Below are 108,473 nucleotides of genomic sequence, written 5' to 3'. Positions count from 1 at the left end.
GGGGGCCGGGGGGGGTTCCCCCTTCGGGACCGGGGGCCGGGGGGCCGCCTGGGGGGGGGGGCGGGGGCGGGGGCCGCGGCGGCGGGCGTCCGTCCTGCGGCTGGTCGTTTCCGGGCGGGGGGCGGCACGGTTCCCCGGGCCGGGCGCGAGGTGGGCGAGGGGCCGGCGCGATCGGGGGGGGGGCCCCGCCTCGTCCGCCCCGGTGGCGGGTGCCGGCCCCGAGCCGGTGCCGGTACGGGACTGAACGCGGTCGGCCAGGCGCAGGAGGGGCGCGGTCATGGCGGTGGTGGCCAGGGCGACCACCGTCAGGGCGATCAGCAGCTCCCGGTCGATGAGCCCGGCCTCGTGGCCGATGGACAGGACGACCAGCTCGGTCAGGCCCCGCGCGTTCATCAGCGCCCCGACGCGCAGCCATTCGCGGCGCGGCAGCCCGCCGAGCGCCCCGGCCGCCGCGCACCCCACCGCCTTGGTGAGGACGGCGGTCGCGAGGAGCACCGCGGTGAGCGTGAGGTTCCAGGGGGCCGCGCCGAGGTCCAGGCGCTGACCGAACCCGAGGAAGAAGCAGGGCAGCAGGACCGCGGCCGTGACGGTGTCGAGCCCTCGCAGCGCCGGGCCCACGGCCGTCTCCGGGTGGCGGCGGGCCCACAGGAGGCCGAACAGCAGGGCGCCCAGCAACTGGTGCAGCCCGGCGGCCGAGGTGGCCGCGGCGGCGAGCGCACAGCCCGCGACGGTCACGGCGAGGGCCGGGCCACGGCCGGCGGGCGCCGGCCGGATACGCATCAGGACGGTCACCGCGAGCAGCCCCGAGGCCGCCCAGGCCAGGCGCGTGGCGTCCAGCGAGCCGGAGGCGACGAGCGCGGCGGTCAGCACGCACCAGGCCGCCGCGTCGCCCACGGCCGCCGAGGCCAGGCTGACGCGGCCCGCCGGGGTGTCCGTCAGCCCCTCGTCCTGAAGCAGCCGCGCCAGGACGGGCAGGGCCGTGACGGACAGGGCGCAGCCCACGAAGAGGGCGGAGGACACGGGGGTGGCCCGGGGTCCGCCGTGGGCGCCGTCGAGGGCGAGGGCGAGGACCGCCCCGGCCGCCATCGGGACCGCGAAGGACGCGGTGCTCACGGCGGCGACCGCGGGGGCGCCGGAACCGGCCGGCGCGGAGAGCCGCCGGCCGATGCCGAAGGCGTACAGCACCAGGCCCAGTTCGGCGAGGGCGCCCAGGGCGGGCAGCACACCGGGGCCGAACAGGAAGCGGTGCGCCCCGGGGGCGACCGCGCCGAGCAGGGACGGGCCGAGCAGCACGCCGGCCGCCAGTTCGGCGACCGTCGCCGGCTGCCCGGCCCGGCGGGCGAGCCGCCCTGCGGCGTGGGTGAGCAGCAGCAGGCACGCCAGGGCCAGCAGGAACCGGCCGTCCGTCATCCGGGGCGCTCCTTCGGTGGGTCGGTGGCGGGCGAGTGAGCCGAAGCGCCCTGGTGGGGGTCCCCCCTCCGGGGGAGGACCGAGCCGGTGAACCGAGCCGGTGAACCGAGCCGGCTGTCCGGGTACGGCGAAGGGCGCCCGGCCGGGCCGGGCGCCCCTGGGGTGCGGGCCGTCAGTGGGTGACCAGGGCGTAACGGCCGGACTGGACGGTGGTCTTGTCGACGGCGGCCAGGAAGTCCTGTGTCTCGGCGGCGGAGAAGAAGCCCTTCATGGTGGCGTCGGCGTCCTCCGGGGTGGCCCAGTGGACGACGACCAGGTATTCGCCGTCCTCGCTGCGCGAGACCTCGCGGGCCAGGAAGCCGGGGCGCTTGGCCATGTACTCGGTCTCGACCCTGCGGTCGAGGGTTTCGAAGTCGGCGGTGTCCACGCCGGGTATCAGCTTGAACCTCACGGTTTCGACGGTGCTCACGAGTGGTCCTCCTGGAAGGCGTCGGCGTGGGCGCGGGCCCACTGGGTGAAGGTGCGCGGCGGGCGGCCGAGGAGTTCGGCGACGGTGGGCCGGACCACGGAGTCGTCGAGGGTGCCGTCCGCGTAGTAGCGGAAGAAGGCGTCGACGTACTCGGGGGGTGTGCCGCTGTCCGCCATCTCCTTGCGGGCCTCCTCGTCGCTCAGGCCCACGAGGCGCAGGGGGCGCCCGAGGACCTCGCCGAGGACGCGCACCCGGTCGGCGGGCAGCAGCGGCTCGGGCCCGCTGAGGGCGTGGGCGCGGCCGTGGTGGTCCGGGTCGAGCAGGACGTGCGCGGCGACGGCCGCGATGTCGTACGGGTCGATCATGGCGACCGGCACGGCGGGGAACGGGGCGCGCACCACGTCCCCGGCCGCGAGTTGCGCGGTCCACTGGAAGGTGTTGGACATGAAGCCGCTGGGCCGCAGGATCGTCCAGGGCAGCCCGGAGTCCCGTACCGCCTCCTCCGAGAGGATCATGAACCGGGAGATGGCGTTGTCCATGTCGCCGTCCGGGGCGGCGATGCTGGAGAGCAGCACCACGTGTTCCACCCCGGCGCGGGCGCACTCGGCGAGCAGGCCGGGCATGTCGGCGTACCCGGGCAGCAGGAACACCCCGCGCACGCCCTCCAGGGCGGGGCGCAGCGACTCCGGCCGGTCGAGGTCCCCGGCGACGGCCCGCGCCCCGGCGGGCAGCGCGGCGGCCCCCGGTCCGCCGGCCTTCCGGACCAGGGCGCGCACGGGCCGGCCCGCCCCGGCCAGCCCGGCGGTCAGTTCGCCGCCGACGTGGCCGGTGGCTCCGGTCACCAGGATCATGCGTCCCCCTTCATGTCGAGGACGAGGCGGCCCCGGACGTGGCCCTCCTCGCCGAGCGCGTGCGCCTCGCCCACCTCGTCCAGTGGGAACACCCGCTGGATCTCGGGGCGGACGGCGCCGGCGGAGAGCAGGCCCGCGATCCGGTCGAGCACCGGTCCGTCGGGGTGCACGTAGGTGAAGCCGGCGCGCACGCCGTGGGCCTGCGCGGTCTGCCGGTGGTCGGGGCCCTCTCCCTTGAGGGTGACGACGATCCCGCCGGGGCGTACGACGTCGAGCAGCCGGAAGAACTCGGCCCCGCCCATGGGGTCGACCGCCAGGTCCACGTCGCCGACCTCCTTCTGGAGGGGGACGGTCCGGTAGTCGACGGCCCGGCGGGCGCCGAGGGAGCGGACGAAGTCGTGGTTGGCGGGTGACGCGGTGCCGATGACCTCGGCGCCCGCGTCGACGGCCAACTGCACCGCGATGTGCCCGACTCCCCCGGCCGCGCCGGACACCAGCACCCGCTGGCCGGGCCGCAGCCCGCCGTGCTCGAACAGCGTCTGCCAGGCGGTGAGCCCCACCATGGGCAGCGACGCGGCCACGACGTGGTCGACGCCGTCGGGCTTGGCGGCCAGTTCGCCCTCGGGCGCCACGGCGTACTCGGCGTAGCCGCCCGCCAGGGACGGGAAGCGCGGCATGCCGAACACGGCGTCGCCCTCGGCGAACCGCCGGACGCCCGGGCCGGTGGCGGCCACCGTGCCCGAGACGTCCCAGCCCAGCACGGCGGGGAACCCCTCCACGCCCACGCCCCGCCCGGCCCGGGTCGCCCAGTCGATGGCGTTGACGCCGGCCGCGTGGACGCGGACCAGCACCTCGCCCTCCTTGGGCTCGGGCACGGGCAGGTTCCGTACGCGCAGGGTGTCCGGTCCGCCGAAGGCGTCGACGACGGCCGCCCGCATCACGGCCGGCGTCACGGGGCCAGGTGCAGGTCGTGGCGGGGCGCGAACTCCACGATCTGCTGCTTCTGGAGCGGGGTGAGCGGGATGGGCGCCTCGCCGGCCCGCGCCTCCTGGCCGATCTCCATGAAGAAGTTCTCCAGGTACGCGGGGGTGAACATGAACAGCATGCGGCTGACGTGCAGCCCGACGTTGCGGAACCGGTGGCGGGTGCCGCGCGGCACGAAGACGAAGTCCCCGTCGTGGGCCGTGAAGGTCTTCTCGCCGTTGAGGAACTCGATGTCGCCGTTGAGGATGTAGAACGCCTCGTCGGCGTGCGGGTGGACGTGCGGCGGCGGGCCGCCGCCGGGCGGCACGGACGCCTCGGCGAAGGTGAGGGAGCCGTTCGTGTTCTCGCGGGTGGCCTTGAAGGTGTAGATGGCGTCGCCGAACCAGTACGTCGGGCCGGTGCCCGCCGGGTGGTGGACGACCTTGCCCTCGGGGTGGGCGGTGACGCCGGGTGCGGTGGTCATGGGGTCTCCCGGGGGGGTCAGAGGCGGAACAGGCCGGGGTCGGCGACCACGACGTCGAGCAGGACGGGACCGTCGGCGGTGAGCGACTCGCGCAGCGCCTCCCGCAGGCCCTCCGGTGTCTCGACGCGTTCGCCGCGTACACCGAAACCGCGGGCGAGCTGTGCCATGTCGACGCCGCTCAGGTCGTACCCCTTCTGCCAGGACTTCTGGTCCTGGAGGTAGTACTTCAGCGACAGGTAGCCGGCGTTGTCGGGGATGACGAAGGTGACCGGCAGGTTGTGCTGGGCGGCGGTCCACAGCGAGTGCAGGGTGTACTGGGCCGAGCCCTCGCCGACGACCACGACCGCGCGGCGGTCGGGCCGGGCGAGCGCGTAGCCCACGGCGCCGGCGAAGGGGAAGCCGAGGGCGCCGCTGGCGGTGGCGAAGTAGCCGTTGCCGGCGCCGAGCGGGATCTGCTCGTGGAAGTCGGCCCGCGCGATGGGCAGCTCCTCGAACAGCACGGCCGTCTCGGGCAGTTCCTTGGACAGCAGGTGGAACAGGTACGCCTGGCTGAGCGGCGTGGACGGCTCCGGTACGGGGACGGGCTCGCGTACGGGGGTGAGGGCGGTCCGCTCACGCTGCTCGACCAGCGGGACCAGGGCCTCGACGACGGCGCCGGGCGGGGCGACGAACGCCGTGTTCGCCAGGGTGGCGGCGGCGGCCAGCGGGTCGTCGGTGACGTGCAGGAACTCGACGTCCTCGGTGAGCGTGGGGCGGGGGCTCCTGTCGAGGTCGGCGGGCGCGGTGGAGAACAGGTCCCAGGCGGTGAACAGCGTGAAGGCGGGGCCGCCGAAGACCACGACCACGTCGTGCTGGGCGGACAGCCGCTCGTTGATCAGCTCGGGGATGGGCGGCAGGACGCCGGCGAACAGCGGGTGGTCCTCGGGGAACGCGCCGCGGTTCCACACGGGGGCGCCCCAGACGCGGGCGTTGAGCTTCTCGGCCAGTTCGATCAGCGCGCCGCGGGCGCCCTGGGCGTCGACCGGCCCGCCCGCGACGATGCCGGGGCGCCGTGCGCCGTTGAGGGCGGCGGCGATGCGGTCGAGGGCGGCGGGCGACGGGACGGTGGCGTTCTCGACGGTGGGGATGCGGACCGGGTTCGGGTCGGCGGGGCGTACGAAGTCGTCCTCGGGGACGGCCACGAACACCGGTCCCTGCGGGGCCTGCTTGGCGATCCGGTACGCCTGGGCGATCATCGCCGGGACGTCCTGGGGGCGGGCGGGCTCCCCGGCCCACTTGATGTACGGCTTGGGGAGCTGGGTGGAGTCCTTGGCGATGAGGAACGGCTCGCCCAGCAGCATCTTGCGGGCCTGCTGGCCGCCGAGGATGACCATGGGGGTCTTGGCGGACGCGGCGGTGTAGACGCTGCCCATGGCGTTGGCGAGGCCGGGGCCGCCGTTGATGATGACGAGCGAGGGCTCGCCGGTGGCCTGGGCGTAGCCGTCGGCCATGCCGACGACGGACGCCTCCTGGAGGCCCATGACGAACCGGAACTCGTCCTCGGGCCAGGCCTCGAAGAGCTTCATCTCGGTGTGGCTGGGGTTGCTGAAGATGGTCGTCATCCCCAGTTGGCGCAGGACGTCGAGCGTCTCGTCGCGTACGGTCCGGTGGCCGGTTTCCTCGGTCACGGTCATTCTCCTGACGGGGGTGGGTTAGTTGGCGGGGCTGGGCACCGCGGTGGGGAGGGTGAGCTTGCGCCCGGCCCAGGTGGCGGGGAGGGCGAGGGCGCAGACGATCAGCGCGACGAGGGGGGCGCGGCCGACGTCGTAGGTGGCGACCGCCCAGCCGCCGATGGCGGCTCCGGCGGCGATGCCCGCGTTGACGGCGGAGGCGCCGAGGGTGGCGGCGAGGTCGCCGCCGGGACCGGCGAGGGAGATGACCCGGAGCTGGAGCGAGGGCACGATGCCGAACCCGACGAGGCCCCAGGCGGCCAGGGCGAGCCCGGCGAGCACCGGGTTCGCGCCGGTGAGGTGGAGCGCGCCGAGGGCGAGGACGAGGACGGTGTTGCCGACGAGGAGGGTGAGGTCGGCGTTGCGGTCGGCGAACCTGCCGCCGGCGAAGGTGCCGGCGGCGCTGGCGAGGCCGAAGATCAGCAGGAAGGCGCTGACGCCGCCGCCGGAGATGCCGGTGACCTCCTCCAGGTAGGGCGCGAGGTAGGTGAACGCGGTGAACTGCCCGCCCAGCAGCACCAGTCCGATGCCCAGCATGGCCAGTACGCGGGGCGCGAAGGCGTGCCGCGCCTGGGCGCGCAGCCCGCCGGAGCCGCTGCCGTCGACGGGGGGTACGAGGGCGAGGACGGCGACGAGCGCGAGGGCGCCGAGGATCACGATGCCGGTGAAGGAGGCGCGCCAGCCGATGGCCTGGCCGACGAGCGTGCCGAGGGGCACGCCGACGACGGTGGAGACGGCGATGCCGCCGAACACCATGGACACGGCCTGGCCCCGCCGCTCGGCGGGCACGAGTCCGGCGGCGACGGCGGAGGCGACGCCGATGAACAGCCCGTGGATGGCGCCGGTGACGACCCGCGCGGCGAGCAGCAGCCCGAACGCGGAGGCGAGCACGGCGACGAGGTTGCCCGCGATGAAGACGGCGAGGGCCAGCCACAGCAGCGTGCGGCGGGGCAGCTTGATGGTGGCGGCGGTCATCACCGGCCCGCCCAGCGAGATGCCCAGCGCGTAGGCGGTGACCAGCAGGCCCGCCGTCCCGACGGACACGTCCAGGTCGCCGGCGATCAGGCCGAGGACCCCGACGATCACCAGTTCGGCGGTGCCGATCACGAACGCGCCGAGGCCGAGCGCGGCGAGCGCGTGGGTACTGTTCCGGGTCCCGCTCATCCGCGAGCCCCTCCTTCGTTTTTCCGTGGGGACGTTGTGTGCCGGGCGCCGGACGCCCGCGCCCCGGTGTGGGGGGGGGACCGGGACGCGGGGGCCCGGGGCGGAGGCCCGGGTCAGACCTTGTAGCGCTGCTTGACGTCCTCGGCGAAGCCGAGGTAGTCGCGGAGCGGCCAGACCTGCTCGAACTCCAGGTACTCGCGCATGGGAAGGCGGCCCAGGGCCGTGCGGTCGAGTTCCTCGGCGTCCGGGGAGTCGATGATGGCGATGACCCGCTTCTGGGCGGCCACCTTCCAGATCCCGACGCAGAAGCCGGAGTCGACCGTCTCCTGGGCGTGGACGGCCTCTTCCTGTTCCAGCTCCCACAGCTCGTCGAGCGTGATGCGGCCCTCGTGCTTCCACTTCATCTGGACGTAGAACAGCATGGGTCACTTCCCGTCGGTGTCGCGGATCAGTGCGGTGAGCGCGTGGTCGGTGCCGAACACCTCGACGGCCAGGTCGAGCGGCGTCTTGCCGTCGTGGCCGACCAGGTCGAGGCGGGCGCCGGCGCCGACGAGGATGCGGACGCACTCCTCGTAGCCGTGCCACAGCGCGTCGTGGAGCGGGGTGTATCCGTTGGTCGCGCCCTGGAAGTCCAGGTCTATGCCGGGGCGGCCGACGAGCTGGGCGGTGATGTCGGCGTGGCCGTTGTAGACCGCCTTGTGCAGCGGGACCGCGCCGAAGGTGGGCTCGACCGCGTTGACGTCCGCCCCGGCCTCCAGCAGCAGCGCGACGATCTCGCCGTGGCCGTCGCGGGCGGCGACGAGCAGCGGGGTGTGCCAGTCGTTGAACCCGCCCAGCACGGGGAACCGCTCGTCGACCTGGGCTCCGGCGTCCAGGAGCTTGCGGACGCGCTCGGTGTCGCCGTCGGCGGTGGCGGCCATCAGCTCCTGGCGGGCCACCGCTGCCTCGTCGTCGGCGCGCCGCGCGTTCAGGTGCCGCTCGGCCTCGAGCAGCTTGTCCTTGCCGAAGGTGTTGACGTTCAGCTCGTAAGCGAAGTGCTGCTCCAGCGAGAAGCCGTAGTGCGTGTAGACCTTGAGGGAGGCGCCCTTGGCGAGCAGGTACGCGGCGATGTCCGGGTACTTGTACCAGAGGGCGTCCATCAGGGCGGTGTGCCCGGTGGTGGGTGCGACGGCGTCGACGAACGCGCCCGCCTCGACCAGCGCGCGCACCACGTCGAGGCTGCCGCCCTGGCACGCCTTGTGCAGGGCGGTCGCCCCGGCGCGGGTGTCGGCGGTGTGGACGTCGGCGCCGGCCGCGATCAGCGCCCGCGTGGTGGGGGCGTCGGCCTGCCCGGCGGCGATCATCAGCACGGTCAGGCCGGTGGCGGCCTCGCGCACGGACGGGTCGGCGCCGGCGGCCAGCAGTCCGGCCACGTTGGCGGTGTCGCGGTCGCGGACGGCCGCGATGAGGTCGGCGCTCATCAGGCGGCCTCCTGCCCGGACGTGTCACCGCGCAGGGCGCGGATGATCGGGGACGGGTCGGTGTACGACTTCCAGCGGACGATCTTGCCGTCGCGGACGGTCAGCCACTGGACGAACTCGATCTCGAATTCCAGCCCGGTGCTCCGGACCACCGACAGCTCGTGGATGACACCGGCGGCGTTCTCGCCGTCGACCGCCAGACTGACGAGCTTTTCGAACTTGACCTCGCACTCGCCGGTGAAGATCTGGAGGCTGGCCAGGACCGCGTCGCGACCGCGGATCGTACCGATCCACTTCATGTCGTCGTTGTAGCCGGGGACCGGCGTGTAGTTGATCCATTCGACGTCGTCGGCGAGCAGTCCGAGGCAGGTCTCGAAATTCCCGGCGGCGAGCGCGTCGAACCAGCGCTGGGCGACCTTGCGAGTCTCTGCTGTGAGGTCACTCATGTGTACTCCTCGATAAGCACGGGAGAATTCCCAGAAGATAGTGGTTCCGTTTTCGGCCGCCCGCCAACAATGTGCCGCCGACTTCCTGAGATTCAGGAATTCCTGGCGGCGATCGTGAGGAGCTGCTGGTTCCCGTCCGCCCAGGTCGCCGTCATCACGACGTCGTGGATGCGCCAGCCGCCGTCCGTCCGCCGCAGCGCGAACCGGTAGTGGCCGCCCAGGGTCCACAGCGGCCCGCCGTGCTCGTTGGGCAGCTTGTGCGTGGCCTGGAACATGGCCGTGCACACGGCGTCGTCCCCGTCCAGGTCGACGAGGAAGTTGCTGAACACGTGCTGGGTGGCGGTGAAGCTGCCGAGCAGCCCGGACCAGGCGGCGACCAGGCCCTTGGCCGGCAGGAGCGCCGGTTCGCCGCCGTTGAGACTGGTGTAGTCCAGCCGTACCTCGTCGGTGAACACCCGTTCCAGGGCGTCCCAGTCGCGCTGGTCGGTGTACCAGCCCATGCGGGTGCAGGTGTCGATGACGTCAAGCCGGTCCGCCGTGGTGCTCATCGGCCGACCACCTCCAGATTCCGAGTGGGTGCGTAACAGGTGTGGCCCGACTGCTTGGTCCACCGGTGTTCGATGAACAGGGCGCAGACGATCAGGGCCCCGAGGGACATCACCTCGCCGACGGCGGCACCGAGGTGGCCGGCCGGCACGGTGAGGAAGGCCAGTGCGGCGGCCGCGAAGTGGAACCGCTGCGGGCCGATCTTGAGGATTCCGTGGAACCAGGCGATGCCCGCCAGGTAGAGCGCCACACCGCCGGCCAGCGCCAGGGAGGGGGCGAGCGGCAGCGGGGCGAAGGGGTGCGCGATGGTCTTCTTCACGGCCGCGGCGATGAGGATCAGTCCGAGCAGCATGGGCACGTGCGCGTAGAAGAAGGCGGACAGCGCCATCCGCGAGCGGGTGGTGGCGTCCTGCCGCTCCAGGGCGACCTCGGCGCGCCGGGCCTTCTCGGACTCGTTGAAGTACACCCACCACAGGCAGGCCGGGATGATGAAGATGAGCACGGCGGTGGTGACGACCGACAGTCCGGCCGGGGCGCCGTCGGTGCCGATGCCCAGGGCCAGGAACGAGTCGCCCAGAGCGATGATCATCAGCAGGCCGTGGCGCTCCACGAAGTGGCCGGGTTTCAGGTCGAATCCGGAGACGCCGGTGATGACGGGCGCGAGGACCTCCAGCAGGACGGCGCCGCTCCAGCACAGGTACATCGGCACGCCGTCGAGGAACCCGGCGCAGATGATCAGCAGCGCTCCGGTGACGTGGAAGGGCGCGATGCGCAGCATGTTCCGGGCGGCGCGGGGGCCGCTGAAGGCGAACAGGGCGGCGTGGACGCTGACGATCAGCAGGTAGCCGACGCCGAAGGCGACCCCGTCGCCGTCGAAGGCGTTGGGCGTGGTCAGCCCGATGACCAGGAACGACGCCATGCCGAGGAGCAGCAGCAGCCGCTGGTGCTTGCCGTGCGGGGGCACGTGGTTGGTGAGCCAGGCGTACCCGCCGTACATCCACCACAGCAGCCAGAAGATCAGCAGGATCTGGAGGACCCCTTCGGGGTTCATGCGGTCGCTGAAGACCCGGGCGAGCTGGGTGAAGTTGAAGACGAAGGCGAGGTCGAAGAAGAGCTCCAGCGTCGTGACCCGCGCGTTGTCATTCAGCGGCGCGTCCTCGCCGGCTTCCCGTGTGCCTTCCGGAATGGCTTCCGTGGACATGGTCGCGACCGTAACGGCCACCCCGGTACACGGGTCAAAGAGTTGGCGCGGACATCATGAAGTCGCGCGCATACCGGGTCCCCGGTCCGGCTTTCGAACATGTCGGCCAGGCTTACGGAACGGCAAAATCCGCACTTGACATGAGAAAGTCTGGATGTCCTGGGACATCTGAATCGGGGCATATTTTCCGCGCCGACTCCCGGCCCCACCTGAGCTTTCCGGCCACTTGGCCGCCCCACCGGGACGTATTCCGGCACGGCCGGGGCGGGCCGTGCGAAACATAAGGTCTCTCGCACTTGGGCGGGTTGGCCCGAAGCCGCCCATCGAGAGAAGAGAGACACACGTGCATCGCATTCGTCCTTTCCGCTCCCTGATGGCCGCGGGACTTTCCCTGGCCGGACTGCTCACCCTCTCCGGCATGGCCGGCACGGCCGTCGCCGTCGACGACGGCGCCGAGGCCAAGTACACGGCCGGTACCGCCTTCACCCTGCCGGGCGCCCGGGCGTTCCCCGAGGGCATCGCCGTGGACGCCCGGACGGGCGACTTCTTCGTCGGCTCGTACGCCACCGGCGCGATCTACCGGACGCCGGCCGGCCAGAAGGCCGCCGAGGTGTTCCTGCCGGACGGCGCCGACGGCCGGACGACGGCGGCCGGGCTCAAGGTGGACGCCTCCGGCCGGCTCTGGGTCACCGACCCCAAGGGCGTGATGGTCTACGACCTGGCCACCCGCAAGCGCGTCGCGTACTTCGCGGTGTCGTCCCCGGAGTCGTCCCTGCTCAACGACCTGGACATCGCCCCGGACGGGACGGCGTACATCACCGACTCGTACCTGGCGGTGGTGTACCGCGTCACCCCGGCGCAGCTCAAGGCCGCGATCGCGGCGGGGGGCAACGGCGGGACGCTGACCACGGCGTACAACCTCACCGGCGTCATACCGCCGCAGCCGGCGAAGACCGTGACGCTCAACGGCATCGAGGCCGACGCGACGGGCAGCTACCTGATCACCGTCGACTCGGCCGGCGGCGGGCTCTACCGGATCGACCTCAGATCCGGGGCGATGCAGAAGGTGACGGGCACGGTGAGCCTCAAGTACGGCGACGGGCTGCACCTGGAGTCCGGCCGGGTGTGGCTCGCGCACTACGGCAACGACACCCTGAGCCGGCTGCGGCTGAACGCCGACGCCACCGCGTTCACCGTGGAGCGCCAGGTCGTCGACGCGACGCTGGAGATGCCGACCACGCTGGTGCGCCGCAACAACCACCTGTACGTGGTGCGTTCGCAGTTCGACAAGATGGCCGGCGGCACGGCGGAGCTCCCGTTCACCATCGCCGACGTGACCGGGTTCTGACGTGAAAAAGGCGGGGAGGCCGGGACCTGTCCCGACCTCCCCGCCGCTCGTACGGCGAGCCGTGTCACCCGGCGGTGGTCACCGGTACGTTGCTCACGCTGTCCGCCTCGCCCCCCGCCGCGGCGGCAACCGGTGCCTGCGGCGCCTTCAGGAACCGCGTCGCCCACACCACGGGCAGCGCGAGGACGGCGGCGACCAGCGCGACCACCGGCACGTCGCCCGTGCCGAAGGCGGCCAGGGCCCAGCCGCCGACCGCGGCACCGGCGGCCACGCCGACGTTGGCGGCCGAGGCACCGAGCGTGGCGGCCAGGTCGGCGCCCTCACCCGCCAGCGAGATGACGCGGAGCTGGAAGGAGGGGGTGACACCGAACCCGACGATGCCCCAGCCGGCGAGCGCGATCCCCACCAGCCAGGCGTTGGAGCCGAACGCCCACAGCGCGGCCATGGCGACGATCACCACGACGTTGCCGGCCAGCAGGGTGGCGGAGGCGTTGATGTCGGCGAAGCGGCCGCCCGCGAACGTACCGATGGCGCTGAAGACACCGAAGATCAGCAGGAAGGCGCCCACCGCGCCGCCGGAGATGCCGGTGACGTCCTCCAGGAACGGGGTGAGGTAGGTGAACGCGATGAACTGGGAGCCCATCAGCAGGACCGTGGCCGCCAGCATCGCCAGCACCCGGGGATGGAAGGCGTGCCGGGCCTGGGCACCGAGCCCGTCGGCGCTGGTGTGCTCGACCCGCGGCACCAGCGCCAGGGTGGCGACGAGCGCGAGCACGCCGAGCACGACGACGCTGCCGAAGGTGGCCTGCCAGCCCAGGCCCTGGCCGATCAGGGTGCCCAGCGGCACGCCGATCACGGTCGAGACGGAGATGCCGCCGAAGACCAGCCCGACGGCCTGGCCGCGGTGCTCGGCGGCCACCAGGCCGGTGGCCACGGTGGACGCGGCGCCCAGGTACAGGCCGTGGATGGCCCCGCACAGGACCCGGGCGGCCAGCAGCAGGCCGAAGGCGGCGGAGAAGACGGCGACGAGGTTGCCCGCGATGAACACGGCGAGGGCCACCCACAGCAGCGTGCGCCGGGGCAGCCGGATCGTCGCCGCGGTGACGACCGGCCCGCCGAGGGAGACGCCGAGCGCGTACGCCGTGACGAGCAGGCCGGCCGTGCTGACGGAGATGTCCAGGTCACCGGCGATCAGGCTGAGTACGCCGACGATGACGAGTTCGGCGGTCCCGATGACGAACGCCCCGAGACCCAGTGCGGCCAGCGCGAGCTTGTGGCGGGTCGGGCCGGGCCCGGTTCCGGTTGCGGTGCTCATACGGGAGCCCTTCTGCTTCGACGGTGGGTCGGGCGTGGTGTCAGGCGTACTGGAGGTTCAGCTTCTCGATGCGCCCGTCGCGGACGTCGAACTCGTAGTTGGCCTCGAAGCCGCCGGTGCCGCCGGGGGCGAAGCGGACGAGGAGGGTGGTGCCGTTGCTCTTGGGGGTGTTCTTCAGGACGGTCAGCCTGCCGCCGATGACCTCGTTGCGGGCCCAGTCGCGGATCTCGTCGTGGCCGGTGAACTCGCGGCCGACGTCGGTGAGTTCGGCGTCCGGGTGGAAGGCGGCGACCAGCGCCTCGAGGTCCTTGGCGGCAACGGCGTCGACGTACGCCTGGGCGGCGGGGTCGACGGCATCGTTGTCGGCCTTCGCGGACGGCCCGGCGGAGGGCGACTCCTGGACCTGCGAGACGGTGCCGCCGGGCGTGGGGCTCGAGGCGGCGGCGCGGTCCTGGCCGCCGCCACCGCCCGCGTCGTCGCCGCTGCCGTCGCCGGAGCAGGCGGTCGCGCCCAGGAACAGGGCGGCGGTGAGCAGGACCGGAGGTATCAGGCGCTTTCTCATGACATTTCTCCCTGGGAGGGTCGGGGATCAGGCGTAGCTCATGGACACGCTGTGGATGAGCCCGTCCTTGAGCGTGAAGGCGTAGCGGGCCCGGAAGCCGGCGAGCAGGCCGTCGGGGTCGAACCGGAGGAGCACGGTGGAGCCGTTGCCGCCCGGTGTGTTGCCGAGCACCGTGACCTTGCCGCCGATCACCTCGTCCGCCGCCCAGGCGCGGATGGCCTCGCGCCCGTGGAATCGCCGCCCGGTGTCGGTGACCGTGCCGTCCTCGTGGAACGCGGCGGCCAGGGCGTCCGCGTCGGCGCCGTCCACCGCGTCCACGTAGGCGCGCACGGCCGGGTCCAGCGAGGCCAGCGCCTTGGGTTCGTGCGCCTCGGGCGTGGCGCGCAGCGCCTCGCTCGCGGCGGCCTGCACGTAGTCGCTGCTGAACGCGGCGCCCACGCCGAAGATCAGGACGGCGGCTACCACGATCCCCGCCGTGCGGCGCCCCCGGCGGCCGGAGGAGAGCTTCATCGTTCTTCCCTTCGTGTCTGCGTGGCTGCGGGGCCGCTCACCACGGAATGCGCCGGCGCTCGCGGAAGAACCCGCCGCTCGGCCCGTCGTCGGGGAGCAGCGCCAGCCAGGTGACCGTGTCCGCGCCCTGCTCGACGCTCGTCGGCGCCCACGAGCCGCCCATGTCGGTGCGGACCCAGCCGGGGCACACGGCGTTGACCTTCACCGGGGCGGGGACGGCGGCGGACACCACCAGGGTGAGCGCGTTGAGCGCGGCCTTGGCGATGCCGTACGCCGCCGGGGAGGGAACGTTGTCCGTCATGGCGCCGAGCCCGGAGGAGACGTTCACGACCCGGCCGCGGCCGCGCCGGACCATGTCCGGGACGAAGGCCCGGCAGGTGCGGAAGGCCCCCATCAGGTTGACGTCGAGGGACCGGCGCATCGTCTCCTCGTCGAGGGAGAAGAAGCCCTCGGTGGGGTAGACGCCCGCGTTGTTGACGAGCACGTCGACCTCGGTCCCGGCCTCGGCCAGCCGTGCGGCGCACGCCTTCACGCTGTCGCCGTCCGTGACGTCGAGCTGCTCGGACCGGACGGTCAGGCCCTGACGGGTGAGCCGGTCGGCCGCCGCACGGCCGCGCGCGGGGTCGCGTGCGGCCAGCACGACGTCGAGGCCCGCCCGGCCGAGCTGGCGGCAGACCTCCAGGCCGATACCGCGGTTACCGCCGGTGACCAGAGCGGTGCGGATGGTGTGCGGCGCGTGGGACATGGTGACGAAGCTAGCGGCGGCCGGTACGGCGGGGTCAACGATTCCGCTACGACAACATGAGGTCGTCGTACGGGGGTTCAGCCGCCGGTCAGAGCCCGGTAGACGGTGTGGACCCGGCGCGCCGCCTCCTGCCACCCGAACCGCTCGCGGGCCCGGGCGCGCCCGGCCTCGCCCAGGGCGGCCGCCCGCGCCGGGTCGGCGAGGAGCTCGTTGACGGCCGCCGCCAGATCGGAGGCGAATCGTTTCTCGTCCCGGGGTGTGCCGGTCCCGTCCTGCTCCTGCTCGATCGGTACGAGCAGGCCGGTCTCCCCGTCCGCGACGACCTCGGGGATGCCTCCGGTGGCGGTGGCGACGACGGCCGTGCCGCACGCCATGGCCTCCAGGTTGACGATGCCCATCGGCTCGTACAGCGAGGGGCAGACGAACACCGAGGCGTGGGTGAGGAACTGGCGCAGCGACTCCTGGTCGAGCATCCCGTCGATGCGGACGACGCCGCCGCGCACCCGGCTCAGCTCGTCGACCAGGGCGGCCGTCTCGGCGGCGATCTCCGGGGTGTCGGGCTGGCCGCAGCAGAGCACGAGCTGGGCGGCCGGGTCGAGTTCGAAGGCGGCGCGCAGCAACTGCGGCAGCCCCTTCTGGCGGGTCACCCGGCCGACGAACAGCACGATGGGCCGGGTGGGGTCGACGCCGTGCCGCTCCAGGGCGGCCACCCGGTGGTCGGGGCGCTGGACGGCGGTGTCGATGCCGTTGTGCACGACGTGGACGCGGTCGGGGTCGACGCCCGGATAGACGCGCAGGATGTCGTCGCGCATCCCGTGCGAGACGGCCACGACGGCGTCGGCGGCCTCGACGGCGGTGCGCTCCACCAGCGACGACAGGGCGTAGCCGCCGCCCAGTTGCTCGGCCTTCCAGGGGCGCAGCGGCTCCAGGCTGTGCAGGGTCACCACGTGCGGCACGCCGTACAGCACCTTGGCCAGGTGCCCGGCGGCGTTGGCGTACCAGGTGTGGCTGTGCACCACGTCGGTGCCCTCGCAGCGGGCGGCCATCTCCACGTTCACCCCGAGGGTGCGCAGCGCCGGGTTGGCGCCGTCGGTGAGCGCGGGCTCCCGGTACGCGGTCACCCCGGGCGCGGTGCGGGGCTCCCCGAAGCAGTGCACCCGCAAATCGACCAGGGCGCGCAGGTGCTTGGCGAGCTCGCCGACGTGGACCCCGGCGCCGCCGTAGACCTCGGGCGGGTACTCCTTGGTGAGCAGATCGACGCGCATGGCGGGCGTTGGCGAATTCATGCGTACTTCCTGACGTCGAGGGCCTGAAAGACGGTGCGGCCGCGCCCCTCGGCGGAGCGCGGCGGCGGGGAAAGGGCCGACGGCGGCGGTACGGCGGGGCGGTCGTCGCCCCCGCCTCGGTCCCCCCGCTGGGGACGGTAGCCAATCCGGCCGGCCTCCCGGTGCCGCCCGGGCGGCCGGCGTGCGCCCCGGAGGGGGCGGCGGGCGGTGGGGCGGTGGGGCGTGCGGCGCGGAGGGGTGCCGAGGGCAGGGGGCCGGCCTTCCGGTGCCGCCCGGATGCCCGGCGTGCGGCCCGGGGGCCGCGAGCGGGAGGCGGCCGGCGCGGGGAGCCCGGCGGGGGTCAGGAGGCGCGCTTGCGGGGGGTGCTCTTCTTGGCGGCGGTGGACTTCTTCGCCGTCGTCTTCTTCTCGGCCGCCTTGCCGCTCGCGGCCGTCTTCGCGGTGGACTTGCGGGCCGGGGCGGCCTTCTTCGCGGCCGCCGTCTTGGCGGTGGACTTCTTCCCGCCCCGTTCCTTGGGCGCGGCGGCCGCCTTCTTGCGGCCGGGCAGCTCGTGGACCGACGCCTCCTCCGGCTCGCCCTCGCCGCGCGCCTCGCGGGCCGCGCGCACGCTGCTCTCCAGCGCCGCCATCAGGTCGATGACCTGGCCGCCGGGGCGTTCCTCCTTGGGCGCGGCCACCTCGGCGCCCTCCGCCTTGGCCGCGATCAGTTCCTCCACCGCCGCCCGGTAGTCGTCGTGCAGGGTCTCGATGTCGACCTCGCCGAGGGTGTCCATCAGGGCGTCCGCCAGGTCCAGTTCGGCGTCGCGGACGGTCACCGAGGTGTCCGGCGCGACGCCCTCGGGGCGGCGGATCTCGTCCGGCCACAGCAGCCCGTGCATGGCGATGACGTCGTCCACGACCCGCAGCATCCCCAGCCGCTCGCGCCCGCGCAGCGCGAACTTGGCGATGGCCACCCGCTCGCTGCGCTTGAGCGCCTCGCGCAGCAGCGTGTACGGCTTGGCGGCGGGCACCCCGTTGGCCGACAGGTAGTACGCAGCGTCGATCTGGAGCGGGTCGATCTGCGACGCCGGCACGAAGGCGACGATCTCGATCGTCTTGGCGGTCGGCAGCGGCAGCGACGCGAGGTCCTCGTCGGTGATCGGGATCATGGTCCCGTCGGCCTCTTCGTACGCCTTGCCGATCTCCTCCGTCGACACCTCCTCGCCGTCCAGCTCGCACACCTTGCGGTAGCGGATGCGGCCGCCGTCCTCGGTGTGGATCTGCCGGAAGGAGATGGACCGGTTCTCGGTCGCGTTCACCAGCTTGATAGGGATGCTGACCAGCCCGAACGAGATGGCGCCATTCCAGATGGATCGCACGGTTCATCCCTTTCGTACCGATTCGTGGGATTCTCATCGTATGACGCCGATCACGGAGGTGGAGGGGCGGCGCCTGGCGCTCAGCAACCTGGAGAAGGTCATCCACCCCGCCACCGGGACCACCAAGGGCGAGATCCTGCACTACTACGCGACCACCGCCCCCTGCCTGCTCCCCCACCTCCTGGGCCGCCCGCTGTCCTTCCTCCGCTACCCGGACGGCCCCGACGGCCAGCTCTTCTTCACCAAGAACCCGCCTCCCGGCACACCCTCCTGGGTGAAAACCGTCGCCGTCCCCCGATCGGACGACAAGAACGCCCGCCAGGTGATGGTCCAGGACCTGCCCTCCCTGATGTGGGCGGCGAACCTGGTGGTGGAGTTCCACACCCCGCAGTGGCTGGCCGGTGCCCCCGCGCTCGCCGACCGGCTGGTCCTCGATCTCGACCCCGGCGCCCCCGCCACCGTCGTGGAGTGCTGCCGGGTCGCGCTCTGGCTGCGGGAGCGGCTCGCGGCCGACGGCCTGGACGCGTACGCCAAGACGTCCGGCGCCAAGGGCCTGCACCTGTACGTCCCGCTGGAGCCGGCCCCCTCCGAGCGGGTCCAGGCGTACGCCAAGCAGCTCGCCGTCGAGGCGGAGGAGGAGCTGCCGGGCCTGGTGGTGCACCGGATGACCAAGGCGCTGCGCCCCGGCAAGGTCTTCGTCGACCACAGCCAGAACAACGCCGCCAAGACCACGGCCGCGCCCTACACCCTGCGCGCCCGCCCCCGGCCGGCCGTCTCGGCACCGGTGACCTGGGAGGAGGTCGAGTCCTGCGGCGCCCCCGCGCAGCTCACCTTCCTGCTGACGGACATGGCCCCCCGTCTCCAGGACTTCGGGGACCTGCTGGCACCCCTGCTGGACCCGAAGCGGGCGGGGCCGCTGCCGTGACGCTCGAGCCGCCCCTGAAAGTGACCCTCGCGCGCAACGTCGGCACCCTGCCGCGCGAGCCGGGACTGGCGTACGAACCCAAGTTCGACGGCCACCGGATGCTGATCTTCCGGGCGGGCGACGGGGTCGTCCTCCAGGCCCGCTCGGGGCGGCTGGTGACCGTCGCCTTCCCCGATCTCGTGGCCGCCGCCCGGGAGTTGCCCGACGGCACCGTGCTGGACGGGGAGGTGGTCGTCTGGCGGGAGGGCCGGATCGACTTCGCCGCCGTCCAGGGCCGGGCCGCCGCCACCCCCGGCCGGGCGCCGGGGCTCGCGCGGCGGCTGCCCGCCTCGTACGCCGCCTTCGACGTGCTGGCGGCGGGCGGCGCCGACCTGCGCCCCCGCCCGTACGCGGAGCGCCGCGAGCGGCTGGTGGAGCTGCTCGCCGACCTGGGCCCGCCGATCCAGCCCGTCCCCATGACGACCGACCCGCATCTGGCCGCGACCTGGTACGAGACGCTGCCCGGCATCGGGGTGGAGGGCCTGGTCGTCAAGCGCCTGGACCAGCCGTACAAGCCGGGCACGCGCGCGTGGCGCAAGATCCGGCACACCGACACCTGGGACGCCGTGGTGGTCGGCTTCACCGGCACCCAGCGCCGGCCCGCCTCCCTGGTGCTGGTCCTCCCCGACGACGACACCCCGGTCGTCTCCAGTCCCCTGCCCCCCGCGCTGCGCGCCCGCGCGGGCGCCGCCCTCGCCGCCCTGGCCCCCGGCGAGGAAGGCACCGCCATGGCCGTCGGCCTCGGCGAGGTGCCCTTCCGCTCCGTACCGCCGGAACTGACGGCCGAGGTGGCGACCGGCACCACCCGCCACACGGTCACCACGGTGCTGCGGCTGAAGGACGACACCCCCTAGACGGCCAGCCAGGTGCGGCGGTCGCGGGCCGTCGCGTAGAGGGCCTCCACGTCCACCGGTTTCAGGACAGCGCCGAGCCGCGCCAGGGACGGGATCTCGCCGTCCCGCAGCACCCGTACGCCGTCCGGCGCGGGCGGCACCTCCAGGCGGCCCGGATCGGCCACCGCCAGGACCGGGCGCACGGCCGTGGCCAGGGCGTGTGCCGCCCGGTCGGCGGCCCGGCGGGCCCAGCGCAGGTGCGGTTCCGGCTCCCCGCGGCCGGTGGCGGCGTACGGGCCGGCGATCCGGACCCGGCGGCCGCGCGCCGCGAGGGTGCGCACCGCGAACACGCCCGCCGGGCCGATCGCCAGGTGGTCGATGCGGGCACCGCCCGGCAGGGGCACGCAGTGCAGGACCCGCCAGCCCGCCGCGTCCAGCCCGTCCAGGGCGTCCCCGACGCGCTGGTGGGCGGCCAGCTCCGCCGGGCGCGGGTCCTTGCGCAGGCGGCGCGCCGGGGCGCCGTCGAGCGCGGCGTGCAGGGCCTCGCCGGGGCGGTTGGGGGCGAGGTCGTCGTCCGGGTGGAGGCTGAGACGTGCCAGGTCGGAGGCGGTGGGGACGGACGGCGGGCCGATGCTGACCTCGCCGGTGACATAGGGCGCGAGCGCCGCGACGACCTCGTCCTCGTACGCCTCGGACAGCAGGCTGATCCGGCCGCTGTCCCGGTCGTACCAGGCGATGTCCCGGCCGTCCGGGAGGCTGACCCGGAGCCGGTGGCGGCCGCCGGGCCCGGCCGGTGTGACACGCAGTGCGGTCATGCCCCATCACCCCCACGCCCATGGGAACAGCCGCGCCGGGCGACGGCAAGGGCGGCGCCGGGCGTGTCCGATTGGCGGGGCATGGGCACCGGCGGTGTGGTGCACTATTGCCCCCAAGTGCAGTGGTCGCGGGGAGGGACGGCATGTTCACGGGGATCGACGAGGTCGACTGGGCCTCGCTGGGGCATGCCTACGGTCCGGCCGACGACGTGCCCGATCTGCTGCGCGGGCTCGCCTCCCCCGATCCGGTGGAGCGGGAGGTGGCGCTGGACGGCATGTACGGCGCGGTGCACCACCAGGGCGATGTGTACGACTCGACGCTCGCCTGCATCCCCTTCCTGCTGGAGCTGGTGGCCGAGCCCGAGGTCCAGGACCGCGGCTGCGTCATCGAGCTGCTCACCAGCATCGGCGGCATCGACCTGGACGGCGACGACGAGCTGGAGGAACTGGACCCGGACGACGAGGAGTTCGAGGACGCGGCGAACTACGCCATGGCCGCGGCCGCCGTCGCCGCCGGCGCGGACGTGTTCCTCGGGCTCGTCGGCGACGACGACCGGGAGGTGCGGATGGCGGCGCCGGGCGCGCTCGCCTCGCTGCACGGGGACCCGGCGCGGGTGCTGGCCCTGCTGCGGGAGCGGCTGACCGTCGAGACCGACACGGAGGTGCGGCTCGCGCTGGTGGAGGCCGTGGGGCGGATCGCCCTGCGGTACGAGTCGCTGCGCGACGAGATCACCGACTGGCTCGGCTGGCTCATGGGCGCCGCCCAGGACCCGGCCCTGCGGCTCGCCGCCCTCGCCCAGTTGGCGCGGTGCGCCCCCGCGCGGCTGCCCCGGGACGTCGTGGTGACGGTGACGGGGCTGCTCGACCAGTTGCGCGACGCGCCCCCGGCGGCGGGCACCGTGCCGGACACGCCGGGTGACGCGCCGGGCCTGTCCGGCCGCCCGGATCTCGCGGGGCTCCGTGAGACGGCCGGGCGCGCGGAGCCGCTGGGCCTGCCCGAGCCGGTCGAGCTGCCCGAGCCGGCCGAGCCCCGGCCCGGGGCGCCCACCTTGGTGGGGCAGTTGCGCGAGCTGCGCGAGGAGCAGCGGGCCGGGCGCGGCACGGCGTGGGCCGACGACCTGCTGCGGACCCTGCACAGCGCCCTGGACGACCGGGTCGAGGACCGCATCGCGCTGGTCACCGCCCAGTTGCGCAGCCCGGACCGGGGCCGGCGGGCGGACGCGGTGTGGATGTGCGGCGGGCTGGTGCGCACCTGGCGCGGGGCCTACGACGAGGTGGTGCGGCTCGTCGGGGCACAGCTCACGGACCCCGAACCGCGCCTGCGCGAGGCGGCCGTGAGCTGGCTGGAGGGCCTGTTCGAGGTGGCCCGCCCGGCGGCGGACGCGCTGGCGGCCAAGGTGGCGGCCGACCCGGCCCCGTGGGCGCCGGAGCGGGTGGGCGGCCGGTCCGGGATGGGCAGCGCGCTGCTGGCGCTCACCCGTACCGGTGACGCGCGGGCGGTGCCGGCGCTGGCGCGGGCCCTGGAACAGCCCGGTGTGGACGGCCGGCTCGGCTACGCCATCACGCACCTGGGCCGCGACGGCGCCCCGCTGGTGCCCGTGCTGCGGCACAAGCTGGGCGGGCTGCCGCTGGACGAGGAGCTCAGCGAGGAGGCCGGCCCGCTGCTGCTGGCGCTGGCGCACCTGGGCGCCGTGGAGGCGCTGCCGGAGGTGCTGCGGGTGCTGCGCGGGGCGCCGGCGTTCCGCCGGGAGTGGGTGGTCGAGTCGTCGCTGCGGGCGCTGAGCGCGTTCGGGCCGGCGGCGGGCGAGGCGGCGGACGACCTGCGGGGCCTGCTGGACGACTGCTCGGTGGCGGTGGCGACCTCGGCGGCCCGGGCGCTGTGGGCGGTGGCGGGTGACACCGGTGCCGTTCTGCCGAGGCTGCGCGCCCTGCTGACGGCACCGGACGCGGCACACCGCAGGGAGGCGGCCTGGGCGGTCGGCGCGATGGGGCCGGCGGGCGCGGCGGCGGCCCCGGAGCTGCGGGCGTGCCTGGCGGCGCCGGGGGTGTGGCTGCGGGTGGACGCGGCCGTGGCGCTGAGCCGGGTCACCGGGGACGTCCGTGAGGCGCTGCCGGTGCTGGTGGGAGCCTGGAGGGAGAACCGGCACACGCGCGTGGAGATCGCCGGGTGCCTCGCCGGGCCGGGGCCGGTGCCGGCGGAGGCCGCCTCGCTGCTCCGCGCCGAGCTGGCCCGGCCGCGCCGGCACAACGTGTCGGAGGGCACCTCGGGCGACCATGACGTGCACCACGACGAGAAGCTCCTGGCGCTGTGCCGGCGGGCACTGGGCCGGTCCGGAGAGGAGACCGCGGGATGATCATCTTCGGGACGAAGGCGTACCTCCGGCAGCTCGCGGTGCTGACGCTGGTGTGCGGGCGGTGCGGCAACCCGGCGGCGCACGCGCTGCGCCGGAGGACGACCAAGTTCACGCTGTTCTTCGTGCCGCTGTTCCCGGTGGCCACGTCGTACGCGACGCAGTGCGCGTTCTGCGGCACGGAGGAGCGGATCACGCGGGAGCAGGCCGACCGGATGCTGTCGGGCGGCACGCGGGTACGGTGACGGCGGGCACGGCGTACGGGCCGGGCCGGGTCGACAAAAGGGACTTCCGTACGAATATGGTTTGCGGAAGACCGCCATGCCGTCGCACCGACCCGTCAGGAGGACCGTGAGCCCGCACCGCCCGGCCGCCGTGTACGCGGCTCTGCTGCTGCCCGGTGCGGCGGTGGCGGCGCTGCTGCTGTCGGGGTGCGGCGACGCTGGTGAGCTGACCAGCGCGGGCCCCACGCCGACGGCGGTCGGCCCGGTGCGCCTGTGGCCGGACCTCCCGCCCGTGACCGCGCCGCCCTACGACTACGGCGAGAGCGACACCGCGCGGGTGCCGGGGGTGGCCGTGCCCGGCGGTGACGTGCACCGGGTCGACCCGGTGCACGTGGTCCGGGCCGAGGTGGCGGCGCACCCGGGCGAGTACAGCGGCCCGGACGGGATGTACGAGGAGACGGCCCGGCAGATCCGGGAGTGCGGGACGAAACCGCGGCAGTGCCCGGTGATGACGCCGTACTACCGGGATCTCACCGGGGACGGCCGGGACGAGCTGGTCGTCGGCATCCGCATGCCCGAGCAGCAGACGGGGCTGCGCGTGTACATGCCCGAGGACGGGGGGCTGACCCGCATCATGTCCACCGTCGACCAGGTCGTGGGCGTCCAGCTCGCGGGCAGGGACCTGGTGGTGCGCGTGGTCTCGGCGGGCATCCCGGGGTACGAGTACCGCACGGCGTGGTCGTGGGACGGCCAGCAGCGGGCGATGCTCCCGACGCGGGACGAGATCGTCCGGGTGAAGCCGGTGCCGCCGAAGCCCGCCTCGCCTTCGCCGTCCCCCTCGCCGTCCCCGTCACCCTCCCCCGGCCCGGGCGGCACGTGATGCGGCGCCCGAGGCCTCCTGCCTGGATGGCGACCCTGACCTGGAAGGCCGGGGTGTTCATCACGGTGATGTGCTGTGCGCTGGCCGCGCTGCTGGGCGCCCTGGTGCACGTGTCGGTGACCCGGCAGACGGTGGACACGGCGCGGGAGAAGGCCCTGGACCGGCTGGAGGAGGTGACGCGCGCGTACGAGGCGGGCGAGCCGCTGCCGCCGTACGCGGGCGTCGACCCGGACGGCATGCCCGCCGCGCTCCGGGCGCTCGCGGTGCGCGGCGAGCGCGGCACGCTGGTGGCCGACTCCGGGGGGCGGCCCACGATGTGGGCGGCCGGGCCCGCCGACGGCCGGGCGCTCGCGGTGCGCGTGGACTACTCGCTGAGCGCGAGCACCATCAGCGGGCTGGACCAGGCCATCGTCGGCTCCTCGGTGCTGGCGATCGGGGCGACGCTGCTGGTCGGGTCGTTCGCGGTGACCCGGGTGACGCGGCGGCTGCACCTGACGGCGCAGGTGGCGCGGCGGATCAGCGCGGGCGACCTGGACGCCCGGGTCAACGACCCCCGGACGAAGGACCCCGCGCACCCGGAGGACGAGGTCGCCACCGTGTCGGGTGCGCTGGACACGATGGCGTCCAGCCTCCAGGGCAAGCTGCTGAGCGAGCAGCGCTTCACGGCGGACGTGGCGCACGAGTTGCGCACACCGCTGACCGGGCTGTCGGCGGCGGCCGAGCTGCTGCCGCCCGGGCGGCCCGCGGAGATGGTGCGGGACCGGGTGAGGGCGATGCGGGCGCTGACGGAGGATCTGCTGGAGATCTCCCGGCTGGACGCGCGCACCGAGACGGTCGACCTCGACGTGCACGAGCTGGGGCCGCTGGCCGAGCGCGTGGTGCGGGTGTCGGGCACGGACACGGAGGTGCGGATCGTCCGGGACGCGCGCGTGGAGACGGACAAGCGGCGCCTGGAGCGGGTGCTGGGCAACCTGGTGGCCAACGCCCACAAGCACGGCCGGCCGCCGGTCGTCCTCACGGTGGACGGCCCGGTGGTGACGGTCCGGGACCACGGGCCGGGGTACCCCGGCTACCTCCTGGAGCACGGGCCGCAGCGGTTCCGCACGGAGAGCGGCAGCAAGGGCCACGGGCTGGGCCTGACCATCGCGGCGGGCCAGGCGTCGGTCATCGGCGCGGAGCTGCGCTTCACCCACGCGCCAGGGGGCGGCGCCGAGGCCCGCCTGCTCCTCCCGGCGTACGCGCCGCCCACCCCGGAGCCCTGACCCCCCTCGTGGGGCGCCTTCGCCGGGCCCCCTCTCCCGTTACGGCGCCGCCGGCCTCCGCGGGGGCGACCCCGCACGGCCCCGCCCCGGGCGGATGCCGGGAGCAGGCCGTGTCAGGTGCGACATAACGGACATACCACTTGCTACGTTGCCTGGCATGACCGCAACGGGGACGCACAGGCGCCGGGGGGTGGAGCTGTCCCTCCTCATCGGGGGCGTCCTCATCGCCGTGTACGGGTACGTCGGCGTCGGGCTCGCCAGGAACGGCGCCGTGCCGCCGGACGCCGCCGCGTACGGCGCCGGGCTCGGGCTGCTGGCGCTGCTCGCGCACGTCGCCGTGCGGTGCCGCGCCCCGTACGCCGACCCGCTCCTCCTCCCCATCGCCGTCCTGCTCAACGGCCTCGGCCTCGTCCTGATCTACCGCCTCGACCTGGAGACCCCCGCCGACCACGCCGCGCCCACCCAACTGGTGTGGTCCACCCTCGGTGTGGGGCTGTTCATCGCGGTGGTCGTACTGCTGCGCGACCACCGGACGCTCCAGGGCTACGCGTACGTGTCCGTCGCCGCCGCCCTGCTGCTGCTGCTCGCCCCGATCTTCTTCCCCGCCGTCAACGGCGCGAAGATCTGGATCAGGATCGGGGGCCTGTCGTTCCAGCCGGGCGAGTTCGCGAAGATCCTGCTCGCCGTCTTCTTCGCCGCGTACCTGGCCGCCAACCGCACCGCACTGGCGTACACCGGCCGCCGGGTGTGGGGCGTGCAGTTGCCCACCGGGCGGGTGCTCGGGCCGATCGTGGCGATCTGGCTGGTCAGCGTGGGCGTCCTGGTGCTGGAGCGGGACCTCGGCACCTCGCTGCTGTTCTTCGGCCTGTTCGTGATCCTGCTGTACGTGGCCACCGGCCGCACCGGCTGGGTCGCCGTGGGCCTGCTGCTGGCGGCGGCCGGTGCGTTCGTGGTCGGCGGTCTCGAACCACACGTCAACAGCCGGGTGGAGGACTGGCTGCACCCCTTCGCCTCCGTCGAGGCCGGCCAGGGCCCCGGCCAGCTCGCCCAGTCGCTGTTCGCGTTCGCGGCGGGCGGGATGCTGGGGACGGGCCTGGGGCTCGGCGAGTCCGTGCTGATCGGCTTCGCGGCCAAGTCCGACTTCATCCTGGCCACCGCCGGCGAGGAGCTGGGGCTGGCCGGGCTGACGGCCGTCTTCCTGCTGTACGCCCTGCTGGTGGCACGGGGCTTCAGGACCGGGCTCGCGCTGCGGGACCCCTTCGGCAGGCTCCTGGCCACCGGCCTCTCCTCCATCCCGGCCCTCCAGGTGTTCGTGATCGCGGGCGGCGTGATGGGCCTGATCCCCCTGACCGGCATGGCCATGCCCTTCCTGGCGCAGGGCGGTTCGTCGGTCGTCACCAACTGGATCATCGTCGCCCTGCTGATCCGCGTCAGCGACTCCGCCCGGGCGCCCGAGCCACGGGGCGCCGAGCCCGGCGCCGTCCTGCCCGTGGTGGAGGAGGTCCGGTGATCCCCTGCATCCGCCACGCGGCCGTGCTGTGCCTGCTGCTGCTCGGTGCCCTGCTGGTGAACGCCGGCCGGGTCCAGGTCCTCGAGGCGCCGTCGCTGGACAAGAACCCCGCCAACCGCCGACCCGTGATGGCCCGTTACGCCCAGCCGCGCGGCGACATCCTCGTGGACGGCACACCGGTCACCGGCTCCAGGGACACCGGCCAGCCGCTGCGCCACGAGCGCACGTACGCCGACGGCCCGCTGTACGCGCCGGTGACGGGATACGCCTCGCAGACGTACGGCACCACGCTGCTGGAGCACGCCGAGGACCCCCTGCTGTCCGGCACCAGCCCGATGCTCACGCCCTTCCCCTTCTGGTACGACCTCAGCCGCACCCGGCCCCCGGGCGGCGACGTCGTCACCACCATCCGGGAGCCGCTGCAGCGCCTCGCCTACGACGGGCTCGCCGGCCGGCGCGGCGCGGTCGCCGCCATCGAGCCGTACAGCGGGCGCATCCTGGCTCTGGTGAGCAGCCCCTCGTACGACCCCGGGCTGCTGTCCGGCACCGGCCGCGAGGTGGCCGCCGCATGGGCCCGGCTCAACGGGGCACCGGACCAGCCGATGCTGAACCGGGCGCTGCGCCAGACCTATCCGCCCGGCTCCACCTTCAAGATCGTGACCGCGGCGGCCGCGATGGACGCCGGGATCGTCACCGACGTCGACGCCCCGACCGGCGCGCCCGACCCCTACCTGCTGCCGGGCACGCGGACCGTGCTGCCCAACGAGGCGAAGGGGTGCGGCAACGCCTCACTGGCGTACGCGATCCGCTGGTCGTGCAACACGGTGATGGCGCACCTCGGGGTGAAGGTGGGGAGCGCCGGGATGCTCGACGCGGTGGGGCGGTTCGGCTTCAACGACACCTCGCTGCGCGTCCCGTCGGCGGTGGCACGGTCCAACTTCGACGCGGAGCTGACCACGGACCGGCTCGCGCTCTCGGCCATCGGCCAGTACGACACGACGGCCACCCCGCTCCAGATGGCGATGGTCGCCGCCGCCGTCGCCAACGGCGGTGAGCTCGCGCACCCGCACCTGGTGGACCGGACGACGACCTCCGACGGCGGCCTCGTGTCGCAGCACGTCCGCCGCACCTACCGGCAGGCGATGCTGCCGCCGACGGCGCTGCGGCTCCAGCGGCTGATGGTGGACGTCGTCGACGGCGGGTCGGGCAGCAAGGCGGCCATCCCCGGTGCGACGGTCGGCGGCAAGACCGGCACGGCCCAGCACGGGGTGGGCAACACCGGCACGCCGTACGCCTGGTTCATCGGCTGGGCGCAGGCGGCCGGCACGGGCCGGCCGGCCGTCGCGGTCGCGGTGGTCGTGGAGGACGCGTCGGCGAACCGGGAGGACATCAGCGGCGGCGGCAGCGCGGCGCCCGTCGCGCGGGCGGTGATGGAGGAGGCGCTGCGCGAGGAGGAGCGGCGCTCCGCCGGACGTCCCGGTTCCTGAGCGGGCCCGCCGGAAGGTCAGCCGATCGGCTTGCGCATCTCGGCGCGGACCTTCAGGGTCAGCTCGGCGGCCCGGGCGAGGTCGATGTCCCCGGGCTTTTGGCCCATGGAGGCCGCGTCGACGACGCCGACCCCGAGAACGGTGTTGCCGTCGCCCCAGGCGCACATCGGGAAGGTCACCTTGTTGCCCGCCTCGGTGTTGCTGAGCACCTCGCACTCGACCGTGACGTCGGACCCGGCGGGCGTGACGTCCTTCGCGGGCGTCTCGATCGTGGCGTTCTGCGCGGTGCCGGCGCCGCGCAGAACGCTGCGGCGCTCACTGTCGGGGTTCTTGACCTGCCCGTAGTAGCCGGAGACGACCAGCGCCTTGATGGCGCCGTCCTTCTCGGCGGTGTACTGCGCGACGGCCGCCCCGTCCGTGCGGACGTCGGGGCTGTAGGTGTCGTCCAGGACCTTCTTGCCCTCGGTGCCGGACATGTCCTGGGCGAGCGTGTACTCGCCGTCCACGAGCGTCGGGGGGACGGTGAGCTTGTGCGTGGCGGCCGGGAAGGGGGTGTCGTCCCCGGCGCCGCCGACGACCATGGCCACACCGACGCCGAGGCAGCCGAGCAGGACGAGCCCTCCGGTCACCAGGCCGACGACCAGGCCGGTGCGCCTCTTCGGCGGCTGCGGAGGCACCGGCGCCCCGTACGGTCCGGGGTACTGCTGCGGGAAGCCGGGCTGCGGCTGCGGCTGCTGCTGGTACGGACCGGGGTAGGGGCCCGTGTACGGGCCGGGCTGCTGGGACGGAGGCGGCATGGTCATGCGCGTCAGGCTACGTCACGGGTGTGCGGGCGCTCACGCACCGCCCTCGGCGATCGCGTCGGTGACCTCGGCGACCCGTCCGGCCTCCTCGGCGGCGAAGCGTTCGCGGTCGAGCCGCTCGGCGATCTCCTCGTCCTGGGTCATCAGCAGGTCCAGGTTGGAGTCGCCCATCTCGAAGACGCCCATGTCCACGTACGCCTTCTGGAGCCGCTCGCCCCACAGGCCGATGTCCTTGACGCAGGGGACGATCCGGCTGAAGAGGAGCTTGCGGAACAGGTGGAGGAACTCGGACTGTTCGGAGTACTCCTCGGCCTCCTTCGTCGAGACGCCGAAGTTCTCCAGCACCTCCACGCCGCGCAGCCGGTCGCGCATGAGGTGGCAGCCCTCGATGACGAACTCCTCGCGCTCGCGCAGTTCGGCGTCGGTGAGCTGCTTGTAGTGGTCGCGCAGGGCCATCCGGCCGAAGGCCACGTGCCGGGCCTCGTCCTGCATGACGTACGCCAGTATCTGCTTCGGCAGCGGTTTGTCGGTGGAGTCCCGGATCATCCCGAACGCGGCCAGGGCGAGGCCCTCGATGAGGACCTGCATGCCGAGGTAGGGCATGTCCCAGCGGGAGTCGCGCAGGGTGTCGCCGAGCAGGCCCTGGAGGCTGTCGTTGATCGGGTACAGCATCCCGACCTTCTCGTGCAGGAAGCGCCCGTAGATCTCGGCGTGCCGGGCCTCGTCCATGGTCTGGGTGGCGGAGTAGAACTTGGCGTCCATGTCGGGGACGGACTCCACGATCCGGGCGGCGCAGATCATCGCGCCCTGCTCGCCGTGGAGGAACTGGCTGAACTGCCAGGAGGCGTAGTGCCTGCGCAGCTCGCCCTTGTCCTTCTCGGTCAGCTTGCCCCAGTGGCGGGTGCCGTACAGGGTCAGCGCCTCGTCGGGTGTGCCGAGCGGGTCGTACGGGTCGACCTCCAGGTCCCAGTCGATGCGCCGGGCACCGTCCCACTGCTTGTCCTTGCCCTTCTGGTACAGGGCGAGCAGCCGGTCGCGGCCGTCGTCGTACTCCCAGGTGAAGCGGGCCGAGCCGGTGGCCGGCACCTGCCAGGTCGGGTCTCCCGGGTCCTTGCTGTACAGGGTGTGCGTCGACACGGACGGCTCCTTCGCCTGTGCGCTGACGGGTAGTTGGCAGGCTCACACGTTGGTAGACGCCGGGTCAACAAGTCGCGCACAAGGGATTGACGGTCTTGCTGACAAGCAGTCTCATAAGGGATGTCCCCCGGCAACGCCTACCGCGCGAGGTGCTCCGCTCATGACGTCCGTGACCGAACGCGACATACGGCTGCTCCGCGACGCGCTCGGCCCGCTCCGCGACCGCGAACAGGTCGCCGAGCGCCTGCTCGAATCGTCGGCCAAGCACTCGTTCGACCCCGACAAGGAGCTCGACTGGGACGCCCCGGTCGAGGACGGCAAGTGGTTCTGGCCGCCGGAGCTGGTCTCCCTCTACGACACCCCCCTGTGGCGGAGGATGTCCGAGGAACAGCGGATGGACCTCGCCCGGCACGAGGCCGCGTCGCTCGCCTCGCTCGGCATCTGGTTCGAGATCATCCTGATGCAGCTCCTGGTCCGGCACATCTACGACAAGTCGGTCACCAGCAACCACGTCCGGTACGCGCTCACCGAGATCGCGGACGAGTGCCGCCACTCGATGATGTTCGCGCGGATGATCCAGAAGGGCGGGGCCCCGGCGTACCGGGTGCCGCGCGTCTACCACAACATGGCGCGCGTCCTGAAGACCGTCTCCACGACCCCCGGTTCGTTCGCGGCCACGCTGCTCGGCGAGGAGATCCTCGACTGGATGCAGCGCCTGACCTTCCCCGACGAGCGCGTCCAGAGCCTGGTGCGCGGGGTGACCCGCATCCACGTGGTGGAGGAGGCCCGGCACGTCCGGTACGCACGCGAGGAGTTGCGCCGCCAGATGGTGACGGCGCCGCGCTGGGAGCAGGAGTTCACCCGCCTGAGCTGCGGCGAGGCGGCCCGCGTCTTCTCCGTCTGCTTCGTCAACCCCGAGGTGTACGAGAACGTCGGCCTCGACCGGCGCCAGGCGGTCGCCCAGGTGAGGGCCAGCGGCCACCGCCGCGAGGTGATGCAGTCGGGCGCCCGGCGGCTGACGGAGTTCCTCGACGACATCGGCGTGCTGCGCGGCCCCGGGCGCAGGCTCTGGAAGAGTTCCGGCCTCCTCGCCTGAAGCCCCCCACCACGGCGGGTGGGGCGGAGTTACCCTGCGGGCATGACCAGTGCCGCGACGCCCGCACCCGCGTACCGACGGCTGAGCGTCGAGGAGCGCCGTACGCAGCTCCTCGGCGTCGCCCTCTCGCTCTTCGCGCACCGGGCGCCCAAGGACGTCTCGCTCGACGACGTCGCCGAGGCGGCCGGTGTCTCGCGCCCGCTGGTGTACCGCTACTTCGCGGGCGGCAAGCAGGAGTTGTACGAGGCCGCGCTGCGGTCGGCCGCCGACGAGCTGGAGCTGTGCTTCACCGAGCCGCCCGTGGGCCCGCCCACCGAGCGGCTCGCCCGCGTCCTCGACCGGTACCTGGCCTTCGTCGACCAGCACGACGCCGGGTTCAGCGCCCTGCTCCAGGGCGGCAGCGTCGCCGAGACGTCCCGGACGACCGCGATCGTCGACGAGGTGCGGCGCGCGGCGGCCGAGCAGATCCTGCTGCACCTGGGCGCCGGGGACCCGGGGCCGAGGCTGCGGATGATGGTGCGCACCTGGATCGCGGCGGTCGAGGCGGCGTCCCTGATCTGGCTGGACGAGGACAAGCGGCCGCCCGCCGACGAGCTGCGCGGGTGGCTGGTCGACCACCTGGTCGCCCTGCTCACGGCGACCGCCGCGACGGACGAGCAGACGGCCCGGGCGGTGGCGGGGCTGCTGGCGCAGGAGCGGGCCGAGGGCCCGGTGGGCACCCTGGCGCGCCGCGTGGTCCCCGTGGTGAGCGGGGCCGCGCACCTCCTGTGACACTGGCTGTCGTGCGAAGCGAGAACACCCCCTTCTACGGCGGCCCCCTGGACGGGCGGGTCCTGCCGGTCCTCACCGGCATCACCGGCCACCCGCCCAAGTGGTACACGGTCCCCGTCCCGGCCGAGGACGGCGGCCCGCCGGTCGTCCACGCCTACCGGCGCGTCCCCTCCGGCTACACCCGGCGGCTCGGGCTCCAGCGCGGCTGGAAGTACGAGTACGCCCCCGCCGGGCGTGAGCGGCGCGAGCTGAACTGGCCCTGGTCCCGCAGGTCGTAGGATCACGGGCATGCGCGCCGCCGCGCCGCCGCGCCGCCAAGAGGGGGAGCCTCCGCATGGAACCGTCGTCGCCGCTTCAGCCGATCGGACCGCTGAAGGACGGCGACCCCCGCCGGTGCGGCCCCTACACCCTGCTGGCCCGCTTCGGCGGCTCCGCGGGCGCGGTGCGGTACCTGGCGCGCGGTGACGACGCCACGACCGTCCTGGTGGCGGTGGCACCGGCCGCGCTGGCTGAACTTCCCGCGTTCCGGCGGCGGTTCGCGGCGGAGGCCCGGACGGCGCGGCGGCTGGCCGGGGAGTGGGTGCCTCGGCCCCTGGAGGTGGCGGTCGGGGCGCCGCCGCTGTGGACGGCCACGCCCTACGAGCCCGCGCTCACCCTCGGCGAGGCGGTCGCGCTCGCCGGGCCGCTGCCCGAGCGGGCGGTGCGGGTGCTGGGCGCGGGGCTGGCCGAGACCCTGGCGCGGGTCCACGCGACCGGGGCGGTACTGCACGGGCTGGCCCCCGGCACGGTGCTGCTGGCGGCCGACGGGCCCCGGCTGACCGCGTTCGGCGCGCTGGGCGCTGCGGAGTCGGCCGAGGCCCGCGAGGGCGGGCACCTGTCGGTACGGCTCGGCTACCTCACGCCCGAGCAGGCCGCCGGGCACGAGCCGGGGCCGCCGTCGGACGTCTTCGTGCTCGGGCTGCTGCTGGCGTACGCCGCGACCGGCACCCCTCCGCTGCCGGACGCGGCGTCCATCGCGGACGCCGATCCGGACCTCGGTGCCGTCTCGGGGGAGCTGCGGCCGCTGATCGGCCGGTGCCTGGCCAAGTCCCCCGGCGACCGCCCGGCGGCGGGCCGGGTCGCCGCCGTGCTGGCCCCGCAGGGCGCGGCGGCCCTGGCGGGCGGCGGCTGGCTGCCGGACCGGCTGGCCGGGGCGCTCGACGAGCAGGCCGCCCGGGTGGCGGCCCTGGACGCGCCGCTCACGGGGACGGCACCGGAGGACCTCGACGGGCGCACCGTGCGCGTCGGGCGGCAGACGCGGCGGGAGCCCGCCCCCGGCGGCCCCGGCACGGCCCGCCCGCCGGAGGTGCTCCTCCCGCCCGCCCCGCCGGCCACGGCGCCCGCCCCGCCGGTCCCGGCACCCCTGTCCGCCCCGGCGCCCGCGCCGGCACCGGGGCTCACCCGCCGGGGGCTGTTCACCGGCCTGGCCGCGGGGGTGACGGGAGCCGTCCTCGGGGGCGGCGGCGTGCTCGCGTTCGCGTCCGGCGACGCCGACCAGCCGCGTACCGACGCCAGGCCCGTGGCCCGGCCCCGCCCGGCCGTCCCCGGGGTGCCGCCCCGGCCGCACTGGGCGTACGTCCACCCCGCCGCCGGCGGCGGCGCGCTGAACGCCGCCGTCTGGCGGGAGCGGACCCTGGTGCTCACCTCCGGCGCCCACACCGCGGCCGTCGACCTCGCCACCGGCCGGCGCCTGTGGCAGCGTGCCGACGCCCCGTCCGGCCGGCCCGCCCTGACCGCCGGCGGCCGGCTGCTCGTCGTGGGGGCCGGCGGCCTGCGGTCGCTGTCGCCCGAGGACGGCACGGCCGGGGCCCCGATGCCGCTGGCGGGGGGCCTCCGCCCGGCGGCGGTGGCCGGGCAGGCGGGCGACGTGGTGTGGTTCACCGGCACGGCGGCCGCCCGCACGTACCTGGTGGCGTACGACGCCGCCCGGGGCGAGGAGCTGTGGCGCGTCCAGGTCCCCAACGGCCGCCCGCCGCACATCCCCGCCTACGAGGTGCTCGCCCTGCGGCCGGACACCCTCGTCGTGCGCCAGGACCCGCGGTCGCTGACGGCCGCTCAGGTCAAGGCCGCGAAGGGGCTGGCGATCTTCTACGCACACGACCGGGCGACCGGGGCGCGCCGCTGGTTTAGGCCGTTCGGCGGCGCCCTGCCGGGCGGCGCGGTGTCCGGGGACGCGTCGGGGCGGCTGTACGCGGCGGTGGCGGGTGCGCTGCACGCCTTCGACACCGGTACGCGACGGCCGCTGTGGCGGCTGGCCGGCGGCGGTCCCTTCGGGCGCGCGGAGGTGCGCGGCGGCACGCTGTACGCCGCGGACCGCTCGCAGACCGTGTACGCGGTCGACCCGGCGACCGGCAGGGCGCGCTGGCGGCGCGGCACGGAGGCGGCGGCGGGCGGGGACGTCCCCGGCGTGACCGTGAGCACGAGCGGCCGGACCCTGCTGGCGGCGGACGGCTCGCAGGTCACCGCGTTCGGGGCGGGGGACGGGCGGCGGCTGTGGAAGTTCCAGGACGCCGGGGTCCGGGCCCCGGGCGGCGCGGACATCTCGGCGCCGTACATCGCGCTGGCGGCGGGCACGGGCACCGTCGTGGTCCGGCGCGACCGGACGTTCTACGCGCTGCCGGTGGAGTGACCGGGACGGGTGACCGTACTGGGCCGATCCGCCCACTCCGGCATTTCATACGCAAGTCGTATTATCCACCGCCCCAGGATGGGGGCGGAGGTGATGACATGTCAGGAAAGCTGCTGCGGACGGTGTGCGCGGCCGCGCTGCTGGCCGCGCTCCCCGCCACGCCCGCGGCCGCCGCGCCCGCCCCGCCCGGGTCCACGGTCCCCGAGCTGCTCGCCCAGCTCCGCACGCTGTACCAGCAGGCGGAGGAGGCGAGCGAGACGTACAACGCCACCGAGGAGGAACTGAAGGCGCTCACCGCCGAGACGAAGAAGCTGACCGGCGACCTGACCCGCACCCGTGACTCGCTCGCCCGCGCCCGGGCCGACGCCGGACGGCTGGCCCGCGCCCAGTACCAGGGCCGCACCGACTTCTCCTCCTCCCTGCGCCTGCTGCTCGCCCGCGACCCCGACCACGCCCTGGACCAGCACCACCTGCTCCGGCGCGCCGCACGCGAACGGGCCGCGACCGTGGCCCGGCTCCAGCGCGGCGAGAAGCGGGCGGACGCGCTGGCGACGGCCTCCCGCACGGCCCTGGACCGCGAGCAGACACTGGCCGAGAAGCAGCGGAAGGCCCGCGACGAGGTGACCGCCCGGCTCAAGGACGTCGAGGAGACGCTCGCCGCGCTGTCGGACGACGAGGTCGAGGAGCTGGCCGCCCTGGAGGAGGCCGAGACGGCCGACGCCCAGCGCGAGCTGCTCGCCACCGGTGACCTCACCGGCTCCCGCACCCCCTCCGAACTCGGCGGCGAGGCCCTGGAGTACGCCGCCGGACAGATCGGCAAACCGTACGTCTGGGGCGCCGAGGGCCCGGAGTCCTTCGACTGCTCGGGCCTCACCTCCCGGGCCTGGGCCACGGCGGGCCGCCCCATCCCCCGCACCAGCCAGGAGCAGTGGCGCACCCTCCCCAAGGTCCCCCTGCGCGCCCTGCGCCCGGGCGACCTGGTCGTCTACTTCCCCAAGGCCACCCACGTCGCCATCTACCTGGGCGACGGACTGGTCATCCAGGCCCCGCGCCCCGGCGCCCGCGTCAAGGTCTCCCCCATCGCCGCCAACCCGCTCCTCGGCGCGGTCCGCCCCGACCCCGCGGCCCGCTCCCTGCGCACCTACACCCCGCCCGCACTGCCCCCCGGGGCCGCGGGCGGCTCCGACCAGGGCAACGACCGGGGCTGAACCGCCCCCGGCGGACGGCCGGATGTGACAGAGGTCCGTCATTGCCGTCACGGTGGGACCGCCGTGACCATGGACGCATGCCCGCTCCCCACCGCGTCGTCATCGCGGTCTTCCCCGACGTCGACCTGCTCGACGTCACCGGCCCCGCCGAGGTGTTCGCCCTGGCCAACCGGGAGACCGGTGGCCGGGACCGGTACGAGGTGCGCCTGGCGGGCCCCGGAGCCGGGCCGGTGGTCACGTCGGCCGGGGTGCGCCTGATGGCGGACCTGGCCTTCGGCGAGGTGGGCGCCGCCGTGGACACCCTGGTGGTGCCCGGCGCGGTGGACCGGGGCCCGCACGGGCCGGTGGCCCGGGTGGACGACACGGTGGTGGAGTGGGTGCGGGCCACGGCGCCCCACGCGCGGCGGATCGCCTCGGTGTGCGTGGGCGCGCACGTGCTCGCCGCCGCGGGGCTCCTGGACGGTCGCCGGGCGACCACGCACTGGTCGACCGCGGCCCAGCTCGCGGCCGACCACCCGCGGGTGCGGGTCGACGCCGACCCGATCTTCGTCCGCTCCGGGCGGGTGTGGACCGGGGCGGGCATCAGTACCTGCATGGACCTGGCGCTCGCCCTGGTCGCCGAGGACCACGGCGAGGAAGCGGCCCTGGCCGTGGCCCGGCAGCTCGTGATGTACCTCCGGCGCCAGGGCGGCCAGAGCCAGTTCAGCGTGCCGCTGAGCCGGCCGGCGTCGGCCCGCAGGGACATCGACGACCTGCGGGTGTTCATCACCGAGCACCTCGACGGCGACCTGTCCGCGCCCGCGCTGGCCGCGCGCATGTGCCTGAGCGAGCGCCACTTCGCCCGGGTCTTCCGCCGGGAGACCGGCACCAGCCCGGCCGCCTACGTGGAGGCGGCCCGGGTCGAGGCGGCCCGCCGCCTGCTGGAGACCACCGACCAGCCGCTGGAGCGGATCGCGGCGGCCACCGGCCTCGGCTCGGTGGAGACGCTGCACCGCGCCTTCCGCAAGCAGATCAGCACCACCCCGGCCGCCTACCGCCGCCGGTTCCGCACCGCTTCCTGACCTTCGGCACGGCGTCCCGCCCGGCGCGGGCCCCGCCCTGCCTCCTCACCGACCGAAAGGCACCGTTCACCCGTGAATGTCTCCACGACCCTGCGTGACGTCAGCGGCCTCGACAGCGCACCGCCCCACCTCGCCGCGACGACCCTCTTGCTGATCGACTTCCAGAACACCTACCGCACGGGCGTCATGGCCCTCGACGGCGCCGAACCCGCCCTGGCCGCCGGGGCGCGCCTGCTCGCCGCCGCACGCGCGGCCGGCACCCCGGTCGTCCACGTCGTCCACGACGGGGGCGAGGGCACCCCGTACGACATCCGTGCCGAGATCGGTGCCATCTGCGCCGAAGTGGCGCCCGTGGACGGCGAACCGGTCGTGGTGAAGCGGTTCCCCGACTCCTTCCACCGGACGGACCTGGAGGCGACGCTGCGCGCCCTGGACGCCGGACCCGACCTGGTGCTGGCCGGGTTCATGACCCACATGTGCGTGGCCTCCACCGCCCAGGGCGCCTTCCAGCTCGGATACCGCCCCACCGTCGTCGCCGAGGCGACCGCCACCCGCTCCCTGACCGGGCCCGACGGCACCACCGTGCCCGCCGCCGCGCTCAAGGCGGCGAGCCTGACGACGATCTCCGACCTCTTCGGCACCGTGGCACCCACCGTCGGGCACCTCACGGCCGGACGGCGCACCGGCTGAGCGTCACGCCCCCGCGACGGACTCCAGGTACGCGCCCGCCTTGTCCGGGTCGTAGAAGAAGTGCTCGAAGTCGGACGGGTCGTTGAAGCCGTTCGCGATCCGGTGCGCCACGGGCGGGAGCTGACCGGCGCCGCCGATCAGGTTCAGCACGTGCTCCGGCGGGACGCCCAGCATGGCGTTGGTCCACTTGGTGACGTGCTGGGCCGTCTCCCAGTAGCGGTCGAACGTCTGCTGCATCCAGGCCTCGTCGAACGGCTGGTCGCCGTGCTCGGTGATCGAGGCGAGGTAGGCGGCCGCGCACTTGGAGGCCGAGTTGGAGCCCTGGCCGGTGATCGGGTCGTTGGCGACGACGACGTCCGCGACGCCCAGCACCAGACCGCCGCCGGGCAGCCGGCCGATCGGGTGGCGGACGGTGGGGGCGTACCGGCCGGCCAGGGTGCCGTTGGCGTCCGTCAGCTCCACCTTGGTGGCCCGCGCGTACTCCCAGGGCGTGAACCGCTCCATCAGTTCCAGCGTCAGCGCCAGGTGCTCGGAGGGGTCCTTGACGCCCTGGAAGACGTCCAGCGGGCCGCCCGGGACGCCTTCCCAGAACAGGATGTCCGCCCGGCCGCTCGTGGTCAGCGTCGGCATCACGAACAGCTCGCCGACCCCCGGCACCAGGTTGCAGCGGACCGCTTCGAGGTCCGGGTGCTCGGGGCGCGGGCCCAGCCCGTGCACGTACGCGACGGCCAGCGCGCGCTGCGGCTCGCTGTACGGGGAGCGCGAGGCGTCCCGGCCGAACATCGACACCAGCTCGCCCTTGCCCGCCGAGACGAGCACCAGGTCGTAGGTGCGCGAGAAGTAGTCCAGGTCGGAGACCGCCGCGCCGTGGATGACGAGCTGGCCGCCGCGCTGGGCGAAGGTCTCCATCCAGCCGGCCATCTTCACGCGCTGGTCGACGGACTGGGCGTACCCGTCGAGCCTGGCGACCCAGTCGACCGGGCGGCTCGCGTCGGGCGCGCCGACGGAGACGCCGAGGCCCTCGATGCGCGGGGCCTGGGACTCCCAGAAGTTGATCCCGAGGTCCCGCTCGTGCTGGAGCGCCGTGTGGAACATGCACTGCGTGGACATGACCCGGCCGGCCCGGATCTCGTCCGCCGTGCGGTTGGACATCAGGGTGACCTCGTAGCCCCGCGCCTGGAGGCCGAGGGCGAGCTGGAGGCCGGACTGCCCGGCTCCGACGATGAGTATCTTCCGCATCGAAGGTCTCTTTTCCTTACTCAGGGGTGGTTTCGAGGGCACGGGCCACGAGCGCGAGCAGGGAGTCGACCACCGTGATCCGCTTCCGGGCGTCCATGATCACGATCGGTACGTCCTTGGGCACGGTGAGCGCCTCGCGCACGTCCTCGGCCTCGAACAGCTCGGACCCCTCGAAGTGGTTGACCGCCACGACGTACGGCAGGCCGCAGCTCTCGAAGTAGTCGAGCGCCGGGAAGCAGTCCGTCAGCCGCCGGGTGTCGGCCATCACGATCGCGCCGATCGCCCCGCGCACCAGGTCGTCCCACATGAACCAGAACCGCTGCTGGCCCGGCGTACCGAAGAGGTACAGCACCAGGTCGTCGTCGAGCGTGATGCGCCCGAAGTCCATGGCGACGGTGGTGGTGAGCTTCCCGGGCGTCGCGGACAGGTCGTCCGTGTCCTCGCTGGCCCGCGTCATCAGCGCCTCGGTCTGCAGCGGCGTGATCTCCGAGACCGATCCGACGAAGGTCGTCTTGCCGACGCCGAAGCCGCCCGCGACGACGACCTTCGTCGCGATGGGGGCGCGGGTGTGGTCGAGCTGCCAGGCCTGGACCTCTTCCTGGGGCTCGCCCTCCTCCACGGGTATCTCAGAGACGGCGGAGACCACTCAGCACCCTTTCGAGCAGTGCGCGGTCGGGCTGGCCGGTGCCGTGACCGGTGCCGTACACGCGGATTCTCCCCTGGTCGGCCAGGTCGCTGAGCAGGACCCGGACGACGCCCAGCGGCATCTTCAGCAGCGCGGAGATCTCGGCCACCGTGCGCATGCGGCGGCAGACCTCCACGATGGCCCGCATCTCCGGCATGACGCGGGAGACGAGGCCGCCGTTCGGCAGCTCCTTGCGCTCCTCGGGCGCTTCGAGCGCGGCCACGAACGTCTCGACGAGCAGCACGTGACCGAAGCGGGTGCGGCCGCCGGTGAGCGAGTAGGGGCGGACGCGGGCGGGCCGCCGCCCGCCGCCCCGCACCGGCAGCCGGCCGGCGGCGGACGCGGAGGTCATTCGGCGCTCTCCATCGACTTGCGCAGCTCGCTGCGGAGTTCGGGCGTGAGGACGTGTCCCGCGCGGCCGACGAAGAGCGCCATGTGGTACGCGACGACGCTCATGTCACAGTCGGGGGTGGCGTGCACGCCGAGGAGCGAGCCGTCGCTGATGGACATCACGAAGACGCTGCCCTCCTCCATCGCGACCATCGTCTGCTTGACGCCGCCGCCGTCCATGAGCTTCGCGGCGCCGATGGTCAGGCTGCCGATGCCCGAGACGATGGTGGCGAGGTCGGCGCTGGACCCGCGGGGCCCGTCGGACCGGGGCGGGTCGGCCGGGGCCTTCGGCTTCCGCTCCGCCGGGTCGGAGGAGAGCAGCATCAGCCCGTCGGAGGAGACGACGGCCACGGAGCGGACCCCCGGCACCTCCTCGACGAGGTTGCCGAGCAGCCAGTGCAGGTTCTTGGCCTCGCTGCTCAGTCCGAAAGGTGCGGTGCCGGTGGTACTACTGCCGGTCGTCGCAGTCAACTGCGTGCCTCCTCGACTGTGTCCCCCGTCTCTTCGGTACGTACCGCTTCCAACTGCTGGGTGCTCTCGGCGATCTCCGCCTCCGCGTCGCGCCGGCCCGCCTGGGCGCCCTGGTGGAACCCGCCGAGCCGGCGCCGCAGCGCCTCGGCGTCGATCCCGCCCTTGCGCCCGGCGGCGGGCGCGGACGGCTGGACGACCCGGGGCGTCCGCTTGGGCAGGCCCTTGTCGGTGACGCGCTCCCACTTCGGCTCCCGGGCGCGCGGCTGGGCCTCGTCGCCCCCGGGCTCCTGCGCGCGCTCGTGCGCCTCGGGCTCGGCCCCGGCCCCGGGCTCCTGGTCGGTCGGGCCGGGCTCGGTCCGGGCCTCGGGCTCGGCCTCGGCCCCGGGCTCCTGGTCGGTCGGGCCGGGCTCGGGGTCCTGGTCGGTCTTCCGGTCGGTCGGGCCGGGTTCGGGTGCGGTCGCGGGCTCGGTCTTCCCGTCGGCCGCGGGCTCGGGGTCCGGTTCGGGCTCGGGGTCCGGCTCCGGGGCGCGCGGGGCGCGGACCTGGAGGGTGGCCTCGGGCCCTGCGGACACCTCGGGGGCGTCCTCGCCGGGCGCGTCGCCCTCGGGGGCGTCCTCGCCGGGCGCGTCGCCGGTGGCGGCGATCGTCGCTTCGGCGGCGGCGACCAGCGGGTCACGGGCGGTACGGGCGCCGGGCAGGGCGTTGGAGTTGGCCTCGGCGACCGAGCCCGGGAGGTTCAGCGTGGGGGCCGCGCCCGCGACGGTGACCGACGGGGGCAGGGCGGTCGGCGGGGCGTCCGGGAGCAGGGCCGGGGGCAGGACGACGACCGCCGTCACACCGCCCTGCTTCTGCTCGCGGAGCTGGACCCGTACGCCGTGCCGCGCCGCGAGCAGCGCGGCCACCCGGATGCCGAGGCCCTCGCCCTCCCGGTCGGCCTCGGACGCGGGCTGCGCCTCCGGGTCGGCCAGGCGGGCGTTCAGCTCGGTGAGCCGGCCCTCCGTCATCCCTATGCCCTCGTCCTCGACCGAGAGCATCACCTCGCCGCTCTCCAGCAGCCAGCCGGAGAGCCGGACCTTCGCGTCGGGCGGCGAGAAGGACGTGGCGTTCTCCAGCAGTTCCGCCAGCAGGTGCGAGAGGTCGTCGGCGGCGAACCCGGCCACGTGCGCGTGCGGCGGCAGCGACTGGATGGTGACCCGCTCGTACCGCTCGATCTCGCTGACGGCGGCGCGCGCCACGTCGACCAGCGGGACCGGGCCCTGGTGGGCGTGGTTGTGCTCGTGGCCGGCGAGGACCAGGAGGTTCTCGCTGTGCCGGCGCATGACCGTGGCCATGTGGTCGAGCTTGAAGAGGGTGGCCAGCCGCTCCGGGTCCTGCTCGCGCTCCTCCAGCTTCTCGATGACTCCGAGCTGCCGTTCGACGAGCCCGAGCGTGCGGAGGGAGAGGTTGACGAACGTGTGGTGGACGCTGCCCCGCAGCGCCTCCAGTTCGGCGCTGACCTCGGCGGTCCGGTCGCGTAGTTCGGCGCGCTGGGTCGCCAGTTCGGCCGTGAGGGCCTCGCGGGCGGCGACGGCGTCGGTGCGCTCGGCGTCGAGCCGCTGGGCGCGGGCGCCGAGGTCGGCGAGCCTGCCGTGCAGGGTGTTGAGCGAGCGTACGACCTGGGCGAACTCGTCGTTGCGGCCGGTGAAGCGGACCGGCTCCTCCGTCTCGGGCGCCTGTGCGAGACGGGCGGCGCCGATGCGCAGGACGGCCAGCGGCCGGGTGAGCGTGCGGGCGACGGCGGTGGAGACGCCGATCGCGACGAGCAGGCAGCCGCCGAGGAGCGCGATGCGCAGTTCGAGCGCGGTGACGTCGTCGTCGCGGAGCTGCTCCATGCGCCGCACCTCGCCGGTGGCGAGGGCGGACTCGACGCCGCGCATCTGCTCGATGCGGGCGGTGAGGGTGGCGCGGAGCTTCTCCCGGTCGGTCTTCCGCTCGGCGTCGGACAGCTCGGGCCGGTCGGTGAGGCCCGCCAGGTACGTTTCGGCGCTCTTGACCTCGGGTCCTGTGACCGTGGCGGCGAGGGAGTCGCGGGCGGCGGGCGGGGCCGCCCGGTCGAAGTCGGCGAGGGCGGCCTGTTCGCGGACGCGGGCCTGCTGGGCGGCGGCGCTGAGGTCGTCGCGCGTCCGGTCGGCCCGGTCGCCCGCCGGGTCCTCGGGCTCGACGTACTGCCCGGTGACCGGGTCGTAGACGGGGGCGGTGTTCTTCTTGCCGGGGACGGCGAGCGCGCCGAGGAGCAGGCCGCGGGTGGCGGACGCCTGGTCGACGGCCCGGCCCAGTTCGGCGAGGGCGCGGGTGCCGGCGCCCGCGTCGGCGGCGCGGGCGGGGGTCTTGTCGGCGAGCTGGGCGGACAGGGCGTGGAGCCGGGTGATGACGTCGGTGTACGCCCGGTGCGCCTCCATGGCGGTGCCCGTGCCGGTGAGGGCGGAGCGGCGGATGGCGGGGAGGCCCGCGAGTTCGCGGCGCAGGCCGGAGGGGGCGGCGGCGCGGATCTCGTCGATCTGCCGGTCGACGCGGGCGCGGTGCGCGGCGTCGACGGCGGGCGCACCGGCCTTGTCGCCCGCGGCCGGGTCCGTGTCGCCCTGGCCCTGTTCGCCGGCGCCGCCCCGGTCGTCCGCGCCCTTCGCGTCGCGTCCGGCGGCGATGTACGCGGTGACCTCGTCGCGCTCGTCGGCGAGGGAGTGCGCGAGGGTGACCGCCTGGCGGTTGAGCTCGGCGAGGGTGACCAGCCGCTGGGAGTCCGTGAGGTCGCCGGAGGCGGTGAGGACGGCGGGGGCCCCGGCCCCTATGACGGTGATCCCGACCAGCGCGACGCCGACGACGAGCCGGCTGCGTACGCGTACGCCGCGGCCGCCCGGTGCCTGGGGATCGCCGGGAGTCTCACTGCGCTTCTGCACCGGTTCTCACATTCTTGAACTCGTCCGCCCATGAAGCAGAGGTGACGACCGGTCACTCGTGCGATCAGCCCCCCAACCCCTGGTACGGCCTCGACCATTCCAGCGCTGTTGTTGTGGGAGGCACACGTCGGCCACTCCGCCACCCGAACGAGTGAACAACACTCCGGAGTTGGCGAACAACTCTCCCGGGCGCATGTGCGGGGGCCCCACGGGGTGACGGGTTGAAAGATCCACGCGGGCTTTGGCAGGATGCGCGCCCGCACCTCGCCGGAGGGTCCGCTTCCGGCTCCCACCCCCTTCCGGCCTGCTGGTACGGGCCGGTTCCGGCCCTTTGCCGGCCGTGTGAAGAACTCATGCAGACTGGGCCCATGCGCAGTGAGATCTCCTCCGTCCCGGGCACTGACGAACGCCCCAACGAGGACTGGGCTTCCGTGGCCGTTCCCGCATCCGGCCAGGGCGGCACGCTCGTGGTGCTGGACGGGGTGACGCCCCCGGTCGACGATGACGGTTGTGTGCACTCGGTGCCCTGGTACACCGCGCGGCTCGGGGGCGCCCTGACCGAACTGTCCGGTTCCCGTCCCGACCTGACGGTGGCCGGGATCCTGGCGGAGGCAATTCGGCGCACCGCGGACGCCCACCGCGACTCCTGTGACCTTTCTCACGTCCGTACGCCTCAGGCGACGGTCGTCCTGGCGCGTTGGGACGCGGTGAGCGTCGAGTACCTGGTGCTGGCCGACTCGGTGCTGCTGCTGCGTTCGCCGGAGGGCGCGGTACGGGCGGTGGTGGACGACCGGCTCGACCGGCTGCCGCCCGGCTCGCTGGCCTCGCACGCCGTCACGGACACGACCGTGCGGAACAAGGAGGGCGGGTTCTTCACCGCCGCGGCCGACCCGTCGGTGGCGGCCCGCGCGGTCACCGGCCGGGTGCCGCGGTCGGCCGTGCGCGAGCTGGTCGCCATGACGGACGGGGCGACCCGGTGGACCGAGGTGTTCAAGCGGGGCGACTGGGCGGACTGCTTCGCGGTGGTGGACGAGGAGGGGGCGCGCGGGCTGATCGCCCGGGTGCGGGAGCTGGAGGCGTCGTCCTCGTTCGCGTACCGCTGGAAGCGGCACGACGACGCGACGGTGGTGCACGTCGAGCTGTGAGGGCGCCGGTCAGCTCTCGGCGGAGCCGTTGAGCTGGTGCAGCAGCCGGGCCAGCTCGGCGACCTCGGCGCGGTCCCAGCCGGCGAGCTTGCGGACGTAGCGGGCGCGGCGGGCGTCGCGCACCCGGCGGAAGCGGCTGCGGCCCTCGTCGGTGAGGCGCACGAGGGAGGCGCGGCCGTCGGCGGGGTCGGGGGCGCGGGTGACGAGCCCGAGCTCCTCCAGGGCGCGGAGCTGGCGGCTCATGGTGGCCTTGCCGACGCCGAAGTACGCGGCGAGTCCGGTGGCGCGCTGGGTGCCGGCCTCCTCCAGCCGGACGAGCAGGCCGTAGGCGGCGGGTTCGAGGTCGGGGTGGACCTCGCGGGCCATTTCGCCGGACGAGGCACGGGCACGGCGCAGGAAGACCGCCAATTCACGCTCCAGCGCGAGGAATTCCTCGTTCGCCTCGGCGTCGTTCCCCGTACGGCTTTCCTGCACGTCAGCACCTCTCGCGCGCTTTCCCGGCTCTGAAATATGTTTTCGGCGGCGGCCATTGCCGCAGCTCGTCCAGTATTTCGCAGGCATAGACCAATGGCGGCATCGAACCCCTCTTCCGCGGGCCGGTTCTACGTGCGTAGCGTCATGCATGGCATGTTCACGCCACGCATGCCGCCATCCCCGCGCGAACCCCCCAGGCCCTTCGGAGGCACGCCATGCCCGTGCACAGACCCGGCACGCTCCTCGCGACCCTGGCCCTGCTCCCGTTCCTCCTCGCCCTCGCCGCCCCCGCACCGGCGAGCGCCGCCGACAAGCCGCCCGCCCGGGGCACCGCCCACATGGGCATGGGCGTCGCCGCCCACGACGGCACCGGCGGCCTGCCCCCCGACGGCCGCGCCGTCCAGACCGAGGGCGTCGACGTCTCCAGCCACCAGGGCAACGTCGACTGGACCGCGCTGTGGAACAGCGGCGTGAAGTGGGCCTACGTCAAGGCCACCGAGGGGACGTACTACAAGAACCCCTACTTCGCGCAGCAGTACAACGGCTCCTACGGCATCGGCATGATCCGCGGCGCCTACCACTTCGCCACCCCCGACACCACGACGGGCGCCGCCCAGGCGGACTACTTCGTCAACAACGGCGGCGGCTGGTCGCGCGACGGCAGGACGCTGCCGGGTGTGCTGGACATCGAGTGGAACCCGTACGGCTCCGCCTGCTACGGCAAGAGCCAGGCGGCCATGGTGAGCTGGATACGGGACTTCCTGGGCCGCTACAAGTACCGCACCGGCCATGACGCGGTGATCTACACCGCCACGAGCTGGTGGAAGCAGTGCACGGGCAACTACGGCGGCTTCGGGGCCTCCAGCCCGCTGTGGGTGGCCCGCTACAACACCACGGTGGGCGAACTGCCGGCCGGGTGGGCGTACTACACGATGTGGCAGTACACCTCCACCGGCCCGATCGTGGGCGACCACAACAGGTTCAACGGCGCGTACGACCGCCTCCAGGCCCTCGCCAACGGCTGACGCGCCGCCGCCCGCGACCGGTGGCCGCGGGAGGGAGCCCCCCGGCGCGGACGGGCGCCGGGGGGCTGTCGGGGAAGCGGCGGGCAGCGGCGGCGTCAGCCGCAGCGGCCGGCCGGGCGGGAGCGGGTGACGAGGTCGGTCCAGCCCGTGGTGCCGTCGATCCAGACGACCTGGGTGCCGGACACGGCCGCCGGGGAGAGCTGCTCGCCGCGGTTGCAGGAGACGCGCTCCTTGCGGGTGCCGTCGGTGGTGAGCTGCCAGTTCTTGGGCAGCGTCTCGTTGCGGTACGCCGTGTCCGGCAGCGAGGCGTTGACCGTGACCGCCGACTCGGAGACCGTCAGCTCGGAGGCGATCAGCGCGCCCGGCTTGGCCTCGCCGCTGATGTCGTAGGCGCCGGTGCCGTCCAGGTCGGCGCGCCGGATGCCCATCTGCCCGTCGTCGGCGGCGTTGGCGTCGGTGAGCCAGAAGACGTGGCTGCCGTTGAGGGCGGTCTGCCCCAGGGACTGCGGCTCGTCCAGCGCCTGGGTCATGGTCCTCTTCCCGGTGGCCAGGTCCAGGAGCTCCACGCCGAGCCGGTACTCGCCGCCCTCCGGGTAGAGCTTGGCGTACGCGAGCCTGCCCCGCGAGATCGACGGCAGCCCGGTCAGGACGTCGTCGCCGCCCCCGTCCACATAGGTCGGCTGCCGGTCACCCGCACGCAGGTGGACGACGTGACGGGAGAACAGGCCGAGCGTCTCGAAGACCGTCACGCCGTTCTCGGTGCGCAGCCCGGCGACGTCGGACGTCGTGGACGAGTACAGCGTTTTGATGGGCCCGCCCGCGATCGGCCGGGACAGGACGTCCACGCTCGTCGCGCCGTAGGCGGCCCAGACGACGGTCCTGCCGTCCGTGGCCGGGTGGACGTGGTAGCGGCCGTCGTTGGGACTCATCAGCTTCGGGGTGCCCGTGCCGTCGGCACGGCCGGCGTAGACGGAGTACGGCTCGGTGCCGTCGTCGTTGGACTTGGCGACCGTCCACCAGCCGCCGCCCGCCTGGGCGCCGGTGCCGGTGATGTTCAGCCCGCCGAACAGCTCGTCGGAGTCGACACCCAGCGCCTCCTCCCAGCCCGCGACGATGCCGTGGGCGTTGAAGGACCGCGTGGCGGTCCTCAGCCGCTGCCCGGTGACGCCCAGGTCCTCCGCGGCGGCCAGGACGGCGTTGCGCCCGTCGGTGAAGCCGTCCAGCGGGGTCATGTACTCGGTGAGCGCCTTGTACACGATCCGGTCGGCCAGCTCGGCGCCCAGGTCCTGGCGCATGTCCCACAGCGCGCCGGAGAAGATGGTCGAGTTGAGGTGCACACCGCCGTTGTCGGTGCCGAAGGTGGTGCCGAGGAAGTCCTTGGACGTGGTGGCGCCGTCGTTGAGGTCGCGCAGGGCGCAGGCGCGGGGCGTGGCCTTGCGGCACAGGTCCTCGCCGATGAGGCCCGCGTCCGGGTGGTCCATCGCGATGCCGGCCTGCGTGACGTCGATGGCGTTGCCGAAGTAGTCGGCGACGGCCTCGTTGAGCGCGCCGGACTGGCCCGCGTAGACCAGGTTGGCGGTGTTCTCCACGACGCCGTGGGTCATCTCGTGGCCGACCACGTCGAGGTCGGCGGAGAGGGGCTTGTACTCGCTGTCGCCGGAGCCGTACACCATCTTGGTGCCGTCCCAGAAGGCGTTGACGTACGGCATGCCGAACTGGGTGACGCCGACGAGCGAGTTGACGGCCGAGCCGCGCCCGTCGAGGCCGTCCCGGGCGTGGTGCTTCTTGTAGTAGTCGTAGACCTGCCCGGCCGCCCAGTGCGCGTCGACCGCGCCCGCGTCGGTGGCGTCCTTTCCGAACTCGGCGCCGGGCGAGGCGAACTCCTTGAGGTCGGCCGGCCAGCCGCCCAGCACCTCGTAGACGTCCTTGTCCCGCGCGTCCCAGGTGGTGAGCGCGGCCTTGCTGCCGTCCGCCATCCGGGCGCGGTCGGCCATCAGGTAGCGGCCGTCGGCGGCCTTGCTGACGTTGAGGGCGACCTTGGTGCCGTTCAGCAGGGTGCCGCTGCCGGCGTCCCCGGCGCCGGGGTCGGCCGGGGCGTCCGCCTTCGTCGCGGTGGCCCCGGTCGGGGTCCTCGGCGGTGCGAGCGTCCTGATGCCGCTGAACCGGAGCACGGGGAACCCGGCCCGCGCGTCCACGTACACGTGCTCGAGCACCGGTCCGCCGGTCACCGGGTCGGTGCCGCGCACGGTCACGTGGTACGCGAGCACGCCCTCACCGCGCGGGATGACGACCAGGCCGCCGGCGGCACCGCGCAGCGGTTCGGTCCTCTGCGCGTCGGCCTTGGAGAGCCGGTGGCCGCCGAGCCGTTCCAGGGTCGCGGCGACCGCGCGGCGTACCGCCACGTCCTTGTCCACGGCCGGCCGGACCCCGGTCGTCAGGCCCGTGAAGTACTTGCCGGAGGTGCCGGTGACGAGGCGCTCGCCGCCCTTCTTCTCCATCCGGACCACGTACTGGCCGCCCAGCACGGGCACGCCCCGGTGCTTCTGCTGGAGCCGTACGGTCTCCTCGGTGCCGCGCTTCAGCGTCTGTACGGGGGCGAGATCACGCCCCGGTTCGGCGATCTTGTAGCGGCTCTCCCTGGCGTCCAGGTGCTCCCGCGCCGCGTCCGCCGGGCTCGCCCCGGCGTCCGCCGCCTCCCGGATGCCGTCGACGAGCGCGGGGGTCGCGGTGCGCGCCCCCGGGATGACGTCGGCGGGCGGTTCGGTGGCCGGCGGGGTCGCCGCCGACGCCGGAACCGCGGTGATCAGGAGCCCCGCGGCGGCGAGCAGTGCCGCCGCGCGGGCCCCCGCCCGTATGCCGGATCTCACCGCATGCGTACCGGTCGTGCCGGGTGTGCTGGGTTCGCGCACAGTCCGTACCCCTCCCACGTGCTGGTCAGCCGTTCAGGTGGTCATGGCCATGCAAGCCGCGCCCCGGCAACGCGGCAACGGATGCGGGGGGTTGAGAAGTGGACACGCACACTTGTGTGGCCTGTGAAGGCGGAGTGAGAATCCGACGCATGATCCAGGGAGAACTGACCACTCTCGGCCTGGGCAGGACCGAGGAGCGCGCCTACGAGGCGCTGCTGAAGGAACAGGCGGACGGGGCGGACGAGTTGGCACGGCTCCTTGGCCTGCCGCGCGAGCGGCTGGACACGGCGCTGGACCGGCTCGTCGAGCACGGCTTCGCCCGGCCTCCCGATCCGTGCCACGAGGGCGCGCTGCCGCACCCGGCCGCGCCGGCCGCCGCCATCCGCGGGCTCATCCACCGGCGCCAGGCGGAACTGCACCAGAAGTCGGCGGAGCTGGCCCGGTTACGGATGGCGGCCGACCGGCTCGCGGGGGACGCGGGCGCGCCGGACGGTGAGCGCGTCGAGGTGGTGACGGGGCGCCGGGCCATCGCCGAGCGGGCCGGGCGGCTGCTGGAGGGCGCCGAGCGGGAGGTCCTCGTCCTGGACCGGCCGCCGTTCACCGCGCTGGACGTCGGGTCGCTGCTGGCCCGGGGCGTGGAGGTGCGCGCGGTGCTGGACCGGGCCGGGCTCGCGGACCGGGGGCGGATGCGGGCGCTGACCGGCCTGGTGGGGCGCGGGCTGCGGGTACGGGTCGCCGGGGGCGTCCCGGCGCGGCTGGTCGCGGTGGACCGGCGCGTCACGCTGCTGCCGCCGGTGGACGCCGCCGGTCCGCGGGCGTCCGCGCTCGTGATCGGCGACGGCCTGCTGTGCGGGGCGCTGCTGCCGCTGTTCGAGGCGGTGTGGGAGCGGGCCGAACCGCCCGGCCCGGCGGAGGAGCGCGGGGCGGGGGCGCCGCACGGCCCGGCGGAGGAGCGCGGGGCGGGGGCGCCGCACGGGCCGGTGGGGAGCGGGGCGGGGGCGCCGGCGGGGCCGCAGCGCGAGTTGCTGGCGCTGCTGGCGGCGGGGCTCAAGGACGAGGCCATCGCCCGGCGGCTGGGCGTGCACGTGCACACGGCACGGCGGCGGATCAGCCGGCTGCTGGAGTCGCTGGACGCCCGGACGCGGTTCCAGGCGGGGGCGCAGGCGTCGTCGCGGGGATGGCTGGATGACTGAGCCGTCCGCGTGATGGGCAAGGATGGGCCCCATGCGCTGCACGAAGCCGTTGCCGTGGGTCGTCGCCGTCCTGATCGCCGCCACCGCGTGCGGGGGGCCGTCGCACTCCGCGCCGCGCCCGGAAGCGGTGGCCGACGGCCCGGCCGCCGCGGCGTCCTCGGCGGCCCCCGCAGCGCCGCAGCGCTCGGCCGAGCCGTCCGCCGGGCTGCCCTGGGTGGGGGTGCTCCTCGACGGGGACGGCCACTGGTGCACGGCGAGCGTGGTGGACAGCCCGGGGGGCAACGTCGTCGCGACCGCCGCGCACTGCGTGTACGCGGACGGGGCCGCCGCCGCGGACTTCTCCTTCGCGCCCGGTTACCGCGGGGGCTCCGCCCCGCACGGGACGTGGAAGGTCCGCACCGTCCAGGTGGCCGACGCGTGGAAGGCCGCCGGGGACGACGCGGACGCCCACGACTATGCCTTCCTCACGATGGAACCGGACGGCCGGGGCCGGCAGGTGCAGCGGGTGGTGGGCGCGGCGCGGCCGGACTGGGCGTCCGGCCCCGGGCGGCGGGTGACGGTGACCGGCTACCCGAACAAGGACCACAATCCGGCCGACGGCCCCATCTCCTGCACCACGGACACCGCCCGGAACCCGGACCTGGCCGGCTCGATGGTGATGGAGTGCGGCGGCTTCCACGACGGCACGAGCGGCAGCCCGTGGCTGGCGGACGGTCGCCTCATCGGCGTCCTGAGCGGCGGGGAGACGGACACGGAGTCGACGGCGGTGCTCTTCGACGCGAGGACGCGGGCGCTGTACGACCGGGCGGTGAAGCTCTCCGGCGCGTGACGGCGCCCCCCTGACAGGCCGCCGGGCCGGGCCGCGGGGGCCCGGCCCGGCGGGCGGGTCACGCCGCCAGGGGTTCGGCGGAGGCGGTCGTGGTCGCCGGGGCCAGGGCGAGCTCCAGGACCTGGCGGACGTCGGTGACCGGGTGGACCTCCAGCTTGTCGAGGATCTCGGCCGGGACGTCGTCCAGGTCCGCCTCGTTCCGCTTGGGGATCACGACGGTGGTGATGCCCGCCCGGTGCGCGGCCAGCAGCTTCTGCTTGACGCCGCCGATCGGCAGCACCCGCCCGGTCAGCGACACCTCGCCGGTCATCGCCACGTCCGTACGGACCAGCCGCCCCGACAGCAGCGACGCCAGCGCGGTCGTCATGGTGATGCCCGCGCTCGGACCGTCCTTGGGCACCGCGCCCGCCGGGAAGTGGATGTGCACGCCCCGGTCCTTCAGGCCGGTGACGGGCAGCTCCAGTTCGGCGCCGTGGGAGCGCAGGAAGCTCAGGGCGATCTGCGCGGACTCCTTCATGACGTCACCGAGCTGACCGGTCAGCGTCAGCCCCGCCGCGCCGGTCTCCGGGTCGGCCAGCGACGCCTCCACGAACAGCACGTCGCCGCCCGCGCCGGTGACCGCGAGACCGGTGGCGACACCGGGCACGGCGGTGCGCCGCTCGGCCGGGTCCTGGGCGGACTCGGGCACGTGGTGCGGGCGCCCGATCAGCCCGCGCAGGTCGTCCTCGCCGATGGTGAAGGGCAGTTCCTGGTCGCCCAGTTCGTGCTTGGCGGCGACCTTCCGCAGCAGCCGGGCGATCGACCGCTCCAGGTTCCGGACGCCCGCCTCGCGGGTGTACTCGCCCGCCAGTTTGCGCAGCGCCGACTCGTCCAGCGTCACCTCGCCGCTCTCCAGGCCCGCCCTCTCGAGCTGGCGCGGCACGAGGTGGTCGCGGGCGATGACGACCTTCTCGTCCTCGGTGTAGCCGTCGAGGCGGACCAGCTCCATGCGGTCGAGCAGGGCCTCGGGGATGGCCTCCAGCACATTGGCGGTGGCGAGGAAGACCACGTCGGACAGGTCGAGTTCCACTTCCAGGTAGTGGTCGCGGAAGGTGTGGTTCTGCGCCGGGTCGAGGACCTCCAGCAGCGCGGCCGCCGGGTCGCCCCGGAAGTCGGAGCCGACCTTGTCGATCTCGTCGAGCAGGACCACCGGGTTCATGGACCCGGCCTCCTTGACGGCCCGCACGATCCGGCCGGGCATCGCACCGACGTAGGTGCGCCGGTGGCCCCGGATCTCGGCCTCGTCGCGTACGCCGCCGAGGGCGACCCGCACGAACTTCCGCCCCATCGCGTGCGCGACCGACTCGCCCAGTGACGTCTTGCCGACGCCGGGCGGGCCGACCAGCGCCAGAACCGCGCCGCCGCGCCGCCCGCCCACGACGCCCAGGCCCCGGTCGGAGCGCCGCTTGCGCACGGCCAGGTACTCGGTGATGCGCTCCTTCACGTCCTCCAGGCCGGCGTGCTCGGCGTCCAGGACCTCCTTGGCGCCCTTGATGTCGTAACTGTCCTCGGTGCGCTCGTTCCACGGCATGTCCAGCACCGTGTCGAGCCAGGTGCGGATCCAGGCCGTCTCCGGGTTCTGGTCGCTGGACCGCTCCAGCTTGTCGACCTCCTTGAGGGCGGCCTCGCGCACCTTCTCGGGCAGGTCGGCGGCCTCGACGCGGGCGCGGTAGTCGTCGGACTCCTCGCCCTCCTTCTCGCCGTTGAGCTCGCGCAGCTCCTTGCGGACGGCTTCGAGCTGACGGCGCAGCAGGAACTCCCGCTGCTGCTTGTCCACGCCCTCCTGGACGTCCTTGGCGATGGACTCGGCCACGTCCTGCTCGGCGAGGTGGTCGCGAAGCTGCTCGGTGGCGAGCCTGAGGCGGGCGACCGGGTCCTCGGTCTCCAGCAGCTCGACCTTCTGGGCGACCGTCAGGAAGGGCGAGTAGCCGGAGTTGTCGGCGAGGGCGGAGACGCCGTCGATCTGCTGGACGCGGTCCACGACCTGCCAGGCGCCGCGCTTCTTGAGCCAGCTCGTGGCCAGCGCCTTGTACTCCTTGACGAGTTCGGCGACCGCGCCGGGCAGCGGGTCGGGCACCGACTCCTCGACGACGACGCCCTCGACCCACAGGGCGGCGCCGGGACCGGTCGTACCGGCGCCGATCTTGACGCGGCCACGGCCGCGGATGAGCGCGCCGGGGTCGCCGTCGGAGAGCCGCCCGACCTGTTCGACGGTGCCGAGGACACCGATCCCCGCGTACGTCCCGTCAATGCGCGGCACCAGCAGGACCTTGGGCTTGCCCCCTTGCGTCCCGGAGGACCGGGCGGCTGCCTGGGCGGCCTCCACCGCGGCACGGACCTCGGTGTCGGACAGGTCCAGCGGCACCACCATTCCGGGCAGCACGACCTCGTCGTCGAGCGGCAGCACGGGCAGGGTGAGCGGTGTGGACGTCGAAGCCATGATCTCCCCTTCGGCAGTCAAGTTGAGCTGTACACACTCAATGCTTATGACAGCCCCGGTGTTCCCCGACCTTGTTCGCTCTGAGCGATCAACGGGTCGTGCGCGGCGCCCCGGACCCAGGAGCCCCCTCCGCCGGCCCGGTTGTCAGTGCCCGCGCTTAGCATCCGGCCATGAGCATGATCGGCGAGTACGCCCGCCTGACCCCCGCCGAACTCGATCGCGCGATCCGCGATCCCGACTGGGCCCGGCGGTTCGTCGACGAGCTGATCGAGGCGGAGGGGGACACGTCTCCCCCGGTACCGGAAGCGCGCTGCCACGACATCGAGAAGACGTGGCACGCGCTCGGCTTCCTGCTGGATCGCATCGGCTTCCCCGTCGACATCGTGCACGGTGAGGAGCAGCTCCCCGGGGCCGACGACTGGGGTTACGGGCCGCCCCGCTACCTCGGCCCGGAACGCGTGCGCGCCGCCGCGGAAGCCCTCGCCGCCACACCTCACGAGGCCCTTGTCGTGGGCGTCGGCCCGGCGGACCTCGCCGAGGCCGGGATCTATCCCGTCGTCGTGTGGGAGCGCGGGGAGTCGCTCGACTACGTGACCAGCCACTACCAGGCGCTGGCTGCGTTCCTCCGCGCGGCGGCGGACGCCGGTGACGCCGTGCTCGTCTGGCTGGAGTGACCAGTCCGGGGCGGCCGGAACATGCCCGAGGACCGGAGCGGGGAGAGTGGGGCGCATGCTGAACGAGGACGGGACCCTCGCCCGGGAGGGCGCGCTCGCGTACGTACCGGAGGTGTTCGTGCCGGTGGTCGACGCCGCGCGGGCGCGGATCGGGGAGGTGTTCGGGCCCACGCGACTCCACAGCGCCTATCTGTACGGCAGCATTCCGCGCGGCACCGCCACGCCCGGCGTCTCGGACCTGGACCTGCTGATCGCGCTGCGCGGCGAGCCGGCGGAGGGTGAGCGGGCCGCGGTGGCGGACCTGGCGGCGGAGCTCGACCACCGCTTTCCGCAGATCGACGGCGTGGGGGCGCTGCTGTTCGGCGTGCCCACGCTGCTGAGCGAGCGGGAGCGGTACGACCTCGGGTTCTTCGTCGCCTGCCTGTGCACCCCGCTGCTGGGTGAGGACCTCGCCGGCCGGCTGCCGCGCTACCGGCCGACCTCGCTGCTGGCCCGGGAGACCAACGGCGACCTCGCGCTGCTGCTGCCGCGCTGGCGCGAGCGGGCGGCCGGGGCCACGACGGACGGGGAGCGCCGACGGCTGGCCCGGCACGTCGGCCGCCATCTGGTCCGTACCGGATTCACGCTGGTGATGCCGCGCTGGGGCGACTGGACGAGCGACCTGGACGCGATGGCCGGAGCGTTCGGCGGCTACTACCCCGGGCGGGCCGGGCAGATGCGGACGGCCGTGGCGGTGGGGCGCGCGGGGGCGGGCGCGGACCCGGCCGTGCTGGACGAGCTGATCGAGGACCTCGGGCAGTGGCTCGCGGCCGAGTACCGGGCGGTGCACGGCGTGAAGGCGCCCCGCTCCTGAGACGGCTCCGGCCCGTCACCCGGGCGGGGCGACGGGCCGGAACAGGCCGGCGACTAGCCGAAGAACCGGTTCTCGCAGGTCATGGGGATGATGTCGCCCGCGTCCGCGAAGAACGTGTCGTGCGCGCCGCCGCCGCAGCTCTCCACCCTGTCACCCTCCTCGCCGTCCCGGACGTTGATCGTGTCGTCCGCCGCGCCGGTCTGGACGAGGTCCCGCCCGTTGCCGGCGTCGATCGTGCTGGCCTCGGCCACCTTCACCCGCACGCTGTCGTCGCCGTCCCGCACCATGGCCCGTACCCGCGTGACGGCGGACAGCGAGCCGCAGACCGCTGTGGTGCCGTCGGTTCCCACGCGCCGGCACCCTGGACCGACCAGCAGGCCGGAGCCGTCGCGGACGACCAGCTCGCGCGCCGCGTTGGCCGAGAAGGTGACCGTGTTCTTCACTCCGGTACGCGCGTTGAGCGTGACCGTCCCGCCGTAGCGGGTCACCTTGGCGCCCGCCTCCGCGGCGGCGGCCGGGGAGGTGACGGTCAGGGGCAGGGCGAGACCCGCGACCAGAGCCGGGACGGCCAGCCGCTTCAGGGTGCTGCTCGTGATCTTCATGCTGTGCTCTCTTCTTCGGGTCGAGGAGGGTGCCGCGACCGGCCACCCGGCGTCAGTGAAGCAGCGCGTGACCACATCTGCACGATTTGTCACACTTTGGCCGAGCAAGCGGGTGGAGAGATCACTGGCAGCACACCGCACCTCCAGGATGTAATGAGCACCTGAACTCTTCAGCTATTACACGCGCCTGGGTCCGGGGCTGGGCCGTCTCCCGCGGCACCCCCGCGCCGGTCGAGGAACCCTGGGGCCACCGCATCGACGTCGGCCTGCCGCACCACGTGTTCCGGCACGTGCTGCCCGAACCGGACGAGGCCGGCGTCCGCAAGCTGTGCGAGGCCATCACGGTGCCGGGCGCCTGGCTCAAGGTCCTCGCCGCGCCCGAGGACGTGGCCGGCTGGATCACACCCGGCTGGACGGTGCCGGACGACCCGGGCTTCATGATGTTCACCGAGCTGCGCGCCACCGCCGCCCCCGTGCTCCCCGAGGGGTACGCCCTCGAGACCGGCACCCGCGACGGGGTGTTCCGGGTCCGGGTCCTGGCGGCCGGCGGAACACCCGCGGCACGCGGCCAGATCGCGCCGACGGGCCGCACCGCGGTGGTCGACCAGGTCGAGACGTACCCCGGCCACCAACGCCGCGGGCTGGGCCGGATCGTGATGCGGACCCTTCAGACGGCCGGCGCGGAGGCGGGCGCCACCACCGGCGTCCTCGGCGCCACCGTCCAGGGCCGGGCGCTCTACCGCTCGCTGGGCTGGCGGCAGCAAGGACCGCTGACGGGCATCGTCCGGAGCCAGGACCTCCGCCGCAGCAGCGGCCGACGGCACCGGAGCTAGGTCGTCGCCCTCCGCCGCAGCAGCGGCCGGCAGCCGATGCCGATCACCAGCGCCAGCGGGTGGCCCCAGTTGGTGAGCGGGTCCTCGAACGCGATCAGGTCCTGGAGCAGCATCACCGACACCCACGCCAGCACGATGGCGCGCACCACCGGAGTGAGCAGCCCGGCCAGCGCCCCGACGGACGCCATCAGGCCGAAACTGATCCCGTAGTCGAGCCGGTGCAGGGACGTCTCCGGCAGGTGCCCGGCCAGCACGGACAGCGCGACCGGGACCTCCGTCGCCAGCGTCGCCACGACATGCCCCACCAGGAAGACGGCGGCCGCCCGCCACGCCCCGATCCGGCGCTCCAGCGCCGTCAGCACGAACACGAACCCGACCGCGTACGGCGACAGCAGCCCACCCGCCACCCACAGCGCACTGGCGACCAGCACCAGCAGGGGCGTGCGCGACAGATGGGCGACGTCGGTACTGGAGGCGTGCAGCAGTGCGGCGACGGTGCCGGGGTCGCCGTACTCCGCGTACAACGAGGTCGCGAGGAGCACGAGGGCATAGCCGAAGGTGAACGGCGTGCCGGTGGGCGTGGGCAGCAGCCGCGCGGCCCGCCGCCACCGGGCGGCCGCCGGCGGACGGGCCGGAACGGAGGAAGCGGAGGCGGTGGCCGCCGTGCGCTGACGCGGAATGCACGTCAGCAACCGGTCACCGGCCGGCGGCGAGGCACCGTCGTACCGGGGCGCGGCCCCGGCTCCGCCGTACGAGGCCCCGGTGTCGTCGTACGCCGGCCGTACGCCGTGACTCGTCCCGCGCGTGGGGAGCTGGTGCACCGCGAGGCCGCCCTTTCCTGTTGCCGAACCCCTGCACAACGCCCCCGGATCACCCTTGCCCCAGCCAACGCGATCATGTGTGATCGCGTCCATGACGTAGGTCACAGCGGCCCGCCCGCTCCTCGCTACGCTGAGGATCATGGCTGTGACGACACCCGTGACCACGCCCGCGACGGCGCCCGTGACGCTCGACCGCCGGGAGGGGCCGTACGGCGAGGTGGTGCTGCGCCGGCGCGGTGAGGACTTCGAGATCATCGCCAACGGCACCTTCCTGATGGACACCTCCGACGGGCGGTCCGAGCGGCTGCTGGTCGACGCCGCGCTGGGGGCGCTGGGGGCCCGGGCGCACCCCGCCGTGCTGGTCGGCGGACTCGGGGTCGGGTTCTCGCTGGCGCACGCGGCGGCCGAGCCCGCCTGGGGCCGCATCGCGGTCGTCGAGCGGGAGGAGGCGATCATCGACTGGCACCGCGAGGGGCCGCTGGCCCGGATCTCCGGCGAGGCGCTGGCCGACCCGCGCACGGTGCTGGTCCACGACGACCTGGTCGAGTACGTCCGCAGCAGCCCGGACACCTTCGACGCGCTCTGCCTGGACATCGACAACGGCCCCGACTGGACCGTCGACGAGGGCAACGACAGCCTCTACTCACCGTCCGGTCTTGCCGCCTGCGCGGCCCGGCTGAACCCGGGTGGTGTCCTCGCCGTCTGGTCCGCCCGGCCGTCCGGCGATTTCGAAGAGTCATTGCGGAATGCCGGGTTCAGCGGGGTAAGAACCGAAGAGGTCCCGGTTGCCCGGGGCGTACCGGACGTGGTCCACCTCGCCGTTCGCCCTGCGTAGCCGGGACCCGGCCGGTGCCTTTACGCTGCTGACCGAACACACGGATCTACACGCTCGCGCAGGACGCGACAGGGGCGGGGCGATGGAGCAGACACACACCAGCAATACCGGCACGGCGGTCGCGCCGGGGACACAGCGCCGCGTGCTGGTCGTCGAGGACGACACCACCATCGTCGAGGCCATCTCCGCCCGTTTGCGGGCCGAGGGCTTCCTGGTGCAGACGGCCACCGACGGGCCGGCGGCCGTGGACGCGGCCGAGGCGTGGCAGCCCGACCTGATGGTGCTGGACATCATGCTGCCGGGCTTCGACGGCCTGGAGGTGTGCCGCCGGGTGCAGGCCCAGCGGCCGGTGCCGGTGCTGATGCTGACGGCACGTGACGACGAGACCGACATGCTGGTCGGTCTGGGCGTCGGCGCGGACGACTACATGACCAAGCCGTTCTCGATGCGGGAGCTCGCGGCCCGGGTGCACGTCCTGCTGCGCCGCGTGGAGCGGGCGGCGCTGGCGGCCGTCACCCCCCGCAGCGGCATCCTCCGGCTCGGCGAGCTGGAGATCGACCACGCCCAGCGGCGCGTACGCGTCAAGGGCGAGGACGTCCACCTCACGCCCACGGAGTTCGACCTGCTGGTCTGCCTGGCGAACACGCCCCGCGCGGTGCTCTCGCGCGAGCAGCTCCTGGCCGAGGTGTGGGACTGGGCGGACGCGTCGGGCACCCGGACCGTGGACAGCCACATCAAGGCGTTGCGCCGCAAGATCGGCGCCGAGCGCATCCGTACGGTGCACGGGGTCGGATACGCACTGGAGACGCCCGCGCCATGAGATCGCTCCGGTCCCGGCTGCGCTCGCTCTCGATCTCGATCAAGACCAAACTGGGCACCCTCGTCGTCGTCTCGGTCTTCATCACGACCGGTCTGCTGATGGTGGCCCTGCGCACGGAGACCGAGCTGCGTTTCATCACCGTCTTCTCGGTGATCGCGACGCTGCTGATCACGCAGTTCGTGGCGCACGGCCTGACCGCGCCGCTGGACGAGATGAACACGGTGGCGAAGGCCATCTCGCACGGCGACTACACGCGCCGGGTCCGTGGCGCCGACCGCCGCGACGAGCTCGGCGACCTGGCCTCCACGATCAACCGCATGGCGGACGACCTGGAGGCGGTCGACCGGCACCGCAAGGAGCTGGTGGCCAACGTCTCGCACGAGCTGCGCACCCCGATCGCCGCGCTGCGCGCGGTGCTGGAGAACGTGGTGGACGGTGTCTCCGCCGCCGATCCCGAGACCATGCGCACCGCGCTGAAGCAGATCGAGCGGCTGGGCCGGCTGGTGGAGACCCTGCTGGATCTGTCACGGCTCGACAACGGTGTCGTACCGCTCCGGTCGCGGCGCTTCGAGGTGTGGCCGTACCTGTCGGGGGTGCTGAAGGAGGCCAATCTGGCCGCCGCGCAGCGCGGGCTCAGCTCCGGCTCGGGCAGCCACAGCCGCACGGACGTGCACCTCCACCTGGACGTCTCGCCGCCCGAGCTGACCGCGCACGCGGACAGCGAGCGGCTCCACCAGGTGGTGGCGAACCTGATCGACAACGCCGTGAAGCACTCGCCCCCGCACGGCCGTGTGACCGTACGGGCCCGGCGCGGGCCGCTGCCGGAGTCGCTGGACCTGGAAGTGCTGGACGAGGGGCCGGGCATCCCGGAGTCGGAGCGGCACAAGGTCTTCGAGCGGTTCAACCGGGGCGGCGTGCCCTCGCCGCACGGCCCGGACAGCGACGGCGGCACGGGGCTGGGCCTGGCGATCGCCCGCTGGGCGGTCGATCTGCACGGTGGCCGCATCGGAGTGGCCGAATCCGCACGTGGATGCCGCATCCAGGTCACTCTTCCAGGGATCCCCCAGCCGCGCGGTTGACGTAGGGTTCGAACCGGAAGCGCGCGTTCTGCGTAGAGACGGGCAGGACGCGGTCACGGATGTGCGCCATCGCGGGGTACAGCCGCGACCTCTCCTACCCATTCACAAGGCAACCACGCTTGTTTCCCGCCATTTCCTGCGACGAAACACGTCTCCAGATGTGATCTACGCGACGATGGCACGCCCGGCCTGCACGTCCCGGCCGGGGAGGCGTAGCCTTTATTTCCGCTGTCCATCACCTTGTGAAGCGGAAGAGGGCGGTTGCCGCCGTGTCGTCTCAGTCCCCCAGTAACTCGAGTATCTCGACCGACCAAGACGGGCAGGGTCCTTCGAACCCCGCCGCCGCGTTCGGTGCCAATGAGTGGCTCGTCGACGAGATCTACCAGCAGTACCTCCAGGACCCGAATTCGGTCGACCGTGCCTGGTGGGACTTCTTCGCCGACTACAAGCCGGGCGCCGCGTCCGGCTCGGCGGACAAGCCCGCGGGCGGGAGTGCCGTAGCCGCGGGGGCTGCGAGCACCGCGCCCGCGACCCCGGCCCAGGCCCCGGCCACCCCGGCGCAGCCGGCAGCAGCGGCACCCGCACAGGCCGCTGCCCCCGCGCCCGCCGCCCCGGCCCCCGCCGCGAAGCCCGCGCCCGCCGCACAGGCCCCGGCCCCGGCCGCGAAGGCCCCCGCCGCGCCCGCCGCGAAGCCGGCCGCCAAGCCCGCCGCCGCGCAGCCGGCCGGCCAGGCCCCCGCCGGCCCCGAGTACGTGCCGCTGCGCGGCCCGGCCGCCGCGGTCGCCAAGAACATGAACGCCTCGCTGGAGCTGCCGACGGCCACGTCCGTCCGCGCCGTCCCGGTGAAGCTGCTGTTCGACAACCGCATCGTCATCAACAACCACCTCAAGCGCGCCCGCGGCGGGAAGATCTCCTTCACGCACCTGATCGGGTACGCGATGGTGCAGGCCATCAAGGCCATGCCGTCGATGAACTACTCCTACGGCGAGAAGGACGGCAAGCCGGTCCTGGTCAAGCCGGAGCACGTCAACTTCGGTCTGGCGATCGACCTGGTCAAGCCGAACGGCGAGCGCCAGCTCGTCGTCGCGGGCATCAAGAAGGCCGAGACGCTCGGCTTCTTCGAGTTCTGGCAGGCGTACGAGGACATCGTCCGCCGCGCCCGCAACAACAAGCTGACGATGGACGACTTCACCGGCGTCACCGTCTCGCTGACCAACCCCGGCGGCCTCGGCACGGTCCACTCCGTGCCGCGTCTGATGCCCGGTCAGTCGGTCATCATGGGCGTCGGTTCGATGGACTACCCGGCCGAGTTCCAGGGCACCTCGCAGGACACCCTGAACAAGCTGGGCATCTCCAAGGTGATGACGCTCACCTCGACGTACGACCACCGGGTCATCCAGGGTGCCGCGTCGGGCGAGTTCCTCCGTATCGTCGCCAACCTGCTGCTCGGCGAGAACGGCTTCTACGACGACATCTTCGAGTCGCTGCGCATCCCCTACGAGCCGGTCCGCTGGCTCAAGGACATCGACGCGTCGCACGACGACGACGTCACCAAGGCCGCCCGCGTCTTCGAGCTGATCCACTCCTACCGGGTCCGCGGCCACGTCATGGCCGACACCGACCCGCTGGAGTACCGCCAGCGCAAGCACCCCGACCTGGACATCACCGAGCACGGCCTGACGCTCTGGGACCTGGAGCGGGAGTTCGCGGTCGGCGGCTTCGGCGGCAAGTCCATGATGAAGCTGCGCGACATCCTCGGTGTGCTGCGCGACTCGTACTGCCGCACCACCGGCATCGAGTTCATGCACATCCAGGACCCCAAGCAGCGCAAGTGGATCCAGGACCGCGTCGAGCGTCCGCACTCCAAGCCGGAGCGCGAGGAGCAGCTTCGCATCCTGCGCCGCCTCAACGCGGCCGAGGCGTTCGAGACGTTCCTGCAGACCAAGTACGTCGGCCAGAAGCGGTTCTCGCTCGAGGGCGGCGAGTCGGTCATCCCGCTGCTGGACGCGGTCATCGACTCGGCCGCCGAGTCGCGCCTGGACGAGGTCGTCATCGGCATGGCCCACCGCGGCCGCCTGAACGTCCTGGCGAACATCGTCGGCAAGTCGTACGCGCAGATCTTCCGCGAGTTCGAGGGCAACCTCGACCCGAAGTCGATGCACGGCTCCGGCGACGTGAAGTACCACCTGGGCGCCGAGGGCACCTTCACCGGCCTGGACGGCGAGCAGATCAAGGTCTCGCTGGTCGCCAACCCCTCGCACCTGGAGGCGGTCGACCCGGTCCTCGAGGGTGTCGTCCGCGCCAAGCAGGACGTCATCAACAAGGGCGGCACGGACTTCACCGTCCTGCCCGTCGCCCTGCACGGTGACGCGGCCTTCGCGGGCCAGGGTGTCGTCGCCGAGACGCTGAACATGTCGCAGCTCCGCGGTTACCGCACGGGCGGCACGGTCCACATCGTCATCAACAACCAGGTCGGCTTCACCGCCGCCCCGGAGTCGTCGCGCTCCTCGATGTACGCGACCGACGTGGCCCGCATGATCGAGGCGCCGATCTTCCACGTGAACGGCGACGACCCGGAGGCCGTGGTCCGCGTGGCGCGGCTGGCCTTCGAGTTCCGCCAGACGTTCAACAAGGACGTCGTGATCGACCTCATCTGCTACCGCCGCCGCGGTCACAACGAGGGCGACAACCCGCAGTTCACCAACCCGCAGATGTACAACCTGATCGACAAGAAGCGCTCGGTGCGCAAGCTGTACACCGAGTCGCTGATCGGTCGCGGCGACATCACGCTGGAAGAGGCGGAGCAGGCGCTCCAGGACTTCCAGGGCCAGCTCGAGAAGGTGTTCGCCGAGGTCCGCGAGGCCACCTCGCAGCCCGGCCCCGCCAGCAGCCCGGAGGCCCAGGCCGAGTTCCCGGTCGCCGTCACCACCGCGGTCTCCCAGGAGGTCGTGAAGCGGATCGCCGAGTCGCAGGTGAACATCCCCGACCGCGTCAAGGTGCACCCGCGCCTGATGCCGCAGCTCCAGCGCCGTGCCGCCTCCATCGACGACGGCACGATCGACTGGGGCATGGGCGAGACCCTCGCCATCGGTTCGCTGCTGATGGAGGGCACCCCGGTCCGGCTCGCCGGCCAGGACACCCGCCGCGGCACCTTCGGCCAGCGCCACGCGGTGCTGGTGGACCAGGAGACCGGCGAGGACCACACCCCGCTGCAGTACCTCTCCGAGGACCAGGCCCGCTACAACGTCTACGACTCGCTGCTCAGTGAGTACGCGGCGATGGGCTTCGAGTACGGCTACTCGCTGGCCCGCCCGGACGCCCTGGTGATGTGGGAGGCCCAGTTCGGTGACTTCGTCAACGGCGCGCAGACCGTCGTGGACGAGTTCATCTCCTCGGCCGAGCAGAAGTGGGGCCAGACCTCCGGCGTCACGCTGCTGCTGCCGCACGGCTACGAGGGCCAGGGCCCGGACCACTCCTCTGCCCGCCCGGAGCGCTTCCTCCAGCTCTGCGCGCAGAACAACATGACGGTCGCCATGCCGACGCTGCCGTCGAACTACTTCCACCTCCTGCGGTGGCAGGTGCACAACCCGCACCACAAGCCGCTGGTCGTCTTCACCCCGAAGTCGATGCTGCGCCTGAAGGCGGCCGCGTCGAAGGCGGAGGAGTTCACCACCGGCGGCTTCCGCCCGGTGATCGGTGACGAGTCGGTGGACGCGAACGCGGTCCGCAAGGTCGTCTTCTGCTCCGGCAAGGTGTACTACGACCTGGACGCCGAGCGGGTCAAGCGCGGGCTGACGGACACGGCGATCATCCGCCTCGAGCGCCTCTACCCGCTGCCGGGTGCGGAGCTCCAGGCCGAGATCTCCAAGTACCCGAACGCCGAGAAGTACCTGTGGGCCCAGGAGGAGCCGGCGAACCAGGGTGCCTGGCCGTTCATCGCGCTCAACCTGATCGACCACCTCGACCTGGCGGTCGGCGCCGACATCCCGCACGGCGAGCGCCTGCGCCGCATCTCGCGGCCGCACGGCTCGTCCCCGGCGGTGGGTTCGAAGAAGCGCCACGAGGCCGAGCAGGCCCAGCTCGTGGCCGAGGTCTTCGACGCCTGACCGGCGGTCGTACCGATCCGGTCGTGCGACCGGGAAGGGCCCGGCCCGCGTCCTCGTGACGCGGGCCGGGCCCTTTCGGCGTCCGGTCAGTAGGGCTGCGGCTCGAAGTCCCAGTAGGGGCGCAGCCCGGCGCGCATGTAGCGGGTCTGCGGGTGCTCCTCGCCCAGGGCGGCGGCGAGCCGCCGCAGCGCGTCCCGCTCCAGGCCGTCGGCCCGGTCCGTCTCGCCCGCCGCCCTGAGGTCCAGCGCCAGCCCGGCCTGGAGGTTGACCGTCAGGACGTGGTCGTCGCCCACGCGCGCCCGGGCCCGGGCCAGGGCGTCCCGGCCGAGCGCCACCGCACCCGCCACGTCACCGGTGGCGGCCCGCGCCCCCGCGGTGTTCATCGCGCAGCCGAGGCTCCACACGTGGTCCGGCCCGAGCACCCGGTTCATCCGGTCCATGGTCTCCTCCGCGAGCGCGCGGGCCGCACGGTGCCGGCCCAGGTCGCGCAGGACCAGCGCGCTGTTGTCGCGCGCCCCGATGGCGTACGGGTGGGCGTCGCCGAGCTGGGCGGCGTACAGCTCCGCCGTCCGCTCCGCCAGGCCGAGGGCCTCCTCCGTCTCGCCGGCGCCCCGCAGCAGCATCGCGTAGTCGGAGGTGACCAGCAGCGTCTCCGGGTGGTGCCGGCCCCGTCTGCGGACCAGCCGCTCCAGGACCGAGCGCATCATGGCGCGGGCGTAGGGCACGTTGCCCTCGCGGCGCATGCACAGGGCGAGGTTGTGCTCGGCCTGGAGGGTCTGGGAGTGGTCGCGGTCGAGCACCTGGCGGTGCAGCCGGCTGTTCTGCTCCTGGATGGCGAGGGCCTCCCCGTACCGGCCGAGCAGGCGCAGCACCCAGGCGGTGTTGAGGGCGGAGAGCAGGGTGAGCTGGTTCTTCCCGCCGTGCACGGCGACCCGCGCCCCGAGCACGGCGCGGTGGAGGGCGAGGGACTCCTCGTAGCGGCCCTGGAGGCCCAGGGCGGTGGCCAGGTTGGTGCGCAGCCGCAGGGTGAGCGGGACGCGGCCGCCGAGCAGCCCGGCCGCGTCGCCCGCGGCACGCTGGTACAGGCCGCCGGCCTCGTCGTACTTGCCGAGCGCCATCAGGGTGCCGCCCAGGCCGTTGACGGCGCGCAGGGTCTCGACGCCCCGCCCGTCGGCCCCGGCGGCGGCGAGGTCGCGCAGGACGGCGCGGCCGGCGTCCTCGGCCTCGGCGTAACGGCCCATGACGCGGAGCATGTTGGCGTGCTGGAGCGACATCACCAGCACCTTGTTGTCGGTGGGCCCGGACGCGGCGGACCAGTGGCCGAGCGCCCTGCCGGTGATGCGGAGGCCCTCCTCGCCCTCGCCGCGCATCCGCAGGTACTCCACGCAGTTGAGGACGAGCGTGCGGACGTCCTCGTCATCGGACTCCAGCGCGCCGGAGGGGGCGAGGTGCGGGATGAGCTCGGCGTACCGGCCCCAGTGCTGGGGCTGGGTGGGTTCGCGCGGGTCGGCGGCGACCAGGACGCGGCAGGCGGTCCGGGAGGCGTGCGCGCGGTCCTCGGGCGGGAGGCTGTCGCGGACGAAGCGGTGGAAGAGCCGGTGCATGCGCAGCGTGCCGACGGTGAGCGTGTCGGCCTGCGGGCCGGTCTCGTACTCCAGCCACATGGCGGTGGACTCCGACAGGGTGCGCAGGGCGGAGTTCCAGCTACTGGGCTCGGCCGCCATCCGGGCCAGGTGGGGCGGCAGGTCGGCGGAGCGCGCGGACTGCAGCAGCCGGACGGGGACGACGTCGGCGGAGAAGTAGGCGAGCAGTTTCAGCAGCTCGTGGGCCTCGGGGGCGTCCTCGTGGAGGGTGTTGACGGCCATGGCCCACACGGCCTGGAAGGGCCGGGGGTCGTCGCCGCCCGCCACGACGCCGAAGACGCTGGGGCTGCCGTCGCGGATCTCCGCCACGTACCGGCTGACCGGGGTCGTCGGGTGGGCGTCCAGCCAGGCGGCCATCTGGTCGACGAGCAGCGGCAGGTCCTCCAGCGCGTCGGCGAGCAGGTCGGCCTCCCGCTCGGTCAGCCGGGTGGCGCGCCGGCAGGCGTAGGCGACGCTCTCGATCCGGTCGAAGCGGGGCACCTCCACCAGTTCGGCCCCGTGGGCGGACCAGGACTGCCGGTGGCTGGTGATGAGGACGTGGCCGCGGCCGTCGGGGAGCAGGCCGGCGAGCCGGTCGGGGTCCTCGGCCGCGTCCAGGACGAGGAGCCAGCGCTGGTCGGTGGTGCGCAGGGCGTTGTGCACGGCGTCGATGAGCGGCCCCAGCTCGCCGCCGTCCCGGATGCCCAGCTCGCCCGCGAGGGCGGCGAGGTTCTCCCGGGCGGTGGCGCTGGAGGCGGCGCGGACCCACCAGACGATGTCGTACTCGCCGGCGTACCGGTGGGCGTACTCCATCGCGATCTGGGTCTTGCCGACGCCGCCCGGGCCGTGCACGGCGACCAGGGAGGGGCCGCCGTCCCGGTCGTCGGTGAGGAGGGCGCGCAGCCGTTCCAGGGTCGGGCGGCGGCCGGTGAAGCCGCGGTTGCGGCGGGGGACGTTCCACACGGGCGGGAGGTCGTCGGGGAAGCGGCGGCGGCGTTCCAGTGCGACGCCGGTGGTGCGGGGAACGGTGACGCCGAACAGGCCGAGCAGCCGGCGCCGGGCCTCGTCGCGGCCGACGCCGCGCAGCTCCGCGGGGCCGAGCGCGCGGGCGGCCTCGGGCAGCGGGCGGGCGGTGACGCTGAGCGCGGCGAACCGGTGGCGGTGGGTGGGGACGATGTCGCGCAGGACGTCGGCCCAGGCGCGGTAGCGGCCGGAGTCGAAGCGGAGGTACCAGTCGTCGAGCATGAGCAGGACGCGCCCGGGGGCGGCGAGCAGGTCGGTGAGGGCGGAGCCCTCCGGCGGGCGGCGCAGCGGGTCCCAGCGGACCAGGTCGGTGCGGAACCCGGCGGCCAGGAGTTCCTCGTCGACCCAGGCGGCCCAGCGCTCGCTCTGTCCGGCGAAGACCACCGTGATGTGCGGGGAGTCTTCGGTCATGCGGGGGTCTCCCTCACTGACGAACTGAAGGATGGGGTGGGACGGGCGTGCCGGGGTGCTCAGGTGCCCGGCCGCCGCGCTGTTCCGGCCCGGGGCGCCACGGGGCCGGTGGGCGGGAGGAGGAGGGCGGGTGCGCGAGCCCTTCGATTGTGCGCCTGTTTCCGTTCACTGAGGGTCCGTTCGCGAACAGTGACGACTGTCTTCCAGCTCACACAGCCGGTCCGCCGCGTGACGCACGAGGCGTTCGAGGTCGGCGCAGTAGACGCTGGGGTGCAGGAAGCCGGTGCGGGGGGCGTACCGGTGGGCGTAGTTGCCCCCGCCGCACACCCGCACCACCGGGCAGGCCCGGCACTCGGCGGCGAGCCCGGCCGCGCCGAGCTGCCGGGCGGCGACGCCGGGGTGGCGCAGCGCCCGGTCGAAGTCGTCGCGGAAGACGTCGAGGCCCGTGGCGGGGGCTCCGGGGTAGGCCCACTTGAGGGAGTCGACCTGTTCGATGGAGCCGTCCGTGTCGACGACGACGGCGGCCATCGGGGACAGGCCGACGGACTCGGTGGCGCTGGGGGCGCCCAGCAGCAGGGCCAGCACCTCGCCGAAGAGCCGGACCCGGGTGACCTTCCGCCCCTGGTGCCACCACAGGTCGAACACCTCGGCCAGCCAGTCGCCGTAGGGCGTGGGCCGGGGCCGCCGGCCGGGCGGGGCGGGCGGTACGGCGGGCGGCGGCGAGGCCCAGTTGGCGTGCGGGAGGAGGAAGTCGACGCGGGGCGCGCCGAGCGCGGTGAGGGAGGCGTACACCTCGGCGGGCGGGGCCGTGACGTCGACCGTGCACAGCACCCCGGCGTAGGCGTCGGGCCGGCGGGCCAGCAGCCGGGCGGCGCGGGCGGCGGCGGGCCAGGAGGGGCGTCCGGCGTGGTCGACGCGGCGGGCGGCGAGTGCCTCCGTGCCGCCGTCGAGGCTGAGCCCGACGCGGATGCCCGCGGCGGCGAGCCGGTCCAGGGTCCGCGCGGTCAGGAGGGTGCCGTTGGTCTGCACGGAGACGGTCGCCGCGCAGTGGCCGGGCAGCGCCTCGCGGACGGCGCGGGCGTAGGCGAGGACCGTGTCCGGCCCGCCGAGCAGCGGCTCGCCGCCGTGCAGGTCGACCCGGATGCGCTCCAGACGGTGGGCGGCGGCGTGCTCGGCGACGCGCCGGGCCGTCTGCCGCATGGTGGGGGCGTCCACCCGGGCCGGGCGGCGGCGCCAGCTCGTGTCGGGGCCGCGGTAGATGTAGCAGTACGTGCAGGCGAGGTTGCAGCGGCTGTGGACCTTCAGCACGAACTGCCGCAGGGGCACGGGGCGGAGGCGGGAGGTGTCCAGCGCCCGGTGGGGCCAGTGCGGCTCGGTGACGTCCGGCAGGGGCGCGGTCATGGCGCGTCGTCGTAGGAGGCGACGACGGTGTCGGGGGCGCGGTCGCGGAGGTCGGCGAGGACCGCGTCCAGGACGGGGTGGCCGGTCGCCGCCCGGATGTCGCGGGCGGTGAGCCTCGCGAGGGCCGGGAATTCGGGCAGCGGTACGTCACCCGGTACGCGGGGTGCGCTCATCCCTCCGCCTCACCGGCCCCGAGCCGCGCGATGTCCTGGTGGAGCGCGGCGGTCAGGACCTCCGTCTGGTCGCCGCCCTCCAGCAGTCCGAGCGCCTTGCGGTACTCGGTGAGGGCGCGGGCGGGCCCCGCGGTCTCCTCCAGGCACGTGGCCCGTTTGCGCAGCGCGGCCGCGGCGAAGGCGGTGTTGCCCGTGGCCAGCGCGTCCCCGGCCGCGCGGCGGAAGTGGTCGGCGGCCTCCGTGAGCCGTACGGTGGCGCCGGTCGTGCGCCGGAGCTGTACGGCGACGTCGCCGCGGATCATCCAGGCGAGGCCGGAGACCCGGGGGTCGGCGGTGCCGCGTGCCCCGGCGCCGAGTATCCAGTCGGCCTCGTGCAGGTCGGTGAGCGAGCCGCGCAGCCGGAACCGCTGGTACAGGGCGTGGCCGAGCTGGACGCGGTACGCGGCGAGTTCCTCCGACGCCTCGGAGGAGAGGTCGACCGCCTCCCGCAGGATGCGGACCACCGCCTCCACGTCCTCCACGGCGACCGGCTGGCGGACCAGGAGTGTGCTGCCGTACTTGATCAGCACCTCCCGGTGCAGCGGGGTGCCGGAGGGGGCGAGGCGGAGCGCCTCCTCCAGGATGGCGATCGTCTCGTCCACGGGCTCGTGCCCGTCGTCGGGGCCGTAGAGCTGGAGCCGTACGCGCACCATCTGCTGGAGGCAGTCCACCAGGTGTTCGTCCCGGCCCTCCCAGGAGGGGTACCGCGCGGCGACCGCCCGTGCCCGTTCCAGGGCCCGCCGTACGCGGGTGAGGGTGGCGCCGTCGGAGGCGGCGAGCTCCTCGGCGGAGGCGACGGCCATCCAGCCCGTGAACAGGTCCACCGGCTCGGGCGTCCAGTCCAGGGCGTCGTCCCGGACGCGCTCGTGCGGGGGCGCCGCCTCCAGGAGGGCGAGCGCGTCGGTCAGTTCGCCGCACGCGGTGCGCGCCAGCTCGGGGACGGCCTCGGGGCGGACGGCCCCGCGGCGGCGGGCCAGGTCGAGGAAGAGCAGCCCGCGGAAGTACCGCACGGACTCCGCGGGCCGCACGGGTTCCGCCGCGTCCAGGACGTCGAGTGCCCGGCCGATCAGGCCGGCGGCCCACTGGTCGGGCCCCTCCGGTTCGGGGTCGAGGAGCCGGACGGCCTGCCCGGGGAACTCGACGGCCAGCCGCTGGAGGAGCCGGACATGGGCGAGCGCCGTCCTGCCGTCGCGCCCGGGGGCCGTCGCGTACGCCTCGCGCAGGCACTCCTCGGCGTACATCAGCAGCAGGAAGCACACGGCCTCCGGGTCGGCCGCGCCGCCGTCCCCGGCGTGGGCGGCCGGCGCGCGGAACCGGTCGGGCACCGCGTCGGTGTCCGCTCCGGCGGCGCGCACCTGCTCCTCCATGTGCTCCAGCACCCGCGCCAGGGTGCGGTACGCGCCCGGTTCGTCGGGCACGGCCTGCTCGGCCGCCGCCAGCGCGTCGCGGAGGTCCTCGCCGAGGGCGCGGGCCCGCCACCGCTCCAGCAGGACGTCGGCCAGCTCCCGGTACAGCGCCGCCTGCGCGGGGCGGTCGGTGGTGGCCCGCGCGGCGGCGGACAGGAGCTGGACGGCGGCGTCGAGGTCGCGGGCGGTGTTCTGGCGGCGGAAGCGGGCCAGGCTCTCGCGGGCGCGGGCCGCCAGTTCGGCGGGGTCGGACGCGGCGGTGGACACCGGGGGCGGTGCGAGGAAGTGGCGCAGCACCTGGGTGGAGACGACCGCGAACCGGCGCAGCCGGGGGTCGTCGGTCCCGCTCTGCGCCTCGACGGTGCCCGCGAGGTAGGCGGCCGCCATGGCGGGGAAGTTGCGCACGCCGGTGCCGAAGCGCTGTTCCAGGTACTGGGAGCACTTCTTCAGCACCAGGTGGGCGTCGGCGGCCTCTTGGTGCCTCATCAGTTCCTCCCGTACGCCGGGGAGGAACTCGTACGCGGGTTCCGTCACGTCGTCGGCCTCGTGGGCGTCGTCGCTGCGCCGGAGCAGTCCGCCCAGCAGCACCTCGGCGAGGACGTCGGGCCCGCTGCCGGCCAGCATGGCCCGCTGGACGAGCTGCATGACCGGCAGCACCAGCGGGACCAGGGAGAGGTACTCGGCGAGCCGTCTGGCGGGCGGTGAGGCGTGGCGGCGGAAGGAGCGCACCCGTTCGGCGGGCGTCACGTCCGGGGGTGCGGCGGGGCCGGGCGCGGCGGGCGGCCGGTGGGGGCCGACCCATCCGGCGGCGCCCTGGAGCGAGAGCTGTCCGGTGGCGGACACGAGCCGGGCCCAGGTCTCCAGGGCGGTGCGGTTGGGTGCCAGGACGGGCACGGGGACGGCTCCGGGCGGGTGCCCGGCGCGGGTGGTGAAGGTGAGCCGCCCGCCGGCCCCCTCGGGGCTGCGGAGGGTGCCGGTCCAGGCGGGGAGCCGGGCGTTGCGCCACATCCGCTGGGGCAGGGGCTGGACGACGGCGACGGGCGCGGTCGCCGACCAGCGGTGCAGCAGCCGGTGCAGTTCGCCGCTGCGCCACATGGGTCCGGCGCAGTCGCTGAGCAACAGGGTCAGCCGGCGTCCGGTGGGGTCGGCGAGCTGTGCGGGCGAGCGCAGCGGGGCGGTGGGCCTGGCGGGGGTGGTGGCCACGCCGGGGGTGCCGTCGGGGCGGGGGTGCAGGTAGAAGAGGCTGACGTCGGCGAAGGCCCCGGCCCGTTCGCAGACGGTGCGCAGTTCGCCGAGGGTCTGCTGCCAGACGACGGTGGAGGACGAGACGTCCATGAGGAGCTGGACGCATGCCTCGCGGCGGCGTTCGCGGCGCAGCACCGGGACGGTGAGCCCGGTGTCGGCGGCCCGGTCGGCGGTGGCGCGTTCGTCGAGTACGCGGCGGACGGGGGCGCGCGGGGCCTGGAACCGTTGCAGGGGGCGTAACGCGCGCTGGAGGGCGATCGGGTCCGGCAGGGTGGCGGCGGTGGGTACCCAGACCCGGGCGCCGCGGTCGCGGCCGCCGTCCCGGTCGCCGTGGGTGCCGGTGCCGCCGGGGGCGGACAGCCCGGCGCGTGCCTCGTGGGGCGCGCCTGTGGGGCCCGTGCCTGTCGGGGGCGCCGGTGGCGCGGGCGCCGGGTGGGTGCGGGCGCCGCCCGGGGGTCCGGGTGCCGGCGGGCGGGCGGGGGGCGCCGGGGCCTTGGCGGTGGAGCCGGAGGCGCCTGCCGGGGTGACCCACCGGGCGAGCCAGACGGCGTCGGCGACCTCTTCGCAGGTGGGCGCGAGGTCGGCCTCCCTCAGCCGCGCGACCAGCTCGGTGAGCGGTCCGCCCGCCGGGCCGGGTGCGGGTAAGGGAGCGGCGGTCATGGTGGGGTCACCGCTGGGGGCGCTGGTCGAGGGGGCGCATCAGCAGGTCGGCGATCTCCTCGCGCCGGACGTGGTCCTCGCGGGCGGCGAACTGGGTGAGGAAGATGGCGTTGAGGAGCTGGTCGGTCAGGCGCAGTTCGCCGTTGTGGTCCCCCTCGGTGAAGCTCTCCAGCAGGTCGTGGTGGTCCTCGGCAGCGCCGTCGCCGAAGTGGGCCTGGACGAGGGCGGCGAGGCGTTCGTTGCGGGGCGGCTCCAGCTTCAGGTGGATGCAGCGCCGCAGCAGCGGGGCGGGGAAGTCCCGCTCGCCGTTGCTGGTCATGACGACGAACGGGAAGGCGTGGCAGGTCACCCGGCCCTCGGTGACGGGGACGCGGCGGCCGTCCTCGTCCAGGACGTGGACGGTGCGCTGCCCGGGGCGGTCGGCGATGCGCTCCAGTTCGGGGATGCGGAACTCGCCCTCCTCCAGGACGTTGAGGAGGTCGTTGGGCAGGTCGATGTCGCTCTTGTCCAGCTCGTCGATGAGCAGGACGCGCGGGCGGCCGCCGGGCAGCAGCGCGGTGCCGAGGGGGCCGAGTCTGATGTAGCGCCCGATGCCGCCGCCGTCCTCGCTCTCCCCCTCGTGCCGGGGGTCGCGCTCGCGGGAGAGCTGGGCGTCGTGGAGGCGGCCGATGGCGTCGTACGCGTACAGCCCGTCCCGCAGCTCGCTGCGGGAGACGATCGGCCACTGCAGGACGCGTCCCAGGCCCAGTTCGTGGGCGACGGCGTGGGCGAGGGTGCTCTTGCCGGAGCCGGGCTCGCCGGTCACGAGCAGGGGGCGCCGCAGGTACAGGGCGGCGTTGATGAGCTGGAGGGCCTCGTCGTCCTGGATCGGCAGCGGGGCGCGGGTGCCCAGCCGCCGGGTGCTGCTGTGGTCGATGGGGGGTGCCTCGATCGGCAGGGGTTCGCCGCTGAAGCGGCGCCAGCGGGGTGGGTCGGGGAGCCGGCCGATGCGCTCCGGGTCCGGCTGACCCTGCCCCCGGTAAATCAGCCAGTCGTCCATGACCTGCTCCTCGTCGGCGTTCGGTGGGTACCCGCGTTGAGGCCGACGGGGGCGAGGCGCGCCCACAGCGGGCCCCTGAAAAAGTACCCGCCGAGCGGCCGCTCATGGCCGTTTTCCGGCCAACTGCCTGTCCGTTTCATGCCGGTGAGCTCCACAGTCCCAGAGGTCCCGCGGGCACCGGCCGGCCGGGGTCGTCATAGAGGACCGCGACCCCCTCGGCCCAGTGCGCCTGATCACGGCCTTCGTGTATTTCTTCTCTGATACGGCGCAGCCGGTCGGGGAGTTCATGGGCGGCGGCCGTCTCGCCGAGCAGTGCGGCGGCGCCCGCGTGGAAGGTGTCGCAGTCGCCGGCGCACGCGGCGGAGCGGGCGTGCCCCTCGATGTGCCACAGCGCGATGCCGTGGCCGGTTTCGAGCGCCATGTCCATGGCCCGGCGCCCGGCGCCCCGGCCCGCCGGACGGCACAGCACCGGGATGTCGCACGCCGCCATGTCCGTGAAGTGCCGCCGCCGCGGCGACTGTCCGCCCGGCGGGGTGCGGACGGCGGACAGGCGCCCGGCCGATGCCACCGCGTCCCAGCGCCGCGTCCACGCCTCGTCGGTGCGGCCCCTCCTGGCCAGGTCACGCAGGACGACACGGCGGCGCACGCCCAGGGGCAGGTGCGCCTCGTCGCCGAGGCGGGCCATCTCCGCGAGCTGCCAGCGGTGCACCGGGGTGTCGAAGTCGCCGGCCGGCAGGACCACTTCGCAGGCGGCGGGGTGGCCGTTGGCGGCGTCGGCCATCTGGAACGCCTCGTCGAGCGGCCGCCGCAGCCGCTCCAGCAGCCTGGCGTGTTCGACGCCGTCCGGGTCCTTCTCCGAGTCGAAGATCTCGTCGTCGCCACTGCCGTCGTCGATCCGGATCTGCCAATGCAGGTTCCGGTACGGCAAGGGCTCGATCTCGACCACCACGACGCTCGCCCGCTCCCCCGCGACGGGGTACGGCAGGACGACCCGCTCGGGCAGCTTGGCGTCGCCCACGGTGGCCCGCCCGGTGCGCGGGCGCGCCAGGTCGGGCAGCCGGGCCTCGGTGACCAGGTGGTGCTGGAACGGCGTCACGCGCCGGGTGCGCGCGGTGATCCAGGCGTCGAGCTCCGCCACGGCCCCGGTGGTGGTGTCCTTGCCGCCCATGTCCGTGACCAGCAGCGACACCAGGCGCAGATAGTGCAGGAACGCGATGGCGGGGAACGGCCGGCCGTGCGGCCCGTACAGCAGGCCGTGGCCGTCGCGCCAGGCGGTGGGCGGCGGGTAGGCGAGCGGCGCGCGGTCGTTGCGCACCCGCTGCGCGAGCCTCTCGACGGCGCCGGGCGGGGGCGGGTCGCCCAGGCGGGCGAGCAGGCGCAGTGAGGTGACCTGGTCGGCCGGCGACCACAGGTCGGCGTTGCCCGGTTCCTGGCCGAGCAGGAGTTCCTGGTGGTGCAGCCAGCTTCCGTAGCCGTCCGCGTGGCGGGCGTGCCAGAGGTCGTGCTCGGCCATGACCTCCCGGTACAGCGTCCCGAAGGCCCGCAGCGCGGCGACGGGCACGGCCCCGCCGCCGTCCTTGCCGTACCGGCCGAACTTGGTGACGGCGACGACCGCGCCGGAGACGGGGTCCAGGACGGGCCCGCCGGAGACACCGGGCGGGAACTCGGCCATGGGCGTGAAGCGGATCGAGCAGCGCCCGTCGGACACGTTGTCGGCGATGTGCCCGGTCCACATCTCGTACGGCTGCTCGGGGTCGTCCCCGGGGCGGAAGCCGTGCACCCGGCGCTCGCCGACGGGCAGCACGGCCTGGTCGCTGAGCCAGACGCACCGGTGCTCGACGCCGCCGTCCGGCACCAGCCGGACCAGTGCCAGGTCCTGGGCCGCCGGCACCTCCTCGCTCCACGGGTCCTTGACCAGCCAGCGCTCCAGCCGCGCCGGTACGGGGTCGATGCCGTAGTACGCCGGTGAACCCGCGACCCGGAACTCCCGGCCGGTGTCCTCCCTCAGGTGGGGCAGCAGCACGTGGGCGCAGGTCAGCACCCAGCCGGGCGCCACCAGGAAGCCGCTGCCCCACATGCGCGGGTCGGCCGGGTCCGCGGGCAGGAAGCGGACGGTGGCCTCCCGGACGAGTGCGTCGAGGTCGGTGTGGGCGTCAGCCATTCGTGGGCGCGGGGGCGGCGGCGGTCCCGGCGCCGCCGCTGTCGCCGTCGCCGAGCCGCCAGGTGAGCGTGACCTGGAGGGACGCCTTGGCCTCTCCCTCCGCGAGGACGGCGAGGGCCTTGCCCGACTTGGCGGTCAGCTCCACGCCGAACGAGATGGACGCCTCGTCGGGCTTCACCGCGGACGCGGCGTCCAGCACGGTGCCGCCGACGCGCTGGATCAGCTCGGTGAGCTGCTCCAGTTTCGCGGCCGCCCGGTCGCCGACGCCGACGTCCCGGTCGGCCGCGCCGTAGCCGTCGGCGGTGCTGACCCGGGCGTACACGACCTCGCCGTTGCCCAGCTCGATTCTGCGGATCCGTCCGTCCATCGCTGGCTCCCCCCGTGTCGGGCCCCCGTGCCGGGCCGAAACGATCCGAAGATCGAGGCTACTGGCGGGGCGGGCGCGGGGCGAGAGCATGGAACGCCGAAATCCGGACACGTCCGTGACGCGGGACGCCATACCCTGAGGGGGAACACCGAGCAGGAACCCGGGAGCACGTCTTGTACTTCACCGACCGTGGCATCGAGGAGCTGGAGAAGCGGCGCGGCGAGGAGGAGGTCACCTTCGAGTGGCTCGCCGAGCAGTTGCGCACCTTCGTCGACCTCAACCCCGACTTCGAGGTGCCCGTCGAGCGCCTGGCCACCTGGCTGGCACGGCTCGACGACGAGGACGACGACGAGTAGCCGCGCCGGGGGCCCGCCCGGGGCCGGGCCGGGCGCCGGTCACCCCCGGGGCGCCGGCCCGTCCTGGGCCCAGGTGCGCACCCGGTCGTAGGCGAGGCCCAGCGCGCCCTGGGTGATCAGCAGCGCGGCGGCCGTGGCCCAGCCGGGGCTGCGGCGGGTGACGGCCCAGGCGAGCAGGGGCACGCCCGCCGCCAGTTGGGCCGTGGCGAGCGCGCGGGCGCGGGGGCCGCACAGCCAGGGGCCGAGCGGGCCTTCCTCGACGGCGTCCAGTTCGGTGCGCACGACGTCGAGGACGCCGCGCCATTCGACCGCCTCCGCGCCCCGGGCCTCCGCGGCCGACCACAGGAGCGGGGCCGGTTCGCCGGGGGCCAGCCCCGAGGGCATGGTGAGGCCGTGGCGGCTGAGGACCGCCGTCAGGCCCCGCAGGCGGGCCGGGGCGTCGGCGTGCTCGTCGGGGCGGGTGAGGGGTTCGAGGTCCCGGACGTCCAGGACGGGGTCGAGCCCCAGGCGGGCGGCGAAGGTGTGCATGGCCTCGTCCTCGCCGGCGGGGGTGCCGTCGGCGAGCCAGGTGTAGCCGACGGGGCGGCGGAAGCCGGTCGCGAGGACGCAGCCCGCGCGGTCGGCGTCCCACCACAGGGCCACCACGGGCCACGGCACGCCGACGGTCAGGGCGCCGGCCCAGCCCCCGACGACCCGGTCGACCGGGTCGGAGCCCTCGCGCCAGGGCTTCCCCTCGGGCACCAGCACGCTCCAGTCGGGGCCGGCCGGGGCGAGGAGCAGGCGTTCGCGCAGCAGCAGGGCCGCGGTCCGTACGGACGCCGTGTCGGCCCGGCAGAACAGCAGCGCGCCCGGGGAAGTCGCGTTCATGGGCCTTACGCTAGGGCAATTTGCCCGCTTTCGACGCACTTGACTTCGCCGGACCGCGATATATCGTGTATCGACAGGAGACGCGATATGTTGCGTATCGCGTCATGTCCCAGGGAGGCCCCATGCCGGAGTGGTCCGTCACCGAGCCGACGACGCTGACCTTCGACGAGGAACCCGTGACGGCCCTCAAGGTGCGCGTCGTCAACGGCGCCGTGAACGTCGTGGGCACCGACGAGGGCCCCGCCCGGCTGGAGATCTCCGAGATCGACGGCCCACCGCTGATCGTCACGCGGCAGGGCTCCACCCTGACCATCTGCTACGAGGACCTGCCCTGGCAGGACTTCCTCAAGTGGCTCGACCGCAAGTCCCGGCACCGCAGCGCGGTCGTCTCCCTCGCCGTCCCGTCCGGCGCCCGGGTCGAGGTCGGCGTGGTCGGCGCCGCGGCCGTGGTCTCCGGCATCCGGGGGCGTACGGACGTGCGCGGCGTCACCGGCGACACCACGCTCGTCGGCCTCTCCGGCGAGGTCCGTGCCGACACCGTCTCCGGCAGCGTCGAGGCGCAGGCGGTCACCGGGGACCTCCGCTTCACGTCCGTGTCCGGTGACCTCACGGTCGTCGAGGGCGCCGGCACCTCCGTACGCGCCGAGTCGGTCAGCGGCGACATGGTCGTCGACCTCGACCCGGCCGGCGAGCCCGCCGACGTCCGGCTCACCACCGTCTCGGGCGAGGTCGCCATCCGGCTGCCGCACCCCGCCAACGCGCAGGTGGAGGCGAACACCGTCGGCGGCGCGGTCTCCAACGCCTTCGAGGACCTGCGGGTCTCGGGCCAGTGGGGGGCCAAGAAGATCACCGGCACTCTCGGGGACGGCAAGGGCACGCTGAGGGCGTCCACGGTCTCCGGCTCCATCGCCCTGCTGCGCCGGCCCGAAGCCCCCACCGGAAAGGTGCTCTGACATGCCCCCCGTCTTCGCCCACGGCCGGCTCCGCCTCTACCTGCTCAAGCTCCTCGACGAGGCGCCGCGCCACGGCTACGAGGTGATCCGGCTGCTCGAGGAGCGCTTCCAGGGCCTGTACGCGCCCTCCGCCGGCACCGTGTACCCGCGCCTGGCCAAGCTGGAGGCCGAGGGCCTCGTCACGCACGCCACCGAGGGCGGCCGCAAGGTGTACTCGATCACCGACGCCGGGCGCGAGGAACTGGCCGGGCGCAGCGGCGAACTGGCCGACCTGGAGCGGGAGATCCGCGACTCGGTGGCCGAGCTGGCCGCCGAGATCCGTGACGACGTGCGGGGCGCGGCGGGCACGCTGCGGCGCGAGATGCGTGCCGCGGCGGGCCGGACGCGCCAGTCCTCGCCGCCCGGCGGCGACGAGTGGGCCGCCTGGAGCCGGGCCAAGCAGGAGTGGAAGGACCAGGCGCGGCGGGCCAAGGACGAGTCCCGGCGCGCCCGCGAGGACGCCCAGGCGGCGCGCCGCCAGGCCAAGGAGGCCCAGGACAGGGCGCGCCGGGAGATGCAGCGGATCGCCCAGCAGGTGCAGGACCACGTGCTGCGCGCCGAGGGCGCCCAGGGGCTGGCCGACCTGGCCGGCCGGCTGGGCGGCCTGCTCGGTGGCGCGGCGTCCACGGCCTCCCGGCCGCCGTACGCGAAGCCCGGCCCGGCCGACGTCCCGGAGTGGGCGGAGGCGACCGGCACGTCCGCCGACCCGGTGCGGGACCTGGAGCGGCTGCTGGACCGGTTCCGCGACGACGTCCGTGACGCGGCACGCGACCAGGGCGTCACGGACGCCCAGCTCGCCGAGGCCCGCCGCCACCTGTCCACGGCGGCGGCCCACATCGTCGCGCTGCTGCGGGGGCCGCGCGCCTAGGCCCCCGCAAGGCCGTGGACGCGGCCCCGGTCAGCCGGCCCTGCGGGCGGTCACCGCCCGCTCCAGCGCCCCGTAGGTCGCACCGTGGTCGGCGAGGACGTCCGCGACGACGCCGGGGCGGGCCGCGAGGGCGAGGAGCAGGTGCTCGTCGCCGATGTGGCGGTCGCCGCGGCCGAGGGCGACCCGGAGGGACTTCTCCAGTGTGTCCTTGGCCGGGCGGGTGAAGGGCCGGTGGTTCGACCACCGGCGCCTGGGCCGCCGGTCGCCCGCCAGCGCGCCCGCCCCGTGCACGGCCTCGACCTTCGAGACGATCGCCATGACGTCGATCCCGATGTCCGCCAGCGCGTCGGCGTCCGCCCGGGTCAGGCCGCCGCGCCGCCGGGCGTCCGCGAGGGCGGACTCCACGGAGGCGCGACGGCCGGTGATCCCGAGCGCGGCGAAGGCGTCGGCCGACCGGGTGCCCTCCAGGTCGAGCAGGGCGAGGAGCAGGTGTTCGTCGGTGACGGAGTCGGCGTCCAGCCGTTCCGCGTGGGTGGCGGCGCCCTTGACGACGGCCCGGGCAGCTTCGGTGAATCGCTCGAACATCATTGCCTCCCGTACTTCTTGTGCACGGCCTGCCGGCTGACGCCCAGCTCGGCCGCGATCTCCTGCCACGACCAGCCCTGGGCGCGGGCGCTGCGGACCTGTACGGCTTCGAGCTGCTCCAGCAGCCGCCGCAGCGCGGCGACGGCCCGCAGCCCGACCCGGGGGTCGCGGTCGCCCGCGCGTGCGGCGAGATCGGTTGCTTCGGTCATGACGTCAACTTACGTTGACACCACCCCGGACGTCAACCCTGGTTGACAGTCACCGTGACCGTCGCCCCCGGCACCGCCCGCACCACCACCCGCCCGGCCGGGGCCGGCACCCGCCACGCGCGCCCCTCCAGCGACACGCGCCAGCCCGTGGGGCCCGGCAGGGAGAGCACCGTGGCACCGCCCCGCCCGGCGACGTACACCAGCCGCGACGGGCCCTGCTCGACCACCCGGCCCGCCACCGCCTCCGCGTACGGCGCGGCCGTCCGCTCCTTGTTGGCGCGCCAGGCGCCCGCGCCGTCCACCGCGCAGTAACCGCCGCCGTAGCACCACACGTAACCCGCCCAGCCGGAGCTGTAGCGGTTCAGGGAGGCCAGCGCCTCGCGGTAGAAGCGGCCCATGTTCGGCAGGGCGTTGTTCAGCGGGCCCCACTCCCCCACCACGATCGGCACCCGGTACTCCTTCGGGTAGGCCGTCACGGCCGCCTCGTACGCCTCGATCCAGCCCGCCGACGGGTCGTAGTCCGCGCCCGCCTCCATCGCGGTGTTGTAGAAGTGCGGGGCGTAGACCACCTTCGGGTCGTCGATCCGGCCCAGGCCCGTGGGGACGCCCTCGCCCACGATCGGCGTCGGCTCGACGAAGATCCAGTTGTCGTCGTCGACCGAACGGATCGCGTCGGCCAGGCGGTTGTACAGGGGCGTGAGCTGGTCGCGCTCGATCCGGCGGGCGGCCGCGGGCAGGTCCTCGCCCTCGCGCAGCTCGCCCATCGGCTCGTTGATGAGGTCGTAGCCGAGCACCGCCGGGTGGTGCGCGAACCGGTCGGCGAGGACCCGCCACATCCGTGCCTGGGCGCGCCGCAGATCCTCGTCCTCGTACAGGTGCGTGAAGGCCCGCTGCACGGCCGGTTCGAAGTACTCGGAGAACCAGTCGTCCGGGTGCGGGGTGAAGGGCAGGCCGTCGGTGCGGGTGGCCCACTCCGGGATGCCCCGGTGGCCGAAGGCGGGGCCGAAGACGTCCTGGTGGGCGTCGATCAGGACGTGCACGTCATGCCGTTCGGCCCAGTCCAGGACGCGCTCGATCTTGCGGAGGTACGCCTCGCTGTACCGGCCGCGCGCGGGTTCCAGGTCGTCCCAGAAGACCAGCAGGCGGGCGAAGTTGAAGCCGCGGGCGCGCATGTCGCGGAAGTGCTTCTCGGTGATGGCGGACAGGGCCGCCTCGCCGCGGTGGGTCTTGTCCTCGACGTTCCAGCCGCGCAGCGTCAGGACGCGGCCCCGGTCGTCGGTCAGGCGGGGTATGCCGGGCTCGCCGGCGGGCACCGGGGCGGGAGCGGCGTCCGCCGCGGCGGGAGGGGCGAGAGCCAGCAGGGCGGCGGAGAGTGCGAGGGCGAGCGTGCGCATGACGGGACCTCCGGCACGGTGGACAGTGCCGGAGATCCCATCAGCGGAACTGACGGACCATCAAGAGGGGTTGAGGACAATCTTGCCGAAGAGGTCGCCGGCGGCCATCTTCTCGAAGCCCTCCCGCGCCCGGTCCAGGGGCAGCACCTCGTCGATGACCGGGCGCACCCCCGTCGTCGCGCAGAAGGCGAGCAGGTCCTCCAGCTCGTCCTTCGAGCCCATCGTCGAGCCGACGACCTTCAGCTCCAGGAAGAAGATGCGCGTCAGCTCCGCGTGCGAGGGCCGGTCGCCGCTCGTCGCGCCCGAGATCACCAGCGTGCCGCCGGGCCGCAGCGACTTGACCGAGTGCGACCAGGTGGCCGCGCCGACGGTCTCGATGACCGCGTCCACCCGCTGCGGCAGCCGCTCGCCCGGCTCGTACGCCTCCAGCGCGCCCAGCTCGACCGCCCGCTTCCGCTTGGCCTCGTCACGGCTGGTGGCGAAGACCCGCAGCCCGGCGGCCCTGCCGAGGACGATGGCGGCCGTGGCGACGCCGCCGCCCGCGCCCTGGACGAGGACCGAGTCGCCGGGGCGCACGCCCGCGTTGGTGAAGAGCATGCGGTACGCGGTGAGCCACGCGGTCGGCAGGCAGGCGGCCTCCTCGAAGGACAGCTCCTTCGGCTTGGGCAGCACGTTCCAGGCCGGGACGGCGACCTTCTCGGCGAACGTGCCCTGGTAGCGCTCGGTCAGGATGGAGCGCGGCTCCTTCGGGCCGACACCGTGACCGCTCTGCCCGATGACGGAGTGGACGACGACCTCGTTGCCGTCCTCGTCGAGGCCGGCGGCGTCACAGCCGAGGATCATCGGCAGCTTGTCCTCGCCCAGTCCGACGCCCCGCAGCGACCACAGGTCGTGGTGGTTGAGGGAGGCGGCCTTGACGGTGACGGTGGTCCAGCCGGGGCGTACCTCGGGAGCCGGGCGTTCGCCCAGCTCGAGGCCGTTCAGGGGCTGGTCGCGGTCGATTCGGGCGGCGTAGGCAGCGAACATGGCCCTGACCCTAGGGCGACACCGGTGCGCGGCGGAACCGCGCACCGATGTGATGTCCCTCCCGCCGTCAGTCCCGGCGCCACTGCGCCGGGCTGTTCTTCGTCGCCGGGTCCTCGTACGAGCCGGTCCGGCCCCGGTCCACGTGGAAGGTGGTGAGGGTGGTGACCGGGGAGAGCGGGTCGCGGCGGTCGGCGATCACCCGCATATGGGTGCTGAACCGTTCCGGCGTCACCTCGAAGACGTCGTAGCCGTACCGGTTGCCCTCGAAGTACTTCAGGTGCGGGTTGGCCCGGCCCATGAGGGGGCCGTTGGTCGCGTTCCAGTCGGCGGAGTACGCGCCCGAGGTCACCGAGTGGGCCGTGAACTCGGTGCCCACCAGGGGGGAGGAGGTGTCGTCGAAGTCGACCCGGATGTCGTCGACGAACGCCGAGTGCCAGTCGCCGGTGATGACGACGAGGTCTTCGAGGCCGCTGGTGTGGACGTGGTTCAGGACCTCCTTGCGCTCGGCGAGGAAGCCGTCCCACTGGTCGGTGAACATGTACGAGCCGCCCGGCCGGCCCCGCAACTGGCTGAGCATGATCGAGTTGGCCCACACGTGCCAGGAGTCGGGCGCCCGGTCGATGTTCCCCTTGAGCCAGGACTTCTGGCCGGCGCCCAGGATGGTGCCGTTCGCCAGGTTCTGGGCGGAGCGGTAGGAGCGCAGGTCCAGGACGGTCAGCTCCAGCAGGTCGCCCCAGCGGCGGCTGCGGTGGATCACCGGGTCGGGCAGCGCGGACTCGCCGCCGTCCCGGTGCGGCATGTTCTCGTACCAGGCCTGGTACGCGGCCGCCCGCCGCTGCATGAACGGCGCCCCGCCGCCCGTACCGCTGTAGTCGTTGGCCACCTCGTGGTCGTCCCAGGTGAGGAACCAGGGGTGGGCGGCGTGGGCCTCGCGCAGGGAGGCGTCGCCCTTGTAGAGGGCGTGGCGGCGCCGGTAGTCGCCGAGCGTGAACACCGCGGGGCCCTCGTGGTCGCGCACGTGGTCGCCGCCCACCGGCCCGTGCTCGTAGATGTAGTCGCCCAGGTGGACGACGAAGTCGACGTTCTCCCGGGCGATGCCCCGGTGGGCCGCGTAGTAGCCGTCGTGGAACGCCTGGCAGTTGGCGGCGGCGAACCGTACCCGGGGGACGCTGCCGACGGGCGCGGTCTTCGTCCGGCCCACCCGGCTCGTCACACCCAGCGCCGTGAACGCGTACCAGTAGTGGCGCCCCGCGCTCAGCCCGCCCACGGGCACGTGGACGCTGTGGCCGAGCGTGGCCGAGGCGGGCGCGGTGCCCCGGGCGACGACCCGGCTCAGCGCCTGGTCCTCGGCCACCACCCAGGTGACCTCGACGACCTCGGGCAGGTTCTGCTCGGCGGCGAGCGGCTCGGGCGCGAGGCGCGTCCAGAGCACCACGCCGGTGGGCTGCGGGTCGCCGGAGCCGACGCCGAGCGTGAAGGGCGCCGGGTCGTAGGCGGCGCCGAGCGCCTCGGCGGCCTCGCGCGCCTGGGCGGGCGAGAGCCCGGCGCTGAGCGGCCAGACCACGTTGAGGGCCCCGGCGGCGCCGGCGGCCTTGAGCAGGGTGCGTCGGTCGAGCGTCACTTCTGTACCCCCGTGAGCGTGAGTGCGATCCCGTCCGCGTAGCCGTCGTTCGACGTGCCGCTCCCGGTACGGGTCAGGACGAGCAGCAGGCGCGCGGTGCGGGCGCCGGGCGGCACGAGGGACCCGGCCCTGCGCTCCAGCAGGCCCGTGCGCCCCTTGCGCTCCCCCGCCGTCACGGGGCCCAGCACGCTCAGGGCGACCGGCGTGCCCCTGGCGTCCCGGAACTCCACCGACAGCCGGGCGCCGTCCTCCTGGGTGGCGTATCCGCCGAGCCAGGCGCTGACGGCGTACCGCACCTGCCCGGCGTCGACGGCGGCGTGGCCGGTGGTGCCGGTGGCGGGCAGGGCGACGTCCTGCACGAGGGCGGTGCGCGGGGAGTTCCCGCCGGAGAAGAACCGGCTGCCGCGCTGGGCGGGGCCGGGGTCGGAGGCGGTGGGGTACCCCCCGCCGAGGGTGTACGCGACGAGGGCGGGCGCGCCCTGCACGACCTGCCAGCCGGTGACGGTCCCGACCGGCTCGGCGGTACCTCCCGGACCGCTCTCGGCGTCCCCGTTGACGACCAGATTCATGCGGCGCCTCCTGTGTGCTGTTGTCCGTGGTGGGGTGGCTCGGCGCGCTGCATCACAGCAGCCGTGCGTGAACCCCCGGAAGAGCGGCGGCGAACATTGCGCGGGCGGTCCAAGGACACGTGCGGAAAGTCCAAGCCCGGGCATGCGGAAGGGCCCTGTTCCGCCTCCCCTGGGAAGACGGATCAGGGCCCTGGGCACGGACCTGCCGGGGTCAGCGGCGGGCGACGCCCTCCTCGCGCGCGGCGGCGGCCACGGCGGCCGTGACGGCCGGGGCGACCCGCTCGTCGAACGGCGACGGGATCACGTAGTCGGCGGCGAGCTGGTCACCGACGACGTCCGCCAGCGCGTTGGCGGCCGCGATCTTCATGCCCTCGGTGATCCGGGACGCCCGCACCTGCAGCGCGCCCGCGAAGATGCCGGGGAAGGCGAGCACGTTGTTGATCTGGTTCGGGTAGTCGGACCGGCCGGTGGCCACGACGGACGCGTACTTGTGCGCGACGTCGGGGTGGACCTCCGGGTTCGGGTTGGCCATCGCGAAGACGAAGGCGTTCGGCGCCATCGACGCGATCGCCGGCTCCGGCACCGTACCGCCGGAGACGCCGATGAAGACGTCGGCGCCGGCCAGCGCGCTCTCCAGGGAGCCGGAGAGCCCGGCGCGGTTGGTGAGCTCGGCCAGCTCGCGCTTGACCGGCGTCAGGTCCTCGCGGTCCCGGCTGACGATGCCCTTGCGGTCCGCGACCGCCACGTCGCCGAGCCCGGCCTCCAGGAGGAACTTGGCGATGGCCACGCCGGCCGCGCCCGCGCCGGAGATCACGGCGCGCAGGTCGCCGAGGCCGCGGCCGGTGAGCTTGGCGGCGTTCCGGAGGGCGGCCAGGGTGACCACGGCGGTGCCGTGCTGGTCGTCGTGGAAGACCGGGATGTCGAGCCGCTCCTGGAGCTTGCGCTCGATCTCGAAGCACCGGGGGGCCGAGATGTCCTCCAGGTTCACGCCGCCGAAGGAGGGGGCGAGCCGGACGACGGTGTCCACGATCTCGTCCGTGTCGGTCGTGGCCAGCGCGATGGGCACCGCGTCCACGCCGCCGAACTGCTTGAAGAGGATCGCCTTCCCCTCCATGACCGGGAGGGAGGCCTCCGGGCCGATGTCACCGAGTCCGAGCACGGCCGTACCGTCCGTCACGACGGCGACGACCTGGGACTTCCAGGTGTAGTCGTGCACGAGCTCGGGCCGCTCGGCGATGGCGCTGCACACCTTGGCGACGCCGGGCGTGTACGCGAGGGACAGGTCGTCCTTGTCGCGGATGGGAACCGTCGCCTGGACGGCCATCTTGCCGCCCCGATGCAGCGCGAACGCCGGATCGAAGGGCTCGTCGGCACCCTCGGTGCCGTTGTCACTGTCGCTGCGAGGATTGACGATCTCCGCTGCCATTTGTTGACCCCTTAAGTCATGACGTTTGAGGGTGGCCACTCCTGGTTGAGGAGGGGTGGGCGGGCACCGCGTCCGCGCCTGCGCGAGGCGGTTGGCCCGCCCTTGCAGGGGAGGTACGAACGCGTCGGGCACGCCGCACACGTGCCCTGAGCCCCGGATGAGGGGTGTAAAGGTCCTTCTTACCCGACAGACCGCTCCATCGACGAGTCCGTATATCGCGTCCGGCTCGACCCCCGCCTCAGCGGCGCGCCGGTGACATGACTCATAGCTGGATGTCTGGACAAGTCCGAACGTGGACCCATTCGCGACGCCCATCGCGTCCGAATGACGAGATCAACCGGAGATTTTCCGGCGAGAAGAAGGCAACCCCGCAGAAGGTCCGGCCCTGATGTACCGGCCTTTTGGGGTTCGGGGGTCTCCCGTTATCCGATTTTGACATGCGAGGCCCCCTGTTTGGGCCAGTCCGAATGGCAAGATGCGGAATCACACGAGGTCGCGACACCCGAAGGTGCGTGCCCGACCCCTCTTTGGATCTCCCTCTTACCCGCCGGAGGAACCCGACCATGACCGCAAGCACCACCCGCTGTACGACCGCCGCGAAGACCCGGACGTCGGGTACGTCCCGGGTGGCCGCGGTCGCCGCGATCGCGGTCGCCGGCTCCATGCTGCTGACCGCCTGCGGCGACCAGACCGACAAGCCCGCCACGGTGGAGCAGACCCCCGGCCAGCCCGCCGTCGCCGCCCCGCTCTCGGACCGGCTGCCCCAGGCGATCCGGGACAAGGGTGAGATCAAGGTCGGCTCGGACATCGCGTACGCGCCGGTCGAGTTCAAGGACAAGGACGGCAAGGTCGTCGGTATCGACCCGGACCTCGCCGAAGCCATGAGCAAGCAGCTCGGCGTGCGGTTCGTGTTCGAGAACGGCACCTTCGACACCCTGATCACCGGTCTGCGCGCCAAGCGCTACGACATGGCGATGTCGGCGATGACGGACACCAAGGACCGTCAGCAGGGCATCGACTCGGAGACCAAGAAGAAGGTCGGCGAGGGCGTCGACTTCGTCGACTACTTCAGCGCCGGTGTGTCGATCTACACCAAGAAGGGCGCCGACAAGGGCATCAAGTCCTGGGCCGACCTGTGCGGCAAGAAGCTGGTCGTGCAGCGCGGCACGGTCTCCGAGGACCTCGCCAAGGCGGAGTCCGCCAAGTGCGTGAAGGCCAAGAAGGGCAAGATCGCGATCGAGGCCTTCGACACCGACCAGCAGGCCCAGACCCGGCTGCGCGCCGGCGGCGCCGACGCCGGTTCCTCGGACTTCCCGGTCGCTGCGTACACGGTCAAGACCTCGGGCGGCGGCAACGACTTCCAGATCGTCGGCTCCCAGGTCGAGGCCGCTCCGTACGGCATCGCCGTGGCCAAGGGCAACACCCAGCTCCGTGACGCGATCAAGGCCGCGATGGACGCCGTCATCGCCAACGGCGAGTACAAGAGGATCCTGGACAAGTGGGGTGTCGCCGCCGGCGCGGTGACCGAGGCCAAGATCAACGGCGGTTCCTGACTCCCGGCCACCAGCGCCACGTAGGCCCCTGAAAGGCACCACCGTGACAACTGACACCAAGAAGACGCCGGAGGACGCCACGCCGCCCGCCGGACCGGAAGCCATCAAGGCCATCCCCGTCCGGCACTACGGCCGCTACGTCACCGCCGTCGTCGCCATCGCGCTCTTCGCGGCGATCATCTACGCCTTCGCGCAGGGCAAGATCAACTGGGGCGCGGTCCCGGACTACTTCTTCGACGACCGGATCGTCGAGGGCATGGGCCAGACCCTCCTGCTGACCGTCCTGTCGATGGCGATCGGCATCGTCGGCGGCATCATCCTCGCGGTGATGCGGCTGTCGAAGAACCCGGTGACCTCGTCGATCGCCTGGTTCTACATCTGGTTCTTCCGGGGCACCCCGGTCCTGGTCCAGCTCTTCGTCTGGTTCAACCTGGGCCTGGTCTTCGAGTACATCAACCTCGGCCCGGTCTACAAGGACGAGTGGGCCGACTTCATGACGCCGTTCCTGACGGCGCTGCTCGGCCTGGGCCTGAACGAGGCCGCGTACATGGCCGAGATCTGCCGCGCGGGCCTCCTCGCGGTCGACGAGGGCCAGACCGAGGCCGCCCACGCCCTGGGCATGAGCCACGGCAAGACCCTGCGCCGGATCGTGATCCCGCAGGCGATGCGCGTGATCGTGCCGCCCACGGGCAACGAGGTCATCAACATGCTGAAGACGACCTCGCTGGTGGCGGCCGTGCAGTACTACGAGCTGCTGCGCAACGCGCAGGACATCGGCCAGACGTCCGGCGCCCCGGTCGAGATGCTCTTCCTCGCCGCCGCCTGGTACCTGATCCTGACCTCGATCCTCAGTGTCGGCCAGTACTACCTGGAGCGGTACTACGCACGCGGCTCCTCGCGCCAGTTGCCGCCGACCGTCTTCCAGAAGATCAAGGCCAACGTGCTCTCCCTGTCCAACCGACCGGCCGCGGGAGGTACCGCATGACCGCCATGGTGAAGGCCGAGGGCGTCCACAAGTCCTACGGCGCGGCACACATCCTCAAGGGCATCGACCTGGAGGTGGCCGAGGGCGAGGTGTTCTGCCTCATCGGCCCGTCCGGCTCCGGCAAGTCGACCTTCCTGCGGTGCATCAACCACCTGGAGAAGATCAACGCCGGCCGGCTCTACGTCGACGGCGAGCTGGTCGGCTACCGCCAGAAGGGCGACAAGCTGTACGAGCTCAAGGACAGCGAGGTCGCGCTCAAGCGCCGGGACATCGGCATGGTCTTCCAGCGCTTCAACCTGTTCCCGCACATGACGGCGCTGGAGAACGTCATGGAGGCGCCGATCCAGGTCAAGGGCGAGAGCAAGGCCGTGGCCCGCGAGCGGGCGGCCAAGCTGCTGGACCGGGTGGGCCTCGGCGACAAGTCCGGCAACTACCCCTCGCAGCTCTCCGGCGGCCAGCAGCAGCGCGTGGCCATCGCCCGTGCGCTGGCCATGGAGCCGAAGCTGATGCTCTTCGACGAGCCGACGTCGGCGCTGGACCCGGAGCTGGTCGGTGACGTCCTGGACGTCATGCGCGACCTCGCCGAGTCCGGCATGACGATGGTCGTCGTGACGCACGAGATGGGCTTCGCGCGTGAGGTCGGCGACTCGCTGGTGTTCATGGACGGCGGCGTGGTGGTCGAGTCCGGCAACCCCAAGGACGTCCTGACCAAGCCGCAGCACGAGCGGACGAAGGCGTTCCTGTCGAAGGTGCTGTAGTACGCGCCGAAGGGGCGGTACGGGTCACCCGTACCGCCCCTTCGCGTACCCGGCCGCTACTTCAGCGCGAGCACCAGGGCGTCCGACGGCGAGGACCACACGGCCCGCGCCTCGGCGAACCCCGCCTCGCGCAGGGTGCGGGCGTGCCACTCCAGGGAGGGCGTGTCGCCCTCGGCGTGCTCGCCGTAGATCGCGAACCGCTCGGCGGTCGGCGCGGCCAGCACCGGGTCCTCGGCGGCCAGATCCCACCAGGCGGCCCAGTCCAGGGCGCCGCCGGCCCTGGCCCGGTCCATGGCGGCGTGCCGGTGGGCGCGCTCGGCCGCGTCGATCCGGGGCGTGGCCGGGTCGCGCATGCGGTCGGCGTTCATGAGGACGCCGCCCTCGCGGACCAGCCCGCCGAGCTGCCCGTACAGCGCGGCCAGCGGCTCCAGGCGCAGCCAGTGCAGCGCGGTGGCGGTCAGGACGGCGTCGTACGTCTCGTACGGCAGCGCCCGCACCCACTGCGGGTCGGTGAGGTCGGCCCGTACGAAGGTCACCCGCTCGTCCCCGGCGAAGTACCCCTCGGCGATGGTGAGCAGCGCGGGGTCGAGGTCGACGCCCGTGCTGACGGCGTCCGGGAACCGGTCGAGCAGCCTCTTCGTGATACTCCCCGTACCGCACGCGAGGTCGAGGACCCTCGGCGCGGGACCGGTGAACGCCTCGACCATGTCGAGCATGACCCGGAACCGCTCCTCGCGGTCGGGCATGTACCACTCCTGCTGCCGGTCCCAGCTCTCCTGCCAGGCCCGCCAGTCGGTTCCCGCAGCCGTCTCCGTCACCAGGACCTCCGTAATACCCTCGTATCAGACCCGTCTGTTACCCGTTCGCGTTCCCGACCCTAGACCGTCGCCGTAAGGACTACAAGTGGAACTGGCCTATTACTCGGACTACGCCGTGCGTCTGGTGAACACCGAGGAACCGGCGCGCAACAAGGACTCCCTGACCTCCGTCGAGGCGGTCCGCGAGCTGTTCGGCGAGGCATCGCAGATGGCGCGGCGCGCGACCGACGCGGACGTCACCCGGTTCCGTGCGGTACGGGCGCGGCTGCGCGCGGTCTTCACGGCGGCCGACGCCGGCGACCAGACGCACGCCGTGGACCTGCTCAACTCGCTGCTGCTGGAGTTCCCGGTCAGCCCGCAGATCTCCGGCCACGACTTCCTCGACGACGAGGGCCGCCCCCGGTGGCACATGCACCTCGCGGACCACCCGTCCAACGCGACCGCCGGGTACGCCGCGATCGCCGCGATGGGCCTGGCCATCCACCTGACCGAGTTCGGCGCCGACCGGCTCGGCCTGTGCCAGGCGGCCCCGTGCCGCAACGCCTACCTGGACACCTCCACCAACCGGTCCCGCCGCTACTGCTCGGACCGCTGCGCCACCCGGGCGAACGTCGCCGCCTACCGGGCCCGCAAGCGCCTGGAGACCGAACGGTCGGCGAACACCGGCCGGACCGCCGACACCAGCCAGGAGAGCACCACCCCGGCCGACCGCTGACGCCCGGGCCGCATCCCCCGGTACCGCGCCCGCACCCGTCCCAGCACCAGGTCCTCCGGCACCGGGCCGAAGGCGCGGCTGTCCACGGCCTCGGCGGCCCCGTTGTCCCCGAGCACCCACCAGCCGCCGTCACGCCGCTCGACGAGCCGCTTCACGATCAGCAGGTCCTGCTGCAAGGGGTGCCGCAGCACGGCCACCTGCCCCGGCTTCAGCGGCGCCCCGTAGTGCACCAGCAACTGGTCACCGTGGTGCAGGGTGGGCACCATCGACGGCCCCGACACCTCCGCGACCCCGAACGGCACCCTCGGTCCCCGCTCGCGCTCCCGCCCCTGCTCCGTCATCCGGCACACCTCCTGGACCTTCCTCCACGAGTCCCATGGTCACCCTGGACTTTTGTCGTAAGCCCATGGGGGCACTCGCGAAAACCCGTCTGTCACGGAGTAATGTCCCACCTGAGAAGACGATCACGAGGAAGGACGGCTCAATGCTCTCCCGCCTGTTTGCCCCGAAGGTGAAGGTCAGCGCGCACTGCGACCTGCCCTGCGGTGTCTACGACCCGGCCCAGGCCCGCATCGAGGCCGAGTCGGTCAAGGCCACCCAGGAGAAGATGCAGGCGAACGACGACCCGCACTTCCAGGCCCGTGCGACCACCATCAAGGAAGAGCGCGCGGAGCTCGCCAAGCACCACGTGTCGGTGCTGTGGAGCGACTACTTCAAGCCGCCGCACTTCGAGAAGTACCCGGAGCTGCACCAGCTCGTCAACGACGCCCTGAAGGCCCTCTCGGCCGCCAAGGCGTCCACGGACCCGGCCACCGGCCAGAAGGCGCTCGACTACATCGCGCAGATCGACAAGATCTTCTGGGAGACCAAGAAGGCCTGAGCTGCCCACCCGAGCAGCGCATCAGAGCGAGGGCCCGGCCGTGCGCACCCGCACGGCCGGGCCCTCGTGCCGTCCCGCCGGACCGGCGGGTGATCAAGTCCCGTAGATTGCCCGCATGTCGACACCCGGTCCTTACCAGCAGAACCCGTACCAGCAGAACCCGTACCAGCAGAGCCCGTACGCCGCGCAGGAGCCCGCCGTCGTCCTGACGCCGCCGCCGGTGCCGCCCGGGCCGCCCGCGACGGGTGGACGCGGGCCCGTGGCCGGGTGGCTGTGGGCGCTGGGCGGGGTGGCGGTGGCCTCGGCGGTGTGGGCGGGGGCGCTGTTCGCGACCGGCACCATCGGCGGCCCGGACGCCGACTTCGCGGGCCACCGGTACCGGGAGGACCTGTGTGAGCCCGTGTCCCTGGACGCCTTCCGCAAGCGGTACGAGGTGGAGAAGGGCGAGGGCGGGGACAACAGCTACGGCTCCCGCCAGAAGGGCCTCGACCAGAGCTACTGCAGCCGCAGCCTGAAGGACCCCAGGGCCGGCGGGGACTCGCTGGCGAGCGTCTACGTCTCCGCGCGGGCCGAGTGGCACAAGGCGTCGGACCCGGCGGGCGAGTTCGCCTCGCGCCAGCTCGCGTACGAGGACCAGTCCGAGGCGGACTACGGCTACGAGGTCGAGGCCGTCAAGGGCTTCGGCGACGAGGCGTACGTGGTCACCGAGAGGCGCGGCACGGACAAGGGCGGCCTGGACGGGATGACGCTGTCCGTACGGGACGGCTGGTTCACCTTCGAGCTGCGCTGGTCCTGGTTCGGCGGCGGCCCCGACGACAAGGCCGTGCCGCCGACCGAGCAGGAGGTCCGCGCGATGCTGGAGGGCGACACCCGCGCGGCGCTGGACAGGCTCAAGGGGTAACCGCCGGGGCGTGGTGGGCCCACGTCAGCAGCGTGTGCGCCCGGCCGTTGCTCCGTACCGTCGCGGGCGGCTCGCCGGTGAGGCGGAAACCGGCCGCCCTCGCGACCGCCACGCTCGCGGCGTTGTCCGGCTCGATCCGCAGGACCACCCGCGAAAGGCCCAGCGCGCCGTGGGCGTGGCCGGTCAGCAGCCGGGTGGCGCGCGCGGCGAGGCCCCGGCCGCGGTGGGCGGCGCCGACCGCGTACCCGAGGGCGCCGTCGGACAGGGACAGCAGCACCTCGCCGAGCGGCGCGCCGCCGTCCTCGGTGATCGCCAGGTGCAGGCGGGTGCCCTCGGCGCGGGTGCGGCGGATCATCGCCAGGTACGCGGCGGCCGCGGCCTCGTCGAAGGGGGTGGCGAGGGGCGTGCGGTACGCGACGGCGGGGTCGTCGAACAGCCGGGACATGACGGGGAGGTCCGCGTCGGTCCACTCGCGCAGGCCGAGCGGGCCGTCGGTGAGGATCATGGGCGCTCGTTCCTGTCGGCGGGGGTCATGGTGTCAGGCCGCCCGCGCCAGGGGGCTTCCGTGGCGCAGCAGCCACTGGCGGTACGCCGAGGTGCGCAGCGCGGCCTCGCGGTAGGCGGCCGCGAGGTCCGCGTACGCCGCCTCGGCGTGCCCGGCGTCGGTGTCCGTGCCGGGGCGGCTGTAGAGCAGCAGGCGCACGGCCAGCGGGTCGCCGCGTAACGGCCGTATCGCCATGTCGTCGCGCGGCCCCGACGTCGGCTGGCAGGGTGCCACCACCTCGCCGGCCACGATGAGCGACGCGGCCGTGTGGTAGTCGCCGTGCAGCACGGGCGGGTCGATCCCGGCCGCCGCGAGCACCCGGCGCAGCCCGTCCCACTCGCCGTCCACGGTGGGGTCGACGATCCACCGGTCGCCGGCCAGGTCGGTGAGTGCCACGACGGGCGCGGCGGCGGCCGGGTGGTCCCGTGCCATGGAGATGAACTGCGGCTCCCGCTCCACCAGTACGCGCCGCTCCAGCCCCTCGGGGACGCGCAGCGGGCAGCCCTCCACCTCGTGGACGAACGCCACGTCGAGCTGTCCCGCCGCCAGCGCCCGCAGCAGGGCGCCCGCCGAGACGTCCATGTGCAGCGTGATGTCCGTGCCGGGCAGGCGGTTGCGCAGCCGCCGCAGCCAGCCCGCCAGCACCCGGCTGGCGGTGGAGCCGAGGCGCAGCCGGGCGCCGTCGGCGCGGGCGGCGGCGGCCCTGGTCTCGGTGACGAGCAGGGCCATCTGGGCCACCAGGGGGCGGGCGCGGCTGAGGACGGCGTGGCCCAGCGGGGTGGGCCGGCAGCCGGTGCGCTCGCGGGCGAACAGCTCGGCGCCCAGCGCGTGTTCGATGCGCCGCAACTGGGTCGTCAGGGACGGCTGGCTGACGCCGAGCAGCCGGGCCGCCTTGTGCAGGCTGCCCGTGTCCGCGATGGCGCACAGCGCCCGCAGGTGCCTCACCTCCAGCTCCATGCCCCGAGGGTAGGGCGGTTGACGCCTGTACCACCAGATACGGCAGGGGACTTGGGGGCCGGGTGATGCGCCGGTGCTATCGCCCGTTGACATCATCCGTACGGGGCGCCGGCTCCTCGACACTCTCCCCAACCGAACGGCCCACCCAGCCGTTCAGGATCACGAGGAGCCCCCCATGAGACACCGCAGGACCGTGCTGTCCGCCGCCCTGAGCCTCGCCGCCGCCCTCGCCGCCGTACCGGCCGCGACCGCCACCGCCACCGCTGCCACCCCGGCGCCCGCGCCGTACGCGGCGTACGCCGGGTCCGCCGAGGACGCCAAGGCGAACCGGGCCTTCTTCGAGGCCGTCATGGAGTCGGTCGCCGAGAAGCGGGCCGCCAACCCCGGCGCGCAGGCCGTCACCGTGGTCTACTCGGCGGCCAACGCCCCGAGCTTCCGCACCCAGATAGCCCGCTCCACCCAGATCTGGAACAGCTCCGTGAGCAACGTGAAGCTCCAGGAGGGCAGCAACCCGGACTTCCGGTACTACGAGGGCAACGACTCCCGCGGCTCGTACGCCAGCACCGACGGCCACGGCCGGGGGTACATCTTCCTCGACTACCGGCAGAACCAGATCTACAACTCCACCCGCGTCACCGCCCACGAGACCGGCCACGTCCTCGGCCTGCCGGACCACTACTCCGGTCCGTGCAGCGAGCTGATGTCCGGCGGCGGCCCCGGCCCGTCCTGCCAGAACGCGCAGCCGAACACCCAGGAGCGCGCCCGCGTGGACTACCTGTGGCGCAACGGCCTCGCCGCCGCCGTGGCCAGGGTGTCCTGACCGGGCCGTAGTCGTCCGGCGGGCCGGGGAGCGAGCCGCCCCCGGCCCGCCGTGCGCCGGGCGCGTATCAGGCGGCGGCCTCCGCGCCCTGGAGGATCGTGCGGCCGAACCGCGTGCCGGGCGGGAGTTGGCGGAGGATGCGCCCGAGGGCCTGGTCGAAGTCGCCCCCGGCGAGGCCCGATTCGTACGCCGCTCCCCCGCAGTGCAGGGTCAACTGAAGATCCACTCGCTCGGGTGAGCCGTCGGACAGGGCTTCACCCAGCGCCAACAGGCAACTGAGGGTGGCGTGTTGGGCGGCGCCGCCGGTGAGGACCGGCAGCGGCAGGTCCCATTCCAGCACGCAGCCGGCCAAGGGCAGGCCGCCGTTCTCCTCCGCCGCGCGCAGCGCCTCACAGCTCGCGCCCGCGTACTCCACGCCCCTGATGCGGGTGGCGATGTGCCGCCCGTCCGCCGTGATGGTGATGGCTTCCGCACCGCGGCGGTCCCGGTACCAGCCGGTCCAGACTTCCGTCGACTCCGATGACATGGCGCGGACTGTAGCGGTAGGACCGCCTCCCACGTGCGGCGGTCACCCCAGGAGCCTGACTTCAGCCGGTCTCGGTGCTCTTGCCCGGCTCGTCCTGCGCCGGCTCGGCGTACCGCTCGCAGTGGGGGTCGCGGCAGGGCCCGGGCTCCCACACGGGGGCCCAGGCGCCGAGGATCTTGTGTCGCTTGAGGACCGTACCCACAGGCTGTCCGCAGCTCGGGCACCGGCGCTCGGGCCCTGCCTGCGGGCGGTGGACGGTCTCACGTCCTTCGCTGCTGCCCATGGCCCCAGGATAGGGCGGTTCCGGCGGTCCGGACAGGCGACGGTCAGCGCCTGCTGTACCAGCGCACGACGACCCCGTTGCCGAAGGAGCGGACGGCGTCCAGGGCGAAGTCACCGATGGCGAAGCCACTGGCGAACATCGGCATGCCGGAGCCGTACACCTGGGGGTAGGTCTTGATCACCAGCTCGTCGATCTCGTCGACGAGCTCACCGGCGATGCGCGAGCCGCCGCACAGCCAGATGCCGAGGTCGCCCTCCTCGGCCTTGAGCTCCCGCACGCGCTCCACGATGCCGTCGCGGACGATCTCCACGTTGGGGTGCGGGGACTCCTCGATCGTGCGGGAGGCGACGATCTCACGCAGGTGCCCGTACGGGCTGGGCTCGCCCGCGTCGAGGCCGAGCTGGTAGCTGCCGCGGCCCTGGACGACGGTGTCGAACCGCTTGTTCGCCACGCCGTCCAGCCCCAGGGTCCTGCGCCCCTCGGCCGGCAGGGTGTCGGGGTACTCGCCCGTCAGGAATTCCAGGTACTCCTCGTCGATGTACCGCATGAAGGAGCTGGCGTCGCCGCCGGGGTCACCGATGAAGCCGTCGATCGAGCAGGCGACGAGGTAGGTCAGTTTTCGCACGTCGTGTCCTTGCGTGTCGGGAGAGGCGGCGGAACGACCCCGCAACCACGACAATCATAGTGCTTCATATGAAGTGGTTTCGCAACCCGGGACACACGGAAGCGCCCGCCCGGTGGAGGATCACCGGGCGGGCACGGCGGCCGCGTCCGGGACCGGACCCGCCCGGCGCCCCGCCACGACCGGGGGCCGTCACCGCCAGCGGCTGACCTCCACGTTCTCCAGCACCCCGAGCGCGTCCGGCACGAGGATGGCCGCCGAGTAGTAGGCGGTGACCAGGTACGAGATGATCGCCTGCTCGTCGATGCCCATGAACCGGACCGACAGGCTCGGCTCGATCTCGTCGGGGATGCCGGTCTGGTGCAGGCCGATGACCCCCTGCTCGTCCTCGCCCGTACGCATGCAGATGATCGAGGTCGTCCGGGCCTCGGTCACCGGGATCTTGCTGCACGGGAAGATCGGCACCCCGCGCCAGGCCGGGATCTGGTGGCCCCCCACCTCGACGGAGCCGGGGACCAGGCCCCGCTTGTTGCACTCGCGCCCGAAGGCGGCGATGGCGCGCGGGTGGGCGAGGAACATCTTGTTGCCGCGGCGGCGGGAGAGCAGCTCGTCCATGTCGTCCGGGCCGGGCACGCCGTCGTGCGGCTGGAGCCGCTGCCCGTAGTCGCAGTTGGAGAGCAGCCCGAACTCCTTGTTGTTGATGAGCTCGTGCTCCTGGCGCTCGCGCAGCGCCTCGACGGTGAGCCGCAACTGCTGCTCGGTCTGGTTCATCGGCTGGTTGTACAGGTCGGCGACCCGGCTGTGGACCTTCAGCACCGTCTGCGCGACGCTCAGTTCGTACTCGCGCGGGGAGGCCTCGTAGTCGACGTACGTGTGCGGGACGACCGCCTCGCCGACGTGCCCGGCGGACAGGTCGATGGCCTTCTCGCCGTAGTGGTTGGTCCGCTGCTGCGGCAGGGACGCCAGGGCGGTGAGGTGCCCGGCCAGCGACTCGGCGCGCTCCGCCAGGTTCGTCACGTCGGCACGGGTGAGCTCCAGCACGGTGCACGCGGTCGCGGCGCGGGCCGTCCACTCCCAGGTGGCGTCCCGGTCGGTGAGGCAGCCGTCGCCGAAGTACGCCCCGTCGGCGAGGACGCCGAGCACCGCCTCGTCGCCGTACGGACCCGTGCCGACCTGCTCGACCCGGCCGTGGGCCAGCAGGAAGACCCGGTCGGCCTGCGCACCGGCCTCGGCGATCACGTCACCGGGTGCGAACTCCCGCTGCGTGCACCGCTGCGCCAGCTCCCCGAGCGCGGCCTCGTCCTCGTACGACCGCAGCGCCGGCAGCTCCCGCAGCTCGTTCGGGATCACGGCGACCCGCGCACCGGTCTGCACGAACGTCACACGCCCGTCGCCCACCGAGTAACTGAGTCGCCGGTTCACCCGGTACGTACCACCCTGCACCTGCACCCACGGAAGCATCCGCAACAGCCACCTGGAGGTGATCTCCTGCATCTGCGGAACCGACTTGGTGGTGGTCGCCAGGTTCCGCGCCGCGGCCGTGCCGAGACTCTGCTGCGGCTGCGCCTGCTCGGAGCGGATCTCCTCGCCAACCGAACCAACCGACATGAACATCCCTCTCGATCATGGACTGACCTTCAGAGGAAAAGCCTTTCAGCACGGTACGTGGCGACGCCATTACACAAATGAGCGAGACTGGTTCGTCACCCACTGGGCATGACTCGCGTTTCCCCCTCCTCTCCCACCCCAGACCCGGCTGTCCGGATCGGCTCGCACGCCGTCCGAACACCGCGACCCCGCCCCGCCCGCCGGGGTATGACCCCCGCAGGCACAACCGCGAAGGAGACGGCGTGGCCCCACCCATGTCCGCGAACGGCTTTCTCGACGCGCTGCGCGACGAAGGCCTCACCGTCGTCGAGGTCGGCGACTGGCGCACCCACAACCGCAACCACAAGGGCCCCTGGGGGCCGGTCCACGGCGTGATGATCCACCACACCGTCACCGAGGGCAGGGACCACACCGTCCGCCTCTGCCGGGACGGCCGTCCGGGCCTGCCGGGCCCGCTCTGCCACGGGGTGATCACCAAGGACGGCTGCGTCCACCTCGTCGGACACGGCCGCGCCAACCACGCCGGCCGGGGCGACCGCGACGTACTGCGCGCCGTGATCGCCGAGAAGGCGCTGCCGCACGACAACCAGACGAACGCCGACGGCAACACCCATTTCTACGGGTTCGAGTGCGAGAACCTGGGCGACGGCAAGGACCCGTGGCCCGAGGCGCAGCTCCTCGCCATCGAGAAGGCGGCGGCCGCGATCTGCCGCCGGCACGGGTGGACCGCCCGCTCGGTCATCGGCCACCTGGAGTGGCAGCCGGGCAAGGTCGACCCGCGCGGCTTCTCCATGACGACCATGCGGGCACGCATCGCCGAACGGCTGAAGTGACAATGGCCGGGTGAACGCGCTCGACCCCTCCGCCCTCCGCCCACTGCTCCCCTCACCCCTGGAGCCGGCCGAGGACGAGCGCTTCACCCGGCACGGCGTGCGGCTGCTGCTCAAGCGGGACGACCTGATCCACCCGGACCTGCCGGGCAACAAGTGGCGCAAGCTCGCGCCGAACCTGGCCGCCGCCGCGGGGCGCCCCGTGCTCACCTTCGGCGGCGCCTACTCCAACCACCTGCGCGCCACGGCCGCCGCGGGGCGCCTGCTGGGCTTCCCCACCACCGGGGTGGTGCGCGGCGACGAGCTCGCCGGCCGGCCGCTGAACCCGTCGCTGGCGCGGTGCGCCCGGGACGGGATGCGGCTGGTGTTCGTGGACCGCGCCACGTACCGGGCGAAGGGCGACCCCGAGGTGCTGGCGCGGCTCCTGCGGGACGCCGCCCCGGACAGCTTCGTCGTCCCCGAGGGCGGCAGCAACGCGCTCGCGGTGCGCGGCTGCGCCGAGCTGGGGCGCGAGCTCGGCGCGGCGGGCGTGGACGTGGCGGCGGTCGCGTGCGGAACGGGCGGCACGCTCGCGGGGCTGGCCGCCGGGCTCGGCGCGGGCCGCCGCGCGCTCGGCGTACCGGTGCTGAAGGGCGGCTTCCTGGGCCCCGGGATACGGGACCTCCAAGAGGCCGCGTTCGGCGGCCCGAGCGGCGACTGGAGCCTCGACGAGCGGTTCCACTTCGGCGGCTACGCCCGCACCACGCCCGCCCTGGAGGAGTTCGCCGCCGACTTCGAGGCACGGCACGGACTCGCCATCGAGCGGATATATGTCGCCAAAATGCTGTACGGGCTCCTCACCCTGGTCCAGGAGGGCGCCTTCCCGCCCGGCACGGCGCTGGCCGCGGTGATCACCGGCCGCCCGGAGCCCTCTCAGCCGCCGGCTCCCTCCCGGTAGGCGGCGGCCTCCTCCAGGTCGAGCCGGCGCAGCAGGGTCCGCATCATCTCGTCGTCGATGCGCCGGGCGTCCCGCAGCCGGACGAACACCTCGCGTTCCGCTTCGATCATCTCCCGGGCCAGCCGCCGGTAGGTGTCGTCGGCCGACTCGCCCGTGACCGGGTTGACCGCGCCGAGCCGCTCCCACACGGCGTTGCGCCGCCGCTCCAGGACCGTGCGCAGCCGGCCGGCGAGCGGCCCCGGCAGCGCGTTGCGCTCGTCGGCGAGCAGCTCCTCCAGGCGCTGCTCGGCCGCCCGCGACGCCTCGCTCTGTGCCTGCGCCTCGGCCAGGGTCTCGGCCTGCGCGTCCCGTCCCGGCAGCTTCAGCGCCCGGATCAGCGGCGGCAGGGTGAGGCCCTGCACCACCAGGGTGCCGATGACCGTGGTGAACGTCAGGAACAGCACCAGGTTCCGGGCCGGGAACTCCTCGCCCGCCGTGGTCACCGGGATCGAGAAGGCGATCGCCAGCGACACCACGCCCCGCATCCCCGCCCAGCCGACGATCACCGGCGAGGTCCACCCCACCGACGGCTCCCGCTCCCGCACCCGCCGCGACAGGGCGCGCGGCAGGTAGGTGGCCGGGAACACCCAGACGAACCGCACCACCACCACCGCGAGGAAGACCCCCACCGCGTACAGCGCGGCCTCGCCCGTCCCGTACGTGCCGAGCTCCCGCACCACATGGGGGAGCTGGAGCCCGATCAGGGCGAAGACGGCCGACTCCAGCACGAAGGCGACCACCTTCCACACCGCCTCCTCCTGGAGCCGGGTGGCGAAGTCGACCTGCCAGGCGCGGTGCCCCAGGTAGAGGGCCACCACGACGACAGCGAGCACCCCGGAGGCGTGCACGCGCTCGGCGGCCGCGTACGCCACGAACGGGATCAGCAGCGACAGGGTGTTCTGGAGCAGCGGCTCGCGCAGGGAGCGGCGCAGCCAGTGGATGGGCACCATGAGCACCAGGCCCACGCCGATGCCCCCGAGGGCCGCGAGGGCGAATTCGCCGATCCCGCCGGCCCAGCTCACGCCCTCCCCGACGGCCGCCGCGAGCGCCACCTTGTACGCGGTGATCGCGGTCGCGTCGTTCACCAGGGACTCGCCCTGGAGGATCGTGGTGATCCGGCCCGGCAGCCCGAGCCGCCGGGCGATCGCGGTGGCCGCGACCGCGTCCGGGGGCGCGACCACGGCGCCCAGCACCAGGGCGGCGGTCAGCGGCAGCTCCGGCACCATCAGGTGGGCGAGGTAGCCGACGGCGAGCGTCGCGAAGAGCACGTACCCGACCGACAGCAGGGCGACCGGCCGCAGATTGGCCCGCAGGTCCAGGTACGAGGAGTCCAGCGCGGCCGTGTGCAGCAGCGGAGGCAGCAGCAGGGGCAGCACGATGTGCGGGTCCAGCGTGTAGTCGGGCACCCCCGGCACGTAGGAGGCGGCCAGCCCGGCCGCCACCAGCAGCAGGGGCGCCGGCACGGGCGTCCTGCGGGCCGCCCCCGCGATCGCGGCGCTCACCGCGACCAGCGCCACCAACGGCAGTGCGTCCATCGTCTCCCCATCCGGTAGGTCGGCCGTGAGGCGTTCGCCCTGCCGCACCCGTGGCCGGCGTCCACCGGGCCCCGCCTCGGTGCGCCCCGGGGGCGGCGCCTCAGTAGTCTGGCCATCATGCGCGAGTGTCCGCACCTGGCCGAACTGCCGCGGCCCGAGCCCGTCCCCCTGAACGAGACCTGTCCGGAGTGCGCCGCCGACGGTACGCACCCGGTGCAGCTCCGGCTGTGCCTGCTGTGCGGGCACGTCGGCTGCTGCGACTCCTCGGCGGGCCGGCACGCCACACAGCACTTCAAGGACACCGGTCACGCGGTGATGCGGACCTTCGAACCCGGCGAGAAGTGGCGTTGGTGCTTCGTGGACGGTTCGATCGTGTGAGCCCTGGGTACGTCAACCCTCCGCCGGTTTCTCGCGATTGGGGCCCGCAGACCTCTAGCCACTGTGCGTACTCATATGCCTACCATGAGTGACAGCGCCGGACCGGGGGTCCCGGCGACACGGCACCATGGATCGCGATAGCGTCACCGCGGACTACGCACACCTGCGTACCGCACCGGTTCGGGGGAGGATGTCCCCCTCCCGAGCCCCGAAAGAGCTTGTGCCACCTTGGAGGTGAGGGTGTCCCAGATCGCAGGCGAGCCCGGGACCCAGGACTTCGTGGAAGTCCGGCTGCCCGCTGCGGGTGCCTACCTGTCCGTGCTGCGTACGGCCACGGCCGGCCTGGCGGCGCGTTTGGACTTCACCCTCGACGAGATCGAGGACCTGCGCATCGCGGTCGACGAGGCGTGCGCGATCCTGCTCCAGCAAGCCGTGCCCGGCTCGGTCCTGAGCTGTGTGTTCCGGCTCATCGACGACTCCCTGGACGTGACGGTCTCGGCGCCCACGACCGACGGCCGGGCGCCCGAGCGCGACACGTTCGCCTGGACGGTGCTGTCGGCACTGGCCGGCAAGGTCGACTCGTCCGTCGCCGACGACCGGACGGTCTCCATCAGCCTGTACAAACAGCGCGGCGCGGGACCCGGGCCGGCGTGAGGAACGGGGACGGTCCGGTGCGAGACGAGGAGCGCGGCCCGCGGGCGTTGAGCTCGATCCCGGAACAGCAGGCGCGGCCGCACCCGGTGGACGGTCTTTTGGATGAGCGGGCGGACCGGATGAACGAGCAGCAGCACACCCAGCACGATCCGCACGATCGCAGCGGCGCGAAGGCGCTGTTCATCGAGTTGCGCACGCTGCCCGACGGCTCGCCCGAGCGGGCCGAGCTGCGCAACCGGCTGGTGCGGATGCACCTGCCGCTGGTCGAGCACCTCGCGCGCCGGTTCCGCAACCGCGGGGAGCCGCTGGACGACCTCACGCAGGTCGCCACCATCGGCCTGATCAAGTCCGTCGACCGGTTCGACCCCGACCGGGGTGTCGAGTTCTCGACGTACGCGACGCCCACGGTCGTCGGTGAGATCAAGCGCCACTTCCGCGACAAGGGCTGGGCGGTGCGGGTGCCCCGCCGCCTCCAGGAGCTGCGCCTCTCCCTGACCACGGCCACCGCCGAGCTCTCCCAGCTCCACGGCCGCTCCCCGACCGTGCACGAGCTGGCCGAGCGCCTCGGCATCTCGGAGGAGGAGGTCCTGGAGGGGCTGGAGTCGGCGAACGCGTACTCGACGCTCTCCCTGGACGTCCCCGACACGGACGACGAGTCCCCGGCGGTCGCGGACACCCTCGGCGCGGAGGACGAGGCGCTGGAGGGCGTGGAGTACCGCGAGTCCCTCAAGCCGCTGCTGGAGGATCTTCCGCCGCGTGAGAAGCGCATCCTGCTGCTGCGCTTCTTCGGCAACATGACCCAGTCGCAGATCGCCCAGGAGGTCGGCATCTCGCAGATGCACGTCTCCCGCCTCCTGGCCCGCACGCTGGCGCAGCTTCGCGAGAAGCTCCTGGTCGAGGAGTAGCCCCCGGCGTCAGGCGCGGGGGCGGATGCCCAGGGCCCTGGTGGTCGCGGGGTGCACCAGCAGGACCAGGCCGGTCAGGGCGGCGGCCGCCAGGGCGATCCCGCCCGGGATGGCGGCGCTGTCCGCCTGGAGGAGCGTCCAGGCGACGGGCAGGGCCATGAGCTGGGTGATGATCGCCGGCCCGCGGCTCCAGCTCCGGCACCGCAGCAGGCCGCGCGCGGCGATCAGCGGGATCAGGCCGAGTGCCAGGAGCGTGGCGCCGCCCGTCACTGCCTGGGTCAGGTCGTCGGGCCGGCCCGTGAGGCTCGTCACGAGGAGGTACACGCCCCCGGCGAACAGGGCGAGCGCCTCCAGCCCGGCCACGGCCGCTGCGGCGGTGACCCGGGCGGGGCGCGGGGCGGTGGAGGGGTGCTCGGCGGGTGTCTGCTCCGTACTGCTCACCCTCGCAGGGTAGCCGCCGGCCGCGTCCACGGACCGGGCCGGGGCTGGGCCGCGGTACCACGCGGTAGGTAACCTGGCGGGCATGCGCGCACTCCTCGTGGTCAACCCGGCAGCCACCACCACCAGTGCCCGCACCCGTGACGTACTGATCCACGCGCTGGCCAGCGAGATGAAGCTGGAGGCGGTCACGACCGAGTACCGGGGCCACGCCCGCGACCTGGCCCGCCGGGCCGCCGAGTCCCGGGACGTCGAGCTGGTGGTCGCCCTCGGCGGCGACGGCACGGTCAACGAGGTCGTCAACGGCCTGCTCCACCACGGCCCCGATCCCGAGCGGCTGCCGCACCTGGCGGTGGTGCCCGGGGGGTCCACCAATGTCTTCGCCCGCGCGCTCGGCCTGCCCAACGACGCCGTCGAGGCGACCGGTGTCCTGCTGGACGCGCTGCGCGAGAGGCGCGACCGCACGGTCGGCCTGGGGCTCGCGGCGGGCACGCCCGGCACCGAGGACGAGGCGGTTCCGGCGCGCTGGTTCACGTTCTGTGCCGGTTTCGGCTTCGACGCGGGCGTGATCGGCCGGGTCGAACAGCAGCGCGAGCGCGGCAAGAGGTCGACGCACGCCCTCTACATCCGGCAGGCCATGCGCCAGTTCCTGGACGAGCCCCGCCGGAGGAACGGTGTGATCACCCTGGAGCGGCCCGGCCACGACCCGGTCAACGATCTTTCGCTGTCGATAGTCTGCAACACCGCGCCCTGGACCTATCTGGGCAATCGTCCGGTGTACGCCTCACCCCGGGCGTCCTTCGACACGGCGCTCGACCTGCTCGGACTGAGCAAGCTGTCGACCGCCTCCGTGGCGCGGTACGCGACCCAGTTGCTGACCTCCAGCCCGGAGCGCGGACCTCGGGGGAAGCACGCGCTCTCCCTGCACGATCTGACCGACTTCGCCTTGCATTCGAAGGTGCCGCTGCCCTTCCAGATGGACGGAGACCACCTGGGGCTCCGGAGCAGCGTGACGTTCACAGGCGTTCGTCGTGCACTGCGTGTGATTGTGTGAGTGGAAGGGCCCTTGGTCCTTTATCTCGAACGTATGGGCCAGGGTCCACCCCATAGAAGTACGGCTGTGACCTAGCCGACACCGAGGAATCAAAAAAAACTTTCCGGAAGGGGTTGTATCCGCCGCCGAGGTTTGCGAATCTCTACATGGCGATCGGGACGGCCCGCAGCACCGGCCTCCAGTGAAAGCCAGAACCCCTCCTCAAATCCAGGACCACACCAGGCCATCTGGCGTTCGGCCCTTCCCTTGTTGAGGGATTCGTGAAAGCGTTCACATTCACAAGCAACTTGCATGCAACACCAAGGAGAGGTAGCAGCCATGGACTGGCGTCACAACGCCGTTTGTCGTGAGGAAGACCCCGAGCTGTTCTTCCCCATCGGCAACACCGGTCCTGCGCTGCTGCAGATCGAGGAAGCCAAGGCTGTCTGCCGTCGCTGCCCCGTCATGGAGCAGTGCCTGCAGTGGGCGCTCGAGTCCGGCCAGGACTCCGGCGTCTGGGGTGGCCTCAGCGAGGACGAGCGTCGCGCCATGAAGCGCCGCGCCGCTCGCAACCGGGCGCGTAACGCCAGCGCCTGAGCGACGCCACCGCTACGAGCCTGAGCCAGGCGGCGCGTACAGCGTGTACGCACCCACCCGCCTCCCGAGCCGCAGCGCGCAGCAGTAACCCGAAGCGTTCGAGCCCTGGACCGTCTCCCACGGTCCAGGGCTCGCTGCTGTTTCCGGGGCTACTTCTGCGGCGTCACGGGGATGTCGAGCACCACGCGCGTGCCGCGCTCGGGGGCGGGCTGCATGTCGAACGTACCGCCCAACTCCCCCTCCACCAGCGTGCGTACGATCTGGAGCCCCAGGTTCCCGGCGCGCTGCGGGTCGAAGCCCTCGGGCAGTCCGCCGCCGTCGTCCTGAACGGTGATCAGGAGCCGGGCGTCGCGGGCGCGCGGGTCGCCGCGCACGGCCGAGACCTCCACGGTGCCCTGCTCGGCCGGGGCGAAGGCGTGCTCCAGGGCGTTCTGGAGGATCTCGGTGAGGACCATCGAGAGCGGGGTGGCGACCTCGGCGTCGAGGATGCCGAAGCGGCCGTTGCGGCGGCAGGTGACCTTGCCGGGCGAGATCTCGGCGACCATCGAGATGACCCGGTCGGCGATCTCGTCGAACTCGACCCGTTCGTCCAGGTTCTGCGAGAGCGTCTCGTGGACGATGGCGATGGAGCCCACGCGCCGCACGGCCTCGTTGAGCGCCTCGCGGCCCCGGTCGGAGTCCATCCGGCGGGCCTGGAGGCGGAGCAGGGCGGCGACGGTCTGGAGGTTGTTCTTCACCCGGTGGTGGATCTCCCGGATGGTGGCGTCCTTGGTGATCAACTCGCGCTCGCGGCGGCGCAGTTCGGTGACGTCCCGGAGCAGGACCAGGGAACCGATGCGCGTGCCCTTGGGCTTGAGGGGGATCGCCCGGAGCTGGATCACCCCGCCGTTGCCCTCCACCTCCGTCTCGCGCGGGGCGTAGCCGCTCGCCAGTTTGACCAGGGCCTCGTCGACCGGGCCGCGGGAGGGGGCGAGTTCGGCGGTGATCTGGCCGAGGTGCTGGCCGACGAGGTCCGCGGCCAGCCCGAGGCGGTGGTACGCGGAGAGGGCGTTGGGCGAGGCGTACTGGACGACGCCGTCCGCGTCCAGGCGGATCAGGCCGTCCCCGGCGCGCGGGGAGGCGTCCATGTCGACCTGCTGCCCCGGGAAGGGGAAGGTGCCGGCGGCGATCATCTGGGCGAGGTCGGAGGCGGACTGGAGGTAGGTGAGCTCCAGCCGGCTGGGGGTGCGGACCGTGAGCAGGTTGGTGTTGCGGGCGATCACGCCGAGGACGCGGCCCTCCCGGCGTACGGGGATGGACTCGACCCTGACCGGGACCTCCTCGCGCCACTCCGGGTCGCCCTCGCGCACGATGCGGCCCTCGTCGAGCGCGGCGTCGAGCAGCGGGCGGCGGCCGCGCGGGACCAGGTGCCCGACCATGTCGTCCTGGTAGGAGGTGGGTCCCGTGTTGGGCCGCATCTGGGCGACGGAGACGTACCGCGTGCCGTCGAGGGTGGGGACCCACAGGACGAGGTCGGCGAAGGAGAGGTCGGAGAGCAGTTGCCACTCCGACACCAGCAGGTGGAGCCACTCGAGGTCGGAGTCGCTCAGAGCGGTGTGCTGGCGTACGAGGTCGTTCATGGAGGGCACGTCTGCGAGCGTACCCGGGCGCCCGAGCCTGGTGTTCTGCCGGTGGGTGAGGGAGTATGGGTGATGGATTATCGATCGCATGCCCATGGACAGACCAGATTGGTCTAGTCCACAATGGCCATGTCACCATGTAAGGCTTCCGCCCTCCCCGCACAGGAGGGTGGAGCGAGGTACCCGGCGCTCTCTGCCCTGACTGCGCCGAGTCCTCCAGACGGCCGCGGGACCGCACACCCGACGGCCGGGCAACTCCGGGCTGCGGTGCCGGACGGGTTGAGGGTCCCGTCCTGGCGCCGCGGCCCGCGGGTTTTTCCGGGGCGTGCGCGGGCGTTTCCTCGGGGGCCCGGGTTTCCGGAGCACGCGTTCTTCCGGGCGTGCGTGCCGGGGTCAGCGGGTCTCGGTGACCTTGGCCAGGGCGCGGGGGGCGTCGGGGTCCTGGCCGCGCGCGATGGTGACCTCGTGGGCGAGGAGCTGGAGCGGCAGGATCTCCAGGATCGGCTGGAGCTCCTCGGGCAGCCCTTCGGTGGGCAGCACGAACCCGGCCGACGCGGCCTCCACCTGGGGGCGGGGGCCGATGACGACGAGGTCCGCGCCGCGGCCCCGGAGACGGTCGAGGACCGGCTGGAGCGCGGCGCCGCCCTTGCCGTCCGGCACGACCGCGATGACGGGCGAGATGTTGTCGACCATGGCGAGCGGGCCGTGCAGCAGGTCGGCGCCCGAGTAGGCGAGGGCCGGGATGTAGCTGGTCTCCATCAGCTTGAGCGCGGCCTCCTTGGCCGTGGGGTAGCCGTAGCCGCGCGAGGTGATCACCATGCGCTCGGCGAACCGGTAGCGCCCCGCCAGCGCGTGCACCTCGGGGCGGCGGTCCAGGACCCGGGCGGCGAGGCCGGGGACGGCACGGGCGGCCGCCACGGCGCCGTCGCCGCCGAGGCCCTCGACGAAGAGGTACAGGGCGAGCAGCGAGGCGGTGTACGTCTTGGTGGCGGGCAGGGCCTTCTCGGGGCCGGCCAGGATGTCGATGTGGTGCTCGGAGACCGCCGCGAGCGGTGAGTCCGCGTTGTTGGTGACGGCGAGGGTGATGGCCCCGGCCTCGCGGGCCGCCTTGGTGGAGGCGACCAGGTCCGGTGAGCCGCCGGACTGGCTGACGGTGATCACGAGGACGTCGGTGAGGTCGGGCTTCGCGCCGTAGGCGGTGGTCGTCGACATCGACGTCAGCCCGCACGGCAGCCCGCGGCGGATCTCCAGCAGGTACTTGGCGTACAGGGCGGCGTTGTCGGACGTGCCGCGGGCCGTCAGCAGGACGAAGCGGGGCCCGCGTGCGGCGACCGCCCGTGCGACCTCCCGGATGGCCGGCGCGCCCTGCTCCAGGAGCCGCCGCAGCACGGCGGGCTGCTCCGCCATCTCCCCGGCCATGATCCCGCCCGGCTGCTCGCTCATGCGCACCAGTCGAGCACGGGCGCCCGGGAAACCGCCAGCCGGGAGGGCCATTCTGCTAGATTGGTCTATACCACATACGTCACTCCGAGATGGGCAGGCCCAGCGTGGAAGTTGTCATCGTCCAGGACGCCAAGGCAGGCGGCGAGCTCATCGCCGAGGGCATCGCCGGCCTTCTGCGCCGCAAGCCCGACGCGCTGCTCGGCGTGGCCACCGGCTCCACCCCCGTCCCGATCTACGAGGCGCTCACCGCCAAGGTCCGCGCGGGCGCCGTGGACGTCTCGCGCGCCCGGATCGCCCAGCTCGACGAGTACGTCGGCCTGCCGGCCGGGCACCCCGAGTCGTACCGCTCCACCGTGCTGCGCCAGGTCGTCGAGCCGCTGGGCCTGGGCCCCGGGGCCTTCATGGGCCCCGACGGCAGCGCCGAGGACGTCCAGGCGGCGTGCGAGGCCTACGACAGGGCGCTGGCCGAGGCGGGCGGCGTGGACCTCCAGATACTCGGCATCGGGACCGACGGGCACATCGGCTTCAACGAGCCGTGCTCGTCCCTGGCCTCCCGCACCCGCATCAAGACCCTGACCGAGCAGACCCGCGTCGACAACGCGCGCTTCTTCGACGGCGACATCGACCAGGTGCCCCACCACGTGATCACCCAGG

103 protein-coding genes (1 of these 103 only partly in view) are annotated in these 108,473 nt (G+C 73.5%); 45 read left to right on the top strand and 58 right to left on the bottom strand.

The genetic code is table 11. The annotated features are described in order from the left end of the window. From E2B92_RS21725 to E2B92_RS21670, 12 genes are all read right to left on the bottom strand, one after another. Positions 1 to 1,410, bottom strand: a 1,410-nt coding sequence (locus tag E2B92_RS21725) for a cation:proton antiporter (RefSeq protein WP_133087647.1), incomplete at its 3' end; no start/stop codon positions are given. 172 nt (positions 1,411 to 1,582) lie between these two features. Further along, positions 1,583 to 1,879, bottom strand: coding sequence for an antibiotic biosynthesis monooxygenase family protein (locus tag E2B92_RS21720; protein WP_126884872.1), 297 nt, complete (start codon positions 1,877 to 1,879; stop codon positions 1,583 to 1,585). After that, the gene (locus tag E2B92_RS21715; protein WP_126884873.1) at positions 1,876 to 2,730 is read right to left on the bottom strand and encodes an NmrA family NAD(P)-binding protein; all 855 of its coding nucleotides are present in this window, start codon (positions 2,728 to 2,730) and stop codon (positions 1,876 to 1,878) included. Before E2B92_RS21715 ends, E2B92_RS21720 begins: the two co-directional genes overlap by 4 nt. Further along, the gene (locus E2B92_RS21710; RefSeq protein ID WP_235023909.1) at positions 2,727 to 3,683 is read right to left on the bottom strand and encodes an NADP-dependent oxidoreductase; all 957 of its coding nucleotides are present in this window, start codon (positions 3,681 to 3,683) and stop codon (positions 2,727 to 2,729) included. The genes E2B92_RS21715 and E2B92_RS21710 overlap by 4 nt, the downstream gene beginning before the upstream one ends. Further along, entirely contained in the window at positions 3,680 to 4,177 is a 498-nt protein-coding gene (locus E2B92_RS21705) for a cupin domain-containing protein (protein WP_126884874.1), read from the bottom strand. The genes E2B92_RS21710 and E2B92_RS21705 overlap by 4 nt, the downstream gene beginning before the upstream one ends. 17 nt (positions 4,178 to 4,194) lie before the next feature. Beyond that, on the bottom strand, positions 4,195 to 5,844 hold the full coding sequence (gene mdlC / locus E2B92_RS21700) for a benzoylformate decarboxylase (RefSeq protein WP_160159770.1): 1,650 nt from the start codon (positions 5,842 to 5,844) through the stop codon (positions 4,195 to 4,197). Positions 5,845 to 5,868: 24 nt separating this feature from the next. Beyond that, on the bottom strand, positions 5,869 to 7,050 hold the full coding sequence (locus E2B92_RS21695) for an MFS transporter (RefSeq protein WP_126884876.1): 1,182 nt from the start codon (positions 7,048 to 7,050) through the stop codon (positions 5,869 to 5,871). Between the two features lie 113 nt (positions 7,051 to 7,163). Beyond that, positions 7,164 to 7,472, bottom strand: coding sequence for a muconolactone Delta-isomerase (locus E2B92_RS21690; protein ID WP_126884877.1), 309 nt, complete (start codon positions 7,470 to 7,472; stop codon positions 7,164 to 7,166). A gap of 3 nt (positions 7,473 to 7,475) precedes the next feature. Continuing rightward, positions 7,476 to 8,510 (bottom strand): ankyrin repeat domain-containing protein, encoded by a 1,035-nt coding sequence (locus tag E2B92_RS21685; RefSeq protein WP_126884878.1) that lies wholly within the window; start codon positions 8,508 to 8,510, stop codon positions 7,476 to 7,478. Then, positions 8,510 to 8,956, bottom strand: a complete 447-nt coding sequence (locus E2B92_RS21680) for a nuclear transport factor 2 family protein (RefSeq protein ID WP_126884879.1) — start codon at positions 8,954 to 8,956, stop codon at positions 8,510 to 8,512. The genes E2B92_RS21685 and E2B92_RS21680 overlap by 1 nt, the downstream gene beginning before the upstream one ends. Before the next feature lie 92 nt (positions 8,957 to 9,048). Next, complete coding sequence (locus tag E2B92_RS21675) at positions 9,049 to 9,504, bottom strand: nuclear transport factor 2 family protein (protein WP_126884880.1); 456 nt, start codon at positions 9,502 to 9,504, stop codon at positions 9,049 to 9,051. Then, complete coding sequence (locus tag E2B92_RS21670; RefSeq protein WP_126884881.1) at positions 9,501 to 10,703, bottom strand: low temperature requirement protein A; 1,203 nt, start codon at positions 10,701 to 10,703, stop codon at positions 9,501 to 9,503. Before E2B92_RS21670 ends, E2B92_RS21675 begins: the two co-directional genes overlap by 4 nt. 373 nt (positions 10,704 to 11,076) lie before the next feature. Here E2B92_RS21670 and E2B92_RS21665 point away from each other — a divergent pair, with 373 nt between their 5' ends. Next, complete coding sequence (locus E2B92_RS21665) at positions 11,077 to 12,051, top strand: SMP-30/gluconolactonase/LRE family protein (protein WP_126884882.1); 975 nt, start codon at positions 11,077 to 11,079, stop codon at positions 12,049 to 12,051. 64 nt (positions 12,052 to 12,115) lie between these two features. On the opposite strand, the gene E2B92_RS21660 is transcribed toward E2B92_RS21665, so the two are convergent. The 6 genes from E2B92_RS21660 to ku all read right to left on the bottom strand — a co-directional run bounded on the left by E2B92_RS21660 (position 12,116) and on the right by ku (position 17,826). Then, on the bottom strand, positions 12,116 to 13,366 hold the full coding sequence (locus E2B92_RS21660; protein WP_126884883.1) for an MFS transporter: 1,251 nt from the start codon (positions 13,364 to 13,366) through the stop codon (positions 12,116 to 12,118). A gap of 40 nt (positions 13,367 to 13,406) precedes the next feature. Further along, entirely contained in the window at positions 13,407 to 13,928 is a 522-nt protein-coding gene (locus tag E2B92_RS21655; protein ID WP_126884884.1) for a nuclear transport factor 2 family protein, read from the bottom strand. 27 nt (positions 13,929 to 13,955) lie between these two features. Beyond that, complete coding sequence (locus E2B92_RS21650) at positions 13,956 to 14,438, bottom strand: nuclear transport factor 2 family protein (RefSeq protein ID WP_126884885.1); 483 nt, start codon at positions 14,436 to 14,438, stop codon at positions 13,956 to 13,958. Between the two features lie 37 nt (positions 14,439 to 14,475). Beyond that, on the bottom strand, positions 14,476 to 15,183 hold the full coding sequence (locus E2B92_RS21645; protein WP_126884886.1) for an SDR family oxidoreductase: 708 nt from the start codon (positions 15,181 to 15,183) through the stop codon (positions 14,476 to 14,478). Between the two features lie 77 nt (positions 15,184 to 15,260). Continuing rightward, entirely contained in the window at positions 15,261 to 16,448 is a 1,188-nt protein-coding gene (glgA, locus tag E2B92_RS21640; protein ID WP_185923565.1) for a glycogen synthase, read from the bottom strand. Between the two features lie 361 nt (positions 16,449 to 16,809). Then, positions 16,810 to 17,826, bottom strand: coding sequence for a non-homologous end joining protein Ku (gene ku / locus E2B92_RS21635; protein WP_126887783.1), 1,017 nt, complete (start codon positions 17,824 to 17,826; stop codon positions 16,810 to 16,812). Positions 17,827 to 17,866: 40 nt separating this feature from the next. Between ku and ligD the strand changes: the two genes are divergently transcribed. Together ligD and E2B92_RS21625 are read left to right on the top strand one after the other, a co-directional pair. Next, positions 17,867 to 18,751 carry a non-homologous end-joining DNA ligase gene (gene ligD / locus E2B92_RS21630; RefSeq protein ID WP_126887782.1) on the top strand — a complete coding sequence of 295 codons (885 nt, stop codon included), beginning with the start codon at positions 17,867 to 17,869 and terminating at the stop codon, positions 18,749 to 18,751. Beyond that, positions 18,748 to 19,644 (top strand): ATP-dependent DNA ligase, encoded by an 897-nt coding sequence (locus E2B92_RS21625; RefSeq protein ID WP_126887781.1) that lies wholly within the window; start codon positions 18,748 to 18,750, stop codon positions 19,642 to 19,644. The genes ligD and E2B92_RS21625 overlap by 4 nt, the downstream gene beginning before the upstream one ends. On the opposite strand, the gene E2B92_RS21620 is transcribed toward E2B92_RS21625, so the two are convergent. After that, the gene (locus E2B92_RS21620) at positions 19,641 to 20,438 is read right to left on the bottom strand and encodes a nuclease-related domain-containing protein (protein WP_126887780.1); all 798 of its coding nucleotides are present in this window, start codon (positions 20,436 to 20,438) and stop codon (positions 19,641 to 19,643) included. The two genes, E2B92_RS21625 and E2B92_RS21620, sit on opposite strands and share 4 nt — an antisense overlap. 143 nt (positions 20,439 to 20,581) lie before the next feature. On the opposite strand from E2B92_RS21620, the gene E2B92_RS21615 reads away from it, so the two are divergent. The 6 genes from E2B92_RS21615 (at position 20,582) to E2B92_RS21590 (ending at position 28,152) form a co-directional block, all read left to right on the top strand. Continuing rightward, complete coding sequence (locus tag E2B92_RS21615; RefSeq protein WP_126887779.1) at positions 20,582 to 22,792, top strand: HEAT repeat domain-containing protein; 2,211 nt, start codon at positions 20,582 to 20,584, stop codon at positions 22,790 to 22,792. Then, entirely contained in the window at positions 22,789 to 23,034 is a 246-nt protein-coding gene (locus E2B92_RS21610) for a zinc-ribbon domain-containing protein (protein WP_126887778.1), read from the top strand. Before E2B92_RS21615 ends, E2B92_RS21610 begins: the two co-directional genes overlap by 4 nt. Positions 23,035 to 23,110: 76 nt before the next feature. Further along, positions 23,111 to 23,893, top strand: a complete 783-nt coding sequence (locus E2B92_RS21605) for a hypothetical protein (RefSeq protein WP_399432214.1) — start codon at positions 23,111 to 23,113, stop codon at positions 23,891 to 23,893. Further along, entirely contained in the window at positions 23,893 to 25,155 is a 1,263-nt protein-coding gene (locus E2B92_RS21600) for a sensor histidine kinase (RefSeq protein ID WP_126887776.1), read from the top strand. Before E2B92_RS21605 ends, E2B92_RS21600 begins: the two co-directional genes overlap by 1 nt. Positions 25,156 to 25,312: 157 nt before the next feature. Next, on the top strand, positions 25,313 to 26,665 hold the full coding sequence (locus E2B92_RS21595; RefSeq protein ID WP_126887775.1) for an FtsW/RodA/SpoVE family cell cycle protein: 1,353 nt from the start codon (positions 25,313 to 25,315) through the stop codon (positions 26,663 to 26,665). Further along, on the top strand, positions 26,662 to 28,152 hold the full coding sequence (locus E2B92_RS21590; RefSeq protein WP_126887774.1) for a penicillin-binding transpeptidase domain-containing protein: 1,491 nt from the start codon (positions 26,662 to 26,664) through the stop codon (positions 28,150 to 28,152). The genes E2B92_RS21595 and E2B92_RS21590 overlap by 4 nt, the downstream gene beginning before the upstream one ends. 17 nt (positions 28,153 to 28,169) lie before the next feature. On the opposite strand, the gene E2B92_RS21585 is transcribed toward E2B92_RS21590, so the two are convergent. Beyond that, positions 28,170 to 28,955: a hypothetical protein gene (locus tag E2B92_RS21585; RefSeq protein WP_126887773.1), complete on the bottom strand. Its 786-nt coding sequence runs from the start codon at positions 28,953 to 28,955 to the stop codon at positions 28,170 to 28,172. 33 nt (positions 28,956 to 28,988) lie between these two features. Continuing rightward, positions 28,989 to 30,092: a ferritin-like domain-containing protein gene (locus E2B92_RS21580; protein WP_126887772.1), complete on the bottom strand. Its 1,104-nt coding sequence runs from the start codon at positions 30,090 to 30,092 to the stop codon at positions 28,989 to 28,991. 160 nt (positions 30,093 to 30,252) lie between these two features. Here E2B92_RS21580 and E2B92_RS21575 point away from each other — a divergent pair, with 160 nt between their 5' ends. The 7 genes from E2B92_RS21575 to E2B92_RS21545 all read left to right on the top strand — a co-directional run bounded on the left by E2B92_RS21575 (position 30,253) and on the right by E2B92_RS21545 (position 37,586). Beyond that, a complete protein-coding gene (locus E2B92_RS21575) occupies positions 30,253 to 31,188 on the top strand; it encodes an AurF N-oxygenase family protein (protein WP_126887771.1) in 936 nt (311 codons plus the stop codon). 42 nt (positions 31,189 to 31,230) lie between these two features. Then, positions 31,231 to 31,959 (top strand): TetR/AcrR family transcriptional regulator, encoded by a 729-nt coding sequence (locus tag E2B92_RS21570; RefSeq protein ID WP_126887770.1) that lies wholly within the window; start codon positions 31,231 to 31,233, stop codon positions 31,957 to 31,959. 11 nt (positions 31,960 to 31,970) lie between these two features. After that, positions 31,971 to 32,237, top strand: a complete 267-nt coding sequence (locus E2B92_RS21565; protein ID WP_126887769.1) for a hypothetical protein — start codon at positions 31,971 to 31,973, stop codon at positions 32,235 to 32,237. Between the two features lie 56 nt (positions 32,238 to 32,293). Next, positions 32,294 to 34,627: an outer membrane protein assembly factor BamB family protein gene (locus tag E2B92_RS21560; RefSeq protein ID WP_235023908.1), complete on the top strand. Its 2,334-nt coding sequence runs from the start codon at positions 32,294 to 32,296 to the stop codon at positions 34,625 to 34,627. A gap of 98 nt (positions 34,628 to 34,725) precedes the next feature. Continuing rightward, on the top strand, positions 34,726 to 35,835 hold the full coding sequence (locus tag E2B92_RS21555) for a C40 family peptidase (protein WP_126887009.1): 1,110 nt from the start codon (positions 34,726 to 34,728) through the stop codon (positions 35,833 to 35,835). Between the two features lie 77 nt (positions 35,836 to 35,912). Beyond that, a complete protein-coding gene (locus E2B92_RS21550; RefSeq protein WP_126887008.1) occupies positions 35,913 to 36,896 on the top strand; it encodes a GlxA family transcriptional regulator in 984 nt (327 codons plus the stop codon). Positions 36,897 to 36,968: 72 nt separating this feature from the next. After that, on the top strand, positions 36,969 to 37,586 hold the full coding sequence (locus tag E2B92_RS21545; RefSeq protein ID WP_126887007.1) for an isochorismatase family protein: 618 nt from the start codon (positions 36,969 to 36,971) through the stop codon (positions 37,584 to 37,586). Between the two features lie 3 nt (positions 37,587 to 37,589). Here E2B92_RS21545 and E2B92_RS21540 read toward each other — a convergent pair whose 3' ends face one another. From E2B92_RS21540 to E2B92_RS21520, 5 genes are read right to left on the bottom strand one after another with little or no spacing between them, the layout of a single operon-like run. After that, entirely contained in the window at positions 37,590 to 38,825 is a 1,236-nt protein-coding gene (locus E2B92_RS21540) for a styrene monooxygenase/indole monooxygenase family protein (RefSeq protein WP_126887006.1), read from the bottom strand. 16 nt (positions 38,826 to 38,841) lie between these two features. Further along, positions 38,842 to 39,471, bottom strand: coding sequence for a GTP-binding protein (locus E2B92_RS21535; RefSeq protein ID WP_185923644.1), 630 nt, complete (start codon positions 39,469 to 39,471; stop codon positions 38,842 to 38,844). Further along, positions 39,452 to 39,862: a DUF742 domain-containing protein gene (locus E2B92_RS21530; protein WP_126887005.1), complete on the bottom strand. Its 411-nt coding sequence runs from the start codon at positions 39,860 to 39,862 to the stop codon at positions 39,452 to 39,454. Before E2B92_RS21530 ends, E2B92_RS21535 begins: the two co-directional genes overlap by 20 nt. Continuing rightward, complete coding sequence (locus tag E2B92_RS21525; protein WP_126887004.1) at positions 39,859 to 40,371, bottom strand: roadblock/LC7 domain-containing protein; 513 nt, start codon at positions 40,369 to 40,371, stop codon at positions 39,859 to 39,861. The genes E2B92_RS21530 and E2B92_RS21525 overlap by 4 nt, the downstream gene beginning before the upstream one ends. Continuing rightward, positions 40,368 to 43,304: a nitrate- and nitrite sensing domain-containing protein gene (locus E2B92_RS21520; RefSeq protein WP_126887003.1), complete on the bottom strand. Its 2,937-nt coding sequence runs from the start codon at positions 43,302 to 43,304 to the stop codon at positions 40,368 to 40,370. Before E2B92_RS21520 ends, E2B92_RS21525 begins: the two co-directional genes overlap by 4 nt. Before the next feature lie 368 nt (positions 43,305 to 43,672). Here E2B92_RS21520 and E2B92_RS21515 point away from each other — a divergent pair, with 368 nt between their 5' ends. Continuing rightward, the gene (locus E2B92_RS21515; RefSeq protein ID WP_126887002.1) at positions 43,673 to 44,449 is read left to right on the top strand and encodes a protein phosphatase 2C domain-containing protein; all 777 of its coding nucleotides are present in this window, start codon (positions 43,673 to 43,675) and stop codon (positions 44,447 to 44,449) included. 9 nt (positions 44,450 to 44,458) lie between these two features. On the opposite strand, the gene E2B92_RS21510 is transcribed toward E2B92_RS21515, so the two are convergent. After that, a complete protein-coding gene (locus E2B92_RS21510; protein WP_392915025.1) occupies positions 44,459 to 45,010 on the bottom strand; it encodes a MarR family winged helix-turn-helix transcriptional regulator in 552 nt (183 codons plus the stop codon). A gap of 128 nt (positions 45,011 to 45,138) precedes the next feature. Between E2B92_RS21510 and E2B92_RS21505 the strand changes: the two genes are divergently transcribed. After that, a complete protein-coding gene (locus E2B92_RS21505; RefSeq protein ID WP_126887000.1) occupies positions 45,139 to 45,948 on the top strand; it encodes a lysozyme in 810 nt (269 codons plus the stop codon). A gap of 95 nt (positions 45,949 to 46,043) precedes the next feature. Here E2B92_RS21505 and E2B92_RS21500 read toward each other — a convergent pair whose 3' ends face one another. Next, a complete protein-coding gene (locus E2B92_RS21500; RefSeq protein ID WP_126886999.1) occupies positions 46,044 to 48,815 on the bottom strand; it encodes a M4 family metallopeptidase in 2,772 nt (923 codons plus the stop codon). A 191-nt stretch (positions 48,816 to 49,006) separates the two neighbouring features. Here E2B92_RS21500 and E2B92_RS21495 point away from each other — a divergent pair, with 191 nt between their 5' ends. Together E2B92_RS21495 and E2B92_RS21490 are read left to right on the top strand one after the other, a co-directional pair. Continuing rightward, positions 49,007 to 50,050: a helix-turn-helix domain-containing protein gene (locus E2B92_RS21495; protein ID WP_133087646.1), complete on the top strand. Its 1,044-nt coding sequence runs from the start codon at positions 49,007 to 49,009 to the stop codon at positions 50,048 to 50,050. 31 nt (positions 50,051 to 50,081) lie between these two features. Beyond that, positions 50,082 to 50,879, top strand: a complete 798-nt coding sequence (locus tag E2B92_RS21490; RefSeq protein ID WP_126888560.1) for a trypsin-like serine peptidase — start codon at positions 50,082 to 50,084, stop codon at positions 50,877 to 50,879. Between the two features lie 58 nt (positions 50,880 to 50,937). On the opposite strand, the gene lon is transcribed toward E2B92_RS21490, so the two are convergent. Further along, positions 50,938 to 53,358, bottom strand: a complete 2,421-nt coding sequence (gene lon, locus E2B92_RS21485) for an endopeptidase La (RefSeq protein WP_126888561.1) — start codon at positions 53,356 to 53,358, stop codon at positions 50,938 to 50,940. Between the two features lie 170 nt (positions 53,359 to 53,528). On the opposite strand from lon, the gene E2B92_RS21480 reads away from it, so the two are divergent. Further along, a complete protein-coding gene (locus tag E2B92_RS21480) occupies positions 53,529 to 54,032 on the top strand; it encodes a YfbM family protein (protein WP_126888562.1) in 504 nt (167 codons plus the stop codon). Positions 54,033 to 54,087: 55 nt separating this feature from the next. Beyond that, positions 54,088 to 54,885 (top strand): nucleotidyltransferase domain-containing protein, encoded by a 798-nt coding sequence (locus E2B92_RS21475; RefSeq protein ID WP_126888563.1) that lies wholly within the window; start codon positions 54,088 to 54,090, stop codon positions 54,883 to 54,885. Between the two features lie 53 nt (positions 54,886 to 54,938). On the opposite strand, the gene E2B92_RS21470 is transcribed toward E2B92_RS21475, so the two are convergent. Beyond that, entirely contained in the window at positions 54,939 to 55,487 is a 549-nt protein-coding gene (locus E2B92_RS21470) for a hypothetical protein (protein ID WP_126888564.1), read from the bottom strand. Positions 55,488 to 55,777: 290 nt separating this feature from the next. On the opposite strand from E2B92_RS21470, the gene E2B92_RS21465 reads away from it, so the two are divergent. Next, positions 55,778 to 56,320 (top strand): GNAT family N-acetyltransferase, encoded by a 543-nt coding sequence (locus E2B92_RS21465; RefSeq protein WP_312846101.1) that lies wholly within the window; start codon positions 55,778 to 55,780, stop codon positions 56,318 to 56,320. Here E2B92_RS21465 and E2B92_RS21460 read toward each other — a convergent pair. Beyond that, on the bottom strand, positions 56,317 to 57,141 hold the full coding sequence (locus E2B92_RS21460) for a rhomboid-like protein (protein ID WP_185923741.1): 825 nt from the start codon (positions 57,139 to 57,141) through the stop codon (positions 56,317 to 56,319). The two genes, E2B92_RS21465 and E2B92_RS21460, sit on opposite strands and share 4 nt — an antisense overlap. Before the next feature lie 139 nt (positions 57,142 to 57,280). Here E2B92_RS21460 and E2B92_RS21455 point away from each other — a divergent pair, with 139 nt between their 5' ends. From E2B92_RS21455 to E2B92_RS21440, 4 genes are all read left to right on the top strand, one after another. Further along, entirely contained in the window at positions 57,281 to 57,976 is a 696-nt protein-coding gene (locus E2B92_RS21455; RefSeq protein WP_126888565.1) for a spermidine synthase, read from the top strand. An 82-nt stretch (positions 57,977 to 58,058) separates the two neighbouring features. Beyond that, positions 58,059 to 58,796, top strand: a complete 738-nt coding sequence (locus E2B92_RS21450) for a response regulator transcription factor (RefSeq protein ID WP_126888566.1) — start codon at positions 58,059 to 58,061, stop codon at positions 58,794 to 58,796. Further along, positions 58,793 to 59,875 (top strand): HAMP domain-containing sensor histidine kinase, encoded by a 1,083-nt coding sequence (locus tag E2B92_RS21445; RefSeq protein WP_126888567.1) that lies wholly within the window; start codon positions 58,793 to 58,795, stop codon positions 59,873 to 59,875. Before E2B92_RS21450 ends, E2B92_RS21445 begins: the two co-directional genes overlap by 4 nt. Before the next feature lie 269 nt (positions 59,876 to 60,144). After that, complete coding sequence (locus tag E2B92_RS21440; RefSeq protein ID WP_133087645.1) at positions 60,145 to 63,981, top strand: multifunctional oxoglutarate decarboxylase/oxoglutarate dehydrogenase thiamine pyrophosphate-binding subunit/dihydrolipoyllysine-residue succinyltransferase subunit; 3,837 nt, start codon at positions 60,145 to 60,147, stop codon at positions 63,979 to 63,981. Positions 63,982 to 64,067: 86 nt separating this feature from the next. Here E2B92_RS21440 and fxsT read toward each other — a convergent pair whose 3' ends face one another. The 7 genes from fxsT to E2B92_RS21410 form a co-directional block, all read right to left on the bottom strand. Continuing rightward, complete coding sequence (fxsT, locus tag E2B92_RS21435) at positions 64,068 to 67,037, bottom strand: FxSxx-COOH system tetratricopeptide repeat protein (RefSeq protein ID WP_133087644.1); 2,970 nt, start codon at positions 67,035 to 67,037, stop codon at positions 64,068 to 64,070. Positions 67,038 to 67,202: 165 nt separating this feature from the next. Continuing rightward, positions 67,203 to 68,438 (bottom strand): FxsB family cyclophane-forming radical SAM/SPASM peptide maturase, encoded by a 1,236-nt coding sequence (locus E2B92_RS21430; RefSeq protein WP_126888677.1) that lies wholly within the window; start codon positions 68,436 to 68,438, stop codon positions 67,203 to 67,205. After that, positions 68,435 to 68,611: a hypothetical protein gene (locus E2B92_RS32720; RefSeq protein WP_160159769.1), complete on the bottom strand. Its 177-nt coding sequence runs from the start codon at positions 68,609 to 68,611 to the stop codon at positions 68,435 to 68,437. The genes E2B92_RS21430 and E2B92_RS32720 overlap by 4 nt, the downstream gene beginning before the upstream one ends. Next, positions 68,608 to 71,961, bottom strand: a complete 3,354-nt coding sequence (locus tag E2B92_RS21425) for an SAV_2336 N-terminal domain-related protein (RefSeq protein ID WP_133087643.1) — start codon at positions 71,959 to 71,961, stop codon at positions 68,608 to 68,610. Before E2B92_RS21425 ends, E2B92_RS32720 begins: the two co-directional genes overlap by 4 nt. 7 nt (positions 71,962 to 71,968) lie before the next feature. Continuing rightward, positions 71,969 to 73,000 carry an AAA family ATPase gene (locus E2B92_RS21420; protein WP_133087642.1) on the bottom strand — a complete coding sequence of 344 codons (1,032 nt, stop codon included), beginning with the start codon at positions 72,998 to 73,000 and terminating at the stop codon, positions 71,969 to 71,971. Between the two features lie 136 nt (positions 73,001 to 73,136). After that, positions 73,137 to 75,161: a VMAP-C domain-containing protein gene (locus E2B92_RS21415; protein ID WP_126883807.1), complete on the bottom strand. Its 2,025-nt coding sequence runs from the start codon at positions 75,159 to 75,161 to the stop codon at positions 73,137 to 73,139. Then, the gene (locus E2B92_RS21410; protein WP_126883806.1) at positions 75,154 to 75,528 is read right to left on the bottom strand and encodes a CU044_2847 family protein; all 375 of its coding nucleotides are present in this window, start codon (positions 75,526 to 75,528) and stop codon (positions 75,154 to 75,156) included. Before E2B92_RS21410 ends, E2B92_RS21415 begins: the two co-directional genes overlap by 8 nt. A 173-nt stretch (positions 75,529 to 75,701) precedes the next feature. Between E2B92_RS21410 and E2B92_RS21405 the strand changes: the two genes are divergently transcribed. Then, positions 75,702 to 75,884: a DUF6104 family protein gene (locus tag E2B92_RS21405; protein WP_019075209.1), complete on the top strand. Its 183-nt coding sequence runs from the start codon at positions 75,702 to 75,704 to the stop codon at positions 75,882 to 75,884. 39 nt (positions 75,885 to 75,923) lie between these two features. Here E2B92_RS21405 and E2B92_RS21400 read toward each other — a convergent pair whose 3' ends face one another. Further along, positions 75,924 to 76,751, bottom strand: coding sequence for a hypothetical protein (locus E2B92_RS21400; protein WP_126883805.1), 828 nt, complete (start codon positions 76,749 to 76,751; stop codon positions 75,924 to 75,926). 122 nt (positions 76,752 to 76,873) lie between these two features. Between E2B92_RS21400 and E2B92_RS21395 the strand changes: the two genes are divergently transcribed. After that, entirely contained in the window at positions 76,874 to 77,704 is an 831-nt protein-coding gene (locus E2B92_RS21395; RefSeq protein WP_126883804.1) for a DUF4097 family beta strand repeat-containing protein, read from the top strand. A 1-nt stretch (position 77,705) separates the two neighbouring features. Further along, the gene (locus E2B92_RS21390) at positions 77,706 to 78,611 is read left to right on the top strand and encodes a PadR family transcriptional regulator (protein WP_126883803.1); all 906 of its coding nucleotides are present in this window, start codon (positions 77,706 to 77,708) and stop codon (positions 78,609 to 78,611) included. A gap of 30 nt (positions 78,612 to 78,641) precedes the next feature. On the opposite strand, the gene E2B92_RS21385 is transcribed toward E2B92_RS21390, so the two are convergent. The 7 genes from E2B92_RS21385 to E2B92_RS21355 all read right to left on the bottom strand — a co-directional run bounded on the left by E2B92_RS21385 (position 78,642) and on the right by E2B92_RS21355 (position 85,441). Further along, the gene (locus E2B92_RS21385) at positions 78,642 to 79,196 is read right to left on the bottom strand and encodes a Clp protease N-terminal domain-containing protein (RefSeq protein WP_126883815.1); all 555 of its coding nucleotides are present in this window, start codon (positions 79,194 to 79,196) and stop codon (positions 78,642 to 78,644) included. Further along, positions 79,196 to 79,405: a helix-turn-helix domain-containing protein gene (locus tag E2B92_RS21380; protein WP_126883802.1), complete on the bottom strand. Its 210-nt coding sequence runs from the start codon at positions 79,403 to 79,405 to the stop codon at positions 79,196 to 79,198. The genes E2B92_RS21385 and E2B92_RS21380 overlap by 1 nt, the downstream gene beginning before the upstream one ends. A gap of 32 nt (positions 79,406 to 79,437) precedes the next feature. Next, a complete protein-coding gene (locus tag E2B92_RS21375) occupies positions 79,438 to 80,799 on the bottom strand; it encodes a glycoside hydrolase family 5 protein (protein ID WP_126883801.1) in 1,362 nt (453 codons plus the stop codon). Between the two features lie 60 nt (positions 80,800 to 80,859). Then, on the bottom strand, positions 80,860 to 81,825 hold the full coding sequence (locus E2B92_RS21370) for a zinc-binding dehydrogenase (protein WP_126883800.1): 966 nt from the start codon (positions 81,823 to 81,825) through the stop codon (positions 80,860 to 80,862). A 67-nt stretch (positions 81,826 to 81,892) separates the two neighbouring features. Further along, complete coding sequence (locus E2B92_RS21365) at positions 81,893 to 83,446, bottom strand: alkaline phosphatase D family protein (protein ID WP_126883799.1); 1,554 nt, start codon at positions 83,444 to 83,446, stop codon at positions 81,893 to 81,895. Beyond that, entirely contained in the window at positions 83,443 to 84,015 is a 573-nt protein-coding gene (locus tag E2B92_RS21360) for a phosphoesterase (protein WP_126883798.1), read from the bottom strand. Before E2B92_RS21360 ends, E2B92_RS21365 begins: the two co-directional genes overlap by 4 nt. A gap of 211 nt (positions 84,016 to 84,226) precedes the next feature. Continuing rightward, a complete protein-coding gene (locus E2B92_RS21355; protein WP_126883797.1) occupies positions 84,227 to 85,441 on the bottom strand; it encodes an NAD(P)-dependent malic enzyme in 1,215 nt (404 codons plus the stop codon). Positions 85,442 to 86,004: 563 nt separating this feature from the next. On the opposite strand from E2B92_RS21355, the gene E2B92_RS21345 reads away from it, so the two are divergent. From E2B92_RS21345 to E2B92_RS21335, 3 genes are read left to right on the top strand one after another with little or no spacing between them, the layout of a single operon-like run. Beyond that, complete coding sequence (locus E2B92_RS21345) at positions 86,005 to 86,994, top strand: ABC transporter substrate-binding protein (RefSeq protein ID WP_126883796.1); 990 nt, start codon at positions 86,005 to 86,007, stop codon at positions 86,992 to 86,994. A gap of 43 nt (positions 86,995 to 87,037) precedes the next feature. Then, a complete protein-coding gene (locus E2B92_RS21340) occupies positions 87,038 to 87,979 on the top strand; it encodes an amino acid ABC transporter permease (protein WP_126883795.1) in 942 nt (313 codons plus the stop codon). Beyond that, on the top strand, positions 87,976 to 88,737 hold the full coding sequence (locus E2B92_RS21335; RefSeq protein ID WP_126883794.1) for an amino acid ABC transporter ATP-binding protein: 762 nt from the start codon (positions 87,976 to 87,978) through the stop codon (positions 88,735 to 88,737). The genes E2B92_RS21340 and E2B92_RS21335 overlap by 4 nt, the downstream gene beginning before the upstream one ends. Positions 88,738 to 88,793: 56 nt before the next feature. Here the strand turns inward: E2B92_RS21335 and E2B92_RS21330 are convergent, their stop codons facing one another. Beyond that, positions 88,794 to 89,555 (bottom strand): class I SAM-dependent methyltransferase, encoded by a 762-nt coding sequence (locus tag E2B92_RS21330; RefSeq protein WP_126883793.1) that lies wholly within the window; start codon positions 89,553 to 89,555, stop codon positions 88,794 to 88,796. Between the two features lie 85 nt (positions 89,556 to 89,640). On the opposite strand from E2B92_RS21330, the gene E2B92_RS21325 reads away from it, so the two are divergent. Then, positions 89,641 to 90,270, top strand: coding sequence for a CGNR zinc finger domain-containing protein (locus E2B92_RS21325; protein WP_126883792.1), 630 nt, complete (start codon positions 89,641 to 89,643; stop codon positions 90,268 to 90,270). Here the strand turns inward: E2B92_RS21325 and sodX are convergent. Further along, entirely contained in the window at positions 90,174 to 90,611 is a 438-nt protein-coding gene (gene sodX, locus E2B92_RS21320) for a nickel-type superoxide dismutase maturation protease (protein WP_126883791.1), read from the bottom strand. The genes E2B92_RS21325 and sodX overlap by 97 nt on opposite strands. A 143-nt stretch (positions 90,612 to 90,754) precedes the next feature. Between sodX and sodN the strand changes: the two genes are divergently transcribed. Then, positions 90,755 to 91,150 (top strand): superoxide dismutase, Ni, encoded by a 396-nt coding sequence (gene sodN / locus E2B92_RS21315; protein WP_084895967.1) that lies wholly within the window; start codon positions 90,755 to 90,757, stop codon positions 91,148 to 91,150. 115 nt (positions 91,151 to 91,265) lie between these two features. Then, the gene (locus E2B92_RS21310; RefSeq protein WP_235023907.1) at positions 91,266 to 92,051 is read left to right on the top strand and encodes a hypothetical protein; all 786 of its coding nucleotides are present in this window, start codon (positions 91,266 to 91,268) and stop codon (positions 92,049 to 92,051) included. Here the strand turns inward: E2B92_RS21310 and E2B92_RS21305 are convergent. After that, positions 92,041 to 92,556: a GNAT family N-acetyltransferase gene (locus E2B92_RS21305; RefSeq protein WP_126883790.1), complete on the bottom strand. Its 516-nt coding sequence runs from the start codon at positions 92,554 to 92,556 to the stop codon at positions 92,041 to 92,043. The two genes, E2B92_RS21310 and E2B92_RS21305, sit on opposite strands and share 11 nt — an antisense overlap. 33 nt (positions 92,557 to 92,589) lie before the next feature. Further along, positions 92,590 to 93,552, bottom strand: coding sequence for a LysR family transcriptional regulator (locus E2B92_RS21300; RefSeq protein ID WP_185923514.1), 963 nt, complete (start codon positions 93,550 to 93,552; stop codon positions 92,590 to 92,592). A 175-nt stretch (positions 93,553 to 93,727) separates the two neighbouring features. Between E2B92_RS21300 and snpA the strand changes: the two genes are divergently transcribed. Next, on the top strand, positions 93,728 to 94,372 hold the full coding sequence (gene snpA / locus E2B92_RS21295; protein WP_126883789.1) for a snapalysin: 645 nt from the start codon (positions 93,728 to 93,730) through the stop codon (positions 94,370 to 94,372). Between the two features lie 67 nt (positions 94,373 to 94,439). Here the strand turns inward: snpA and E2B92_RS21290 are convergent, their stop codons facing one another. From E2B92_RS21290 to E2B92_RS21275, 4 genes are all read right to left on the bottom strand, one after another. Further along, a complete protein-coding gene (locus E2B92_RS21290; RefSeq protein ID WP_126883788.1) occupies positions 94,440 to 94,898 on the bottom strand; it encodes a DUF6304 family protein in 459 nt (152 codons plus the stop codon). Between the two features lie 61 nt (positions 94,899 to 94,959). Further along, the gene (locus tag E2B92_RS21285) at positions 94,960 to 95,181 is read right to left on the bottom strand and encodes a hypothetical protein (protein ID WP_126883787.1); all 222 of its coding nucleotides are present in this window, start codon (positions 95,179 to 95,181) and stop codon (positions 94,960 to 94,962) included. 43 nt (positions 95,182 to 95,224) lie between these two features. Then, positions 95,225 to 95,806, bottom strand: a complete 582-nt coding sequence (locus tag E2B92_RS21280) for a dihydrofolate reductase family protein (RefSeq protein ID WP_126883786.1) — start codon at positions 95,804 to 95,806, stop codon at positions 95,225 to 95,227. Between the two features lie 189 nt (positions 95,807 to 95,995). Then, positions 95,996 to 97,411, bottom strand: coding sequence for a family 2B encapsulin nanocompartment shell protein (locus E2B92_RS21275; protein WP_126883812.1), 1,416 nt, complete (start codon positions 97,409 to 97,411; stop codon positions 95,996 to 95,998). Between the two features lie 242 nt (positions 97,412 to 97,653). On the opposite strand from E2B92_RS21275, the gene E2B92_RS21270 reads away from it, so the two are divergent. Both E2B92_RS21270 and E2B92_RS21265 read left to right on the top strand, forming a co-directional pair. Continuing rightward, the gene (locus tag E2B92_RS21270; RefSeq protein ID WP_126883785.1) at positions 97,654 to 98,244 is read left to right on the top strand and encodes an N-acetylmuramoyl-L-alanine amidase; all 591 of its coding nucleotides are present in this window, start codon (positions 97,654 to 97,656) and stop codon (positions 98,242 to 98,244) included. 10 nt (positions 98,245 to 98,254) lie between these two features. Continuing rightward, the gene (locus tag E2B92_RS21265; protein WP_126883784.1) at positions 98,255 to 99,178 is read left to right on the top strand and encodes a 1-aminocyclopropane-1-carboxylate deaminase/D-cysteine desulfhydrase; all 924 of its coding nucleotides are present in this window, start codon (positions 98,255 to 98,257) and stop codon (positions 99,176 to 99,178) included. Here E2B92_RS21265 and E2B92_RS21260 read toward each other — a convergent pair. Further along, positions 99,154 to 100,752, bottom strand: coding sequence for a Na+/H+ antiporter (locus E2B92_RS21260; protein ID WP_126883783.1), 1,599 nt, complete (start codon positions 100,750 to 100,752; stop codon positions 99,154 to 99,156). The two genes, E2B92_RS21265 and E2B92_RS21260, sit on opposite strands and share 25 nt — an antisense overlap. A 117-nt stretch (positions 100,753 to 100,869) precedes the next feature. Here E2B92_RS21260 and E2B92_RS21255 point away from each other — a divergent pair, with 117 nt between their 5' ends. From E2B92_RS21255 to E2B92_RS21245, 3 genes are all read left to right on the top strand, one after another. Further along, the gene (locus E2B92_RS21255) at positions 100,870 to 101,130 is read left to right on the top strand and encodes a UBP-type zinc finger domain-containing protein (RefSeq protein ID WP_126883782.1); all 261 of its coding nucleotides are present in this window, start codon (positions 100,870 to 100,872) and stop codon (positions 101,128 to 101,130) included. A gap of 240 nt (positions 101,131 to 101,370) precedes the next feature. Beyond that, a complete protein-coding gene (locus E2B92_RS21250; protein WP_073754203.1) occupies positions 101,371 to 101,784 on the top strand; it encodes an anti-sigma regulatory factor in 414 nt (137 codons plus the stop codon). Beyond that, positions 101,781 to 102,689: an RNA polymerase sigma factor SigF gene (locus tag E2B92_RS21245; protein WP_126883781.1), complete on the top strand. Its 909-nt coding sequence runs from the start codon at positions 101,781 to 101,783 to the stop codon at positions 102,687 to 102,689. Before E2B92_RS21250 ends, E2B92_RS21245 begins: the two co-directional genes overlap by 4 nt. A 9-nt stretch (positions 102,690 to 102,698) precedes the next feature. Here the strand turns inward: E2B92_RS21245 and E2B92_RS21240 are convergent, their stop codons facing one another. Beyond that, a complete protein-coding gene (locus E2B92_RS21240) occupies positions 102,699 to 103,130 on the bottom strand; it encodes a hypothetical protein (protein ID WP_126883780.1) in 432 nt (143 codons plus the stop codon). A gap of 82 nt (positions 103,131 to 103,212) precedes the next feature. On the opposite strand from E2B92_RS21240, the gene E2B92_RS21235 reads away from it, so the two are divergent. Next, a complete protein-coding gene (locus E2B92_RS21235) occupies positions 103,213 to 104,181 on the top strand; it encodes a diacylglycerol/lipid kinase family protein (protein WP_126883779.1) in 969 nt (322 codons plus the stop codon). A gap of 318 nt (positions 104,182 to 104,499) precedes the next feature. After that, positions 104,500 to 104,757, top strand: coding sequence for a WhiB family transcriptional regulator (locus E2B92_RS21230; protein WP_003953983.1), 258 nt, complete (start codon positions 104,500 to 104,502; stop codon positions 104,755 to 104,757). A 149-nt stretch (positions 104,758 to 104,906) separates the two neighbouring features. Here E2B92_RS21230 and E2B92_RS21225 read toward each other — a convergent pair whose 3' ends face one another. Both E2B92_RS21225 and E2B92_RS21220 read right to left on the bottom strand, forming a co-directional pair. Further along, positions 104,907 to 106,376 carry a sensor histidine kinase gene (locus E2B92_RS21225; protein ID WP_126883811.1) on the bottom strand — a complete coding sequence of 490 codons (1,470 nt, stop codon included), beginning with the start codon at positions 106,374 to 106,376 and terminating at the stop codon, positions 104,907 to 104,909. Between the two features lie 393 nt (positions 106,377 to 106,769). Then, on the bottom strand, positions 106,770 to 107,819 hold the full coding sequence (locus E2B92_RS21220; RefSeq protein ID WP_126883778.1) for an SIS domain-containing protein: 1,050 nt from the start codon (positions 107,817 to 107,819) through the stop codon (positions 106,770 to 106,772). 104 nt (positions 107,820 to 107,923) lie between these two features. Here E2B92_RS21220 and nagB point away from each other — a divergent pair, with 104 nt between their 5' ends. Further along, on the top strand, positions 107,924 to 108,473 hold the 5' portion of the coding sequence (gene nagB, locus E2B92_RS21215; RefSeq protein ID WP_126883777.1) for a glucosamine-6-phosphate deaminase. The gene runs 236 nt beyond the window's last position; the window shows 550 of its 786 coding nt (coding positions 1-550); its start codon is at positions 107,924 to 107,926; its stop codon lies beyond the right edge, outside the window.

Source organism: Streptomyces sp. WAC05374, from assembly GCF_004353505.1.
Lineage (GTDB): Bacteria > Actinomycetota > Actinomycetes > Streptomycetales > Streptomycetaceae > Streptomyces.
The sequence above is the reverse complement of the archived record's forward strand: the minus strand, read 5'-3'. Positions and strand labels throughout refer to the sequence as shown.

Excerpts from the sequence above, each read along its gene's own strand:
- E2B92_RS21385 (WP_126883815.1), bottom strand. The coding sequence starts at position 79,196 with ATGTTCGAGCGATTCACCGAAGCTGCCCGGGCCGTCGTCAAGGGCGCC.
- E2B92_RS21420 (WP_133087642.1), bottom strand. The coding sequence starts at position 73,000 with ATGGACGACTGGCTGATTTACCGGGGGCAGGGTCAGCCGGACCCGGAG.
- E2B92_RS21410 (WP_126883806.1), bottom strand. The coding sequence starts at position 75,528 with ATGGACGGACGGATCCGCAGAATCGAGCTGGGCAACGGCGAGGTCGTG.
- E2B92_RS21505 (WP_126887000.1), top strand. The coding sequence starts at position 45,139 with ATGCCCGTGCACAGACCCGGCACGCTCCTCGCGACCCTGGCCCTGCTC.
- E2B92_RS21275 (WP_126883812.1), bottom strand. The coding sequence starts at position 97,411 with ATGTCGGTTGGTTCGGTTGGCGAGGAGATCCGCTCCGAGCAGGCGCAG.
- E2B92_RS21575 (WP_126887771.1), top strand. The coding sequence starts at position 30,253 with ATGACGTCCGTGACCGAACGCGACATACGGCTGCTCCGCGACGCGCTC.
- E2B92_RS21260 (WP_126883783.1), bottom strand. The coding sequence starts at position 100,752 with ATGGACGCACTGCCGTTGGTGGCGCTGGTCGCGGTGAGCGCCGCGATC.
- E2B92_RS32720 (WP_160159769.1), bottom strand. The coding sequence starts at position 68,611 with ATGAGCGCACCCCGCGTACCGGGTGACGTACCGCTGCCCGAATTCCCG.
- E2B92_RS21480 (WP_126888562.1), top strand. The coding sequence starts at position 53,529 with ATGAGCATGATCGGCGAGTACGCCCGCCTGACCCCCGCCGAACTCGAT.
- E2B92_RS21660 (WP_126884883.1), bottom strand. The coding sequence starts at position 13,366 with ATGAGCACCGCAACCGGAACCGGGCCCGGCCCGACCCGCCACAAGCTC.
- E2B92_RS21230 (WP_003953983.1), top strand. The coding sequence starts at position 104,500 with ATGGACTGGCGTCACAACGCCGTTTGTCGTGAGGAAGACCCCGAGCTG.
- E2B92_RS21335 (WP_126883794.1), top strand. The coding sequence starts at position 87,976 with ATGACCGCCATGGTGAAGGCCGAGGGCGTCCACAAGTCCTACGGCGCG.
- sodX (WP_126883791.1), bottom strand. The coding sequence starts at position 90,611 with ATGACGGAGCAGGGGCGGGAGCGCGAGCGGGGACCGAGGGTGCCGTTC.
- E2B92_RS21560 (WP_235023908.1), top strand. The coding sequence starts at position 32,294 with ATGGAACCGTCGTCGCCGCTTCAGCCGATCGGACCGCTGAAGGACGGC.
- E2B92_RS21595 (WP_126887775.1), top strand. The coding sequence starts at position 25,313 with ATGACCGCAACGGGGACGCACAGGCGCCGGGGGGTGGAGCTGTCCCTC.
- E2B92_RS21495 (WP_133087646.1), top strand. The coding sequence starts at position 49,007 with ATGATCCAGGGAGAACTGACCACTCTCGGCCTGGGCAGGACCGAGGAG.
- E2B92_RS21345 (WP_126883796.1), top strand. The coding sequence starts at position 86,005 with ATGACCGCAAGCACCACCCGCTGTACGACCGCCGCGAAGACCCGGACG.
- E2B92_RS21715 (WP_126884873.1), bottom strand. The coding sequence starts at position 2,730 with ATGATCCTGGTGACCGGAGCCACCGGCCACGTCGGCGGCGAACTGACC.
- E2B92_RS21390 (WP_126883803.1), top strand. The coding sequence starts at position 77,706 with ATGCCCCCCGTCTTCGCCCACGGCCGGCTCCGCCTCTACCTGCTCAAG.
- E2B92_RS21530 (WP_126887005.1), bottom strand. The coding sequence starts at position 39,862 with ATGACCTCCGCGTCCGCCGCCGGCCGGCTGCCGGTGCGGGGCGGCGGG.
- E2B92_RS21665 (WP_126884882.1), top strand. The coding sequence starts at position 11,077 with ATGGCCGCGGGACTTTCCCTGGCCGGACTGCTCACCCTCTCCGGCATG.
- E2B92_RS21475 (WP_126888563.1), top strand. The coding sequence starts at position 54,088 with ATGCTGAACGAGGACGGGACCCTCGCCCGGGAGGGCGCGCTCGCGTAC.
- E2B92_RS21235 (WP_126883779.1), top strand. The coding sequence starts at position 103,213 with ATGCGCGCACTCCTCGTGGTCAACCCGGCAGCCACCACCACCAGTGCC.
- E2B92_RS21450 (WP_126888566.1), top strand. The coding sequence starts at position 58,059 with ATGGAGCAGACACACACCAGCAATACCGGCACGGCGGTCGCGCCGGGG.
- E2B92_RS21605 (WP_399432214.1), top strand. The coding sequence starts at position 23,111 with ATGCCGTCGCACCGACCCGTCAGGAGGACCGTGAGCCCGCACCGCCCG.
- E2B92_RS21290 (WP_126883788.1), bottom strand. The coding sequence starts at position 94,898 with ATGTCATCGGAGTCGACGGAAGTCTGGACCGGCTGGTACCGGGACCGC.
- E2B92_RS21395 (WP_126883804.1), top strand. The coding sequence starts at position 76,874 with ATGCCGGAGTGGTCCGTCACCGAGCCGACGACGCTGACCTTCGACGAG.
- E2B92_RS21370 (WP_126883800.1), bottom strand. The coding sequence starts at position 81,825 with ATGTTCGCTGCCTACGCCGCCCGAATCGACCGCGACCAGCCCCTGAAC.
- E2B92_RS21515 (WP_126887002.1), top strand. The coding sequence starts at position 43,673 with ATGCGCAGTGAGATCTCCTCCGTCCCGGGCACTGACGAACGCCCCAAC.
- E2B92_RS21355 (WP_126883797.1), bottom strand. The coding sequence starts at position 85,441 with ATGGCAGCGGAGATCGTCAATCCTCGCAGCGACAGTGACAACGGCACC.
- E2B92_RS21555 (WP_126887009.1), top strand. The coding sequence starts at position 34,726 with ATGTCAGGAAAGCTGCTGCGGACGGTGTGCGCGGCCGCGCTGCTGGCC.
- E2B92_RS21600 (WP_126887776.1), top strand. The coding sequence starts at position 23,893 with ATGCGGCGCCCGAGGCCTCCTGCCTGGATGGCGACCCTGACCTGGAAG.
- E2B92_RS21220 (WP_126883778.1), bottom strand. The coding sequence starts at position 107,819 with ATGAGCGAGCAGCCGGGCGGGATCATGGCCGGGGAGATGGCGGAGCAG.
- E2B92_RS21380 (WP_126883802.1), bottom strand. The coding sequence starts at position 79,405 with ATGACCGAAGCAACCGATCTCGCCGCACGCGCGGGCGACCGCGACCCC.
- E2B92_RS21570 (WP_126887770.1), top strand. The coding sequence starts at position 31,231 with ATGACCAGTGCCGCGACGCCCGCACCCGCGTACCGACGGCTGAGCGTC.
- fxsT (WP_133087644.1), bottom strand. The coding sequence starts at position 67,037 with ATGACCGAAGACTCCCCGCACATCACGGTGGTCTTCGCCGGACAGAGC.
- E2B92_RS21305 (WP_126883790.1), bottom strand. The coding sequence starts at position 92,556 with ATGATCCTCACCGACGGCCCGCTCGGCCTGCGCGAGTGGACCGACGCG.
- E2B92_RS21705 (WP_126884874.1), bottom strand. The coding sequence starts at position 4,177 with ATGACCACCGCACCCGGCGTCACCGCCCACCCCGAGGGCAAGGTCGTC.
- E2B92_RS21615 (WP_126887779.1), top strand. The coding sequence starts at position 20,582 with ATGTTCACGGGGATCGACGAGGTCGACTGGGCCTCGCTGGGGCATGCC.
- E2B92_RS21550 (WP_126887008.1), top strand. The coding sequence starts at position 35,913 with ATGCCCGCTCCCCACCGCGTCGTCATCGCGGTCTTCCCCGACGTCGAC.
- E2B92_RS21540 (WP_126887006.1), bottom strand. The coding sequence starts at position 38,825 with ATGCGGAAGATACTCATCGTCGGAGCCGGGCAGTCCGGCCTCCAGCTC.
- E2B92_RS21455 (WP_126888565.1), top strand. The coding sequence starts at position 57,281 with ATGGCTGTGACGACACCCGTGACCACGCCCGCGACGGCGCCCGTGACG.
- E2B92_RS21585 (WP_126887773.1), bottom strand. The coding sequence starts at position 28,955 with ATGACCATGCCGCCTCCGTCCCAGCAGCCCGGCCCGTACACGGGCCCC.
- E2B92_RS21685 (WP_126884878.1), bottom strand. The coding sequence starts at position 8,510 with ATGAGCGCCGACCTCATCGCGGCCGTCCGCGACCGCGACACCGCCAAC.
- E2B92_RS21510 (WP_392915025.1), bottom strand. The coding sequence starts at position 45,010 with ATGCCTGCGAAATACTGGACGAGCTGCGGCAATGGCCGCCGCCGAAAA.
- E2B92_RS21360 (WP_126883798.1), bottom strand. The coding sequence starts at position 84,015 with ATGAATCTGGTCGTCAACGGGGACGCCGAGAGCGGTCCGGGAGGTACC.
- E2B92_RS21655 (WP_126884884.1), bottom strand. The coding sequence starts at position 13,928 with ATGAGAAAGCGCCTGATACCTCCGGTCCTGCTCACCGCCGCCCTGTTC.
- E2B92_RS21620 (WP_126887780.1), bottom strand. The coding sequence starts at position 20,438 with ATGACCGCACTGCGTGTCACACCGGCCGGGCCCGGCGGCCGCCACCGG.
- E2B92_RS21300 (WP_185923514.1), bottom strand. The coding sequence starts at position 93,552 with ATGGAGCTGGAGGTGAGGCACCTGCGGGCGCTGTGCGCCATCGCGGAC.
- E2B92_RS21430 (WP_126888677.1), bottom strand. The coding sequence starts at position 68,438 with ATGACCGCGCCCCTGCCGGACGTCACCGAGCCGCACTGGCCCCACCGG.
- E2B92_RS21670 (WP_126884881.1), bottom strand. The coding sequence starts at position 10,703 with ATGTCCACGGAAGCCATTCCGGAAGGCACACGGGAAGCCGGCGAGGAC.
- E2B92_RS21470 (WP_126888564.1), bottom strand. The coding sequence starts at position 55,487 with ATGAAGATCACGAGCAGCACCCTGAAGCGGCTGGCCGTCCCGGCTCTG.
- E2B92_RS21310 (WP_235023907.1), top strand. The coding sequence starts at position 91,266 with ATGTCGACACCCGGTCCTTACCAGCAGAACCCGTACCAGCAGAACCCG.
- E2B92_RS21690 (WP_126884877.1), bottom strand. The coding sequence starts at position 7,472 with ATGCTGTTCTACGTCCAGATGAAGTGGAAGCACGAGGGCCGCATCACG.
- E2B92_RS21695 (WP_126884876.1), bottom strand. The coding sequence starts at position 7,050 with ATGAGCGGGACCCGGAACAGTACCCACGCGCTCGCCGCGCTCGGCCTC.
- snpA (WP_126883789.1), top strand. The coding sequence starts at position 93,728 with ATGAGACACCGCAGGACCGTGCTGTCCGCCGCCCTGAGCCTCGCCGCC.
- E2B92_RS21680 (WP_126884879.1), bottom strand. The coding sequence starts at position 8,956 with ATGAGTGACCTCACAGCAGAGACTCGCAAGGTCGCCCAGCGCTGGTTC.
- E2B92_RS21375 (WP_126883801.1), bottom strand. The coding sequence starts at position 80,799 with ATGCGCACGCTCGCCCTCGCACTCTCCGCCGCCCTGCTGGCTCTCGCC.
- E2B92_RS21225 (WP_126883811.1), bottom strand. The coding sequence starts at position 106,376 with ATGAACGACCTCGTACGCCAGCACACCGCTCTGAGCGACTCCGACCTC.
- ligD (WP_126887782.1), top strand. The coding sequence starts at position 17,867 with ATGACGCCGATCACGGAGGTGGAGGGGCGGCGCCTGGCGCTCAGCAAC.
- E2B92_RS21610 (WP_126887778.1), top strand. The coding sequence starts at position 22,789 with ATGATCATCTTCGGGACGAAGGCGTACCTCCGGCAGCTCGCGGTGCTG.
- lon (WP_126888561.1), bottom strand. The coding sequence starts at position 53,358 with ATGGCTTCGACGTCCACACCGCTCACCCTGCCCGTGCTGCCGCTCGAC.
- E2B92_RS21255 (WP_126883782.1), top strand. The coding sequence starts at position 100,870 with ATGCGCGAGTGTCCGCACCTGGCCGAACTGCCGCGGCCCGAGCCCGTC.
- E2B92_RS21425 (WP_133087643.1), bottom strand. The coding sequence starts at position 71,961 with ATGACCGCCGCTCCCTTACCCGCACCCGGCCCGGCGGGCGGACCGCTC.
- E2B92_RS21490 (WP_126888560.1), top strand. The coding sequence starts at position 50,082 with ATGCGCTGCACGAAGCCGTTGCCGTGGGTCGTCGCCGTCCTGATCGCC.
- E2B92_RS21445 (WP_126888567.1), top strand. The coding sequence starts at position 58,793 with ATGAGATCGCTCCGGTCCCGGCTGCGCTCGCTCTCGATCTCGATCAAG.
- sodN (WP_084895967.1), top strand. The coding sequence starts at position 90,755 with ATGCTCTCCCGCCTGTTTGCCCCGAAGGTGAAGGTCAGCGCGCACTGC.
- glgA (WP_185923565.1), bottom strand. The coding sequence starts at position 16,448 with ATGCGCGTCGATCTGCTCACCAAGGAGTACCCGCCCGAGGTCTACGGC.
- E2B92_RS21285 (WP_126883787.1), bottom strand. The coding sequence starts at position 95,181 with ATGGGCAGCAGCGAAGGACGTGAGACCGTCCACCGCCCGCAGGCAGGG.
- E2B92_RS21415 (WP_126883807.1), bottom strand. The coding sequence starts at position 75,161 with ATGGCTGACGCCCACACCGACCTCGACGCACTCGTCCGGGAGGCCACC.
- E2B92_RS21675 (WP_126884880.1), bottom strand. The coding sequence starts at position 9,504 with ATGAGCACCACGGCGGACCGGCTTGACGTCATCGACACCTGCACCCGC.
- E2B92_RS21400 (WP_126883805.1), bottom strand. The coding sequence starts at position 76,751 with ATGAACGCGACTTCCCCGGGCGCGCTGCTGTTCTGCCGGGCCGACACG.
- E2B92_RS21650 (WP_126884885.1), bottom strand. The coding sequence starts at position 14,438 with ATGAAGCTCTCCTCCGGCCGCCGGGGGCGCCGCACGGCGGGGATCGTG.
- E2B92_RS21645 (WP_126884886.1), bottom strand. The coding sequence starts at position 15,183 with ATGTCCCACGCGCCGCACACCATCCGCACCGCTCTGGTCACCGGCGGT.